Below are 111,294 nucleotides of genomic sequence, written 5' to 3' on the forward strand. Positions count from 1 at the left end.
TGCCTCGGCAGTCTACCGATGGGCTCTGGCCCCTCTACGCCGGGCGCGTGGGTCACTGATTTGCCCGACGGCGCAAGCCCCGCAGCTGTCATCGCCCGGCCTGTGCGCAATTGCGCACATGGACCGGGCGACCCAGTACGCCGCGGCCCATCTGCTCGAGCACGACCGTCTCTGGAATACTGGATCGCCCGGACAAGCCGGGCGACGACACCGAGGGTCGGCCGATTGATCATCGAAGCGGAATCTCACCCCGGAGCGAGCGCGCCGCTACTCGAAATCCGCCGGCGTCAGCTCGATCGGCTTGCCGTGCGGCGTGCGGTCGGCGGCGTGGTCCCAGGCGTCGCGGTAACGGTGCAGCGTCTCCGGCGTCGTCACGCCCTTTGTAGCGACGAGGTGTTCGAGCGTGGCCAGCCAGTGCTGGTAGTAGGTCTCGCCGGTATCGGGATCGCCGGCAGCTTGCGCACGCTTGATCTGCTCGGCGAGGGCGGCGGCCCATTCGCTCCAGGTGAACAGGCCCCGCTCATGAAGCGACAGCGCAATCGCAAACGCCTGGGCTTCCCAGGGTGCGCGGAACACCGGACCTTCATCATCGCGCGGAACGCCCGGCACCGCCTTTGCGGCGTGGCCGGCTGCTTCTGTGTCCATCACACGTGCTCCAGATAGGGCTCGAACGCATCGATCGAGATCTTGACGGTCGGGTCGGCATCCGGCCCCCAGAGTTCGTGCCCATCGAACACCACGGTGTAGAGCCATTGCGGATTCTCGCCGGCGTCGTTCGCTGCGGTGTCCGGAAAGACGTGGCAGCCATGGTCGCGTTCGACGATTCCGACATGGCCGCGCACGTAGCGCGGCAGCCGCGTATGGGTGGCGGGATGGATGTTCCTGGCGCGCACTCTGTCGCCGGCCTTGAACTTTGCAGGCGCCGGTGCTGCGCGGCCGAACTTGCCGCGGACCATCGTGCGTTCGACGTCGCTGACAGAAAGCTTGCCGGGTGCGAGCGGCTTGGCCGGCTTCACCGCATGTCCGGCAGCAACGTCCTCTTTCGCGAGATAGCCCTTGTCGAGCAGCAGGTCCTCAAGCCCGAGCAGCCATTTCTTGTAATAGGAACTCGACAGATAGACATGCGGGGGCAGGGCCTCGCGATAGAATCGCGAGGCGTCGATGTTGAAGGCGCCGGCGGCGCCCATCGCGCGCACCATGGCCAGCACCCGTGATTCCCATACTTGATGGAACATCGGCTCGTTCGGTTCGGGCTCGACCTTGCCGAACCCGTCCATGCCGCCCATGTCGTGCACGCCGTTCACGATCGCGCTCCCGGCTTTCGCGGAAACCCGGTGCCGATCATGGAATCGCGCGTCACCAGTTCAGCGAGCTGCTGTTCGCTCCAGCCTTCGGTACCTTCAGGCCGCATCGGCAGCACCAGGAAGCGCGTCTCCGCGGTGGAGTCCCACACCCGGATTTCAGTCTCCTTCGGCACGCTCACGCCGAAATCGGCGAGCACGCCGCGCGGGTCCTTGACCGCACGCGAGCGATAGGGCGACGCCTTGTACCAGACCGGCGGCAGCCCCAGCATTTCCCAAGGGTAACAGGAGCAGAGCGTGCACACGACCATGTTGTGACGGTGAGGTGTGTTCTCGACCGCGACGAGATGGTCGCCGACCCGGCTGACATGGCCGAGCGTACCGACCGCTTTGGTGGCGTCTTCGAGCAGCGCTGTTTTGAAGGCGGGATCGCTCCAGGCCCTGGCGACGACCTGGGCGCCGTTATGCGGACCGATCTTGGTCTCATAGGCCTGCACGATCGCGTCCAGCGCTGCCGGCTCGATATAGCCTTTCTCGGTCAGGATCGATTCCAGCGCGCGCACCCGCAGCTCGGTCTCCGACAAATCGGAATGGTCGTGATCGTGGTGATGATGGTCGTGATGGTCGTGATCATGTTCGCTCATGCGGGCAGGATAGGCGAAGAGGCCGTGTTGTGTCGAGGCAAGCGCACGACAGCGCGAGCAGGGGAGGTATTCATTGGCCGACTATGTGACGATCGAGAAGGGCGCTGACGTTCCGCCATCAGGCGCTCAGCAACCGTGGCAGATCGAGCTCTTCACCAGTTTGTCCACCGCCGCGTCCTGGCGGGCGACCGCCGGGCCGTTGTCGAGGTTCGCGCCCTTCATTTGACTGCCGACACCCGACGAGGACAGGGCGGTCCCCGCGGCGTTGGTGCCCGGCGCGCCCGGAGACGTCCCGGATGCTCCGCCTGTCGAGGAGTGGTGCATGCCCCCGCCGCCACCGCCCTTGCCGAAGCTTGCCGTGGTCGGGATGGCGATCGCGGCCGCGATACAAAGGATGGAGACGATTCTGATCATGAAATCCCTCCGGTCTGTGAGTCAGGTTCGATGGTACTTCAGGATGGTCCCCGGGGCTACGCACAAACGCATGAACGGACGGGAGCGAAGACGTTCCCAGGGAGCTACGGTCCGCATTGTCTTATGGTTGCTACTCAGGTGTGATACAACCGCGTCAAAGCGAGCTGAATGGCACAGGGGCCGATCATGTTGAGAGCCATTGTTGCGTTCGGATGGCTTGTCGTCGTCGCCCTCAATCCGACCGCTGCGTCGGCCTGGGGATATCAGGGTCATCGCGTGGTGGGCGCGATCGCGGACCAGTTGCTCAAGCCCGCCGCAAAGGCGCAGGTCCAGCAGATCCTCAACGAGGTCGACGAACGCGGCATCGACCTGCGCAAGGCCGCGCCATGGCCGGACTGCGTCAAGAGCGTCGTCCGCCATGATGACGGCCGGTTTCACTATGAGGTCGATCCCGATCATCTCGAGTTCGAGGTGCCCTGCACGCCGTTCAACTCGGCGCGGGAGAGGGCGCGGATGGTGGACTACGCCGCCCGCAACTGGTCGACCTGCTCTTATACGCCCGACGGCTTTGAGCGCGGTTGCCACAACACCTTCCATTTCGTCGATATCGCGCTCCAGCGCAGCTATTTCGATCGCAACTTCCAGGGCACCAATCCGCACGATCTGGTCGCGACGATCACGGCCGCCATCGCGGTGCTCCAGGGCAGGCCGATCCCGCCGCCGTTCCCGTTCTCGATCAAGGACAAGAAGGAGGCGCTGTTGCTACTGGCGCACCTGATCGGCGACCTGCACCAGCCGCTGCATGTCGGCGCAGTCTATCTCGATGCCAATGGGAAGCTCGTCGATCCCGACGTGGCCCACAAGGTCGATCCGGACACCGACGCGATCGGCGGCAATGCGATCCAGGACGGCGTCGCGGTCCCGTTCCAGACCATCAATCTGCACCATGAATGGGACGACATTCCACCCGATCTCGGCGATGCCGCCACCGGCGAACTGATGGATGCCGCGAAGTCGGTCCGAGCGAGCGAAGGTGCGCCGGAGGGCTGGCCGGCGGCCTGGGCCACCGACACGCTGCTGGTGGCGCATGACGCGTTCAAAGGCCTGAGCTTCAAGCCGACACAGCCGCCGGCGCAGGCGAAGTGGATCGTCACGTACGACAATCACACGGACTATTTGCAGGCCGCCGATGCCATCAAACGCAAGCAGCTGGCCAAGGGCGGAGCGCGGCTGGCGGAGCTGCTCAATGCGGTCTGGCCGTGAGGGATCGGTCGTGGCTGAACCTTGGACCCCATATCCATAATTCGCATAAGGTATATTATGGAACATTTATATCTACAATTAGATCAGATGTTTAGTGGGAAATCTTCGCACGGTCCTCGACCTTGGCCGTCATTTGGCGCGACCGACTTGCTACGGCAGATGCCGCCGGCCATCGCGCTCAAAGCGTGTCGCGCCACGCCCGATCGTCTCGTCTGAAAGCCCATATTGCCGCGGCGTACGGACGCTGCAATAAGCGCTGACATCAACAGAGATCGCTGGTGACCCCGCGGCATCAGGTCCGTATAGGATTGGCATCTCACAAGAACAACAAGCCTCGAGGGAGAAACCAATGAGCTTTTCACGACGTACGCTGCTGAAGGCCTCCGCCGCATCGGCCGTGCTGGGCGGCGTTGGCGCGCCATTGGTCGCGCGCGCCCAGACCGCCGAGTTCAGCTACAAGTTCGCCAACAATCTGCCGGAGTCGCATCCGTTCGTGGCGCGCGCCCGGGAGATGGCGGCGGCGATCAAGACTGAGACCAACGGCCGGTTCGACCTCCAGGTGTTCCCGAACAGCCAGCTCGGCTCCGATACCGACATGCTGAGCCAGGTGCGGTCCGGCGGCGTCGAGTTCTTCACATTGTCCGGCCTGATCCTGGCGACCCTGGTGCCGGCGGCCTCGATCAACGGCATCGGCTTCGCATTCCCTGATTACCCCACGGTCTGGAAGGCCATGGATGGCGACCTCGGCGCCTATGTGCGCGGCGAGATCAACAAGTCCGGCCTCGAGGTGATGGACAAGATCTGGGATAACGGCTTCCGCCAGACCACGTCGTCGAGCAAGCCGATCACCGGGCCTGACGACTTCAAGGGCTTCAAGATCCGCGTGCCGGTGTCGCCGCTGTGGACCTCGATGTTCAAGGCGTTCGATGCGTCGCCGGCCTCGATCAATTTCAGCGAAGTCTATTCGGCGCTGCAGACCAAGATCGTCGAAGGCCAGGAGAACCCGCTGGCGCTGATCTCGGCGGCTAAGCTGTACGAGGTCCAGAAGTACTGCTCACTGACCAACCACATGTGGGACGGCTTCTGGTTCCTGATGAACCGCCGCGCCTGGCAGGCGCTGCCTGAGGATATCAGGACCATCGTCGCCAAGAACGTCAACGCTGCTGCGGTCAAGGAGCGCGAGGACACCGAGAAGCTCAATGCGACCGTCAAGCAGGAACTCTCGGGCAAGGGCCTGGTCTTCAATCAGCCCGAGGTCGCGCCGTTCCGCGACAAGCTCCGCGCTGCCGGATTCTACGCCGAGTGGAAGGGCAAGTACGGCGACAAGGCGTGGGAGCTGCTTGAGAAGTCCGTCGGCAAGCTGTCGTAAGTTGGTCACGGGAGCCTTGTCATGGCCCAGGTGAAGGCTCAGGTCGAGGTGACGCCGGCCGTGGCCGGCGAGGCGGCGTCAAAACCCCCTCGCCGCCGCTCCGTTCTCGGGTCCATTGAAGCGGCGCTCGGGATGCTGGTGGAAATCCCGGCGGCGATCCTGGTCGTCACCGAAGTCGTGATCCTGTTCGCCGGTGTGATCTCGCGCTACGTGCTGCATTCGCCGCTGATCTGGTCCGACGAACTGGCCTCGATTCTGTTCCTGTGGCTCGCGATGCTGGGCTCGGCGGTTGCGTTCCGGCGCGGCGAGCATATGCGCATGACGGCGCTGGTAGCGAGCGCCGGACCGAGGCTTTGGGGCTATCTCGATGTCGTCGCGACCTGCGCAGCGTTGGCGTTCCTGATCCTGATCCTGCGGCCGGCCTATGAATACGCCTATGAGGAAAGCTTCATCACGACGCCGGCGCTGCAGATCTCCAACACCTGGCGCGCGGCGGCGCTGCCGGTCGGCACCTGCCTGATGGCGCTGTTTGCGCTGCTGCGCCTGGCGCGGGCCGGCGACGTCAAGACCTTGCTGATGGCTGCGGTCACGGTCGCGGCCCTGATTGGCCTGTTCTGGCTCGCGCAGCCCTTGCTGCGGCCGCTCGGCAATCTCAACCTGGTGATCTTCTTCGTCGGCGTGGTCGCCTTCTGCGTCTTCGCCGGCGTGCCTATTGGATTCGCTTTCGGCATGGCGATCTTCGGCTACCTCGCACTGACCACGCGGACACCGCTGATGGTGCTGGTCGGCCGGATGGACGAGGGCATGAGCCATCTGATCCTGCTCTCGGTGCCGCTGTTCGTGTTCCTCGGCCTGCTGATCGAGATGACCGGGATGGCGCGCGCCATGGTCGCGTTCCTGGCGAGCCTGCTCGGACATGTCCGCGGCGGCCTGCACTATGTGCTGGTCGGCGCGATGTATCTGGTCTCGGGCATTTCAGGGTCGAAGGCCGCCGACATGGCGGCTGTGGCACCGGTGCTGTTTCCGGAGATGAAGCAGCGCGGCGCGAAGTCGGGCGATCTCGTCGCCCTGCTCGCGGCCACCGGCGCGCAGACCGAAACCATTCCGCCGAGCCTGGTGCTGATCACCATCGGCTCGGTGACCGGGGTCTCGATCTCGGCGCTGTTCACCGGCGGCCTGCTGCCGGGCGTCGTGCTGGCGATCACGCTGTCGGGGCTGGTGTGGTGGCGCTACCGTGGCGAGGACCTCAGCCACGTCCAGCGCGCCAAGGCCGGCGAGATCGGGCAGGCGTTGGTGGTCGCCCTGCCCGCATTGGCGCTGCCTTTCGTGATCCGCTACGCGGTGATCGAAGGCATCGCCACCGCGACCGAGGTGTCGACCATCGGCATCGTTTACGCCCTGGTTATCGGGCTCGTGATCTATCGCCAGTTCAAATGGCGGCGGCTGTTGCCGATGCTGATCGAGACGGCGTGCCTGTCGGGCGCGATCCTGTTCATCATCGGTACCGCAACCGGAATGGCCTGGGGCCTGACCCAGTCCGGCTTCTCGCGCGCGCTGGCGGCGTCGATGACCGGCCTGCCCGGCGGTTCGGCGAGCTTCATTGCGGTCTCGATCCTGGCCTTCGTGATCCTCGGCAGCGTGCTCGAGGGCATTCCGGCGATCGTGCTGTTCGGGCCGCTGCTGTTTCCGATCGCGCGGCAGGTCGGCGTCCACGAGGTGCACTATGCCATGATCATCATCCTGGCGATGGGCATCGGATTGTTCGCGCCGCCGTTCGGCGTCGGCTATTATGCCGCCTGCGCCATCGGGCGCGTCGATCCGGCCGAGGGTATCCGGCCGATCTGGGGTTACATGCTGGCGCTGCTGATCGGCCTGATCATCGTCGCCATCTTCCCCTGGATATCGATCGGCTTCCTCTAAGTGCCCCTGCGGATGGGATAGAGCCATGAGTGCAGCTCACAACCAGTACTCAATCGGGCTGGACAAGACGCCGGCCAATTACGTGCCGCTGACGCCCCTGAGCTTCCTGGCGCGCTCGGCCGCCGTCTATCCCGACCATATCAGCACGGTCTATGAAGGCCGCAGCTTCACCTGGAAGCAGACCTACGAGCGCTGCAAGCGCTTTGCGTCCTATCTCGCCGGCCGCGGCATTGGCCACGACGACACGGTGGCGGCGATGCTGCCGAACATCCCGGCGATGAACGAATTGCACTTTGCGGTCCCGATGGCCGGTGCCGTGCTGAACGCGCTCAACATCCGTCTCGACGCGTCGTCGATCGCGTTCCAGCTCGACCATGGCGGCGCGAAGATCTTCCTCGTCGACCCCGAATTTTCCGCCGTGATCGCGGAAGCTTTGCCCCTGATGAAAGGTGCAAAGCCGTTCGTGATCGACGTCGACGACGCAGCGTATGCCGGCGGCAAGCGGATCGGCGAGATCGAGTACGAGGCGGCGGTCGCGCAAGGTGATCCCGCTTTCGTCGAACGGACGCCGGCCGACGAATGGGACGCGATCGCGCTGAGCTACACGTCGGGCACGACGGGCAATCCCAAAGGCGTGGTGACGCATCATCGCGGTGCGTATCTGAACGCCGTGAGCAACATTCTGGCCGGCAATCTCGGCCAGCATCCGGTCTATCTCTGGACGCTGCCGATGTTCCACTGCAATGGCTGGTGCTTTCCATGGACCCTGGCCGCGACCGCCGGCATCAATGTCTGCCTGCGCAAGGTCGACCCGGCCAAGATCTTCGAATTGATCCCGCAGCACGGCGTCACCCACATGTGCGGCGCGCCGATCGTCTACAACACGCTGATCAATGCCCCGAGCGCTCCCGGCGCCGGAAAGGCAACGTCCGTGGTCGGGCTGATCGCGGGCGCGGCACCGCCGGTTGCGGTGCTCGAAGGCGCCGAGCGTATCGGCATCAAATTGACCCATGTCTACGGCCTAACTGAGGTCTATGGCCCCGCCTCCGTCTGCGCCGAGCAGCCCGGCTGGGACGAACTGTCGGCTGACCAGCGCGCGCAATTGAAACGGCGCCAGGGCGTCTCCTATCCGCTGCAGGAAGGCGTCACGGTGCTCGATCCCGAGACCATGCGCGTGGTGCCGCGCGATGGCCAGACCATCGGCGAGGTCATGTTCCGCGGCAATATCGTGATGAAGGGCTATCTCAAGAACGAGAAGGCGACGCAGGAAGCTTTCGCTGGCGGCTGGTTCCACACCGGCGATCTCGGCGTGCTCGATGAGCATGGCTACGTCATCATCAAGGACCGCTCCAAGGACATCATCATCTCCGGCGGCGAGAACGTCTCCTCCGTCGAGGTCGAGGACATCCTCTACAAGCACCCGGCCGTGCTGTTCGCGGCTGTCGTCGCCAAACCCGACCCGAAATGGGGTGAAGTGCCCTGCGCCTTCATCGAGCTGAAGGATGGCGCCAAGGCGACCGAGGCCGAGCTCATCGCCTATTGCCGTGAGCACATGCCGGGCTTCAAGACGCCGAAGTCAGTGGTGTTCGGCGCGATCCCCAAGACATCCACCGGCAAGATCCAGAAATTCCTGCTGCGTAACGAGGTCGGGTCGGCGAAGGCGATCACGGCGTGAGAGAGGCACTCAGCGCTCTGCAAGCTGGCTGAGCAGCTGATAGAGCAATTCCTTCTGGCCAGCCTTGAGCGGCGCCAGCGTCTTGGCAGTGCATTCGATTTCGATCGGGATCAATTGCTCGACCAGCGCAACGCCCGCAGCGGTCAGATCGATCAGGATCAGCCGCTTATCCGTCGGATCACGCCGGGTCGCGACCAGGCGCCGCTTCTTCAGCCGCAGCACCACGTCGCGGATATTGGCAGGCTCCATCGCGACGAGCCGGCCAAGCAGGTTTTGCGAGAGCGGGCCCCGCTCATAAAGCCGGGCCAGCGTCGCATATTGCGGAGCCGTCAGGTCGTAGGAACCGATCTGTTCGACCAGATTGGACGACGCACGTTGATAGGCGCGGCGCAGCAGGAAGCCGACCTGATCCTCCAGCCGGTAGCTCGAGGCCAGTCGCCTGGCCGGCGCGGCAGATTTAGTCGACGTTCTCGGCATCGCGGTACATCACCTTGTGGCGCGTGGTCGAAACCCATTCGTCGATCTGGGCTTCGGTCATGAAGTGCGAAGCATCGAACCTGTTCCAGTTGCTGATATCAGCCAGGCTCTTCTTCCAGCGCTTGTACGGCGCCTTCGCGGGCGGGCCGAAACACATGATATCGAGCACCGACAGCTCCTGGGGAATGCCGAGCAGCGGCTTCATGGCCTGCTGCGCCTTCTCCTGCCCGATCGCGGTCACCCACCAGACATTATATCCGAGCGCCGCGGCTGCCAGATGCGCAGACATTGTGGCGGCCGCCACGCTCTGGAGCAGGATCCGCTCCGCATTCTCCTTGTACATCTTGTCGAGCTCGGACCCGTCGTTGAGGACGGGAAACGCTTTCACCCAGCGGAAATCGCTGGCGACGACGATGAAGCCCGGAGCTGACGCCAGTCCGCGGTAGTCGGGCGTCGGAAACTTCATCTTGAGCCGGGCGCGCATCACCTGCTCTTCGCGGAAATACTCCGTGATCTTGTTCTTCAGGTCCTGATCGGTGACCGCAATGAAGTGCCAGGGCTGGGCGTTCGCACCCGATGGGGCGTGCCGCGCCGCCTCCAGGATCAGGTCGTAATGCTCCGACGGCATCGCGTAGCTGGAATCGAATGCCCGCGTCGTCAGTCGGTTTTTCACGACGTCCATCAGCGCGTCGTATCGCGTCCGATCGGTGTAATCGCGCGCCGCTGCAGTTTCCGCCATCTGATCCTCCCTGATCTATTCGTTATGATCATAACGATATACCCTCTGCGCGAAAGGTCAACGCAAGACCGCGGGCGATCTTACGCAACCGCCCGCCCGCCCGCCGGGCGGTCGGTCCATAGCGGTGGTGGTAGCAAGGCCCGATCCGCGAAATGGGGTGAATCCCCCCGCTCCTTTGTCGAACTGAGGGAAGGCGCGCGGGTGACGGAGGCCGGGAAATCCGGCGCGCTCCCGAAGACATCGACCGAAAGATTCAGAAATTCCCGCGGCGCTATCAGCCCAGTTCAGCGTAAGCGTTTCGGCGTGGCGCAATCAGATCGTCGTCGTTCGCCGGTAGACACAGCGAGCGATGCCTTGCCGCGTCGATGAAGGCCAGAATTTCCGCAATCGCGGGATCCGCCTCCGTCAGTTGCCTTACCTCGTGGAGACGCGCGGCAAACACACCGGGGCCGCGAAATAATTTTTGGTAGAACGCTCTGACCACCGCGAGACGAGCGTGGGTAAAATCACGGCGTCGCATGCCAACCAAATTGAGCCCGGCGAGACCCGCGTACTGGCCGCTTGCGAGGCCAAACGGGATGACGTCGCCACGCACGCAACTTGCAGCCCCGATCATCGCCTGCGCCCCGATTCGAACGAATTGATGGGCCGACGAGAGGCCTCCCATAAAAACAAAATCGCCGATTTCGCAGTGGCCGCCGAGCGTCGCTGATGTCGCAAAGATGACGTCGTTCCCTACGACGCAGTCATGACCGACATGGCTGCAATTCATGAAATAGCCGCGATCGCCGACTCGGGTAACGCCGCCACCCGCGACGGTTCCGGCGTTCATGGTAACCTGCTCCCGGATTGTGCATTGCTGGCCGATCTGAAGTTTGGTCAGTTCGCCGCGATAGCTCAGGGCTTGCGGGGGCGTGCCGAGCGAGACGAACGGATAGATCGTGCAGCCGCCACCGATGGTGGTCTCCGCGGTGATGTGCACGTGCGCGATAAGCTTGCAGTTTGCGCCGATAATGACACGGGAACCAATAACGCAATAAGGACCAATCGACGTGCCGGCGCCGATCACCGCCCCGTCCTCAATCCGCGCAGTGGGATCGACGAGCATAGAGTTCCCTCAAAATGGATTGTTTCGCGACCCGCAGGAGAGGGCAAGCTCAAGCAGAGTGCAAGCTCAAATGCCGACCGCGGCTGTGTGACCTATTGGACCTACTGCCGCGCGACACGACGGGTTGCTTCAGTCCGCCCGCTCCAGCGCCAGGCGCATGCCGTCATAGGCCGGGATCACGCCGGCCGGCAAGCTTTGCCGCAACACCTCGTGATCGAGGTCGGAATGCAGGTTGGTGAGAACCGCCCGCTTCGGCTTGAAGCGATCGATCCATGACAGCGCGTCGCTGAGGCTGAAATGGCTGGGATGCGGGGCATAGCGCAATGCGTCGACAATCCAGAGATCGAGACCCTGCAGTGCGGGCCAGCTTTCCTCGGGAATGTCGTGCAGATCGGGCGTGTAGGCGGCGTCGCCAATGCGATAGCCGAGCGCGGGGATGTTGCCGTGCTGGACCAGGAAGGCAGTGAGCTCGAGCGGGCCGCCCTTCCCGTCGATCGTCCGGCTCTCGCCGGCCTCGATCGAATGGCGGTTAAGGATCGGCGGATAGTCGCTGCCCTCAGGCGAGATGAAGCAGTAGGAGAACCGCGCCATGATGTCGTTGGCGGTCGCCTGGTTGAAATAGACCGGGATGCGGCGGCGCTGGTGCAGCACGACCGAGCGCAGATCGTCGATGCCGTGGGTCTGGTCGGCATGTTCATGCGTCAAGAACACCGCATCGATGTGTTCGACATGGGTATCGATCAACTGTTCGCGCAAATCGGGCGAGGTGTCGATCACGACACGCGTGGTGCCCTGCTCCGTCGTGCGTTCGGCCATCATCGAGCAGCGGCGGCGCCGGTTTTTCGGGTTGTTGGGATCGCAGGCGCCCCAGCCCAGCGCCGGCCTTGGCACACCGGCCGAGGAGCCGCAGCCCAGAATTGTCAGTGTCAGCGTCATGCAGCAACCTTTGGCGCCGGCACCTTGGAGAATAGCCGGAAGAAGTTTTCGGTGGTCTGCCGCGAGATCTCCTCCAGCGAGACGCCGCGCGTTTCCGCCAGCACCTTGGCGACCTCGACGACATAGGACGGTTCGTTGCGCTTGCCGCGGAATTTGCCCGGCGCCAGATATGGCGCGTCGGTCTCGACCATGATGCGGTCGGCCGGCAGTTCCGCCGCCAGCGCGCGCAGCGTGTCCGACTTCTTGAAGGTCAGGATGCCCGTGAACGAGATCGACAGCCCGAGCGCAATCGCCTTCATCGCAAGCTCGCGCCCGCCCGTATAACAATGCAGGACGGCCTTGAACGGGCCCTTCGCCACCTCGTCTTCCAGGATCCGGCCGCAATCCTCGTCAGCCTCGCGGGTGTGGATGACAAGCGGCAGGCCAGTCGCACGGGCCGCCGCGATATGGGCGCGAAAGCCGCGCTCCTGCGCCTCGGGCGAGCCGTGTTCGTAGAAATAGTCGAGCCCCGCCTCGCCGAGCGCGACGACCTTCGGATGCCTCGCGAGCTCGATCAGCTCGCTTGCGGGAATACCGTCCTCCTCATCGGCATGATGCGGATGGGTTCCGACCGAGCAGTAGACATTTGGAAAGCGCTCGGCGATCGCGAGCAGGCCGCCGAGCCGCTTCACCCGCGTCGAGATCGTGACGATGCGGCCGATCCCGGCCGCCTCGGCACGACCGACGATCCCGTCGAGATCGTCGGCGAATTCAGGAAAATCCAGATGGCAATGACTGTCGACCAGCATGATGTCCGAACCGCCTACTCGGTCTTCGGTTCTACGTAACGCGGGAACACGCCGACGGGCGCCGGCAAGATCGTGCCCGGCTTGATGCGTTCGGCGAGTGCGGCAAAGCTGCGCGAGTCCTCGGGGATACCGAGGCTGTCGAGCAATTTGGCGCAGGACGCCGGCATCACCGGCTGCGCCAGGATCGCGATCTGCCTCACGACCTCGGCCGTCACGTAGAGCACCGTCTTCTGTCTGGCAGGATCGGTCTTCGCCAGTGCCCACGGCGCCTCGCCCGCGAAATAACGGTTGGCTTCAGCGACCACGGCCCAGACCGTGTTGAGCCATTGATGGATCTGCTGCGTGGCCATTGCGGACCGCGACGCCTCGAGCATGGCGTCGGCCTGCGCCAGGATCGCCTTGTCGCTTTCGCTGAACGCGCCGGGCTCCGGCAACACGCCGCCAAGCTGCTTGGCGATCATCGACAATGAGCGTTGCGCCAGATTGCCGAAGTCGTTGGCAAGGTCGGCATTGATGCGCGCGACGATGGCCTCGTGATTGTAGTTGCCGTCCTGGCCGAACGGCACCTCGCGCAGGAAGAAATAGCGCACCTGGTCGACGCCATATTGTTCGGCGAGATTGAAGGGGTCGACGACGTTGCCGACCGACTTCGACATCTTCTCGCCCCTGTTGAACAGGAAGCCATGTGCGTAGACCCGTTTCTGGACGGGAATGCCCGCCGATATCAGGAACGCCGGCCAATACACGGCGTGGAAACGGATGATGTCCTTGCCGATGATGTGGACGTCGGCCGGCCAATAGCGCCAGTTCGCGTCGCTCTCATCCGGGTAGCCGACGCCGGTGATGTAATTGGTCAGCGCGTCGACCCAAACATACATCACGTGCTCAGGATCGTTCGGAACTTTGACGCCCCAGTCGAAAGTGGTGCGCGAGATCGAGAGATCCCTCAGACCTCCTCTCACGAAACTCATCACCTCGTTGCGGCGCGAATCCGGGCCGATGAAGTCGGGCTGGCTCTCGTAGAGATGCAGTAGCCTGTCCTGATAGGCCGACAGCTTGAAGAAGTAGCTCTTCTCCTCGACCCACTCGACCGGTGTGCCCTGCGGGCCGCGGCGGACATTATCCTCGCCGACGACGGTCTCGTCCTCGGCATAGTAGGCCTCGTCGCGCACCGAGTACCAGCCGGCATAGCTGTCGATATAGATATCGCCGTTGTCCTGCATGCGATTCCAGATCGCCTGGCTCGAGCGATGATGCTGCTCTTCCGAGGTGCGGATGAAGCGATTGAACGAGACGTTCAGTCGCTCGTCCATCTCCTTGAAACGCGCCGCGTTGCGGGTGGCGAGCTCGAGCGGCGTCAGACCTTCGCCCTGCGCGGTTTGGATCATCTTCTGGCCATGCTCGTCGGTGCCGGTCAGGAAGAACACGTCCTTGCCGTCGAGCCGCTGGAAGCGCGCCAGCGCATCGGTCGCGATCGCCTCGTAGGCGTGGCCGATATGCGGCTGGCCGTTCGGATAGGCGATGGCGGTCGTGATGTAGAATATGTTGCCGCGATCCGCTGATACAGGCGCAGCTTTGGGAGCGACCGCCGCGGGCTTCGATTGCTTCGCAGCCGGGGCCGGCTTCGGGGCCCTTCTAACTGCCGCAGGTTTCGGCGCAGCAGGTTTCACGGGCGCCGGCGCAACGGCCTTTGCGGCTTGCTTCTTCGGCGAAGCTTTGGCCGCCTTCTTCGGAGCTTTCCCGACTGCCTTTTTGGCGGCCTTCTTTGCAGCTGACTTCTTGACGGTCTTCTTGGCCGTTTTCTTTGCCTTCTTGACGACCCGCTTGCTCGTCTTGGCAGCGGGTTTTTTGGCAGTCGTCTTTCTGGTCGCGCGCGCCGGCGAAGCCTTCTTCGTCTTGGCCTTTTTCTTGGAGGATTTCTTCTTGGCGGCCACCGCGGATTCCTTTGCAGATCAAAACAAGATTGTCGGGATAGAGGTCAGACGAAGCGTCTATCGGGTTGCGTCCGCAAGCATCGAAAACACCGAGAAAACCAGCGGCTTGCGCTCCAGATTGTAGGCTTCGGTATCGCGCGCGGCGCGGATGATCTTTTCCCATACCTCCGCCAGCCGTGCAAGGCGCGGCAGGTTGGCATTGGCGTCGCCGGTGCGCATCTTGTCGCTGATCCAGCGATCGATGCCGTCGACGAATGCGGCGAGCGCGACGCGGTCGCTGGTGCCGAGCGCTTCGCCGAGTGCGTGCAGTTCGCGCGGATCGACCTGAGGAAGCGTTGCCAGCAGCGCGGCTGTGCGCTGCTGCAGCTTGAGGGCGTCGCCGCCGAGTAGCGATAGCGCCCGCCCGACGCTGCCCTCGGAGGCCGCAGCCGCTTCGATCAGCGCGGGATCGTCGGCCGCGATGTCGGTCGCGGTGACGGCGCTACGTACGACGTCGTCCGTCTCCAGCGGCCGCAGCAGCAATTTCCGGCAACGGGACAGGATGGTCGGCAGCACCCGCGACGGCGCGTTGCTGACCAGCAGGAACAGCGATTGCTGCGGCGGCTCCTCGAGTATCTTCAATAGCGCGTTCGCGGCATTGGGATTGAGTTCGTCGACAGTGTCGACGATGCAGACGCGCCAGCCTTCGACTGCGGCGGTCGAGCCGAAGAACGAGATCGTCTCGCGGGTTTCGTCAACCGTGATGACGGTCCGCATCACGCCGCGATCGTTGAGGCCGCGCTCCAGCACCAACAGTCCGCCATGCGCGCCGGCGGTGATCTGCCGCGCCACGTGGTCGGCCGGATCAACCCGCAATGTCGGCGCCTGCTGCACCTGGGAGACAAGAGGATTGCGGAACGCCAGCACGAACCGCGCCATGCGATAGGCCAGTGTCGCCTTGCCGATGCCCTGCGCGCCGCCGATCAGCCAGGCATGAGGGATGCGGCCGCTACGATACGCGTCGAGCAAGGTGCTCTCCGCCTCGCGATGCCCGAACAAATCGGACGTCTCGCGCGGATGCCGGACTGCAATCTCCTGTTCGACCTTGCGTGCGCTCATGCGGAATTTGCCGCCGTTTTTAGCGTCATCACGTGCTCGCGCAGCGCGGTCCAGACCTGCGATGCGACCGTATCGGGGTCGGCCGTGGCATCGATCAGCACGCAGCGTTGCGGATCTTCGGCCGCGATCTGCCGGTAGGCCTCGCGCAGGTCCTGGTGGAACTTGACGTCTTCGGCCTCGAAGCGATCGGCCGCAGCGTTGCCCCGCCGCGCGGCGGCGCGTTGCAGCCCAATTTCGACCGGCACGTCGAGGATGATGGTCAGGTCGGGCTTGAGATCACCGATCGTGACCCGCTGCATGGCGTTGAGGAGGCCGGGCAGCACCTGCCCAAGGTGGCCCTGATAGGCGCGCGTGGAATCGAAGAAGCGGTCGCACAGCACCCAGATGCCCTGGTCGAGCGCGGGCAGGATCACGGTGCGGACGTGGTCGTCGCGCGCGGCGGCAAACAGCAGCGTCTCGGCGTCAGGCCCGAGCAGCTTGCCCATCCCCGACAGCACGAGGTGGCGGATGATCTCGGCGCCCGGCGAACCGCCCGGCTCGCGGGTCACAATGGCGCGCAGCTTGGCTGTGTCGAGACGTTCGGCCAGCTTTCGGATCTGGGTCGATTTACCGGACCCTTCGCCGCCTTCGAAGGTAATGAAGCGACCGCGCAAGCTCGGCCGTTTGACTGCTGCTTCCGCCATGTCAGAGCTTCTCGGCGCCGGCGCGGAACATGCCGATGACGAGCTCCTGGACGCCGTCGAGCGCACGGCGCATCGTCGATCCGGTGCCGACGGCATCCGCTGCAAACACCGGTGTCTCCATCGCGACATTGGCGCCGCGCCAGACCCTGACCACGCCGATCTTCTGACCGGCGGTGATTGGTGCCTTGACCGGGCCGCTATAGACCACGCGCGCCAGCAGCTTGTCGTTGCCATTCTTGGACACCATCACCTTGATCGGATCGGGGCTGACGAGCTTGACCGAACGGCTCTCGCCCCCGAACACCCGGGCATAGCCGACCGGCTGGTTGGCCGCGATCAGGATTCGCGTCTCAAAACTGCGGAAGCCCCACTCCAGCATCTTCTTGGCTTCGGTGGCGCGGTCTTCCGAATCTTCGAGACCATTGACGACGACGATCAGCCGCGTGTCGTTCTGCACGGCCGAGCCGACCATGCCGTAGCCGCCTTCCTTGGTGTAGCCGGTCTTCAATCCATCGGCGCCGGGCATCGCGTTCAGCAGCGGGTTGCGGTTCTGCTGGCGGATCTTGTTCCAGGTGAATTCCTTCTCGCCGAACAGTTTGTACATGTCCGGATAGGTCTGGATGACGTAGCGCGCCAGCGTCGCCAGCTCCCGCACCGTCATCTTGTTGGTGGGGTCAGGCAGCCCGTTGGAATTGCCGAAGGTCGATTTGGTCATGCCGAGCTCGCGGGCGCGCTTGGTCATGAAATCGGTAGCGAAGGTGTGCTCATTGCCGGCGATGCCTTCGGCGAGCGCGATGCAGGCGTCGTTGCCGCTCGGGATGATCGCGCCGTGCAGGAGGTCGTCGATCGAGACCTTGCTGTTGATGGCCGCGAACATCGTGGATGTACCGGACGGCGCTCCGCCCCGCCGCCAGGCGTTCTCGCTGATCCGGTACTCGTCCGTGAGCTTGATGTCGCCCTTCTTGATGGCGTTGAACACCACCTCTGCTGTCATCAGCTTCATCATGCTGGACGGCGCGCGCAGCTCATCGGCGTTCTTCTCGAACAACACGCTGCCTGAGGAGGCCTCGACCAGGATCGCGGTCGGGGCATCGCCGTCGAAACCGCCCTCTTCCTTCTTGGCGCCCTGAACACTGTTGTTGGCGGCGTAGACGACCCCGCTGCAGCCGATACCGAGCACCACGACGGCCGCAACCACGCCGCGCCAGCAACGCCCGGCGCGAGCGGCGAACGTGCGGGAAACTGCGGTCTGGCTTGCCATCGGCGATGTCCTGAAAGGCTGCGTTCTAACAGGTGGAAGTATCGCAAACAACTGAGGTATTTGCGCTTATGCACGGACGGTTGGATTGCCGCCTGCGCCGAACGTCCATATCGTCGGAACGACAGCAAAACCGGCAAACAAGGCGGAACCGCGATGCCTTCCTCACGCACCATCTCCGCCAACGGCATCGACATGTTCGTCCGTGAAGCCGGGCTAGGCCGGCTCGTCGTGCTCTGTCATGGCTGGCCGGAACTGTCCTACTCCTGGCGGCACCAGATCGACGCGTTGGCGGACGCCGGCTTTCGGGTCGTCGCCCCTGATATGCGCGGCTTCGGCCGGACCAGCGCGCCGGCTGAGGTCGGCGCCTACACGATCTTCGATACCGTCGGCGACATGGTCGCGCTGGTCGCGGCGCTCGGCGAGAAGCAGGCCGCGATTATCGGCCATGATTGGGGAGCGCCGGTGGCCTGGCATGCCGCGCTGTTCCGGCCGGATGTCTTCACCAAAGTCGCCGGCCTCAGCGTGCCGCCGCCATTCCGGGGGCGCGGCCGCCCACTGCAGACCCTGCGCGAGAGCGGCATCACCAATTTCTATTGGCAATATTTTCAGCCACCCGGCGTCGCGGAGGCCGAGTTCGAACGCGACATCGCCCACACCATGCGGCTGGTGCTCGGGCGCGGCATATCCGACCCCAACTCGATGTTCGTCGATGAGGCCAAGGGCTTCCTCGGCAATCTGCCGGGCGGCCAACCGCTGCCGGCCTGGCTGAGCGAGGCCGACATCGCCGAGTTCGCGGCGGGCTACGCGGTGTCCGGCTTCCGCGGCGGCCTGAACTGGTACCGCAACCTCGACCGCAACTGGGAGCTGACCGCGCCCTGGCAGGACGCCCAGATCCGCCAGCCTTCGCTGTTCATGGCGGGATCGAACGATTCGGTGATCAAAGGGCTGATCGGCGCCAAGCGCGTCGCAGACATGGAACGGGTGCTGCCGAACCTGAAACAGAAGCGGATCATCGACGGCGCCGGTCACTGGATCCAGCAGGAACGGCCGGACGAGGTCAACGCAGCGCTGATCGCGTTTCTCAAATAATCAGGCGAAAGTCTTGATTCAGTAGAGACCGCGCCCGCTCAGGACCTCCGACGGGCCGCGCGCATCGATCGGCACATAGGCCGTCGCCGGGCTCGGGCTCGCCGCATAGCGGTCATCGTTCTCGTAGGACACTTCCCGCGGATTGTTCAGGACGCGGCCACGCGAGCGGCTTGAGGCGGACATTTCGGACGTGGCGGTGGTCGAGGCGTAGTCGGCCGAGGTATTGCCGAGGCTATAAGGCCTGCCCTCGGGCACCGGAACGTCGCCGCGGATGCGGCCAGGGGATGAGGACACCTCCGGCACGAACGGCCGCGCCGAGGCGACCCGTACCATCGACGGCGATGGCGCCGGCGTGCCGGTGCGCAGGGTCGCGATCAGCTGGCGGTCGTCGGAGCCTTCGAGCGGCGCCCGGCCGACATATTCGACGCGGACGCGGGCCACGCCATTGCCTTTGAATTCAAGCAGTTCGGCGGCCTTGTTCGAGACGTCTATGAGGCGATTGCCGTGATACGGGCCACGGTCATTGACCCGCACGACGAGCGATTTGCCGTTGCTGAGATTGGTGACCCGCGCGTAGCTCGGCATCGGCAGGGTCGGATGGGCCGCCGTGAGCGACCCCATGTCGAACACCTCGCCATTGGCGGTCAGGCGGCCGTGGAAATCGTCGCCGTACCAGGACGCGATGCCTTCGGCGCGGTAGTTGACGTCCTCTTCCGGCACGTAGGTCACTCCGCCGACGACATAGGGCTTGCCGATCCGGTAGGTGCCGCCGCCCTTCGGCACGGGGTCGCCGAGCGCCACGACGCGCGGGCTCGAGGAGACGCCGTATTTAGGATCGACGCGGCTTGCGAACTGGTTCGACGAGGCGCAATTGGCAAGGAGGAGGCACGTGGCCACCGCAACGGCGCCGCGCGCCGTCCGGACGATCGAATCTGGCCGTTTAGTCCCCATTGCCCCAAGTACCACTCTGCCGGACGCCCGCCTACTCCGAGGCAGATGCACCCAATTCGTCACGATGCGGCCCACCTTCCGCACCACATAGTGAAGATATCGCAACCGGAACACGGCGGAAATGGGGTGAGCCGCCCCGTGGTGAATGGTTCGTTGCGCACCCCTCCGTTGATCTACGGACTTTTCATCGCGCAACGCCACCGCCCGTGGCGTCGCCTGTCCCGCGATCAGACACACTGTTGCAACAAATCATCAGTCGGGAGTGATCTCGATTCCGACAATTGAATCTTTTTGACTGTGCAAGCTTGCAATCGTCTTCTCCCCGGCGTGGGGCGCAAAGGAACGTTTGCGATGATCGAGACGGTTACAGCGGTTATGGGCCTGGTGAGTGTAGCCATCTTTTTGGCTCATGCCGTGGAAGGCTATCGATACCGGGCCTGAGGGCCCATTGAGGCGGAAAGACGCATCACCTCTTTCCAGGAGCGACTGTACGGAAAGCTTTAATCAATTCGGACGAGCATCGGATCAGGCAGGTGCATCATGCGCAGTCACGATTTAGTCTCCGACGGATTTCTGACCCTGACCGCAGCCAGCCTTGTGCTGCTGTGCTCGAGCTTGCTGGCCTTCGCGTTTAGCTGAATATCCGAACGCTAGGCGCCTCGGCGCCAATCCGGGGCTGCAGCTTGCCCCTTTCGCGTTTCTTTCCCCTTTGCTATGCCGCTCGCATCCGAGAGATGGAAGGGTGGCCGAGTGGTTTAAGGCACCGGTCTTGAAAACCGGCGTGCCCGCAAGGGTACCGTGGGTTCGAATCCCACCCCTTCCGCCAGTATATTGTTCGCCGTTGTTCTCCACTGTTCGGAATCCCCAGTAATATCAGCGCTCTCCTCGGCAAACTGTATTCTCTCGTTCGCCGTCGTTCCTCATAATCAGCGCGCTGACCGTAGCTAGGGCCCGTAGGTTCGGAGGACGGTTTGAGCGGAGGAACACATGGCTGGAAAGCTTCAAGCCCTACAGATCGAGCGCGAAACCAAGCCCGGCAAATACGCCGACGGTGACGGCCTCTATTTCGTGGTCGCTGGTCCGACGTCGCGGAGCTGGTCGTATCGATACTGGTTCGGCGGCAAAGAGCGATGGTACGGGCTCGGCTCATTCGAGAACGTGTCGCTAAAGGATGCCCGCCTCGCGCGGGACGCCGCCCGGCTCCGGGTCAAAGGCGATCGCAACACCCCAGGCGTCGACATCGTCTTGGAGAAGCGGACCGCCCGGGTCGAAGCCCAAGCGGAAGCCGCGGCCGCTGCGGCGCCGCCGGCTCCGACCTTCAGCGAGTGCGCGCAGGTCTATATCGACAAGATGTGGGACCGCTGGAGCGAGAAACATCGCGATCAGTGGCCGTCATCGCTGAAGACTTACGCCTATCCGACGATCGGCGATCTGACGATTGCGGAGATCAGACCGAGCCACATCCAGACGCTGCTTACTCCGATCTGGATCGCCAAGCGCGAGACCGCCAACCGGGTGCGCGGCCGGGTCGAGACAATTATCGCCGCGAACGTCGAGATCAATGATCCCGCGCCCAACCCGGCGGCGCTCACCAAGGTTCTGCGCGAGGCGCTGCCCAAACGGCCAAAGCGAGTCGTCCAGCATCATCCGGCCCTGCCCTATGAGGAAATGCCCGCGTTCATGGCCGCGCTCTCAACGGCCTCCGGACGGGCAGCGAAGATGCTTCGCTTCCTGATCTTCACCGCCTGCCGGACAAACGAGATCGTTGCCGGCGCCTGGACCGAGGTCGACCGGCCGGCATCGGTCTGGAAGATCCCCGGCGAGCGTATGAAGATGGAGGAGGATCACTCGGTGCCGCTGTCAGAGCCCGCCCTCGCTATCTTGGACGAGGCTCGGAACGGCGAGCAAGGCCAGCTGATCTTTCCAGGCGATGACGGCGAGCCGTTCTCGGAGAACGCGATGCTGGCGGTGCTGGCGCGGCTCGGCTACGGCCACGTCACCGTGCACGGCTTCCGGGCAACCTACGCAACGTGGGCCGAAGACTGCACGGATTATCCCGATGGTGTCCGCGAGGCCGCCCTCGCCCACAAATACAAGGACGAGACGACCGCGGCCTACCAACGCGGTCAGAAGCTCGAGAAACGGCGGGCCCTCATGCGGGATTGGGCCGCGTTCATCACAGGGGCGAATGTCATCGCTTTACGGGCGGGAAACGCGGGGCCCTAGCCCGGCGTCCTCCTGACCACCCGAGCCCGTGGTTTCACGGCATTGTCTCCATCTCCCAATCCATGGTTGTATTAAACATTGACTAAAACCAATGGGGGGACTGAAAATGAAGCAGATCATTTTGGTTGCGGCACTGGTACTCGCCACGACCTCTCTAAGCGCTCAAGAAGCGACTATTCAACTCGGGCGGAAAGCCAACGGCTTTTTATTGCCCCCGCCGGCTATAGACGTCACGCCGTGTATGGCGATCAATCTTGACCCATCATTAAAGAACTACAACGGTCTTGCTCGGCGCGTACAGAAGAGCGGCCAAGCGGTCATCTGCACACAACGCATTCCACGCGAAGTAAAATTCTCTGCACTAGCCTGCTACGTTTACAGCACGAAAGCAGAAGCTCGTGGGCCGGTCGCCTGGTACGAAGAACAACTGTGGACGACGACCGAAAGCCTCACCGAAAACACCCTACCCGATGGCACGCGACAGTACTGCTGGGAGATTATCAATTGGGCGGACCACGAAAGAGATTTTCATATTGGAATATCTAAATGAAACTTGGGGCGCGGAATGAGGTCCGCGCCTTACACTCGTCAGCCGCCCCGCCGTCCGATGACGGTTGTTGCCTTCCGATGCGAACCGCAATTTGAACGCCATGCCAGCCCGGTGAGCACGCATGTTTGGATCAATGTTTATCGGCATTTCTTGAAATCGGTCAGTTGTATGCTTCTGCAATAAGCAGGCGCTAGACGGCCACTCATCTAGCCTGCCCAGTTCAGCTGTTCTGACTCGTGTTTTACAGCGTATCTGTGATCATCGCTGGTCACCGATTGACCCCGTCCGCCGCGGCGAGTGCCATCGAGCGCGGAAATCCTGACGGGAGCGACCGCCGCCCGGAGTGCGTTGCGACGAACTGACGTCCTGACATCCTCGTGAACACCGACAACCAAGCAGGTGTTTCCCGATGTCAGAACCCATTACCCAGCAGAACGACCTCGCGGCGCCGGTCGTCGCGACCGCGAACCAGGCTATCCAGCGCCTGCAGGTCTCCCGCGCCACGCTCTACGAGCTGATCAACAGTGGCGTGCTCGAATCCTACACGGAGGGCCGCGCCCGCCGGATCACGATCCGCTCAATGGATCGCTATATCGAGCGTCGCCTCGCGGAAGAAGCGAAGCGCCGAAATCGCGTCGCGTGAGCAAGCACGATGACCCGGCGCCATACGCTCGACGAACCCCTCGAGGTCGACAAGTTCTGGCGAAACCGCCGGCATGACGCGGTCGTTACCTCGCTGGCGACCTTTGAAGGCAAGAACATCGTTTCTGTCCGCACTTTTGTCATGGACAAGAAGAGCGGGAAGCTCGTGCCCACGCGCAAGGGCCTTTCCATCCTGGTCCTGCGATTGCCGGAGCTCGCCAAGGCGATCAACAAGGCGCTGGCGAAGGCGCAAGAACTTGGCCTGCTGGACGGCGAGGCCGGCGAATGAGCGACTTCGTTGACACGTTCGAAGAGACGGCACGCCTCGATCTTCCGTATGCCGCGGAACAGGCGCTGGCGAGTTTTGAACGGACGCTCGACGCCGCACCGAGGAACAACGTCCCCCTGATATTCACGCGCGCATGTACCGAGGTGATGAGGCTCGCTAAGCCGGATGTAAATCCGGAGGATTGGCAGAGCCTAGTCGACCACCTGTACGGCTTGGGGCGGCGCTACGAGCTTGCCGACGATGTTGTGCAAAACCTGATGGAGGCGGGTGCGCTCGCCCCGCCTGACCGGCAGCCCGGACACCGCGCTGCGCCGCCATCGTCCCCGCTCGGGCCGATCGGCAAGCCGGCACCGGACCGGGAGCCAGAGCCGACCACGCTGATAACGCCCGCCCATTGGCCCGCCGAGGCGCCGCCGCCCGTCAATTGGCTGGTGGATCACAGGATCCCGCGCGGTGACGTCACGACGCTTCACGGCGACGGAGGCGCCGGTAAGACGGATATCGCCATGCAGCTCGCGGAAGGTTGCGCGCGCGGCGCCGGCTACTGGATGGGCCACGAGTTGGCCGCCGGGCCCGTGGTCATCCTCAGTGCCGAGGAGCCCGAGCGAGAATTGCGCCGGCGCATCTGGCTTCATAGCTGCCGGGACGGCTTCAATCCGGCGGACCTTGTCGGCCTGCACCTTTGGTTTCCCGATGATGTGGCGGGCGCGGTGTTCGCTACGCCCGCACGATCCGGGTTGATGGTGCCGAGCCCGCTGTTCCGGTCGATCGAGGCCGCGATCGTGGAGATCGCGCCGGTGTTGGTCATCGTCGACAACGTGGCCGCGACCTACACCGGCAACCAGAACGATCGCGTCATGGTCCGCAGCTATGTGAACCTCTGGCGCTCGATTGCTCGCTTGCCGAGCCTGCCCGCGGTTTTGCTGCTCGACCATCCGAGTTTGTCGGGCCTCACGAATGGCAACGGCCGTGGTGGCAACATGGATTGGCGCAACGCCGTTCGCTCAGCGCTGTATCTGCGCGTCCCAGAGGACAAGGTTGAGGCTGAGCGCGGCGTCCGCATCCTCGAGACCCAGAAATCGAACTACGGCCCCACAGGGCAGCCTGTACGCCTGCAATGGGGCGACGGCGGGCTTGCCCTGGAGAAGGGGCCAAGCTCGCTGGTGCGCCTCGCCGAGGACGCCAAGATCGATGAGCTGTTCCTGCAGCTGCTCGACAAGCGTCTCGCCCAAGGTCGCCCCGTGAGGCCCAGCACCGGCCGCGGCAGCGCGCCGGCCGAGCTCGCTGGCGATCCTGACGCCATTGGCGTGACGGCCGAGGCTTTCCGACGCGCGATGGAGCGGCTGTTCACCGCCGGCAAGATCAAGAACGTCGAGACCGGCCCAGCCTCGAAGCGCCGCAAACACATCGAGAGGGCATAGTCGTGACCTTCCATCGGTACTGCCATCGGTCTTCCATCGCTTCCGTCGCCCATGCCATCGGGTATTCCATCGCCCCTGCTATCGCCTTCGATCGGGTATTCCATCGGCGGTGTTCCATCCCCCCACACCCCTATAGCGATGGAAGCGCCCTCGCGCGCGCATTCCACCCGTGCTCCGACCGGCTGCGCTGTCGCTCCGCTCGGTCGAACCACTCTCGAAGGATCACACCATGACCGATGACAAAACCCCGACCACCCGCCAGGCTGTCGCGGCTCAAGACCGATCCGGCAAGCTCACCGTCAGCGGCAAGCTCAAGGTCGCCTTGGATGAAATGCTGTTCAAGGGCTCACGTAGAGCCGAGGCCGCCGCCGCCGCTGGAATGACAGACCACGGCCTACGTGAGGCGATGAAGAAGGTTCACGTGAAGCGGTACTACAACGCCGGTTTGGAGGTGTTGAGGACGAGCGAGAGAGCGAGGAACATTTCCGCGCTCGCGAAGGTCCGCGACCAATCAGATAACAGCATGGCCGTCGTGAGCGCTGCGAAGGCGCTCGAGCAGCTGGCCGAGCCGAACGGGCCTGGAGGCAGGGGCGGCGGACGCACGGGAGCCGGCTGGGCGATTGATCTCTCCGAACCGCAGCTGCCCGGCCTGGTCATCGTGATCCGCCCGAGGGAAGAGGCCTCGGCACTGCCGAGCAAGATGATCGATGTGACGCCGAACGATGAGTGACGGAACGTCCATCCTCCACACGAAATGCAAGAAACCCCTGCAAATGCTGGCGATCTTCACTCAACGAACTCGCGGCCGACCCGCAAGCTACGGTGCAAACCCACGGAGTGCGTTGCGCGGCCGGCGCGGTGGCGCAAACTGCAGTCATCAGGACCGCAAGCCTGAGAGCACGGACCCTGGGCTTTGCGGACCGGGCGCGGTGGAGACCAAACGAATGCAGACCCCCACCCTACCCCATCCGATATCGGCGCGGCCGCTTGGACCCCACCCGGGGGAAAAATCGGTCGCCGATCGGGCCGCTGGTATCGCTCGCACGCGGTTGCCTTCCGATTTCTTCCGGCCCCGAAATATTTTGGACCGCTGAAAATGTCTGAGCAGGTCATGCCGCCTGGAGCCCGCGAGTCGTTGCCGATCACCCTGCCCGACACATCGCTGGCGATCCCGCGCAGCGACGAGCGCCGCGACCTCTATCCGATCCGCAAACCGCCGGTGATCAACCGTCCGGCCAAACCCTCGCTTGGTCGTCGCCGGCGCCGCAGGTTAATGGAGTGAACACCCCCATGTCAGACGACTTAGAACCCGACGGGACCAGCATCGGCGGCCAAGCGTTCGAGCAGGTCATGCACGAACTCGGCTATCCGCGCTGGTATCGCGACGATCGAATTACCAAGGCGATCGACACTGCGTGGCAGGTATGCCGCGACACGGGCCGAACCGCCTTCGATATTGCAGCAGCGGTCCGAACGATCGGATTGCCGCCGATGCCCCAAGGCCAATGGCACTGAAAGGTCTGACGATGAAAAAGCAAAGCGAATATTCCGCGATCGAGTGGGCGCGATTGTTCCCCGATGAGCGCTACAGGGCCATGCAAGCCGAGAACGACGCATCGGCGGGCCGCAACATCATCCCCGTCCGCGGCGCCGACGGGCGCTCCACTGTGTTCATCGACCGCGCGACCGGCAAGCAGGTCGATGCCACGTCGGCGCGGCGCATTGGAGGACTCGTCTGATGCCAAAGGGCAAATTTACGATGGTGATCGACAAGCTCGACATTCACGACCACAGCCCCCGCGGGCATCGCGCGTTCATCTGCGAGATGCTCGAGCGGGTCAAGCAGGAGGTCGGCAGCGGTACGGCCGCGTCCGGCGATGTCTCCGCTGCAGCCCATCGGGTTGTCGGCTCGTGGGAAATCGAGGGGGAGTAACAGGCATGGCCAACCTTCAGCAGCACTCGAACCTGATCACCATCTGGAATGTCTCGAACCCGAGCGCTTGCGTTCAATATCAGATCAGCAGCGTCGGCGCCCGCGAGTTCATGGATCGCGACGCGAACTACGTCGAGACGCTGACAGCGGGTCAGACGCCCGATCCGACCAAATCCGGCCGGAACAGGATCATCATCGATGGCTTCGTTGGCCAGGCCTGAGGCAACCATGGGCGAACGCTTTGAAACCTACGAGCAGGCTTTGGCCCGCCTCGCATCGGCTCCCTCGGAAACGAAGGTCGTCGATATCCGGACCCGAGCGCCGTTCTATCCGCCGGGAAGCCTCGGCGCCACGCTGAAGGCCATCGCCGAAGCCTTCCCACCTGCCGAGCGATGGAGTGCCGTTCCGTGAACTCGGGCCAAGCCGCAGGCGGCTCATCAATCGCCAGCATCGGCCTGTCGACCTATGCCACGTTGCTCAAAGCGCAGGGCGTGGCAACGGCCGATCAGTATCAGGCCGACAGGCTGACGACCGCCGCGCAGTACGGCGACTTGAAAGCGGCCCAGACCGGCGGTCAAATGACGCGCAGCCTGAACCAGACGCTCGGCAATATCGATGCAGTGCGCGCGGCGGCGAATTCCGATCCGAACTCGCCGACCGGTGCGGCCTTCCGGGACAATCAGGAGAGCATCGGTGTCACCCAGCGCGGGATTGCAATCGGCAACATCAACGCGCAGACCGCACAGGAACGCAGCGATGCGGCGTTCTATCGGCAGGCATCTTCCGATGCGATGCTGTCGGGCGACATCTCGGCCGCAGCGGGCGTGTTCGGTGCCGCCTCGCCGCTTCTAAAGGGCAATGGAAGCAGCCAGAGCGGCGGTATGGGACTGTCACTCACAACTACGGGAGGACTGTACTGATGGTCGACCTTCCCACCGTCCAGAACGGCAATATCACATCGACCGCGCCACAGTCCGCCATCACGCCGGGCATCATCGAGCAAGGCGCCAACATGCGCGCCGCAGCCTATGGCAAGGTCGCCGATGACCTGATGGATGTCTCGACCGAGCTTGCGAAGAAACAGGCGGCCGATGACCTGATGAAGCAGAAGATCGTCCGGAATGCGGACGGGTCTGCCACCGTGGAAAATCCGGCAACCGCACCGCTGATTTTTGGCGAAGCCGGCAAGGCTTATGCGGATGCGGTGCGGATCGGCACGATTGCCCAACACAGCAACGACCTATCCCAGCATTTCAACGAACTGCATCAGCAATACCCAGCTGATCCCGCTGCTTTTAAGGTAGCGTCGGACGCGTTCCTGGAGAAGCGCGCCACCCAAATCACGGGCCCCATCGGAGAAGCCATCCAGCGCGAGGGTGGCCAGCTTCAGACCCAGCATTACAACGCTATCACCGACCGGGCCGCTTCCGCCGAATTGGCGACCCAGGGCAGTGCGATCAGCGCAAGCCGGCAGAGCGCCCGTGACGACGTCATGACGATGATGCGCGGCGGCGCTGCGCTCGAGGACCCCGCGGTTCAAGCGAAGATCCGGCAGTATGACGCGGCCACCGAGCTGCGCGCCGCGAATCCGCTGTTCGGCTATTCGAAAATTCAGGCTCAGCTTGATCGGGAGACCTTCCACAGCGCCGCGTCGGCAAACCGGTTCGTCTACAACAACGATCAGATCTACAAGGCTCAGGGCTACGACGCCGCGATGGAGGCCGCAAAGGACATCCTGGTCAATCCGGCCTACAAAATGTCGGATCCCGACCGCGAGGCCTTCTATCACAAAGCGACCGCGGGAATCCGCGCCAATGAAGCCATCCGCCGGCAGGACCTCGGCGAGGCCCGCGCCTCGTTCAGCGATCTTCAATTGTCCAGCGCCACCGGGCAGCCAATCGAAAGCGATCGCGTCGAGCAGACCGCCAAGGCATTCCGAGCGGCCGGCGACCCCGGCAGTGCCGCGCGCGTGTACGCATGGGCCGCACGCAAGCCGCTCAACGACTCGTTCGGGCAGCAACCGCTCGCCGAGCAGACCAAGCAGCTAGCTGCCCTGCATGGCGTCAACGCTGCAGCCGCGGCGTACAGCTTCTTTGTCGGCAAGGGCTACACCCAGGAACAGGCCGCCGGCATCGTCGGCAATCTGGTGCACGAGAGTGGCCTGGATCCGGCGGCATCGGGCGACAACGGTACCTCGGGCGGTTTGGCCCAATTCCACAATGAGCGGCTGAAAGCACTCCAGGCCTTCGCGGCCGAGCGTGGCAAACCGGCGACAGACTTCCAGACCCAGCTGGAATTCGTCGACCACGAGCTCCACACCACCGAAGGCCGCACGCTGGCGAAGCTGCAGGCCGCCAAAACGCCCGAGGACGCCGCTGGCGCGTTCATCGATTATGAGCGCCCGATGGGCTGGACCCAGGAAAACCCCGCCGGTGGACTCGGCTACGAATCCAGGAAGGCTTTGGCGCGGACTGTGTTCAGCGGCAAGCCGACCGACACGTCGATGGGACCCGCCGGCAGCGGTTGGCTGGAGGCCAACCGTCAACGCACACTGGACATGGCCGCGCAGACGCAATGGTCGACCATCATGGACGACTATCGCAAAACCGGAGCCCGGCCGGCGCCGCAGCTAGTGAACGACATCGTGAACGCCGGGCGCGCGTCCCGAAATGCCGGTTTCCTGGAGACCATCGCGGCCGACACTGCCCGGATGGGCCTCGCCCGGGATGCCTCGCGCAGCCCGCTGGCGACCCAACAGGATACGATTGTGCGGCTGGACGCTGCTGGACAGGCCGGCGACCTGTCACCCGGCCACGCAGCGCTCCTGACCGATCTGCAGAAGCGCAACGCGGCGATCACCAAGGGCCTCGACGAAAATCCGATCGCCACCACCGTTGAGAATTTCCCCGACAAGTTCAAGGCTCCGGGCCCGCTCGACTTCTCCAGCCCGGGCGCGCTGGCCGGTTCGCTCGCCAATCGCGCCGCGATCGCGCAATTTGCCTCCCTCAACTGGCAGACGCCGCAGCTTTCCGTGCTCGACCAGGCGGACGTGAAGCAGCTGCAGACCGCTCTCCAGGGTCCGCAGGGCGCCACCGTGCTCACCACCATGGCGAGCGGCCTGAAGCAGCCCGAAATGCTGAAGCTGCTCGAGCAGAAGGACGTCCGGGACACCATCACGGGCATGCAGTCGAGCGCCGACGCCTCGAAGATGACTGCAGCGAACTCGATCGCCGATGCCTTGTGGCGCAGCGATCCGGCTCGGGCGGAATTGCTGCTCGGACCGAAGGCAATCGACAAGCTCCACGCATGGCAGGGCCTGAAGGACAGCTTCAATTCTGAGGAGATCGCCGCCAACCTCAACGCGCCGCGGGACCCGTCCGTGATGAAGGTGCGCGAGGAAGCCCGGAAAGCGGCCCTGGAGGAAGCGGACAAGCTGAAGCCGGCCGATATCGCCTACAAGCTGGGCTCGGGGTCATGGTTGTTCGGCGGTAACCCGCCGGTGGGAGCGACCGCAGCCTATGCGCCGACCGGCAAGCAGGTCGATTATCGCTATCTGCCGGATGCCACGGCCGCCAACGTCCTGCGCGACGATTACAAGCAGACCTATGCGGCCCTGCGCGCGGATGGGCTCGACGCGGATAAGGCCTCCGAGCTCGCGGTAAAGCGGCTGCAATCGACCTGGGGCGTGTCGCAGGCGGCCGGCGGCATGCTCATGAGGTATCCGCCCGAAAACTCGCCGGCGTTTCCGGCGATCGGCGGCAGCAAGGACTGGATCTCAGATGACCTCCGGGCATGGGTCGCCAAGCGCGCAGGTCCGGAATTCTCGGAGGGCCCGCGCAGCCTGGAGGCTGGCGTCGCTCTGGCCGGCCGCGAACGCAATTGGGACATCGCGGGCCTGATTGCGGACAGCCGAACCGAGACCGAATTCTCTGCCGGTCAAAAGCCGAGCTACATCGTGGCCGTCCGCCGGAGTGACGGCACGCTTGCGCTGCTCGGCGCCGCGCGCGGCGAACCGCGGGTGACGTTCGATCCGAGCAGCCATGTCGCGGATTATGAGGCCCGCCTGAGGGCCAAGCTCGCCAACCTCACGGCCGTGCGTGCCAACCAATTTGCGCTCAGCCAGGCGCTGCCTTGACACACACGCGCGCGCACGCCGCCATGCGCCACGGCCGGCCCTGTGGCGCTTAAAATCCTTGCTGAGGCAAATGCAGCGACGATTCGCACCGGGAGCCGTCGGAAATCTGCATAGGATGCAAGAACTTCAAGGCCTTGAAGGCATTTCTTAAGCACCATATGGTTCCGTTGCTATACACGCCCTGAGTCCAGATCCGAGATGACCAGCACACGGCCAGCAGATCTCCCGGAGTTTGGGGCGCCACCGCTGACGGAGGTGGCGATTGGCGTTCAGTTTGACGTCATCCCCGGACTTTCGACGCCGCACGTCGGCCTCATCTGGCAGCACTTCCGAAAGGCGTTTCCGCTGGTGGAAGAGCAAGTTCCTCTTCAACCGGTGTTTGAGACGTTTGGTCCAAATCCCATGCCACCCGGGATGGGTTTGCAATTCTCCATCACCCCCGAGACACCTCGCGTGTTCTTCGTGAACGAAGCGCGCACGGAGCTTCTGCAGGTACAAAAGGACCGGTTTCTGCACAACTGGCGGAAGATCCAACAGGGCGATAATTACCCGCGTTTCGAGCGGATGCTGGAAACGTTTAGAGCGGGCTTTGCCACCTTCTCGAACGCACTTTCCAGTGAAGGACTTGGACCGATCATTCCGAATCACTGCGAGGTCACCTATATCAACCAGGTAGTAATCCCTTCGGGCAGCAACCTTTCTGATTTGGAAGGCGACCTGTTCGGCCAGCTTACCGGCAGCTTGGCCCTTGAGGATCTCGGAAGACCGGAGGACCTCCGTTTCCTCCTTCGGTATGTGATGAAGGATAATGAAGGCAGACCGGTGGGCAGGTTGATTGTTTCAGCGGAGCCGGCCCGGCGTGCGGATGGCCAAACGATTGTGCAATTGACCCTCACCGCGCGCGGTCGCCCGGCCACGCCTGACGAACGAGGGATCGTTGATTTTTTAAATAAGGGTCGCGGTAGCGTTGTGAGGGCATTTGCCCATCTCACTGGACCCAAAATGCATAAACTTTGGGAGCGAAAACAATGAATGCGCTGGCGCTAAGAGCGTTCGAAAACGAGTGGTACCAGTCAGCCAACAACCCGAGCGAGCTTGCGCGATCGAGCACAAAACCTGTCGTGCTTGCGCGTCCTCAGCTCAGCTCGCCGAGCGTCGTTCATCGCTCCAACTGGGCGCGGCCTACCATTGATCGTCTTAGCGCTTTAGCGCCGCTCGGAGACAATTGGGACCAGCGTGGATCGGCAGCCGTCAGAGCTGACGTGCTGCAATTCGCCTGGAATATTCTTGTTCAGATTATGCCATATGACGGTAAGCCACCTGTCATCGTGCCGCTTGGGAATGGTGGTGTCCAACTTGAGTGGAGCACAAGCGCGGCCGCTTTGGAGATCGAGGTTTCCCGGCCCTTTGAGGTATCAGCTTTGCTTGTTACTGAGCCTGGCGGGGAAGAAACGGAAAACGAATTGCCGACGGACACCTGGGATCGGCTGACCGAGACAGTTCGAGAATATTTCAGACAGTAAGCGGCAGCTGGGCGCCCGATCATGCCGGTTGCTCCTCAGCGCGACGCGAACGGCAAGATCGTCCCGCATGATCATCCAGAGATTTTGGATGACGACTTTGTGCTCAGATATATTGTCCCGCCCCAAGACTTGCACCCTGATCCAGGGAGTGGGACCACACGTGTTTCATCAGGTGCATATTCTGCCGGCGAAGGAGGAATGTCCGTCGATATCATTCGTTGGATGGCAGAAGCGGGCCTTCACGAACTCTACTATTTGCCGGATGAAACGTTCGGCGCCCGTCGGATTAACGTTGGCTTCCTGAGGAGCCTTGGATTGCAGGTTGGCTGGGATCCCGACAGCGGTCACCACCACCACGGCACAGTATGGGGGGTAAAGCAGACCCACCGGAGAAAAATCGCAAGGGTTGCGATATTGTCAAAGAAGGCTGAGGGCGAGACGTAACTTCGGTTCGGCGCGGGCTTTATCCGCAAATCCCCTTGTTGAAATCGACCACCTCGCTCCAGTCGATCCGCGTGTCGACCCAACCGACCCGGCCGCAGCCGGTGCACTCGAGGTGCGCGGAGATATCGGACCAATCCCAGTCCGGAAGGTCGGCCAGCTTCAGCCGGCCGTTGTGATGGCAGTTGACGCAGTAGACGAGCACCGTCTTGAATTGCTTGCCTGACGCGCCGGTCGCCTCTCGATCGACGGGGCCGGTCCAGTAGCGGAGGAAACGAGCGGGCTTGCGGCGCCAGGGCATCACGCATGAGAGCGCCGCTTGCCGCGGTGCGCAAATTCTCAACCGATGGCGGCTCGGAACAGCGCCGGGCTACTGCGCGTCGTGGGTGTGGAAAACTCTGATCAGAGCATTCCGTCGAGATGACGTAGTTGCACCGGCGGCAGATCGGTCAGCGTTGCCCAATATCGAACCACCAATTTTGCGCCTGACGGTGTTTGGTTTGGCTCATCGGCAATCACGAACCCCCAAACGTGCTTGTTCCAATGACCAACCACGATGTCGTGCGTGTCGAGTGCGGCGCCGTCGGGCGTGCCGCTCGGTTGCGTGATGAGCACAAGACGTTGATCCTTTGGAGTTCTGTCGTCGTCTTCGAATTTTTGCCAGTTCATTGATTTTCCCCGTTCATCTCCAAGCCGAACGACTGCACCTCCTATTGACCGGCGACGAACAGGTCGAAGTCAATATCGCCCTGGTCCCCGGCCCAATAGGTTGTGGAAGCGTCGATACCGCCCTGCCGGAGCGCATCGATAAACCTCAAGGCGAGGGCTGAGGGCTTTCGAGGGTCGCGTAAGCCTACCAGGACGCCCCTATCGGTTGACAGCGAGCCATATCCGGGCATCGGACCGAACGTGGGAATCTTCAGATCTCGCAAAACGGCGGCAAAGTCGTTTGCAAAACGGGCTTCTTCCCCAGTTCCTTCGTAGAATATCCAGAGTTGTGTGATGTCCTTCGCTATTGGCGCGAGCGAAGCTGCGAGCGATTTTTTCTGCTCTTGCGAGAGCTGCCGATCGGGCTTTGGTTGGATCGCCTGAACGCGATCCTCTAGGTCTTTCAGCTTCTTTAGAGCCTCATCGGGAGACCCGACCTGCAGCTTGGCCTTGTAGAGTTCAACCTGTTGTTTGAGCGCTGATACCTCGGTGCTGCTCAGGAAGTGGCTGACTGCAAAGCCAATGCCGAGCGCAGTGACGATCGCAACGATAAAGGATCGCGAAGCGGTTACGCGGGGAAACCGGTTTTCGATCGCGTCGAGTAGGTCTTTTGGCGCGTCTGCCATGCCCACTACGATTCCGCGTGCGGCCGGACGGCGCAAGCGATTCCCCGAAAAGGGGTGGATTATTAACGCAAATCAGTTGAGGATGTCCGCGGGTGTCAGAGCCCGGACCAGTGATATCGGCCGCATTCCCTGCAAGGAATTGCCTTGTCGCCTGCAAGCGACATGGCGGCGGCTGAAGGAGCCTTTGGCTCAACGGACGCGCTTGGCGGCGCGGTACCGACCGGACCTTTATGGCCGGGGCGTGCCGTTCTGTCCAGAGGGCTTCGGCCCTTAAAAGCGGTGCACCAGTCTCACTGGCTGGCTCTGACCCCCCGGCTGCTCCGTCTGTCACGGAGCGCGGCTGTCAGAGGCCGACATTCAGTGAGCATTCCCATGACAACCTTAACGCACGGAAATTCCCCACCGATCTCCTCCGCATGTGATCAGAGCGCGCCGGCCAACAAAGAGCCGATCGCAACAACACGTAGGAGTTTCGTCATGAATTCAATTGTCGCCCTTCCCATCATCGCTGCCGTCCCAACGATCGCGCCGGCCATACCCCCGGAGGCCGATCCGATCTTCGGTGCGATCGACGGGTATCGCCAAGCCCTCGCTGCGTGCGTTCCCGTCGACGGCGACATTCCGGATGCGTTGAGCGATCGACTGTGCAATGCGTCCAGAGCGGTGATGCGAACCCGCCCGGTTTCTCCCGCTGGTCTTGCGGCGTTGACCGGTTGGATGCGCGAGCGGGCCGACGACATGCGCGACTGCAGCACTTGGCACAGCGAAGATCTTTGTGCCCTTGCGGCCACTATCGACGATGCGACGCGCGGCATGAGCGGCCTCAAAGCATGGTCACCGGCAGCAGGCCGGAACGAGGAGCGATCCGACCCGACTTTCGCACTGATCGAAGAGCACCGCGCTGCCGAGATCGCCTTCAAGGAAGCCGTGCACGTCGAGTTTGGATATGAGAAGTCCGGGCCCGAAGTCGACAAGATGAAGCCTCGATCGAGAGGGGTATACGAGCGCGAGTTCGAGCAGCTTCAGGCATCAACGGAGGATGCAGGCGATCGAATGTGTGATCTGGTTCAACAACTCGTCACCACGTCGCCCACCACGCTCGCGGGCACCGTCGCGCTGTGTACTTATCTGGAGCCGATGTTCAACGATATGGAAGGCTCGAACTTGCCAGATGAGGTCACGGTGGGTGATGACGAGGTCGGGCCACAAGGCGCATTCGCGGGCACCGTCGCGCAGTCCATCAAGAACATACTTAATCGGCGCACCGCATGAAGCGCCGACGGCGATACCGGAAGCGGCTCATGACGCGTCGACGCCGCCGGGGCTGACAACATCGCGGGGCTACGGCCCCGCGTTTTTCTCCTTGAGACGCCCATCGATATCACTCAGGGCGTTAGCGAGCGCGTGAAACACCGGGATGAGGTCATCCCTTGAAATCGGACTTGCGCGATTGGTGTGACTGGCAAACTGCAAGAGAGCGCTGACAGCCTTAGCAATTTCTTCCGTCATTCTGGCGTTCCTTCGACCGCGTTGTTTTCACTACCGCGGGTTTCGCGTGCCAACAGCACCGGTGTACGGGTTCACGTTGCCGCTGGTGCTGAAGTTGTCGCGCGTGGTGTTGTTCGGATTGGTCGCGACGTAGGGCGCAACATAGGTGCCGCGGCTCGTCGTGTAGCCCGATGAGGTGTGCGTGTTCGGATTGCTGCCGGTGCCGAGATATTGCGCCTGTGCGGCGGTCGCGACCATGATCAAGGTCGCAGCGAGAGTGAGACGCTTCATTTCAATTCCCCCCTTGTTGTTCTCACGCATAGGTAGCCACGCCGCTGGTCTGGATACAACCGCGGGTTAGTACGGGATTCGATCCACTACTAACGTCTAAAGATGCGAGTGGCTTGACCGCGAATCCCCGCGGGAGTCTGATCCTCGCCATGGACGAAGAGCTTGCCGACTATCGACGCATGGAGCGGGTATGCCGGGAGGAAGCGGAGCGAGCCTCCCTCCCCGAGACACGCCGTGCGCTGCAGAAAATGGCGCGGGACTACGCCGCGGCGGCCGATGCGGCCGTAGCTAGGACCGTAGCATTCGATCGGAGGAAGCGGAAAAGCCGAGCAATTTCAGGGGAGTTGACAGGACACCCCTTCCGCCAACCGACAATCGCATCGTCCGGCCAACGGATTTGCCGCGACTGTAGGCGAGAGCGCCCGGCTCCTGATCGTCCCTCGTCCTCCAGATCGGACGAGGCTCATTCAGGTCTGACGAATGAAATCCACGATCAGACCCGTGATAGTCTCCGGAGCATCCTCAAAACAATAGTGCCCGACGCCCGCAAGACGCCTGACCGGTGCGTCTGGAAAGATCGCGGAAAACAGTGGCAGGAAGTGCTCTGCATGGAGCGTGCGATCCGCCTCTCCCCAGATGGCGAGCGCGGGCTTGCCGCGGATTGCGCGGTCGGCGGCGGGATCGGGCGTCTCGAATTTGTGGGCGCCGGTCGCAAAGCCCTTCGCCCATCCGATCGCGCCCAGGCAGTCGACCGGAGTTGCGAAAGGGGCGCCGTAGGCCGAGAGCCAGGCGTCGGTGATGACGGCGTTGTTCTCGAAGCCGTTGAGCTTGAGCGTGCTCAGGATGTTGAAACCGAGCTGCCCGAGCACCGGCTCGAGATCACCGCTTGCTTCGGCCTTTACGATCCATTGAAACCACGGCGAGACCAGCGCATTGGCGGTCAACCGATCGAACTGGTCCCCCTGCCCGAACGGCGTTGGTCCATTCGCCGAGATGACGCGGCGGATGCGATCCGGATGCCTGGCCGCGAGCCCCATGCCGACCGGGCCACCGAAATCATGCATCACGAGGGTGATGTCGTTGAGGCCGAGCGCAAGAACCAACGCCTCCAGATTATCGATGTGGTCCTGCAGCCAGTAGCTCCGGTGCGCCGGCGTCTCGCTCTTGCCGAAGCCCATATGGTCAGGAACGACCACGCGGTGCGTCGTGCTCAAGACCGGAACGAGGCGGCGAAACAGATAGCCCCAGGTCGGTTCGCCGTGCAGGCAGAGCACGACCCCTCCGTCACGCGGCCCCTCGTCGGCATAGTGCATCTGGAAGCCGGGAGCCCGGGTGAAATGCGGTGCGAAGGGAAAGGTGCCGTCGAATGTGGCGTCGGATCGGATCATGGCGGTCCTCGCAGAGGGTGGTTTTAGTTTGAAACCAACGTCTACCGCTTGAGGTTTCAGTTTGCAACCGCTATCTGTCGGGAGCGTAGCAACCGGGTCAGCGCACGGCGATCAGGGTTTGGAACAGGAAACGGCAGGCGAATCACGATGGCCAAGAGAGTGAGCCACAAGGAGTCCCTGTGCGGTGTGGCGCGGCCGCTAGACGCAATCGGCGACTGGTGGTCACTCTTGATTGTCCGCGATGCCTTCGACGGTCTCCGACGGTTCGGGGAGTTTCAAAAGAGCCTGGGGCTCGCCAAGAACATCCTCTCGGCCCGGCTCCGCAATCTGCTGGCGCACGGCATCATCGAGACCGTGCCCGCTCCAGACGGCGGTCCTTATCAGGAGTATGTGCTGACCGAAAAGGGCCGCGGCTTGTTTCCCCTGCTGGTTGCGCTTCGGCAATGGGGCGAGGACTTCTTCTTCGAGCCTGATGAAGCGCATGTGCTCCTCGTCGACAAGAAAGCCGGCCTGCCGGTGCGACGGTTGGAGCTTCGTGCGCAGGACGGACGCATCGTCGGTGCAAAGGATACTTTCGTGCGTTTGCCGCCGACATCGCCTGAGACGGAATAGCGTTGAGGCTGACCACGGCGCGCGCTTCTGGTCGGCAACCAAATATTAACCCTCGCTGCCGCACCCTCCAGCCGTGGAGGGTTCGACCAATGCAGACATTCCGGATTTCGCTGAGTGATGGAACGCGGAAATTCCACACGGTGATTCAGGCCCCCGATTCCGCCTCGGCGCACATCAAGGCCACCTACTTCTTCGACACTTCGAAGTGGCGGATTTTGAGTGTGGCGCTCACCGGCGCAGTGGCGGCGTAGTCGAAGCCCGACCACGACCTGCTGGCGGTCCAGCGCGACCGGCCATACGTTTCTCATCATACCCGTGTTCGCAACCGTCGCCCGCAAGGCGCGCGAAGTGTTGCTGCTGGAACGGCATACGGACACCAACGGCATTGTCGAGCGCGGCTGGAAGAGGAACCTGCTGCTCAACTTGTGAGCATGCTGCGGTTCCCTTGCACCCAGCCTTCGCTGACGTATAGCGGCTCCTACCCGGTTTGAGTTACAATGCTCGCGGGTGCGGAGGTGTGGCGATGGCGAAAAAGGGAATCACCGGCCACGACGATTGGGTGGTCACCGAGGCCTTGGCGACAGCGCTGGTTGCCCTCGAGCAGCTCCCGTCCAAACATCAACCGCGCGCGCATATGGAGGATGTCCTGAAGCTGCTGACCGCCAAATGCAAATCTGGCGCCGTCACCCTGCATCTTGCGCAGGCCAAATGCAGATTGTTTCCCGACACTGATCCGCTGGCGATCTACGAGCAATACGGTCTCAAGGACGGACAGGGCTAGCGGGCGGCGTTCATCAGGTGCCTGAACCTGCCGTCTCGCTGAAGAACTTCTCGAACTTGCCGTCCAAGCCCTGGAAGTCGTCGGCATCCGCAGGCGGCTCCTTCCGGTCGGAGATGTTCGGCCAGAGTCCGGCGAATTTGGCGTTGAGCGCGAGCCAGGTCTCGAGCCCTTGTTCGGTATCCGGCTTGATTGCGTCAGCCGGACATTCCGGCTCGCACACACCGCAGTCGATGCATTCCTCGGGATGGATCACGAGCATGTTCTCCCCCTCGTAGAAGCAATCGACCGGGCACACCTCGACGCAGTCGGTGTATTTGCACTTCACGCAGGCTTCGGTGACGACGTAGGTCATCTCAGGCGCCCGCCCTCGCCTTCCGAGCCGCGATCTGCTGCAACGCCCAGCGCGCGTTCTTGCGCACTTCGGGATCGGTGTCACCAGCGACCAGGGCGAGGTATGGCTCGCCGGAGGGATCGGCGATCTCGCCGAGGGCCGCCGCCGCCTCCTTGCGCAGATTGGCCTGCTCATGGGTGATGCAACCGCCGATCGGCCGCACGGCGCGGTCGAGTTTCATCTTGCCGAGGCTGCGGATCGATTTCAGCCGCACCTGCCAAAAGCCGTCGGCAAGGGCCTCGATCAGCTGGTCGGCGGCAACCGACCCGTTGGCATTGAGCCCCAACGTCTCGGCCGCCATCTCGCGCACCATCCAGTCGTCGTCCTTGAGGGCACGGGTGATCGACTCGGCCGCGGATTTCATCTGCGAGAATGCCAGCGCGCTGACGGCCGCGCGCCTGACATGGGCGTCGGAGTCGTTGATCGACGCAGTGAGCGCCGGAATCGACTCCTCCAGCTTGAGGAAGCCGATCACGCCGATGGCCTGGACGCGCACGGCGGCGTCGCTGTCCTGCAGTGCTTCGAGCGCGGGTTTCAGCGTGTCCTTGCGTCGCAGTTCCTTTAAGCTGCGCAGCGCGCCCATCCGGACGAAGGCATGGCTGTGCCTGACCAGCGGCAGGATTGCATCCGCACAGGCCGCGTCCTTCAGCTCGGCCAGGCTGTCGGCCGCGGCAGACGCCACGATTCTTTCCGGGTCGACCAGCAACTGCACCAGCGCGATCGCACTCTCCGGCCCGTCGAATTCGCCGAGCGCCATCGCCACCTGTTGGCGCACGCCGGCATCGGGATCGGAGACCATGCCGGCAAGATGCGCGACAGCCGCCGGATCCCCGGAATGGCCGAGCGCGATGATTGCGACGCGGCGCTCGGCCGGGTCCGCGGCCTGCAGCCGCTCGTCGGCGTCGTCGAGGTCGTCATAGGATTCGAACGGGCTCGACATGATCACCTCAACAGATAGGGAATGTTGACGGTCACGGCGCCGGTCGGGCAATCCGCTTCGCAGGGCATGCAGTACCAGCACTCGTCATAGGCCATGTAGGCCTTGCCGGTCATGTCGCTGATCCGGAGCACGTCGAGCGGGCAGACGTCGACGCACACAGTGCAGCCCTTGTCGGCAATGCACTTGGCGTCGTCGACGACGACGGGCACCGAGGTCTGGTAGGTCGCGAGGGGCATCGTTCAATCTCCTGTCAGTTACGGCTGGCATCACGCGGTGGCGCGGATGCGCTGCTTGTCGTAGAGGTCCTTCTCGTCGTCCGCGATCGGAACGACATAGGGCTGCACGTCACGCTTCTCGCTGGTCATCCGGCCGTCCTTCTTGCTCAGCAGCGTGTGGCAGAACCAGTTCTCGTTGTCTTTCTCCGGGAAATCCGTGCGCAAGTGATAGAGGCCCCAGCGGCTCTCCTCGCGGTAGAGCGAGGAATGGGCCGCCATGTCGGCACAATCGAGGATCGACTGGGTCTCCAGCGCGCGCAGCAATTCGTGGGAGTTGCGCGCGATCATGCGCTGCTCCATGTCCTCGCGCACTTCGGCGAGGCGCCGCTGGCCGAGCTCGAACTTGCGAGTGACCTTCGGCGGCTGCAGATAATCATTCACCAGGCGGCGCGCCTTGTACTCGATCTGGTTCGGCGGGATGCCGTCGTCGCGCCTGGTCGGTGCCATCACGCGATCGCGCTCCTTCGCGACATCGGCAGCATCGAAATCCGCAAAATCGTGATTGTCGGCGAACTCCATCGCATCGGTGCCGGCAACCGCGCCGTTGGTGAAGGCGCCCAGCATGTAATTGTGCGGCACGCTCGCCATGTCGCCGGCGGCATAGAGACCCGGCACGGTGGTGCGGGCGAAATCATCGACGAAGACGCCGGAGGCACTGTGGCCCGAACAGAAGCCGATTTCGGAGATGTGCATCTCGATCGATTCGGTGCGGTAGTCGTTGCCACGTCCCTTCTGGAACAATCCCCGCGTCGGCCGCTCGACCTTGTGCAACGTCGACTCAATCTCCTCGATCGTCTTCTCGTGGAGATGCTTGAGCTGCAGGAACACCGGTCCCTTGCCGGACAACAGCTCGTTGTAGAATTCGAGCATCATCTGGCCCGACCAGTAGTCGCACTCGATGAACCGCGAGCCCTCATTGTTGGCGGTATAGGCGCCGAAGGGACCAGCCACATAGGCGCAGGCCGGGCCGTTGTAGTCCTTGATCAGCGGATTGATCTGGAAGCATTCGAGGTTCGCGAGCGCTGCACCCGCATGATAGGCCATCGCGTAACCGTCGCCGGAATTCGCTGCGTTTTCGTAGGTGCCGAACATGTAGCCCGACGTCGGCAGGCCGAGACGGCCCGCCGCGCCCATGCAGAGGATCACGGCCTTGGCCTTGATCACCAGCAATTCGGCGGTCCGCGTGTTGACGCTGATCGCGCCGGCGACGCGGCCGTCGCTTCCCGTCAAAAGGCGCGTCGCCATGTAGCGGTTGGAGATCAGGATGCGGGCGCGGCGGAGTTGGCGGTAGAGTGCCTTCTTGACCGTGTCGCCGTTCGGCATCGGCAGCACATAGGTGCCGATGTGATGCACCTTCTTGACCGCGTAGTCGCCGTTCTCGTTCTTAAGGAAACGGATGCCGAAGCTGTCGAGTTCCTCGATGATCCCGTAGCAGTTCTGCGCGTATTTATAGACCGCCTTCTGATCGACGATGCCGTCGTTGGCGATGGTGATTTCCTTGGTGTACTGCTCGGGCGTCGCGTAGCCGGGAATGACGGCGTTGTTCAAGCCATCCATGCCCATCGAGATCGCGCCGGAGCGTTTGACGTTCGCCTTCTCCAGCAGAACGACGTTGGCCTTGGGATTCCTGAGCTTCGCCTTCAACGCCGCCATCGGGCCGGCAGTGCCGCCGCCGATCACCAGCACGTCGCAGGACACCTCCGACATTCCATCGACTATCTCGTCCATTGCCATCATCAGCTCCTGGTTCGCAACGTGACAGCAGCTTTGTTCAGCGCCGTCAGCAGCGATAGCAATTAGTTGTCACGGGCGAGAGAATGGCGAGGTTTGGCTCAATTGATCAAATCGGAGCCAACCGGTTGAATAACAATGCAGCATACGCAATTCGCGTGTTCGAGGCGCCCAAGGCGAATCTATCCTTCGCGTCGCCAATCCCGTGGCTTGTCGTTCTCCAAGGCTGGAGGGTTGCAACCGAGTCGTTGTTATTTGCGCCTGCGTGCAATTAGTTGCTATTGCAGCGACCGTTCCTCTCTTATTTTGCACCTGAGGAGATAGTTGCGATGACAATGACGGTTGCACCGACCGTGACAGGGTATGACGTCAGCCCTGATCTGGACTCGTTGTCGATAGCGACATCCCATGGCGACAGCATCACGCTGTCGGCCGAAAAGTTGCGGATGGCCTGCAAGTGCGCGCATTGTCTTCGCGCCCGTTATGACGATCGCTTCCCCGCGGGTTTTCCGGGCCTCGCCATCGTCGAGGTGGCCGATCTCGGCTACGGATTGAACATCGCTTTCTCCGATGGTCATAACCGTGGGATCTATCCGAAGAGCTACCTTCTGGATCTCGCCAGCCATTGATTTTGCTGGCCTTTCAGTCCCGTTTCGAACTTGCTTTGCGGCGGCTCGCCGTCCTTGGTCTGGCATGAAGCTTGCTGCTTTCTGGATCAGTTCCAGATGAACCGGAGGCAGGTCATGTTGCTCCATGCGGCCAATGCTATCAGCGGCAGCGTGACTCCCGGCACCGCCAAGACGCCCGGCGGCACCTCGCTGCTGCTCACCGAGAATCAGCAGGCGATCGGCGGTCCTCCGCCGCTGATGGACAAGCTGACGCCGCGCGAACGCGAACTCGTGCTCAAGTCGGGCCGCCGCAAGGTGCTCAATCGCGGACAGACCTTGTTTAGCCAGGGCGCCAAGCATGACGGCATCTATCTGATCGAGAGCGGCCGTGTCCGCGTGTTCTACATCTCGCCGCTCGGTCGCGAGATCACGCTGGCCTATTGGCATGTCGGCAATTTCGTCGGCGGACCGGAGGTGTTCGAGGGCGGCACGCATCAATGGTCCGGCGTTGCCGCCAGCAATTGCGCCGTCGTGCAGCTTCCGGGGCGCGAGCTGCGGACGCTCGCCACCGAAATCCCCAATCTGGCAATCGGCCTGATCGAGGGACTGACCTTCAAGGGCAAATGCTATTCCGCGCTTGCCCAGATGCTCGGAACGCGTTCGATCACCCAGCGCCTGGCGCACCTCCTGCTGCACCTGATGGACCTCTATGGCGTCGAGGATCCCGACGGCACGCTGATCGCGGCGGCCTTCACGCATGCGGATATCGCCCACATGGTCGGCGCCACCAGGCAATGGGTGACGATCAGCCTGAAGCGGATGCAGGACAAGCAGGTCGTGCTGACCAAGCGTTCCCAAATCGTGGTCTGCCGGCCCGACCTGCTGGAGGAGATGCGCGGCCAGGCGGCGGATTAATTCCTGTGCTCATCGGATTGGCTGCCCGCAGCAAATCTGCCCAACCGGTGTGCATCGGCCCTTTCCCGGCAACTAATCGACCGTGAGGACAAGTCCGCATTTGCCCGGATCACCGGCGCAACCAATCATGGCAGCATCGGCATATCCAACCGAGCGAGGATGAGAATGCTCCGCCATCTACCAGCACGCGCGATCGCGCTGTCGGCGACGGCCCTGGCCTTGATGCTTGCCGGCCCCGTGGCCGCGGAGACCGTCACTATCGGGATCGGCACCCAGGACACCACGACCAACACGGTGACCACGGGCGTCGTGATCCGGCAACTGCATCTGCTCGAGAAGTACCTGCCGACGTCAGGCAAATACGCCAACATCAAGTTCGAGCTCGAATGGCAGAACTTCACCTCCGGTCCCCCCGTCACCAACGGCATGATGGCCGACAAGCTGCAATTCGGCGCGATGGGCGACTATCCGCTCGTCGTCAACGGTTTCACCTTCGAGAACAATCCGGAGAGCAAGAGCCGCCTGATCGCGGTCGCCGCCTACAGCATGTCGGGGTCGGGTAACGGCATCGTCGTCCACAAGGACTCGCCCTATTACGAGCTCGCCGATCTGAAGGGCAAGCTCGTCAGCGTTCCCTTCGGCTCGGCCGCGCATGGCATGGTGCTGAAGGCGATGCAGGACCGCGGCTATCCCTCCGACTTCTTCCAGCTCGTCAGCCAGAGCCCCGAGGTCGGCTCGACCAATCTGCAGGAAAAGAAGATCGACGCGCATGCCGACTTCGTTCCGTTCGCAGAGCTGCTGCCGTTCCGCGGCTTCGCGCGAAAAATCTTTGACGGCGTCGAGACCAATCTGCCGACCTGGCACGGCGTCGTCGTGCGGTCCGACTTCGCCGAGAAATATCCTGATGTCGTGGTCGCCTACATCAAGGCGATCATCGCGGCCGACCAGTGGCTGCGCGCGGACCCGAAACAGGCTGCCGAGAAGATCCAGGAGTGGACCGGCATCAGCAAGGAGGTGGTCTACATCTTCCTCGGTCCAAGCGGCAACATGACGACCGATCCGACCATCAAGCCGGCCCTGATCGATGCCGCCGCGACCGACGTGAAGGTGCTGCAGAATCTTGGGCGCATGAAGGAGTTCGATCCGAAAAAATGGGTCGACGATTCCTACATCCGCAAAGCCTATGCCGAGATGAAGCTCGACTATGACGCGCAGCTTGCCAGCACGGCGAACTACGAGATTTCAGGTGAAGATACGTTCTGCAAGAAGCCGGTTACCGAGCCGCGCAAATCCGGCGAGGTCTGGGTCGACGGCGAAGGTATCCTGCCGTTCTCCAGCGCCATTTGCACGCTTGGCGCCTATGCCGACTTCAAGGCCAAGGGCAAGAAGATCAATGTTGCCTACGTCTTCGACGCCACGCGCGGGATCAAGCTGTTCGCCGACCAGGCCTTCTTCGCGGTCGGCGGCGGCGACATTGCACCGTTCCTCCTGAAGAAGGACGCCGAAGCCTACGCCGCCAAGAGCGGCGGCAAGGTCTCTGGCTTCAAGGTCTTGGGCTTCGAGGATGCGGTGAAATCGGCGGTCAGCGGAGGCAAGACGTGAGCAGCAGCCCCGCACTTGTCCGTCACGAGGAGGCTGCCGTGGTGACCGCGACCGAGCCGCCGGCCTCGGCGCCCGTTGCCACCCCGGCCGGCATCGGCGTGCTTGCCGGCCGGTGGTACCGGCTCAACGGGGACCGGATCCGCGCGATGCTGATCTGCATCGCGTCGCTCGTCGTGTTCCTGCTGGTCTGGCATCTTCTGACCAAATACCGCGTCGTGTTCTTCGTCCGCTTCACCAACGTGCCCTCGCCGCTCGCGGTCTATGACAGCTTTGCCAGAGCGATCCACGACCCCAAATTCCTGCTGCATATCGCGCTGAGTTGCCGTCGCATCCTGCTCGGCTTCTCGCTGGCGGCGTTGGTCGGCGTGCCGCTTGGTCTGGTGATGGGCCGCTTCAAGCTGGTTCATGAGGTGATCTTCCCGGTCTCGGAAGTGTTGCGTCCGATTCCGGCAATCGCCTGGGTGCCGATGGCGATCATGCTGTGGCCGACCAACGAGCAGAGCATCGTCTTCATCACGTTCCTCGGCTCGTTCTTTCCGATCCTGGTCAACACGCTGCACGGAATGACGCTGGTCGATCCGGTGCTGGTGCGGGCTGCGCGCTGTCTCGGCGCCAGGGAAACCTCGATCTTCCGGGAGGTCTATTTCCCCGCCTCGCTGCCGCACATCTTCACCGGGCTGACGATCGGCATGGGCGTCGCGTGGGTCTCGCTTATCGCCGCCGAGATGATCTCCGGCCAATACGGCATCGGCTACTTCACCTGGGAGGCGTATTCGCTGGTCCAGTATCCCGATATCGCACTCGGCATGATCGCGATCGGCGTGCTTGGGCTCGCATCGAGCCTGCTAATTCGGGCCGTTGGACGGCTCGCTATGCCCTGGGGGCGCGCATGAGCGTGGTTGAGACCCGACCCGTCCGTGGTCATATCGAGGTCAAGAACTTTGCGTTGAGCTACGAGACGATCGACGGCTCGGTCGCGGCGGTCACCAACACGGACATCCATGTCAATCCCGGCGAGTTCGTCTCGATCGTGGGTCCGTCGGGCTGCGGCAAGTCGACATTCCTCAACGCGGTTGCAGGTTTCCTGAAGCCGACCGAAGGCACGATCACGGTCGATGGCGAGCCGGTCAAGGGACCTAGCGCGGAACGCGGCATGGTGTTCCAGCAATATTCGTTGTTCCCGTGGAAGACGGTGCGGGAGAACGTCGAGTTCGGCCTCAAGATGCGCGGCATGGCACGGTCGCAGCGCGAGCGCGCGGCGCGCACCCTGCTCGGGCTTGCCGGCCTTGAAGCGTTCGAGAAGCACTATCCGGAACGGCTATCCGGCGGCATGAAGCAGCGCGTCGGCATCGTCCGCGCGCTCGCAACCGGCCCCAAGGTACTGCTGCTGGACGAGCCGTTCGGTGCGCTCGACGCGCAGACGCGCGTCATCATGCAGCAGATCCTCACCAACATGTGGCAGCGGCTGAAGATCTCGGTCCTGTTCGTCACCCACGATATCGACGAGGCGATCTTCCTGTCCGACCGCGTCTACTGCATGACGGCGCGTCCAGGCTCGATCAAGGCCGAGATTCCGATTCCGCTGGAACGGCCGCGACAGCAGTCAATGATGATGTCTTCGGAATTCCTCGCCCTGCGACGCGGGCTGATGTCACTGATCCGCGAGGAGAGCCTGAAGGCGATGGGCGGCGAGATCAGCGATCTCGGCATGCAGGGCCTCAACATCGAGCTGCATGGCCAATCGCTGGCGGACGTGATCTAGCGATCGGCGAAGGCGTCAGCGGTTAGTCGTGGCTGATGCGCCAGATCGTCCCGTTGCCGTCTTCGGAGACAAGCAGCGCACCATCGCGTGTCACGGTGACGCCGACCGGGCGCCCCCAGACCTCATTGTCGGCGACGACAAAGCCGGTGACGAAATCCTCATACTCGCCGGTCGGCGCGCCGTCCTTGAGGCGGATGCGGACGACCTTGTAACCCGTCCGCTTGGATCGATTCCACGAACCGTGCTCGGCTGCGAAGGCATCGCCGCGATAGTCAGGCGGAAAATTGTTGCCGGTGTAGAAGGTCAGGCCGAGCGAAGCCGAGTGTGGCTGTAGCAGGACGTCGGGGATCGTCACCTTGTCCTTCAGGTCGGGACGTTCGCCGGCATGCGCGGGATCTTCGTTGGCGCCGATGTAGTACCACGGCCATCCGTAGAACGCGCCCTCGCGCACGCGCGTCACATAATCAGGCACGAGGTTGTCGCCGCGGCCGTCGCGCTCATTGGTCGAACACCACGGCGTGCCGCTGCCGGGCTGGATCGCCAGTCCCACGCAATTGCGGATTCCGGTCGCGAAGAGCTTTTGATTCTTGCCGTCGGGATCGAAGCCGAGCACGGCGGCGCGATCGGTTTCAGAACCCCAGGCGGCGCCGAGCGCGCGACCGCGGCTCCAGGCCTCGATGCCTTCCGATGGCCGGCCAAGCCCTTCGCCCGCGTTGCCGGCAGAGCCGACCGACACCAGCATCCGCTTGCCGTCGGATGTGAACACGATGTCGCGCGTGGAATGGCCGTAGCCGTGTGGAAGATTGGCAACGATCGTCTCCGGCTTCCCCGAAGCCTTGAGGTCGCCGCTTCGGTACGCAAATCGAACGACGCTGTCCGTATTGGCGACATAGAGCCATTGCGGATTGTCTCCGCTTGGGAAGAACGCGATGCCGAACGGCTTGTTCAGGCCGCTGGCGTAGATCTCGTTGGTTGCGGGTTTGGTGGCACCGTCGGCGCTGCGCAGGATGCGGATGCGGCCGGGGCCGGTTTCGACGACGAAGATATCGCCATTGGGCGCGGTCCGCATGATCCGCGGGCCGCTCAGCCCCTCAGCAAACAGCTCGATCTTGAACCCTGCCGGTACCTGCGGAACGGCGAACGCAGGCCTCGGCACGATGCGGGACGCGTTGCTGCTGGACGCCGTCGCGCCGGGCTTCGGCAAATCCTGTGGCGTGATCAATCTGACGGTGCCGGGCTTGTCGCGCTGCCAATCACCGAAGGCGTCTGCGCCCTTCAACACCGGCTCGGCACTCGATCGCCCCATGGTCAGCGCGGCGATGGCGATGACGAAAATAGCCGCGCCGGCAAAGTTCAGTCCTGGCATGCCGTTCCTCGCGCGATTGCGTCGTCGTTGCGGCAGGTGGTAGCGCAAATTGGCCGCTGGCTCCGTTCACAATCTCGTCTTTGGCTTCAAGGTGAGTTCGCCCGTCGCGGCCGACGGCCTGGCCGACGCGCAACTAGCTCTGAGCCGGCCAGCTCCGCCGGATCAAGACCACCCGCTCGATCCGGTCGCACTCCCCGCAGCGGTACTGAAGGATCTCCTTCCCCTGACTGTCGGGAGAGCAGGTCTCGAGCCGCATGGTGACGTCACAGCTGACGCAGGACATCAGCGTCAGGAGCGGACTGCGATCGTCATTCATCGATGCCCGCGTTGAAGCGGTCGGATCGGCGATCATGGCGTTGGACAATGCAACGGAAATTGGGCGGCTCACCCCGAGGCAATGCCGATCCCGCGCCGCGGTTCCCGATCAGAAACCGCGCTGACGCCGGCTGAGGCGATATGGCGCAACTCTTAAGTTGTAGTCCGTGCGGCCATCAGGGCCGAATGGTGACACGGCCCGGCCCGGGCTTGCCCTTGTCGAGCTTCGTCCTTGCGACGGGACGCTCTGCCTGGCTTTGGGTCAGACGCTCGCGGACGGTCGGCAACCGATCGCAGCCGCCGGTGGCCTTCCAGCGGCCGATCAGGTCCGCCACCTCGGCCCGCATGGCCAACAGCCGATAGGACGCCTCGCTGCAGTCGAGATCGCGATTGACCTGATCCCGGATGGCAGCCTCGACCAAGGTCATTTCGGCCCGCAAAGCGCTGATCTTGCGTCGAATTTCGTTGATCTTGTTGTCCATGGCTTGTTAGAACAAAAATAGAACATATTGTCAAGTCAGCATACGACGAATGAGGTGAAACATGAGCATGGCGGCGGTGAAATTCGGCGGGGTCGCGGAGCGTCTCGGCGGGCAAATGACCCGTGCGCAGGCCGCCCGATTGAGGAGCCTTGCCGAGGAAGCCTATCAGCCCAGGCAGTACGCAGGCGACCTGACGTTCGAGGAGGCCGAGCGGCGGATCGGCGCCCTGAAAGCGGAGATCGCACTGGCGGACTCGTTCTGAAGCGCCTACGCCACGGCGGCCGGAAGCGGCCTGTTCCTTTCGGTTACCGTCTGCCCCGGGGGAACCTCACGTGCTGGAACTGGAGAAGCGGTCGCCGCTCGCGTTTTCGATCGCCCTGAAGGATGGGCGGACGCTTGAGACTGTCGGCGACGCTGCAGACTACCTGTCCAAGCTGAATGCGGACCAGCGCGAGCGCTCGCACTGGAAGACCGCAATCATGATGTTCAACAACGCGATGCGCGAAGCACGCTACCTCAAGATCGCAACCATGAATCTGCGGTCGGCGTTGCTGTACGATCGGCTGCTCGACGACGCCGGCCTCTGACTGTGGTGTCGCCGCTACAGCCGAATCGATCGCCGTTTCGTAAATGCGTTTCCGTTATGGCCGCAAACAAGGTAACGGCGGTACACATCGCGGCTCGAGGCTGATCGCGCTTCAGCCGCCATCTTGGGGCCGCCTCGGAGGGCCAAGGCGGCCCATTTCTTTGTCGAAGCAGTTCAGAGCAGCTTGGCGCGGACGAACAGCATGCGCAGCGCGCTGGTCGCCTGCACCGTCAGCATAGCGTTGCCGGCCGCCTTTTCGAGCGCGCTGACGGCATCACCGTGCAAGGTCCGGAATTCCATCCACTCGACCGCGCTGAGATTGGTGATGAAGCGATAGGCCTGGCCAACGGTCGCAAGCGTCACCGTCTCGCCGTTCAGCCGCAATTTGAACGTCGCCTTCAGCGGCGTGTCGGAAGTGGATACGTCACCCATGGCGCGGTTGTGCAGCGCGCCGCGTTAATGTCAATCTAATTTCTTCGCTCCCGTAGGCGCGTCAGTCCCAATCAGCGTGATGTCTGTTAGCGTCAGGCAGGGGTGATTCGTGCCTGATATTGCCAACACAGCCTATCTGGATGCGCTCAATCCCGAGCAACGCCGCGCGGTCGAGCACGGCATCGGGACAGACGGAACCATCGGCCCCCCGCTGCTGGTGATTGCTGGCGCGGGCTCAGGCAAGACCAACACCCTCGCCCATCGCGTCGCGCATCTGATCGTCGCCGGTGCCGATCCACGCCGCATCCTGTTGATGACCTTTTCGCGCCGCGCCGCCGCCGAAATGGCAGGCCGCGTCGAACGCATCGCGCGGCGCGTACTCGGCGACAAAGCTTCCGTGATGACCGACGCGCTGAACTGGTCTGGCACATTTCACGGCATCGGTGCGCGGCTGTTGCGCGAATTCTCCGAGCGCATCGGGCTCGATCCCGCCTTCACGATCCACGATCGCGAAGATTCCGCCGATCTGATGAACCTGGTTCGCCACGACCTCGGTTTCTCCAGGACCGAGAGCCGGTTTCCGACCAAGGGCACCTGCCTCGCGATCTATTCGCGTTGCGTGAACGCGGAGATGGGAATCGAAGCGGTGCTGGGTCAATTTTTCCCCTGGTGCGCGGGCTGGGCCAACGAACTGAAGCAATTGTTCGCGGCCTATGTCGAGACCAAGCAGCAGCAGAACGTGCTCGATTACGACGACCTGCTGCTCTACTGGGCGCAGATGGTCACCGACGCCAACCTCGCGGACGAGATCGGCGGCCGCTTCGATCATGTGATGGTCGACGAATATCAGGACACCAACCGCTTGCAATCGTCGATCCTGCTGGCGCTCAAGCCTGCGGGCCGCGGGCTCACCGTGGTCGGCGACGACGCCCAGTCGATCTATTCCTTCCGTGCCGCGACCGTGCGCAACATCCTCGATTTTCCAAACCAGTTCAGCCCGGCGGCCGAGATCATCACGCTCGACCGCAACTATCGTTCGACCGAGCCGATCCTGTCGGCTGCCAACGGCGTGATCTCGCTCGCCAAGGAGCGCTTCACCAAGAACCTGTGGACCGATCGGACATCGACCCGCAAGCCGCTTCTCGTCGCGATCCGTGACGAGGCCGATCAGGCCCGCTATGTCGTCGAGCAGGTGCTGGCCTACCGCGAGGAAGGCGCGCTGTTGAAGCATCAGGCCGTGCTGTTTCGCACCTCCTCGCACTCAGGATCGCTCGAGGTCGAATTGACCCGCCGCAACATTCCGTTCGTGAAATTCGGCGGCCTGAAATTCCTCGACGCTTCCCACGTCAAGGACGTGCTGGCGCTCTTGCGTTTTGTCGCCAATCCGCGCGACCGCGTCGCCGGTTTTCGCATCCTGCATCTCTTGCCAGGGGTCGGGCCGGCCTCGGCGCAGCGCGTGCTCGACCGCATGGCGGAGGCCGCCGATCCGATTGCCGCGCTGACATCCCTCCCCGCACCGCCGCGGGCCGGCGAGGACTGGCTGCTGTTCGTGCAGGCGATCGAAAACCTCCGCTACTCGGAATGGCCGGTCGACATCGAGCGCGCGCGGCTGTGGTACGAGCCGCATCTCGACCGCATCCACGAGGACAGCGAAGTCCGCCGCGCCGACCTGATCCAGCTCGAGCAGATTGCCGCGGGCTATCCCTCGCGCGAGCGCTTCCTCACCGAGCTCACGCTCGATCCCCCCGACGCCACCAGTGACCAGGCCGGCGTGCCACTGCTGGACGAAGACTACCTGATCCTGTCGACGATCCATTCCGCCAAGGGCCAGGAATGGAAGGCCGTCTACGTGCTCAACGTCGTCGACGGCTGCATGCCGTCCGATCTCGGCGCCGGGACGTCGGCGGAACTCGAAGAGGAGCGCCGCCTGCTTTATGTCGCCATGACCCGCGCCAAGGACGATCTGCACCTGCTGGTGCCGCAGCGCTTCTTCGTCCACGGCCAGGCCGCCAAGGGCGATCGCCACATGTACGCCTCGCGCACCCGCTTCATCCCGGACCGTCTGCTGCCGACGTTCGAGCGTACCACCTGGCCTCGCGCGGCCGCCGCAGGCCCTTCGTCGGCCAATCGCGCACCGCCGATCGACATCCGCGCTAGGATGCGCGGCATGTGGCGCTGACACCCAAAATATTCAGGGAACTGGAACGGACCTGCCGTCATTTTGTCCGGCAGGCCGTTCATGGCAAGAGCCGGCGTTGATCTCAGGGCGTATCCAGGAAACTGACGCCGACCCTAGTTTTCTTGGTCCAGATCACCCGGCACTCGTAGAGTTCAGAGGCATCATTCGCCATCACGAGGCGGAAGCGGTGCGGCACGAAAGCGGGGTTCTCGACTTCGATCGCCGCCCCTTCAGCTGACATGTTCACGATCACGCAATGCATGACCGAACCGCCCGACGAGACATAGCCGGGTTCATTGACCTCGGTTCGCGGATGCTTGCGCTTCTCGTCCATCCGGCTCGGCCTCGAACATCTTGACGCAGGCTTGGCGTCTCACCCCGGATTAGTCAACGGTTCGGACCTATCGCATCGGGCTTTCGCACCGCGATTTGTGTGCGGAAGTAAACCTTCGCGTGCATCGACCGGGCGCAAGTGAGCCCCGCGCAAGCCTAGGCTTGTGGTTCTCGACGCCAGAAGGATAGCCTCCGTCGATCGGCGGTGCGGCGGCGCGACGCCCGCTCTGGACAGAAATGAACAGGCGCCCAGGGGAGACGCCATGTTCGAGATTCTCGATCGCCGGACCAGTCTGACCGGCAACCAGATCAAGATCCTCGCTGCCGCCATCGTCGGCGACGCGCTGGAATTCTTCGACTACTTCCTGATCGGATTCGTGCTCGCGTTCCTGATCGGGCCCTGGAAACTCACGTTCGGCCAGTCCGCCACGGTGCTGATGAGCTCCGGCGTCGGCGCCATCCTCGGAGCCTTTCTCTGGGGCTGGCTCGCCGACCGGATCGGCCGCCGGATCGTGTTCATGGGCACAGTACTCAACTTCTCGATCGCGACCGGCCTGCTCTATTTCACCCCCGACAATGGCTGGGTCTATCTGACCGTCCTGCGCTTCTTCGTCGGCACCGGGGTCGGCGGGCTCTATTGCGTGGACCTGCCGCTGGTCCAGGAGTTCATGCCCTCGCACAAGCGCGGCTGGGTCGGCGGGCTTGTCACCTGCGTGATCCCGCTTGGCGTCGGACTCGGCGCCGTACTCGGCGGGACGATCGGGAGCGACCAATGGCGGCTGCTGTTCGCAATCGGCGTGTTGCCGTCGCTGCTGGTGCTGCTGGTTCGCCTGTGGGTCCCGGAGTCGCCGCGCTGGCTGTGCCGCCAGGGACGCTATGAGGAGGCCCGCAAGTCGCTCGCCTGGGCGCTGCAGATGCAGCCCTCCGAACTGCCGCTGCCGAGCGCGGCCGATGCTGGTCCGATCGTCAAGTCGAACTGGCTCGACCTGTTCAAATATCCCCGCAGCCTGATCGTCTCCTGGCTCGGCAATGCCGGCGCGCAGACCGGTGTCTACGGCATCACGCTGTGGGCTCCCTCGCTGTTCGTGCTGCTCCTGAAGGTTTCGCCCCAGGAAGCCTCCAGAATGATGGTCCTGCTCAGTGTCTCCGGCTTTGTCGGGCGCATCTCCTTCTCTTATTTCTCGGAACTGCTGGGGCGGCGTACGGCCGGCGGCCTGCTCGGCTTCGGCGCCGGCGCACTGACCATCATCGCCGGCTATCACTACGACTCGACGCTGTTCGGCATGTCCGCGTTCTGGCTGTTGCTGGCCGCGGCGTTCTTCTTCGCCGATGGCGGGTTTGCGATCGTCGGTCCCTATGCGGCCGAGGTCTGGCCCTCGCATCTGCGCACCTCGGGCATGGGCTCGGCCTATGGCTTCGGCGGAATCGGCAAGATCATCGGGCCGCTCGGCCTCGCTTTGATCGTCGGCTCCAACAACTACCTCAAGCCGGACGTACCGCTGACGCAGATTCCGACCGCCTTCGTTTATCTCGGCTGCTGGTTCCTGATGGCGGGCGCCGTCTACTACTTCTTCGGCCTTGAGACCCGCGGCAAGTCGATCGAGCAGATCGACAAGGAGCTGACCGGGGCCCCTGAGGTGGCAGCTCCCGCGACAGTCCGGCAAGCCTAAGCAATTGCAAGGCCGGCTTAGCCACGCCGACCTCAGCTTCGTCTAACCCCTGACATCAAGGAGAAGAACCATGCCATTGGGCGGACTGCAGCATTTCACCATCGAGCCGCAGGATCTCGAGGCGACCAAGGCGTTCTATTGCGACGTACTCGGGCTCGAGAATGGCGATCGTCCGCCGCTCGATTTCCCCGGCTACTGGCTCTATTCGGGCGGCCAGGCCACGGTCCATCTGATGGGCACCCGCAAGCCGCGCGACGGCATTGTGGTGCGCGGCACCAAGAAAAAATACGAGGACACCGGCCGCCTCGACCATATCGCCTTTGCCGCCACTGACGTCGAAGGCGTTCGCAAACGCCTGCAGGCGAGGCACGTCAAATTCCGCGAGCAGATCGTGCCACGAACCGGCGACACCCAGATCTTCCTCTATGACCCTGATGGCGTCGGGGTGGAGTTGAACTTCCCGAAGAGCTGAGCGCTCGCCTTCTCCGCATCGTCATGGCCGGGTACGGGCTTGCGCCGCCGGGTTCCCGACAAGGCCCCGACTCGGCCATCACTCGGGCGCGATCCGGTCCGCTTTTCTTCACCATTGAATGACGATCTAGCCGGGCCGCGCCGCTGCGGCAGAATAGCCGGGTGCCGCGCCTTCAACCTACCCCAGGGCCTGGTGGCCCGGCTATTCGTCCCCATTTCGTCGTCAGTGGATCCTCAATCGAGGCCGCGCTCGTGGCTGAGGCGGACCATTTCATTGATGAATATCTGTTTCTGCTTATCGTCGAGGCTCGCATATAACGGCTCGGCTGCGTCGGATACGTTGCGCTGATCGACCGCGCGGTCGTTGAGGAATTGGGCCTCATTGCGCATCTGCTCGATGATGTCGTCGGGCGGATCGCGCTGGGCGCGCGCGATACGCAGGTTGAGGCGGTCAGCGCCGTTGTGGCCGAGATAGTGCATCGCGCTGTTGAATCCGGCCCACTGTTTCTCCTGATCCGGCGTCAGGTTCAGCTCCTTCTTGATCCGCTCGATATTGGCGTCGCTGTTGGCGACCATTTGCTCGGCCGTGAGCTGTGGCGCCCCCTCTTGGGTCAGCACGGCAGCCTGCTTGGCGCCCTTGTCCTTGGCCGATTTGGCCGACTTGGTGCCCTTGGCACCCTGCTTGTCGCCGGGCGCCGCCGGCTGGGACTGCGGGTTCTTGCCGTTGGCAGCGGTGCTGTTGGGGGTGTTTGCGTTGTTGCCGGTGAACACGCTGGTCACACCGGTCACCACCCCGACCACGCCGCCGATGGCGCCGCCCAAGACTCCGCCGACCGGTCCTGCCGCCTTGTTGCCTTCACGCGCCCCCTTCTCGACGCCCTGCGCGATTTGCGCATCGACGATGTGGGGGGCCGCGACCAGCATCACGGTGGCGGCTCCAAGCGCGACGCACAGTTTCCACCGCACACGCATCTTCGCTACCGGGCTACGCATTATCGGCTCTCCATGATCGATCGTGGGTTTGAGGATGGTTGAATCCATGCGGGGCAAAAGTGCGCGTCAGCGAATCCGGACTTTATCGTTTCCAGCTTCACCGAGTCTATCGGCTGAGTGGCAGGACGACAAAACGCCCGTCGTTGAAACAGCTTGCCCCGTTCACGGGGAACCTGCGACGCAACCGCGCACGATACGCGACGGAGATCATAATCTCGCCAGCGTGCGGCGCAGCATGATCGTGAAAGATGCTGCAAACGGCCCGCAAGTGTGGCCGCGCCAACCGCGCTGCCCGAGATTTGACCACAACGTTAGTTCTACGCGCGCAAGCATCTGGTTTCTCGACAGGGGCCGGCAATTCTGTTCTGATCGGCACCGATGAAATCTCATGACGCCGCGCAAACGCGACGCACAAAAACATAACAACGAGATTTCCGAAGTCTTTTGTCCGTTGGCTCACCAGGGAGGGAACGCCATGTTACGGAGGAAGCTTTCACGCCGACAATTTGTTGCTGCGACAGCGCTGTCATCGGCCGCGCTGATATCAGCGCCCTACGTCCGCGGTGCCTATGCTGCCGGAAAGCTCTCGATCGGCTTCTGGGATCACTGGGTGCCGGGTGCCAACGACGCGTCGAAAGCTCTCGTCAAGGAATGGGCCGAGAAGGAAAAGGTCGACGTCGAGATCGATTATGTCACCAGCCAGGGCAACAAGAATTTGGTGACGATCGCCGCCGAAGCGCAGGCCCGATCCGGCCACGACATTTTCGCGATGCCAACCTGGTGGTGCCACTCCAATTCCGAGCAGCTAGAGCCGGTCAACGACATCATGGGACCGATCGTTGCCGAGAACGGCGAGGTCAACGGCACGGTCAAATATCTCGGACAGCTCGATGGCAAGTGGCTCGGCGTCCCGGCCTGCTGCGGCAGCCAGATCAAGGGTCCCTGCTCGCGCATCGACCTGATGAAGAAGCATGCCAACATCGACGTGCAGGAAATGTACCCGGCCGGCAGTCCGCCGAAGGCGGACAACTGGACGCTCGACACCTTCCTCAAGGCGGCGGAAGCCTGCCAGAAGGGCGGCTTCCCGTTCGGCATCGGCCTTGGCGAGACCAGCGACAGCGTCGACACGGCGGGTGCGATCTTCCAGTCCTTCGGTGCCCAGCTCGTCGATGCCAAGGGCAACCTGACCGTCAAGACCGACGCGGTGCGGCAGGCCCTCGACTATTACAAGAGGCTGATCGCCTTCCTTCCGCCTGACGTGTCGGCATGGGATGACGCCTCCAACAACAAATGGCTGGTCTCCGGCAGAGGCGCCCTCATCATGAATCCGCCGAGCGCCTGGGCAGTTGCCAAGCGCGACGCACCGCAAGTCGCCGAGCAATGCTGGACGCACGGCTTCCCCGCCGGGCCTAAGGGACGTTTCGCGCCTTATCTGCCCTATTTCTGGAGTATCTGGAACTTCTCGAAAAACAAGGAAGCGGCCAGGAGCCTCCTTATCCATCTGTCGAAGCCGGCTTCAATCGAGAAGCTGGTGGTCGCGAGCGGTGGCTACGACCTGCCGGCTTACGAGAAGCTCACGACATTGAAGGTCTGGCAGGAGGAAGGGCCGCCGAAGGGCACGCTCTTCCACTACCCGAACCCCTACAATCACCAGACATTGTCGATCGCGGCTTCGCCGGCGCCGCCCAAGATCGCCCAGCAGATCTACTTCCAGGCCACGCTGACCAAAATGTGCCTGAGATACTATCAAGGCGAGAAATTGGAGACGACGCTCACCTGGGCCGAGGGCGAGTGCGAAGGCTTCATGCGAAGCTGAGGAACCTGCGCTCCCGCGCGGCGCCGCATTCAGGTGGCCGCGCGGAGTATTGCCTTTATCGCGGCGTCCATCCGGCGCGCCGGCACGTTCGACCAACCCGCGCGAGGAACCTGCGTCATGGTTGATGTCACCTTCCAGCCCAACGGAGTTGCAGCAGCGCGGACTGCGCGTAAGCGTGGCGGCCTTCGCAACGCACTGAGGCGCAAGTCGACTTCGGCATTCCTGATGACACTGCCGCTGATCGTTCTCATCGCAGTCCTCGTGATCTACCCCGCCTTTTATTCGTTGCACCTGGCGACGCTGAACAAGTCGATGTCGAGATTCGTCGGCTTCGGCAATTTCGAGTTCCTGTTCAAGCGCGAGACCTTCTGGCTGGTGGTCAAGCAGTCCTGTATCTTTGCGATATCGGCAGTGCTGTTCAAAGCGCTGATCGGCTTCATTGTCGCGCATTTCGTGCACAACGTGCCTGCCAACAAGCAGCGCAAATGGCGCGGCATGCTGCTGGTGCCCTGGGTGATTCCGCCGGCGATGTCGACGCTCGCCTGGCTGTGGCTGTTCGATCCGTCCTACAGCGCCTTCAACTACACGCTCTCGTTCTTCGGCATCGGGCCCATCCCGTGGACCGGCGACGCCGTGTGGGCGCGCTTCTCGGTCATCCTGGTCAACGTCTGGTACGGCGCGCCGTTCTTCATGATCATGTATCTGGCGGCGCTGAAGTCGGTGCCTGAGCAACTCTATGAAGCGGCGGCGATCGACGGCGCCAATTGGTGGCAGCGGATCTGGTATGTGACGCTGCCGATGATGCGAAACATCATCGCGATCACGACACTGTTCTCGCTGATCGTCACCTTCGCCAATTTCGACATCGTGCGCATTCTCACCGCAGGCGGCCCGCTCGATCATACCCACATCTTCGCCACCTGGGCGTTCCGCGTCGGCATCGAGGGCAGCGACATTCCGCTGGGCGCCAGCGTTTCTCTCTTCATGGTACCGATCCTCGCCGTCGCGGCCGTCTTCATCCTCCGTGATATCAACAAACGCGGGAACGAAGCCTGATGAGCACGCTCGCAATCGACAAGTCCGGACCGACCCGCAATGTCAAATATGGCAGCATGAGCCGTGACCGCACCTGGGCGCTGCGCTGGTCGTATTTTTTCCTCACCCTGTTTGCGATCTTCTCGCTGGTGCCACCGCTCTACATGCTGATCACGTCATTGAAAGGCAGCGCGGAGATTTCGGCGGCGACAAATCCGTGGTGGATCTATCACCCGACACTCGAGAACTACGTTCAGCTGTTGACCTCGAACCAGTTCCTGCGCTTCTTCTGGAATTCGGCGTGGGTCTCGATCATCGTCGTGACGATCACCATGCTGATCAGCGTACCCGCGGCGTTCGCGCTGGCGCGGATGAAGTTCTGGGGCTCTGCGACGCTGGCGACCGGTGTGTTCCTGACCTACCTCATTCCCGACACGCTGCTGTTCATCCCGCTGTTCAAGATGTTTGCGACGATCGGCGACTGGACCGGCATCCAGCTCATCAACCGTTGGTACGTCCTGCTCTTCATCTATCCGACACTGACGGTGCCGTTCTGCACCTGGATCATGATCGGATATTTCGCGTCGATCCCGAAGGAGCTGGATGAGGCCGCCATCATCGACGGTGCGAGCTGGTTCCAGACGCTGACGCGTATCTTCATTCCCGTGGCACTGCCCGGTCTGATCGCCGCGACGATCTTCGCCTTCACCGTCTCATGGGCCCAGTTCCTCTATCCCCTCGTGTTCACGACCTCGACCGATCAGCTCGTGCTGCCGGTCGGCATCATTACGACCCTGATCAAGGGCGACGTGTTCAACTGGGGCCAGATCATGACGGGTGCCCTGCTCGGCGCCGCGCCGCCGCTGATCATCTACGCCTTCCTGATGGACTATTACATTGCCGGCCTGACCGCCGGTGCGACAAAGGGTTGAACACGACAAAGGGTTGAACTCATGGCTGACGTTACGTTGCGCAAGGTGGTGAAGCGTTACGACGACGTCGAGGCGGTGCGCGGCATCGATCTCGACATCGCCGACCATGAGTTCGTGGTGCTGGTCGGGCCAAGCGGCTGCGGCAAGTCGACGACGCTGCGCATGATCGCCGGGCTCGAGGACATATCCGACGGCGACATCATGATCGGTGGCGATGTCGTCAACGACGTGCCGCCGAAGGATCGCGACATTGCGATGGTGTTCCAGAATTATGCGCTCTACCCCCATATGACCGTCGCCGAGAACATGTCGTTCGGGCTGCGCCTCAAGCACTATCCGAAGGCCGAGATCAAGAGCCGGGTTGCCGAAGCCGCCCGCATGCTTGATATCACCGAGCTGGTCGATCGCAAGCCGAAACAGCTCTCGGGCGGCCAGCGCCAGCGCGTCGCGATGGGCCGCGCCATCGTGCGCAATCCGAAGGTGTTCCTGTTCGACGAACCGCTGTCGAATCTCGACGCCAAGCTGCGCGTGCAGATGCGGATCGAGATCAAGAAGGTGCATCAGAAGGTCCGCACCACGACCGTCTACGTCACCCACGACCAGGTCGAGGCAATGACGCTGGCCGACCGCGTCGTGGTGATGAACCATGGCCGCATCGAGCAGATCGGCACGCCCAATGAACTCTATCACCATCCGGCGACCCGGTTCGTCGCAAGCTTCATCGGGTCGCCCGCGATGAATTTCCTGCCGTGCCGCCTCGAGGATACCGCAGGTCAGCTGTCTGTGAGGCTGACCGACCGCATCGCCTTCCCGCTGCCGCCGCAGCGCGCGGCGCGCTACCAGGCCGTACCGCGCACCGACAAATTGCTGCTCGGCATCCGGCCCGAGCATGTCACGGAGTCAAAGCCGCATGTCGAGCCGGGTGTTGAGCCGTTCGATGCCGTCCTCGACGTCACCGAGCCGATGGGCATGGAGACGCTGGTTTATTCCACCCTTGAAGGCACCCAGATCTGCGGCCGGGTCAACCCCAATGCCGGCGCACGGGATGGCGGCCCGCTCCGAATGGCTGTGGACCTCAACAATATGCATTTGCTAAACGAGGTGACCGGCGCCGTCCTTTGACGGCCGACAAGAACTCAAGGGCAGGAAATGGCGACCAACAAGAAGAAGATTTTCATCACCCAGACCTTCTCCCCGGGCGCACGGGCTCTGCTCAACGAACGGGACGATGTTGAAATCGTCGAATTTCCGAACATGATTTCCGCCGAGGCCTTCCAGACCATGCTGACGCAGCATGCGCCGGTTCATGGCGTCGCGCTCGGCGCGACCCGCTTCGGCGAGCCAGAGCTCGAAGCCTCCGGGGATATGCAGGTCGTGACGCGGATCGGTGTCGGTTATGACGCGGTCGACGTGCCGGCGCTGTCGCGCCGCAAGGTGCCGCTGATGGTCGCGGGCACCGCCAACTCGCCGTCGGTCGCCGAACAGGCGTTGTTCATGATGCTGACGCTGGCCAAGCGCGCGCGGGAAATGCACGCGATGGTGAAAGATGGCACCTGGGCGAAACGGCTCGGCGTACTGCCGTTCGACCTCTACGGCAAGACGGTGCTGATCGTGGGCTTTGGCCGGATCGGCACGCGCACCGCCAAGCGCTGCCTCGCGATGGAAATGCAGGTGCTGGTGTACGATCCCTACAAGCCGGCCAGCGAAATCACCGCGGCAGGTTGCGAAGCGGTGCCGGACCTCAATGCAGCCCTGTCGCGTTCGGATTTCGTCACCATCCATTGCCCGAAGACGCCCGAAACCGTCGGCCTGTTCAACGCTGACAGGCTCAAGCACATGAAGCCGGCCGCCTACCTGATCAACACCGCGCGTGGCGGCATCGTCGACGAGAAGGCACTGCATGACGCGCTGGTATCGGGCAAGCTCGCCGGCGCCGGCCTTGATGTGTTCGAGGTCGAGCCGCCGCCGGTCGGCCAGCCCCTGCACAGCCTGCCGAACGTGATCATGGCGCCGCACGTTGCCGGCGTCACCGTTGAAGCGGTCGATCGGATGAGTGAGCAGACTGCCCGGAATATCCTGAGCGTGCTGGACGGCAATCCGCTGCGCCAGAACGTGATCAACCAGGACGTTCTCGGCTGATCTTTCGGCCTTGGTCATTCACGCCGGGACTGAATCTGAAGATCGGTCCGGCGATGCGGGAGCATGCAGATGGGTTTCAAGGAATTCGGCAATTATGATGCGGTCGGTCTCGCCGAGCTCGTCCGCAAGAAAGACGTAACGGCGCAAGAGCTGCTCGACAAGGCCATCGCCCGCACGGCGAAGGTCGATCCGCAGATCAACGCTGTTGTCGTCAAGCACTATGATTATGCCGAGCGGCAGATCGCCAAGGGCTTGCCCGACGGCCCCTTCACCGGCGTGCCGTTTTTGCTCAAGGACCTCGACCTGCTCGCGGGCACCCGCACCACGTCAGGCGCGAGCCTGTTAAAGGACTTCGTCGCCGACCACAACGGCACGCTGGCCCAGCGCTTTCTCGATTCCGGCGTCACGATCTTCGGCAAGAGCGCAAGCCCGGAATTCGGATTGATGCCGACCACGGAATCCCGCCTGTTCGGCCCGACCCGCAATCCCTGGAACCTCGCGCATTCGTCGGGCGGCTCGTCCGGCGGTGCAGGAGCCGCGGTTGCCGCGCGCATTCTCCCCGTCGCGCATGCGAGCGACGGCGGCGGCTCGATCCGCATCCCGGCATCCGCCTCCGGCGTATTTGGCATGAAGCCGACACGGGCGCGCAACCCGCTCGGTCCTGACCGCGGCGAAGGCTGGGGCGGCTTTTCCGTCGGCCATGTGCTCAGCATCAGTGTCCGCGACAGTGCGGTGATGATGGACGCAATCCACGGCCCTGAGCCGTCGAGCCCCTATGTCGCGCCGCCGCCGGAGCGGCCTTTCTCGCAGGAGGTCGGCCGCGACCCCGGCCGGCTCCGCATCAGCTTCACCGACAAGTCGCCCTATGGCGATGCCATCGATCCCGAGATCGCCCAGGCGGTCCGCGACATCGCCAAGCTTCTGGCGGGCCTCGGCCATCATGTCGAGGAGCGCGCGCCGCCGCTTGCGGCCGATCCTGGTCCGCTGATGACGACGATCGTCGGTGGCAACACGGCGTTGACGGTGCGATTGCTCGAGCAGCGCGTCGGCCGCAAATTGACGTCGGACGATGTCGAGCGCCTGACGCTGGCCAGTGCGGAGAATTCGCTGAAGCTGACGCCGGCGGACTATGTCGCCGCGCAACTCGCCGCGTTCCAGATCTCGCGCGGGCTCGCGGCCTTCTTCGAGAGTTGCGACATCTTCCTCAGCCCGACACTGTGCACGCCGCCGCTCCGTCTCGGCGAACTGAACACGATGTCCGAGGATTTCAGCCACATCGCGGAGGTCCTGCGCCGCTACATGCCGGGCACCTCGATGTTCAACATGTCCGGACAGCCGGCAATGTCGGTGCCGCTGGCCTGGAACAAGGCCGGACTGCCGCTCGGCATGATGTTTGCGGCCAAGCTTGGCCAGGAGGGACTTCTGTTCCGCCTCGCCGGCCAACTCGAGCAGGTTCACCCCTGGAAGGACAAACGCCCCCCGGTCTGCGCATAGGCTGACAAACCCCAGCCGTATCAGGTAGATAGGGAGTCGTATCGACGCCACGGGCTGGCGTCCTGTCTGGAGATCGAAACCGTGAGTAAAAACGACCCGACCGACAATGCGCTCGCGGCCATCGCGAGCATTCTCGATCAGACGATCTCGCCGCCCGAGCCGGCCAAATCGGTAGACAAGGAATTCGCCCCGGTGGAGGAGCCACCGGTGGCAATGCCGCCGCCTTTGCCGCAGTCGATCGCGGCCGAGCAAGTCGAACCGGAACATGTCGAACCGGAGCATCGAGAGCCCGAGCCGAGCGAACCGCCGCCGATCCAGCCGATCGAGGCCAACGGCTATTCCAAGGCAGGTCCCGGCCCGATGGCCGCACTGCGCTTCCGATGGACGGTGCGCGAGGACGACGGCCGTTACTATGTCGATGAGACCGTCGGCGAAGGATCGACCCCGCTCGTCAGCGGCCCGATGGACAAGGACGCCGCGATCAAGTTCGTCGACGATCGCGAGGCTGCGGCACAGCAGCGCTTCGAGCATTTCAAGCACGAGATGATCAGCCGCACTGCAATCGCCAGCCTCGCGCCCGGGGAGAGCGACGAAAACTAGCCTCAAGCCTGCGGCGGCCGCGGTGGTCCCAAAAAGTCCTTCTTCGCGAGATCGACGCCGGCATGGCGCAGGATGTCGTAGGCGGTCGCGACATGGAAGAAGAACTGTGGCACGCTGAAGGTCAGGATCAGCGATTGGCCGGTAAAGGACCTGGTGGCGCCGCTGCGGAACGTGAACACGACCTCCTTGTCGGCAGCCGCATCGATGGCAGCCGGCGGCAGCCCTTGGGCGAAATCGATCGTGGCCGAGATCCGGGATTTCAGCTCGGCGATATCTGGCTCGGCACCGGGCAATACCAACGGCTCACGGCCTGCCAGCAACGCGCAACTGAGGATGGCGTGGCGGAGCGCCTCTCCGACCTGCTGGCGAAGGCTGTACATGTTCGGTGAGAGCCGCATCGCCAGCAGCACCTCCGGATCGATCTTGCGAACCTTGGCATGAGCGTCGGCGTGATCAAGCAGCGCCGAAAGATTGCGGAGATACGGCACATAGACGCCGATGGATGCGTCCTGGAGTGAGATGGTCACGTCGGCTCCCGGTGGTCTGGCTCAATTGCGCCATCTGGTCTAAATGCTGGGCAACGACATGTCATCGGAATTGACGGAGAAGTTCATGTTTCGCGCATTGGCCGGCCTCGTTTTGGCATTGCTCTTGTCCTCGGCGCATGCCCAGGAGGCCCAAGCCCCGTCGCGCCTCGACGAGATCGTCAAGCGCGGTACGCTGCGTGTCGGCATGACCGGCGACTATTTGCCTTTCACCTCTCTCGACAGGGAGACCAGGACGTTCCGCGGTTTCGATGTCGACATGGCGCAAGCGCTTGGCAAGGCGCTCGGCGTCAAGGTCGAGTTCGTGCCGACGGCATGGCCGCAAATGATGAAGGATTTCGAGGCCGACAGTTTTGACATCGCGATGGGCGGCGTCTCCATCACCTTCGACCGGCAGAAGAAGGGTCTGTTCTCAACGCCGATCATGCGCGAGGGCAAGACGCCGATCGCGCGCTGCGCCGACAACGGCAAATACGACACCATCGCCGAGATCGACAAGCCCGGCACCCGCGTCATCGTCAATCCCGGCGGCACCAACGAGCGCTTCGCCCGAGCCAATGTGAAGAGCGCGGACATTCGCGTGTTCAACGACAACACCAAAATCTTCGACGAGATCGCCAAGGGCGACGCCGACTTGATGATGACCGACTCATCCGAGACGCGCTACCAGCAGAAGCTGCATCCCGGCGTGCTCTGCGCGGTGCATCCCGACACCCCGTTCGATTTCGCGGAAAAGGCCTACTGGATGCAGCGCGATGTGGCGCTGAAGGCCTTCGTCGACCAATGGCTGCACATCGCGATGGAAGACGGCAGCTACAAGAAGATCTACGCCGCATGGTTTGAATAGACCGCGGCAAACACGCCTGCTTCGGTGCGGAAAATTGACCGTCTCCCGGACCGAAACTAGACTGCGGTCCAGTGATTGAACCAAAGCCGCTACTCCACGACTTATGATTTGAAAGTGACCTGGGTCACGCTCCGCAAAGCTGCCGCCGGATAGTTTGGGGACTGTATTCCCTGCACTGGAGGTCGAGATGAAGAAGCTTCTGGCGATCGCTGCGCTTTTGTTGGCGAGCACGGCCGCTGCGCAGGCGCAATACAGCTTCGACTATGGCGGCCGCACCATCCGGATCGATCCCGATCGCGGGACGGTCTCGATCCCTGGCGTCTACGACAATAGCGGCCACCGAACCCGGCGCGCCAAGGGCGACGACGCCGATCGGAAACGCAAGCCGGCCGCGCCGCAGGAGGCCAAGACGGACACCAAGACCGATCCGCAGGCACCGCCGAGCGAAGCCCCTGCTGCGGCAGCATCACCGGCACCCGCTCCAGCCGATCAGGCTACCGTTCCGGCGGCGCCGCCGCCTCCTGCGCCGCCTGCCCTGACTGCAACGGAGCCCGCCAACACGACCGTGGCGGTGGCGCCATCAGATACGGCAGCGACCACGTCGCCTCCGCCCGCCCCGCCACCCGTGCAACAGCAGGCTGCGCCGACGGCACCGCCGGCGCCAGCTGCCGTTGCCGCGATTCCGCCTCCGCCGGCTGCCGCACCCAAGCCGGCTCCGAACCCCATGCAGGCGGCGAATTCGCCGCTGGGTGTTTGGCTGACGGAAGAGAAGGAAGGCAGGGTCCGCATCGAGCAGTGCGGCGCCAATCTCTGCGGCTACGCCGTCGACAAAAAGTCGAGCGAGAACGGCGAGCAGGTCCTGATCAACATGAAGCCCGCCAAGGAAAAATGGAGCGGCCGGATCCTCGATCCGAACACCGGCAGCACCTACGATTCCACTATCGCGCTAAAGGGCTCCGACACCCTGCGGGTGCAAGGCTGTGCGTTCGGAGGCATGTTCTGCGGCGGCCAGACCTGGACGCGGTCGAATTGATTGACGTGAAATTGTAGCCCGGATGAAGCGCAGCGTAATCCGGGACCGCGCCACATGACAGATCGACCCGGATTACGCTTCGCTCCATCCGGGCTACAGAAAGCAAAAAAGCCCCGCTGTGTGCGGGGCTTTTCGTTTGGGTATCAGCTGCGGCTCAGCCGAGCTTGCCGCCGTATTCCTCGTCGGTGACATGCTCCATCCAGGTCGAATAGACACCGTCGAGCGCCTCCTGCATGGCGATGTGGGTCATGCTGTTGCCCGGCGACGCGCCGTGCCAGTGCTTCTCGTTCGGCGGGATCCAGACGGTGTCGCCGGGCCGGATTTCCCTGATCGGGCCGCCCTTGGCCTGCACGCGGCCGATGCCTGAGACCACGTAAAGCGTCTGGCCGAGCGGATGGGTGTGCCAAGCGGTACGCGCGCCGGGCTCGAACGAGACACGCGAGGCGTTCAGCCGCGCCGGCGCGGGCGCCATGTTGATGGGGTCCTGCAGCACCGATCCGGTAAAGTTCTCCTGCGGCGCGCGGCGGGTCGGCCGCGAGCCGGAAACGTGGATATCCATGGACTTACCTCGCTTTGTTGAAGTTATTTCTTGCTTGCGGCGTAGCGCGCCTTGGTCTCGGCGTTCATCGGGTAGAGGCCGGGCAATGGGGCGCCATTGTTCACCTCGTTGACGATCCAGGCTTCCATCCGTTCCTGCTCCGGCCCTTCCGCCAGGATCAGGTCGAGGAAGGCCTGCGGGATCAGTACCGCGCCGTCCTGGTCCGCGACCACGACGTCGTTCGGAAACACCGCAACGCCGCCACAACCGATCGGCTCACCCCAGCCGACAAACGTCAGCCCCGCGACCGACGGCGGCGCGGCATAGCCATCGCACCACACCGGCAAGCCGGTCCCGAGCACGCCCTCGAGGTCGCGCACCACGCCGTCGGTGATCAGCGCTGCCACCCCGCGCTTGACCATGCGCGCGCAGAGGATGTCGCCGAAGATGCCGGCGTCGGTGATGCCCATCGAATCGACCACGGCGATGCAGCCTTCCGGCATCGCCTCGATCGCGGTGCGGGTCGAAATCGGCGACGACCAGGATTCCGGCGTCGCCAGATCCTCGCGGGCCGGCACGAAGCGCAGCGTGAAGGCGGGCCCAACCAGCCGCTTCTGCCCGGGCTTCAGCGGCTTGGTGCCGCGCATCCAGACGTTACGCAGTCCCTTCTTGAGCAGGACCGTGGTGATGGTGGCGGTGGACACGTGCGACAGCGTCGCGATCGCTTCGGCGGACAGGGACATCTGGGAGGATAGCTCCGGTGGGAGGAATGAGACGGGGCGCATCTTGCGGGGCCAGACCCTCGCGTCAAGGGCCGCGCGCGAATTCTGCGATCACCAGATCTTATCGCCGATATGCCGATTAATTTATTGAAGTTGCTGCATCATTTTGCACGAAGCGAATTCCACTCGGCATCAAAACACGCTAGCTTGATGCACCAAGAGTCCGCTCAATCCGATGCCCGAAACCTTAAACCCTCCCCGCCTTTTGCCGAGTGGCGACAGCGCCATCACGGTGGAATTCAGCCGCACCATCGACGAGGCCGCCAACCGGCGGGTGCTGGCGCTCGACCGCCTCATCGCCGCCGAACCGATCGCTGGCATCACCGAGACGGTGCCGACCTATCGGTCGCTGCTCGTCCATTACGATCCCGTGCAGATCGATTTCGACGCGCTTGGCGAGCAACTGCTTGCGCGCGCGGAACAGGCGCTGCCGACTGCGGCCGGCACGCGGCGCTGGCGCATTCCGGTCGCCTATGGCGGCGAGCACGGCGCCGATCTCGAGGACGTGGCGAAGACGCTCAACACCACGCCCGACGACATCGTCGCGCGCCATGTTGCGGGCGACTATCGCGTCGCCATGATCGGCTTCACGCCCGGCTGGTCCTATCTCAGCGGACTGGAGACGTTCCTGCACATGCCGCGCCGCCAGAATCCGCGTCTGCTGACGCCGGCCGGCACCGTCTCGATCGGCGGCATTCAGACCGGCGTGCAATGCCTCGCCGGCCCCAGCGGCTGGCACCTGCTTGGCCGCACCGCTGTGCGAACCTACCAGCTGCATCGCGACCCGATCTTCTTGCTGGAGCCGGGCGACGCCATCACCTTCACGGCGGTCGACGCCAAGACCTTTGCCGACCAGGATCGCGCGGCCGAGGCCGGCGCGTTCATCGCCGAACTGGTGACACCATGAGCAAGCTCGTCGTCACCTCGATCGGTCCGGCGAGTTCGGTGCAGGACGGTGGGCGCCCGGGATCACAGCGCTACGGCCTGACGCCGAGCGGCGCGATGGACCGGCTGGCGCTCGCGGCCGCCAACACGCTGGTCGGCAACGACCTGTTTGCGGCAGCCGTCGAGATCGGTCCGTTCGGCGCCAGCTTCACGGCGCATGGCGGCGCGGTGCGCGTGGCGCTCGCCGGTGCGCCCCGCAACGCCGACATCGGCGGGCGCGCCGTCGCCTTCGACAGCTCGGTGACGCTCGCCGACGGCGAAACCCTCACTCTCGGCTTTGCCCGCGGTGGCTCGTTCAGCTATCTGGCGATCGAGCATGGCATTGCAGGCGAACCGATGTTCGGCAGCCTCGCGGTCAACGCCCGCGCCGGGCTCGGCAGCCCCTATCCGCGCCCGCTGCAGAGCGGCGACGAGTTGAAGACGCAAGCTGCGAGCGGCGCGGCCGAGCGCCGGATCGAGCTACCGGCGACTCCAGAAGCGCCGATCCGCGTTCTGTTCGGGCCGCAGGACGACGAGTTTTCCGACGAGAACAAGAAGCTGTTCGTGGACAGCGAATGGAAGATTTCCGCCACCAGCGACCGCATGGGCTACCGGCTCGAAGGTCCGCAGATCAAGCATCTGCACGGCCACAACATCGTTTCCGATGGCACCGTGAACGGCAGCATCCAGGTGCCCGGCAACGGCCAGCCGATCGCGCTGATGCCGGACCGCGGCACCAGCGGCGGCTACCCGAAGATCGCGACCGTGATATCGGCCGATTTCGGCCGCTTCGCCCAGATCTCCGCCGGCCGCCCGTTCCGCTTCAAGGCGGTGACCATGGCGGAAGCGCAGGCGGAGACCAAGACGTTCCGCGACCTGCTGCGGTCCCTGCCCGATCGCCTTCGCGGGATCGACGAGTTCGGGCTCAACATCGAGGCGCTGCGAGATGCTAACGTCGCCGGCCAGGCGGTCAGCGCCACCGACGCCGCGACGTGGCAGGTTGCCGCAGCCGGCTAGATCAAGATCAACAACAACGGACCTGCTGTCATGACCACAACCATCGACCTCAATTGCGATCTCGGCGAGAGCTTCGGCCCCTGGGAAATGGGCAATGATGCCGCGATGATCGAGCTTGCGACCTCGGTCAACGTCGCCTGCGGCTACCATGCCGGCGATGCCGACATTATGCGCCACACGGTCGAACTGGCGAAGGCCCGCGGCGTCAGCGTCGGCGCGCATCCTGGTTATCGCGACCTGCACGGCTTCGGTCGCCGCCCGATGCCGGGGCTGACCTCGTCGGAGATCGAGAACCTCATCGCCTATCAGATCGGCGCGCTGCAGGCGATCGCGACCGCGGCCGGCCACAAGGTCACCCATGTCAAGGCGCATGGCGCGATTTCCAACGTCGCCTGCGAGGACGATATGACCGCAAAGGCGATTGCCAATGCGATCAAGGCGGTCGATCGCAACCTGATTTTCGTGGTGCTCGCCAATTCAAAACTGGTGCGCGCCGGCGAAGCCGCCAACCTGCGGATGGCGCATGAAGTATTCGCCGACCGCGCGTATGAGGACGACGGCAATCTGGTCTCGCGCAAGAAGCCCGGTGCGGTGCTGCACGACCCCAAGATGATCGCCGACCGCGTGGTGCGGATGGTGCAGGATGGCGCCGTCGTCTCCGTCACCGGCAAAGTGATCAAGATGCAGACCGATACCGTCTGCATCCACGGCGACACGCCCGGCGCGGTCGAGATCGCGCGCGGCCTGCGCCAGGCGCTGAAGGATGCGGGCATCGCGGTTGCGCCGTTCAAGACGGCGCATTGAGAGGAACTGTTGACGGGCCGCCGGCGACGCTGCCGGCCCTTTAGATTCCGTTAAGAGTCTTCTTAAACCCAAACTTGCCGTTTGGTTGATAAGTGCAGCTTTCCAAGCCTTGACCTTCCTCTCTGGAAAATTGGGTCCGAAAGCATGTTCCGCACCTCCATCTCGCTTGCCATTGCCGCGATTGCCACGGCCGCCTTCACCAGCGCGGCGTCCGCCGGCTGCTCCAGCTGCTACACGCCGCCTCCCCAGCCCTGCACGACCTGCTATCAGGTACAGTCGGTGCCGCCGCAATATCGCACGGTCCAGGAAACCGTGATGGTCGCGCCGGGCCGCGTCGTCGCGCATCGCATGCCGGCGCAATATCGCACCGTGATGGTGCCGAAGACCGTGATGGTCGCGCCCGAGGGCGTCGCCTATGAGCGCATCGCGCCGCAATATGCCACGCAGGAGCGCACGCAGATGGTCTCGCCGGGCTATTCCTACTATGCGCCGGTCCAGCCGACCTGCAACACCTGCGGCGGCGGTAGCTACGGTTACGGGTACTGAACGATCCGCATCCAGCCAAGACAAAGCCGCCGCCTGAGGACATCAGACGGCGGCTTTTTCAATGTCTCGAGACGTCAGAACGGGTGGATGGACAGCGTGCCGAACACGATGGCCGCGATCACCGCAAAGGCGCCGTACAGCGCCACGGTATGGACTCCGCTCCCGGTCTTCCGGGAAAGATTTCGCGCGTGAAGGTGCAGGCGGGCTTCCGCCGATAGTTCGCGCATGGTCGATCTCCAACGCCCCATTAGACGGCATATGGAATATCGTTCGCGCGCAGATTCAAGCGGGTGGCAAAAATAGCGATGCCATTCGCCTGAAGGAGACGGTTCCCAGTGAAAAATTCTTCGCTGCGGGTCGGCGCGAGAATTTCATTCGCTCGAATTTGAGGCGCCGGGAACCGGCCTAAAGCGTTTCGAGCGAAATGGATACCGGTTCGCGTGAAGAAAACGCGTCAAAACAAGAATCTAGAGCTCCGTTCCGATTCCATCGGAATGGAAATAGCTCTAGTACACGTCCTGCTGGAACCGGCCCTGCTTCTTCAGATCGGCGACGAAGCTGATCGCCTCGTCGGTGGTGCGCGCACCATGCTGGGCGACGATGTCGACCATTGCGCGCTCGACGTCCTTTGCCATTCGCTTGGCGTCGCCGCAGATATAGACGTTGGCGCCTTCGGCGAGCCAGGTCCACAGCTCGCGGCCGACTTCGCGCATGCGGTCCTGCACATAGAATTTCTTCTCGCCGTCGCGCGACCATGCCAGCGACAGCCGCGTCAGCAGACCTGCGGTCTTTAATGCGTTGAGTTCGTCGGCATAGAAGAAATCGCAGTCGGAGCGCTGGTGGCCGAAGAACAGCCAGTTCTTGCCGGGTGCGCCGGTGGCGCGGCGATCGAGCAGGAAGGCGCGGAACGGCGCAATGCCGGTGCCCGGCCCGATCATGATGATCGGAATCTTCGGATCCTGCGGCAGCGCAAATCCATGCGCCTTCTGCACATAGACCTTCAGCTCATCGCCCGGATTAATCCGTTCGGCGAGGAAGGTCGAGGCCAGCCCAAGCCGCTTGCGCTTGTTGACGAGGTAACGGACGCAATCGACGGTCAGCGACAATTTTCCGGGCGTCGCATTGTGCGATGACGAGATCGAATAGAGCCGCGGCTGCAGCGGCTCCAACGCCTCGACGAAGGCCTCCGGATGCGGCCGCACCTTCGGGAACTTCTGCAACACCGCCATCACGTCGAGCGTCGCCGCATCGCCATCGGGGTCTTCGCCCTGCGCCATCGCGCGCGCCTTCTCGCGCTGCGCGCCGCCGGTCAGGTACGACAGCAGTTCGAACAGCGAATCCGGCGCCGGTGACAGCGAGACGTCGTCCTGCAACACCTCGCGCAACGTCTTGCCGCGGACCTCGGTGGTGTGCGAGGCGCCGAGCATCGCGATGATCTGATCGACCAGGCCGAGATCATTGCGCGCGAAAATGCCGAAGGAGTCGCCGACGACATAGTCGAGGCCGCAGACCGCGAGGTCGAACTCGATATGCCAGGTCTCCTTCTCCGAGCCCTGCCTGTTGAGCAGCCGGCGCGACAGGAATTTTGCTGCAATCGGATTGTCGCGGGAGCGGCCGGGATCGCCGGCAGGTGCTGCCGCCGTGGCCGGTTCGGCTGCCGCTGACGTCGAGGCTGGCGCCGGCGCCTTGTCGATATCTTCATAGAGCGACTTCAGCATCCGCGCGGTTTCCTTGCCGCCGGGGACGCACAGATTGAGCCGCGCCTCACTCTTCGCCGCGATCGCGTCCGAATAGTCGTGGCAATTGTAGCCGCACTGGCCGCAATCCTGCTGTGCCATCGCCGCCATCATGCGACGCCGCAACGGGCGGCCTTCGGCGAGCTTCATGCGATCCGATATCGGCATGGTCTGGTCGTGCCACGGCGCTTCGCCATCATCGCCGTCGCCGGCCCCTTGCATGATCGAGCCGCCCTGCTCTGACGATAGCGGCGTCGGTGCATCCGACAACAGGCCTGCAAAGAAGCCGTTGAGCCAGGAACGCTGCGCCTCGGAGAACGGCGCGCTGGCCGGAATGATATCGAGCTTTGGCGGAGGGCTGATCTGGTTCATGCGGAGACCTCGGCATCGGCGAGCTTGCGCAGCGTCTCGCCATCGTGGCGGCGCGCAAATGTGAGAAAGGTTTCGTCGGGCGAAGCACGATTGTTGACGTAGGCCTTCAGCAGCCGCTCGACATAGCGAGGAGCGTCCTCCGCCGTGACGTCGTGAAATACCTCCTGCCCGACATCGGCGTCCGGACCGAAGCCGCCGCCGGTGAAGACATGAAAGCCATCGACCGTGTCGTCGGTATCGCCGACCGGGATCCGCGCGCCGATCATGCCGATATCGCTGATGTAATGCTGCGCACAGGAATGGTGGCAGCCGGTGAGATGGATGTTGATCGGCGTCTCGATCGGCACCCGCGGATCGCACCAGTCTGCAATCCTGGCGGCGTTAAGCTTGGTATCGGCAAGGCCGAATTTGCAACCGGCGCGGCCGGTGCAGGCGATCAGCCCAGCGCGCAGTTCAGAGGTTTTGATCGCAAGTCCGATCGCCTCGATCGCGGCGGTGGCCAGCGCGAGTTTCGCGTCGGGCACGCCCGATATCAGCAGATTCTGCCATACCGTGAGGCGGATATCGCCGTCGCCAAGATCGCGCGCGATTTTGGCAAGGCCACGCATCTGCTCACAGCTCACCTTGCCGAGCGGCAGTGCCACGCCGATCCAGTTCAGGCCGGCCTGCTTCTGCCGGTGCGGGCCGATATGGGCGGTGCGCTCGAATGCCGGCCGCGGTGCCATCGCTTCGGCGGGTACGCGCGTGAAGGGCTGGCCGAGCCGTTCCTCGACGAGGGTCAGGAACTTTTCCATCCCCATGCCGTCGATGACGTATTTCAGACGTGCCCTGAGCCGGTTGGTGCGGTCGCCGAGATCGATGAAGACACGAACGATGGCATCAGACACTTTTGTGGCATCGGCCGGCCTGACGATGATATCGGAGTATTTGGCAAAATCCCGGTGTCCGGTGATGCCGCCGATGCCGAGCCGGAACCAGACGCCGGGCTCGACGCCAAAGCCCTCCTTCACCTCGACCGCGCTGAATGCGATGTCGTTGGTCTCTTCCAGCACCGCGATCTTTCCGGCGCCGTCGAAGGCGACGTTGAACTTGCGCGGCAGGCCGAACAGCGAGCGGTCGTTGAGGATGTGGTAGTGCCACTCCCGGGCATATGGTCTGGTGTCGAGCAATTCCTGCGGATCGATCCCGGCGGTCGGCGTGCCCGTGACGTTGCGGATGTTGTCGGCGCCGGAGCCGCGCGAACAAAGCCCGAGATCCTGGATGCCCTCGATCAGCGCCACCGCGTTCTTCGGCGGAATCTCGCGCACCTGGATGTTGGCGCGTGTGGTGACGTGGCAGAACGGTCCGCAAAGCTCTTCCGTGAGATCGGCAAGACCCGCGAACTGCCAGTGCTTCAGGATTCCATTCGGGATGCGCAGCCGGCACATATAGGAATCCTGCGCGGGCGCGACATAGAAGATGCCGAAATAGCGCCAGCGGAAATTGTCCGCGGGGTTCGGCGGCGCATTATCAAGCGCCTGCTGCTTCAGGCGCGGATAGGCGTCGAACGGATGCTCCTCGCGCTTGAACTTCTCCTGGTCGGCGAGCTTCTTGCCCGATGCGGTGACCTTGTCCTGCGCCATGAGGTGCGCAGCGTCGGGGCCGACAGGCTCGGCGCTGGCCTTGCCTGCACCGCCGCCAAGGCCGCGGCCGACGCGGCTAATCTGCAGGCCGGTGGTAAAGCCTTCCAGATAGCGCTTCTGCTCGTCGGTGAAGTCGACTGAGACTGGCTCGATTTTCATGATTGAGACGAAGCTCCTGCGGCCACCTTGCGGGTGGGCCCAACGAAACGGGTTTGACCACTGAGGGCGCGAATTCGGCGCTACCGCCGGTTCGTTCCCAAAACGGTCCGAACAGCCTCGTTGCTGCGGAAATCCATCTTGGATATTGCCAGCCGCCTTCGGCGACGGGTGGCTGCACTGCAACATACAAGTCGCGTGCCACACCGAGTCGCGGAGAATATCCAGACGTTTCAGTGAGTTAGAAAACGGCTCAGAACGGCCAATCCGGCGATGGCCACGAAATCTGGGCATCCCGCTCAGAAAATGAGCTGAAACAACCAAGTGCCCAGAAGAGCATCACCCCGGATTCAGGGCTTCCAGCGTCCGATCTTGAAGGCCGCCAGATGGCCGGGGACATCATTCGGATCGAAGGGCGGGCCTGCGAACGCGCCGATGGCGTTGGAGGTGCCGGCGAGCCGTCCGGAGGCTGCGTCGTAGAGGTCGGGCCTGAACACCGCCATTGCGGCCTTCAGCGCGTCGGGTCGGAACGGCGTCTGGCCCCAGCGGACCATCTGCGCATAGAGCCAGGCCGCCTGTACCGGGTCCGGCCTCGCCGCCGCCTCCCGCCCGACTAACAGATAGCGGTCGCTTTCGCGCATGGTGCCGTCGGGCGAGATCTTCAGCCGGCCATCCAATGTGCGCTGGATGACGCTGGCGTCGACACCGATCCGCTCGGGTGAGCTGAGGATGCGCGCCACCTCCGGCCGATTGTTCGGCTCCTCGATGAACTCGGCAGCACGCAGATGCGCGCGCACCAGTGCCGCCACAACATCCGGGTGCTTCTCCGACCAGTTCTGGCGCAACGCCAGCACCTTCTCGACCGCGCTGAGCAGGATGTCGGCGACGAAATGCAGGATGTGGCCGATACCGAGATCGACCGCGATCGAATTCCAGGGGGCGCCGACGCAGAACGCATCGATGTGCCCATTCGCCAGGCTGTCCACCATGTAGGGCGGCGGCAGCACCACGAGCTGGACGTCCTCATCGGGATCGACGCCACCTGCCGCCATCCAGAACCGCAGCTGGTAATTGTGGGTCGAGAACGGAAACGTCATGCCGAAGGTCAACGGCTCCGCCCCACTCTTTCGCCGCTTTGCCACCACGCGGGCGAGCGCGCGCGACGTCGCCATCGGATCGAAACGATCGCCGTCGATCTCCTCCATCAAGGCCGCGTGCAGCGCCGGCGACACCGTGATGGCGTTGCCATTGAGTCCGAGATTGAAGGGCGCTGCGATCGGCACTTTGACGTGGCCGAGCCCGAGGCTCGAGGCGATCGCGACCGGGGCCAGCAGATGGGCGGCATCGAACAGCCCGATATTGAGCTTGTCGCGAACGTTCGACCACGACACTTCCCGCACCAGCGTGACGTCGAGGCCTTCGGTCGTGGTAAATCCCTTGTCGACGGCAACGATCAGCGCGGCAGCGTCGACCAGCGGAATGAACCCGATGCGCAATGGTGTGGTCATTTGAGTAGCTCCGACGCCGTCAGGATCGATTGCGCGATCTCGCCGATCTTCTTTTTCTCGCGCATCGCCGTCGAGCGCATCAGCACATAGGCCTCGTCCTCGGTCAGCCCCTTCACTTTCATCAGGATACCCTTGGCGCGGTCGATCACCTTGCGTTCCTCAAGCGCATGCTTGGTGCGGTCGAGCTCGTCCTGCAGCTTGGAGAAGGCGTTGAAGCGGGAGACGCAGAGATCGAGCAGCGGCTTGATGCGCTCCTTCTTCAGGCCGTCCACTATGTAGGCGGAAACGCCCGCCTCCACCGAGGCCTGGATCGAGGCGGCGTCGCTCTGGTCGACGAACATCGCGATCGGCCGGCGGACGGCGCGGCTAACCTGGAACATTTGTTCCAGCACGTCGCGGCTCGGGTTCTCGAGGTCGATGACGATGATGTCGGGGTCGAGCGCGTAGATCCGCGACAGCAGGCTCTGCATCTCGCTGATGTGGACGACGTCGGTGTAGCCCGCCTCCCGCAGCCCCTCCTCAAGGATGGCCGCACGGATCGGGCTCTCGTCGACGATGACGATTTTAGGAGACGACTCAGCGCTCATCAGCCACTCGCAGGACCCGGCAAGACGCATCCATAACACGCCGATGGCCCCCGGAAAGGGTTGTAATTCTCGGCAATTGGGACTAGCTCCTGCCTATCCATCAGGCAGATTCAGATATGCAAGAGGCCGCCGCGCCGAAAGTGAGCTTTGTGTCCTTGGGGTGCCCCAAGGCGCTGGTCGATTCCGAGCGCATCATCACCAGGCTGCGCGCGGAAGGCTATGAGCTCGCGCGCAAGCATGACGGCGCCGATATCGTGATCGTCAATACCTGCGGCTTCCTCGACAGCGCCAAGCAGGAATCGCTCTCGGCGATCGGCGAGGCTATGGCCGAGAACGGCAAGGTCATCGTCACCGGCTGCATGGGCGCGGAGCCGGAGCAGATCGAGGCGGCCTATCCCGGCGTGCTGTCGATCACGGGTCCGCAGCAGTATGAAAGCGTGCTGGAAGCCGTGCACCGCGCGCTGCCGCCGGCGCACAATCCGCATCTCGATCTGGTGCCGCCGCAGGGCGTCAAGCTGACGCCGCGGCACTATGCTTATTTGAAGATTTCCGAAGGCTGCAACAACCGCTGCAGCTTCTGCATCATCCCGAAGCTGCGCGGCGATCTGGTGTCGCGCCCGGCCAATGATGTGCTCCGCGAGGCCGAGCGGCTGGTCAAGGCCGGCGTCAAGGAACTGCTTGTCATCTCGCAGGACACCTCGGCCTACGGCGTCGACATCAAATATGCCGAGAGCCCGTGGCAGGGCCGCAGCGTCCGCGCAAAATTCTTCGACCTCGCCAAGGAGCTCGGCGAACTCGGGGCCTGGGTCCGCCTGCAATATGTCTACCCCTACCCGCATGTCGACGAGGTCATCGGCCTGATGACCGAAGGCAAGGTGCTGCCCTATCTCGACATCCCGTTCCAGCATGCGAGCCCAGACGTGCTGCGCGCCATGAAGCGTCCGGCCGCGCAGGAGAAGACGCTGGGGCGAATCCAGAAGTGGCGCGAACAGTGCCCTGAGCTGACGCTGCGCTCGACCTTCATCGTCGGCTTCCCCGGCGAAACCGATGCCGATTTCGCCTATCTGCTCGACTGGCTCGATGACGCCGAGATCGATCGCCTCGGCTGCTTCAAATACGAGCCGGTGGCCGGCGCTCCGGCGAATGCGATCGGCAATCCGGTGCCCGACGAGATCAAGCAGGAGCGCTGGAACGCGCTGATGGCGCGGCAGCAGAAGATTTCCGCCAGGCGCCTGAAGCGCAAGGTCGGCACGCGGCAACAGGTGATCATCGACGAAGTCGGGCCGACGGTGTCAAAAGGCCGGTCGAAGGCCGACGCGCCGGAGATCGACGGCGCGGTCTATCTGTCGAGCCGTCGCCCGCTCAAAGTCGGCGAGATCGTCACCGCGAAGATCGAACGCTCCGACCAGTACGACCTGCACGGCGGCGTCGCGGGATTCTGAAGTCTCACCTATCTGCGGCGAGCGCCGGGTCCAGCGTGCGAAGCACGCGATGGATTTGCACGGAGCTGCCGATGCCGGCATTGCGCACATAGGCATCGATGACTTCTTCGCTCTCGACCACGACGAGCCCGAACAGTTTGCGGTCGTCGGTCGCATAGGTGCACAGCCAGTGCATCTTCCCCTGGGTCGCGACGATGGCATCCAGCGCAATCCGCGCATGACGCGCCGCCTGAGCGTCATCAGTCACATCGAAATTTTCCGGAAGGTCTCGTTCGATCAGAAGCTTGATCACGGCGCCACCTCCAAAATTAGCTATCGAGCAGCCTAACACGCTCCACGAGCCGCTTGTGCGCGATATCACCTCCCGCTTGACATCGCCCATCCTCTCGCTGTATGGCCCATGCGCCATGAACCTGAACCGGACCAACCGCCGCGCCATCAGCCGTCGTCGCACCAGCGACGATGATGGGCCGCGCCGTGTCCGACGCCAGCGCTGATTAGATAAATCAGCCAAGGTTTTCGAGAAGGCCGCGCCCCAGAGCGCGGCCTTTCTCGTTTTTCGGCCTGCCCTTTCCCACACTGACCTCAGAGGAGACTGACATGACCAACGCCACCCATCCGTTCGACGCGCTGATGGACATTACTGCCCGCCCCGAGGTCGTGTTCGTGCGCGGCGCGGGCTCGTATCTGTGGGACGATAACCGCAACCGCTATCTCGATTTCGTGCAGGGTTGGGCCGTCAACCCGCTCGGCCATTCGCCGGAAGTGGTCGCGGATGCGCTTGCCGCGCAGGCGAAACGGCTGCTGACGCCGAGTCCGGCATTCTACAACGAGCCGAGCCTCAAGCTTGCAAAGGCGCTGGTCGAGCAGAGCTGCTTCGACCAGGTGTTCTTCGCCAATTCCGGCGCGGAGGCCAATGAGGGCGCAATCAAGCTCGCGCGCAAATTCGGCGCCAAGTACAAGAACGGCGCGCATGAGATCATCACCTTCGAAGGCGGCTTCCACGGCCGGACGCTCGCGACCATGTCGGCGTCGGGCAAGAAGGCGTTCGAGCCGCTGTTCGAGCCGAAAGTCTCGGGCTTCCGCAAAGCCCGACTGAACGACATCGAATCGGTGCGGCGGCTGATCTCACCGTCGACAGTGGCCGTGATGCTGGAGCCGATCCAGGGCGAAGCCGGCGTGTGGCCCGCGACCGACGCATTCATGCAGGAATTGCGGGCGCTGACCCAGCAGCGCGGGCTGTTGCTGATCGTCGACGAGATCCAGACCGGCATGGGCCGGACCGGGAAATTGTTCGCCTACGAGCATGCCGGGATCGAGCCCGACATCATGACGCTCGGCAAGGGCATCGGCGGCGGCGTGCCGCTCGCCGCCCTGCTCGCGACCGAACATGCCTCATGCTTCGATCACGGCGACCAGGGCGGCACGTTCAATGGCAATCCCTTGATGTGCGCCGCTGGACTTGTCGTGCTCGATCAGATCGGCCAGCCCGATTTCCTGAAATCGGTCGTCGATGCCGGCCTGGTCCTCGAGCGTGAATTGCAGCGGCTGTCGGCACGGCACGGGCTCGGCGATATCAGGGGCCGCGGCCTGTTGCTCGCGCTTGACCTCAAGATGCCGATCGGTGCTGCGATCGTCGCAGAGTCTTTCGCGGCCGGCGTGCTCGTCAACTCGCCGCAACCGGATGCGTTGCGCTTCATGCCAGCGCTCAATGTCACGCGCGAGGAGATCGCCGAGATGGTGGATTGCCTGGATACGGTGCTGACGAAGGTGGGTGCCGCGCGACGGGTGGCGTAGTGGTCTCTCGTCGTTCCGGGGCATCGCGCCAGCGATGAACCCGGAACCTCGAGATTCCGGGTTCACGCTTCGCGTGCCCCGGAATGACAGTCTCCTTACGGCCTCAAGATCGCCGCGCCCGTGGTGGCCCGGCTCTCCAGGTCGATATGCGCCTTCGCGACGTCCTTCAGTGCGTAGGCGTGGTTGATCGGCACGTGCAGCTTGCCGTTGATGACGGCCGCGAACAGCGTGTCGGCGCCCTCGAGCAGTTCCTTACGGGTGCCGACATAGTCGTTGAGCTTCGGCCGGGTCGCAAACAGCGAGCCGTGGGTGTTGAGGTCGGCGAGCGCGAACGGCGGCACCGGGCCTGAGGCATTGCCGAACGAGACGAACAGGCCGCGCGGCCTCAGGCACGACAGCGATCCCGGGAATGTGGTCTTGCCGACCCCGTCATAGACGACGTCGCAGAGCTCGCCGCGGCTGATTTGTTTGACGCGCTCGACGAAATTCTCCTCGTTGTAGAGGATGGCGTGGTCGCAGCCATTGGCGAGCGCGATGTCGGCCTTGGCCTTCGAGCCAACGGTGCCGATGACATGCGCGCCGAGCGCCTTCGCCCATTGGCAGGCGAGCAGCCCGATGCCGCCGGCGGCGGCGTGGATCAGCACGCGGTGGCCCGGCTCGACCTTGAAAGTCTTGTGCAACAGATACCAGACCGTGAGGCCTTTCAGCATCAGCACGGCGCCCTGCTCATAGGTGATGTGGTCGGGCAGTTTGACGAGTTTGTCGGCCGGGATCACACGCTCCGACGCATAGCCGCCGAGATTGAAATAGTACGCGACGCGGTCTCCCGGGTGGAAGTTGGTCACCCCCGGACCGACAGCCACCACCTCGCCGGCAGCCTCGTTGCCGGCAATGAACGGCAGGCCGGGCGCCTTGTAGAGGCCGGTGCGGAAATAGACGTCGATGAAGTTCAGCCCGACCGCGTGCTGGCGGATGCGCACCTCGCCTGCGCCGGGAGCGCCGACTTCGACGTCTTCATAGGTCAGGACTTCCGGTCCCCCCACCTTGTGCACGCGCACAGCCTTGGTCATATCAGTCGCTCCCCTTGGGTCTCACGTGACGCGAGCGAATGCCATCGGGGCCGCCTTGTCAACAGAGCGGCCCGGAACCGGTCTATCCGGCCGTCTTGCGGCGATTGCGCCGGGCCAGCACATTGAACAGCTCGACGGCGGCCGAGAACGCGATCGCGAAATAGATGTAGCCGCGCGGGATATGGAAACTGAATCCGTCGGCCACCAGCGCCACGCCGATCAGCACCAGGAACGCCAGCGCCAGCATCTTGGTGGTCGGATGCTCCGCGACAAATCGCGCCACCGGTCCTGACGAGACGTACATGATGACGCAGGCGATCACGACTGCCGCGATCATGATCTCGATATCCTGCGCCATGCCAATCGCGGTGATGATCGAGTCCAGCGAGAACACCAGGTCGATGATGATGATCTGCACGATCACCCAGAAGAACGCACTGGCGTTCGGCCCGGCCGCTTCATCGGCCTCGCGCGCCTCGACCTCGCCGTGGATCTCGTGGGTCGCCTTCGCGATCAGGAACAGGCCGCCGCCAATCAAGATGAGGTCGCGCCAGGACAGCGCGATGCTCTTGATCGTGATCACGGGCTCTGTCAGCCCGATCAGCCAGACCAGGATGCTGAGCAGCAGGATGCGGAACACCAGCGCCAGCAACAACCCGATCTGCCGCGCGCGCTTGGCCTGCGCGGGTGGGATCCGCGACACGATCACCGAGAGGAAGATCACGTTGTCGATGCCGAGCACGATCTCCAGCGCGGTCAACGTCAGCAATGCAGCCCAGGCCTCCGGGCTGGCGATCAATTCCATCATGCCTTGAATGCTCTCAATCTGCGGATCACGCTGTCGCTGCCGACGATGTAAGCGGCGATGACGCAAAGCCCGAATGTAATCGGCGCGCCGACCATGAAGTCGTGTGCCAGGGTGTAGGCGGCAAGCACGGCCCAGGCGCCGAGCAGCCAGAGCGTCAGCCAGCGCAGCCGCACCACGCGGAGCGGATGCACCACGTGAAACGGCGCGAACGTCAGTGCGATCAGGACCGCGACCAGCAGCGTCGACATGACAGGCGGCAGATGCAGCAGGAACAGATAGAACGCCGCGGCATTCCACAGCGCCGGAAAACCGCGGAAATGGTTGTCGTCGGATTTCATGCGGCGATCGGCGAAATACAGCGCACTCGAAACCACGATGCCGATGCCGAGGATCGGCGCCGCCACCGGCAGCAGCAGCCCGCTCGCGGTGATCGCATAAGCCGGCACGAACACATAGGTGACGAAATCGACCACCAGATCGAGCACCTCGCCGGACCAGTTCGGCTGCAGCCGCACCACGTCGAGCCGGCGCGCCAGCGGGCCATCGATCCCGTCGATAATAAGCGCGACGCCGAGCCAGCCGAACATGCCGGCCCAGTGCTCGCGCACCGCCTCCAGCATCGCCAGCAGCGCGATCCCGGCCCCGAGCGCCGTGAAAACATGAACGGAGAATGCGGCGGTCCGCATCCGTTCTGGCAACGCGTCCGGCTGGCTGGTCTGGTCCATGTGGCCGCAGTGCTATCAGGAATCGCCCCGCTTTGCATATGCACTGTTGCGGCGTTCCGTCGCGCAAATTGCTTGAAACTCTTAACAGTGACCGGTGGCTTGAAATTGACGCCAACAATGTCAATTGTCCTGGGATGACCGACACACTGCAGGTTTATGACGTTCTTGTAATCGGCGGCGGCCCGGCCGGGCTGACGGCCGCGATTGCGCTGGCCGACACGGGGGCAAAAACCGCGCTGCTGGCGCGGCACGCGCCCTATGCCGACAACCGCACCACCGCGCTGCTCGGCGCCTCCACCGATCTGCTGGAGCGGCTGGACATCTGGCGGCGCTGCAGCGACAAGGCCGCGGCACTCAAGACCATGCGTCTCGTCGACGACACCGGCCGCCTGATCCGCGCGCCGGAGGTGCGCTTCTCGTCCGACGAGATCGGGCGCGACCAGTTCGGCTTCAACATCGACAATCGCTCGCTGGTCGCAGCGCTCGAGGCGCGTGCCGGCGAATTATCATCGCTGACGCGGATCGACGACGAGGCCGCCACGATCCATCCTGGAGATGCCGCGGTCGAGGTCCAAACGAGCCAGGGCCGGTCATTGTCGGCGCGGCTTGTGGTCGGGGCCGATGGGCGCCATTCGCTGTCGCGCGAGGCCGCCGGCATCGAGATCGTCAGCCGCAAGCTCGGCCAGTCCGCCCTCACCTTCAACATCACGCATACAAGGCCGCACCGGAACATCTCGACCGAATTCCACACCGAGCATGGCCCCTGCGTGTTCGTGCCACTCAGCGGTAACAGAAGCAGCGTGGTCTGGGTCTGCGCGCCCAAGGAAGCCGAGCGGCTGGTAGCGCTCGGCGACGACGAATTGTCCGCAGCCGCGGAGACGCAGTCCCATTCCATCCTCGGCCGTCTCCAGATCGAGCCCGGGCGCCACGTCTTTCCTCTCGCCATCGAGCGACCCAGGCAATTCGCCAAGGACCGCATCGCGCTGGTCGGGGAATCAGCCCATGTGCTGCCGCCGATCGGCGCACAGGGTCTCAATATGGGACTGCGCGACGCCGCCGATATCGCCGACATCGTCGGGCAAGCGATCTCGCGCGGCGAAGATCCGGGCGCGCCGCAAGTGCTGTCGCGCTATCAGGCGGCACGGCGTCCCGACGTCGCCAGCCGAACCTGGGCGATCGACATCGCCAACCGCTCGCTGCTCAGCGATTTCCTCCCCGTCCAGACCATGCGCGCCGGCGGCCTGCATCTGATCGGTTCGGTCGGCCCGCTGCGGCGGCTCGCCATGCGCGAGGGTCTGGCGCCGTCATGGCGACGTTCCTCTTAAGGAAAGGCAAGGCGTCCGGTCTGGATGACCCACATCACGCTGGTCAGCGTGACCACGGATGCAAAAGTCCCGATCAGCACCGCGACCGACGCCGGCTCGATCCAGGTATCGTTCTGCCGGGCGATCACGAACACGTTCAGCGCCGGCGGCAGCGAGGCCATCAGCACCGCGGTCGCCGCCCAGGGCTGCGCGAACGGACCGAACAGCAGCATCAAGCCGAACGCCAGCAGCGGATGGATCAGGAGCTTGATCGCGATCACGCCGGGGACCTCCCACGGCACCCGCTTGAACGGCCGCAACGCGACCGTGACGCCGAGCACGAACAGCGCCATTGGTGCCGCGGCATTCTCCAGGAACTGGATGGTCCGGTCGAGCGCGACCGGCAGCGGGATGTGGAGTGCTGCGACCAGCGCGCCCAGCACCGCCGACATGATCAGCGGGTTCTGCACGATCTGCCGCAGCACCACGCCGAGCGCATGCAGCAGCGAGGGATGGTCGCGATCGGTTAGCTCGATCAAGAGCGGCACGATCGAGAACAGGAAAATGCTGTCGCAGCAGAAGATCAGTGCGGTCGGCGCCGATGCCTTGGTGCCGAGCACCAGCCCCGGGCCCATATAGCCGATATTGCCATAGGCACCCGACAGCCCCGCAAGCGTCGCCTCGCGCAACGTCAACCTTCCGATCGCCTTGCCGGCGACCATCGCCAGGAAGAAGGCGATCACGGTTCCGAGCGTGGTGGCGATCAGGAATGGCGGGTTGTTCAGCTCCGAGAACGGCGTCTTGGACATGATCCCGAACAGCAGCGCCGGCAGCGAAACATAGAGCAGGAAGAAGTTCATCCAGGCGAGCCCGCTCTCGGGCAGGCCCTTGGCCTTGCCGCAGGCGAAACCGATGAAGATCAGGCCGAAATACGGCAGCGCCAGGTTGAGGATATCGATCATTCTGAAAGTGGTTTCTAGGGCTTGGTTTGGGGACGGTTCGCCCCGGCTAGAATCGGTAAATCGGGGGTTAATTCGCGTTCCTGCCCCCTAGCATCGGCCACAATGTTGGTCTATCGAACGAGACATGATCAAAGCACGGACCGCCAAATTTCAGATCGGGCAGATCGTGCGCCACCGGGTGTTCTCGTTCCGGGGCGTGATCTTCGACATCGATCCGGAGTTCAACAACACCGAAGAGTGGTGGTTGTCGATCCCTGAGGATGTGCGCCCCCACAAGGACCAGCCGTTCTATCACCTGCTCGCGGAGAACTCGGAGACCGAGTACGTCGCCTATGTCTCCGAGCAGAACCTGTTGCCCGACGATTCCGGTGAGCCGATCCGCCATTCGCAGGTCGCCGAAATCTTCGTCAAGGACAAGGCGGGCGGCTACCGCCCGCGCAACCCGTCGCTGAACTGACGGCCTGCGCTTTCGAGCGTGGCGCATGGCGCCGCGATCACGGCTGCTTAGACCCCCTCATGCGCTGATAGCGCCGCCGCGACCGCCCAGACGGCGAAGCCCGACAGCGCCAATCCCGCACCGACCAGGCCGGTGGACGCCCAGCCATAACCCGCGGCGACGGCCATTCCGCCCAGCCACGGCCCCAGCGCGTTGGCGACGTTGAAGGCGGAGTGGTTGAGCGCAGCGGCGAGGCTTTGCGCTTCGCCTGCCACGTCCATCAGCCTGGTTTGCAGCACGGTGGCGAGCCCCCCGCCCAGCCCGATCAGCAGCACATCGATCAGCAGCGTCCAGAAATTCGCCGCCGCCAGCGGATACAGCGCCAGCGTCGCCGCTGACCACAGCAACAGCCCGCCCGCCGTGGCCATCAAGGCGCGGTCGGCGAAGCGCGGCACGATGATGTTGCCGGCCGTGAGACCCGCACCGAACACGCACAGCGCCACCGGCACCAGCGCAGGCGACACATGCGTCACCGCCAGCATCGTCGAGGCCAGATAAGTGTAGACGGAGAACAACCCGCCGAAGCCCACGGCGCCGATCGCCAGCGTCAGCCAGACGTGCTTGCGTCCGAGCGCGGAGAGTTCGCGCAACGGGCTCGCCCCGGTGTTGACGGTGTCACGCGGGGCGAACACCGCGACCAGGATCGCGGTCAGCAGCGCAAGCCCGGCGACGATCGCGAACGCCCAGCGCCAGCCGATCATCTGGCCAACCCCGTTGGCCAGCGGGACGCCGACGGTGGTAGCGATGGTCAGGCCCAGCAGCACGCGCCCCACCGCGCTGGTACGCTTGTCCATCGGGACCAGCGAGGCGGCGACCAGCATGGCGATCCCGAAATAGGCGCCATGCGGCAACCCGGCGAGGAAGCGCAGCGCCAGCATGGTGTGATAATCCGGCGCCAGACCTGAGAGGCCGTTCATCAGCGCGAAGAAGCCCATCAGCGCGATCAGCAGCGTCCGCCGTGTGACACGCGCCGACAGCACGGCGATAACAGGCGCGCCCACCACGACGCCAAGGGCGTAAGCGCTGATCGCGTGGCCGGCCATGGGCTCGCTGATGTGCAGATCGCGTGCGAAGAACGGCAGCAGGCTCATGGTGGCGAATTCGGCAATGCCGATGGCGAAACCGCCCATCGCCAGCGCGAGATGAACGATGCCCGGATGGAACACTCTGGCGGTGTCCTGGGCCGCGGTGTCCCGGGCAACGGTGTCCGGCTTCACACTGGCGTCACCATCGAGCGAGGTGCGCCGGGCCGGCTGCTCCATCGGGAGGTCCAGCGGTTCCCGCCGCTGCTTGTTGAGACGCTGGGACATTGGCCGAATTCCATGATTGCGAACGGCGGCCAGGGTTCGCGAACGCACACGCGCGCGTTTGCGCATCGACGGCGCGTGAACGCGCTTTCGTCTGGCCTCCCATGTTGGTTCTTTGATTGTGCTTCGATGTCGGGGTCGCACACGAAGCGCAGGACCACCAGAGCGACAAATCGCTATCAGCCAGACACTATCGCATGGCGCCGCATCTTGAATGAAGCCACAGACCTCAGGTGCTGCGGCCGTTCCGACAAGCTTTGGATTCTTGTTTGACGCGTTTTCTTCACGCGAACCGGTGTCCACTTCGCTCGAAAACGCTCTAACTGAAAAAGGCGCCCCTTCGGGCGCCTTTTGTTTTGCGGTATTCCCGCGCGCTTGCTTGCGCGCTTACTTGGCTGCCGGATTGGCCGGAGCCGGTGCGGCCCCACCCTGCCCGCCGGCTTCGAGCTTCTTGCGTTGCTCTTCGGCGCGCTTCTGCAATTCTTCCTGCAGCTTCTTCTGGGTTTCCTCGAACTGCTTCGGGTCGGTGGCGGGGCCGTCATAGGCCTTGGCGAACTCACCGTTGAGCGGCAGCGGCAGCGTCAGCGGCGCGCCATTCGAGTTGATCGCCTGGACCACCAGATTCTGGCCCTTCTTCAGGTTGGCGATCATTTCCGGCGTCGCCTCATAGTCCGACATACAGCCGTTCTGGAAGCAGATCACATAGGGGGACTGCTGCGGCGGATTGCCGTCGATGATGATGCGGGTGCCGTGAACGAGTTGCATGCCGAGCGGCAGCGTCACGCGCAGGATCTTCTTCGGCTCGCCTTCCGGCTCGATGACAACGGCAGCGATCACAGGCTGACCAGATTCGATGCGGCCGTCCTTGCCGGTGAAGCAGACCTGCTTGGCGGTGGCTTCCTGGCCCTTCAGGCAGAACTTGGTCCAGGGGGCGTAGATGAGCTGGATCTGCTGATCCGGCGGCGGCGGCTGTGCTCCCGCGACGGGCGGCGGAGCGGCCTGGGACTGCTGCGGAGCCGCGGGTGCAGGGGCCGGCGCAGGCGCTGCCTTCTGGGCCGCCTTCGGTGCCGCCTTGGGCGCAGCCTTCGGTGCCGCGGGCGCCGGCGCTGCGGGCTGCTGGGCCTGAGCGGCAGGAACCAGGAGCGCTGCGGACAGTGCCGTTGCCGCCATCAGGGCGACAATTCGCCCATGCGGCCGAACCGGGGCGGCCAAGATACGAAAATTCATTGCGGAAAACCCTTTCTGAACGGCAGCGCCCGAAACCGCTGCAGGCGCCGACACATAGCCGCGAAACACAGCTGCTCGCGCGGCTGTCTCCTAGTCAATTGAGGCGGATACGTGACAAGTGTTCCCGCCGGATCAATTGCACGCCTTCAATACAGCGGCGGACGGAAAGATCAATGGCGACAAGCGTGTTTGCGAGGATGTCACGGCGAGTTGCGGCAGCCTGTGGTAAAGCTCCCCGCGTGACGTCTTGCGAATCAAATCCGGCGCCTCATCCGCTCGTTGCCGGGCGTATCGGACGCCACGCATTGGCCTGGCTCTCCCTCGCCTCGACCCTTGGCTTGACCTTGGCCCTCCTGACAACAGGACCGGCCCCTGCGGCCGCGGCCGAGAGCACCGCAATCGCAATGCACGGCAAGCCGGCGCTGCCGCCCGACTTCGACCATCTGCCCTACGTCAACCCCGATGCGCCCAAGGGCGGCCGGCTGGTGCAGAGCCCCCGGGAGGGCACCTTCGACAGCCTCAATCCCCTGATTGTCAGGGGTCTCGCCGTGCAACAGCTCCGGGGCTACGCCTATGAGCGCGGCTATGTCTACGAAAGCCTGATGGTGAGGAGCAATGACGAGGCCTTCACCCTGTACGGCCTGCTCGCCCGCAGCGTCGAGACTGACGATTCACGGAGCTATGTCACCTTCCACATCGACCCCCGTGCCCGCTTTTCCGACGGCCAGCCCGTCACCGCCGACGACGCGCTGTTCTCTCTGGCGTTGTTGCGCGACCACGGCCGCCCGCTGCATCACCAGTATTATTCCAAGGTCGCAAAGGCCGAAGCGCTTGATCGGCTTACGGTGCGGTTCGATTTTGGCGGCGTCCCGGATCGCGAATTGCCGCTGATCCTCGGCCTGATGCCGATCCTGCCGCGCCACGCCACTGATCCCGCGACATTCGAGGAGACCACATTGGCTCCGCCGATCGGCTCCGGCCCGTACCGCGTGACTGATGTCAAGCCCGGCACCAGCGTGACCTTCACCCGCAATCCCGATTATTGGGGGCGCGACCTGCCCGTGAACCGCGGCCTCTGGAATTTTGACGAGATCAGGCTTGATTACTACCGCGACGCCAACGGACAGTTCGAGGCGTTCAAGCGCGGCCTCTATGACTTCAGGACCGAGCCCGAGCCGCTGCGCTGGCACGACGGCTATGACTTCCCGGCGGCGCGCAACGGCGAGGTGATCCGCGACACCATCAAGATCGGCGTTCCCTACCCGTCCGAATTCCTGGTGTTCAACACCAGGCGGCCGCTGTTTGCCGACGTCAGGGTGCGCCAAGCGCTGACGATGCTGTTCGATTTCGAATGGATCAACCACAATTACTATTTCGGACTCTATGCGCGCTCGGGCGGCTATTTCGCCGGATCGGAGCTGTCGGCCTATGGACGTCCCGCCGACGACCGCGAGCGCGAACTGCTCAAGCCGTATCTGTCGCATTTTGACCCGGACATCCTCGAAGGCCGATACCACCTCCCCGTCACCGACGGCTCTGGTCGCGACCGCGACATCCTGCGCAAGGCGCTCGCGCTGTTGTCCGACGCCGGCTTTGAGCCCGACGGCACGGTGTTGCGCCAGCGCTCGACGGGAGCGCCGCTGACCTTCGAGATCCTGCTGACGACACGCGAGCATGAACGCATTGCGCTCGCCTATCAGCGCGACCTGAAGCGCGCGGGCATCGACGCCGCGGTGCGGGTGGTCGATGCGGTGCAGTTCGAGCAGCGCAGGGTCAGCTATGACTTCGACATGATTCCCAACCGTTGGGACCAGTCGCTGTCGCCAGGCAATGAGCAGACGTTCTACTGGGGCGGCAAGGCCGCCGACATCCCGGGAACCCGGAATTACATGGGCGCCAGGGATCCGGCCATCGACGCCATGATCGCGGCGCTGCTGGCGGCACGGGAACGGCCGGATTTCGTCTCGGCGGTGCGGGCGCTGGATCGGACGCTGATGTCCGGCTTCTACGCTATCCCGCTTTTTAACGCCGGAGAGCAATGGATCGCACGCTGGAATCGGATAGAACGACCATCGACCACCGCGTTGTCGGGCTATTTGCCGGAAACCTGGTGGCAGAAGGCCGGCCCACCGCAGTGATACGACCTGATCCGATCCAAATGATACAACGGACGTTGAACCCGTGACCCAGCCGATCGCCTCGCCAACGCTCGATACCCTGTTCAAGCGGATCCTGGTGCGGCAGCCCGAGGCGCTGGCGCTGGTCGATCCGCTCAACAAGCAGCGCATCACCGGACAGACGCGCAAGCGCCTGACCTATGCCCAGGCCGACCGCGCGATTTCGGCTATCGCAGCCCATTTCATCGAGAGCGGATTGCCCGCCAATTCGGTGATCGCCGTCCAATTGCCCTCTACGGTCGAGTTCGCGCTGACGGTGTTGGCGGCCCATCGCGTCGGATTGATTGTGGCGCCATTGCCGCTGCTGTGGCGGCAGGCCGAGCTGACGGTCGCGCTCAACCGCACCGCGGCGCGGGCGATCGTCACCTCCAGCAAGATCGACGGCGTCTCCTATGCCGACTTCGCCATGAACGCCGCAGCAGAGGCGTTCTCGATCCGCCATGTCTGCGGCTTCGGCGACGACCTGCCGGAAGGCATGGCCTCGCTCGATCAGGCGATCCTGCAGGACTCCAGGACATCGCGTTCGGTGATCCAGGACGGACGCAAGGCCGCGATGATTTCCTTCGACGTCACCAGCGAAGGGTTGCGTCCGGTGCCGCGCGCGCATTTCAGCCTGATCGCGGGCGGACTAGCCATGTCGCTGGAGAGCGACCTGGCACAGGGCGCCACCATCATGTCAGCTTTCGCGCCGATGTCGTTTGCCGGCCTCTGCTCGTCGCTGGTGACCTGGCTGTTGTCGAGCGGAACGCTGGTGCTGCACCACCCCTTCGATGAAGAGGTGCTCGAAACCCAGATCAACGACCACGCCTGCGACACGCTGATTGCTCCCGCACAGCTCGCCTCGCGGCTCGACGAACACGATCTGTCGGCGCGGATGCCGAGCCTGCGCAACGTCATCGGCCTCTGGCGCGCGCCGGAACAGGTCGCCGCCAGCGCAGCCTGGACCGCCCAGCACGCGCCCCTGACCGATGTCTACCTGTTCGGCGAAGCCGGGCATTTCTGCGCCCGCCGTAACGCGGAGGATGGATCGCCCGCCCCGATCCGGCCGGGCCCGCACGGCGCGCCGCGCGACGTGCCGGGCGCGTCGATTGCCGGCGACATCCTGCTGACGCCGAAGGGCACGCTGGGACTGCGGGGACCGATGGTTCCCGCCGCCGCCTACGCACCATTGCCTCCGCCGGGTGACACGCTGATCGCATCGGCACCGCGCGATTTCGCCGACACCGAATACGCCGCACGGATCGACCGGGCGACCGGCACCATCAGCATCACCGCGCCGCCGTCCGGCATCATGGCGGTCGGCGGCTACCGCTTCCTCGCGCAGGATTTGCAGGAATGGTCGCGGCGGCTCGGCCACGGCGCGCTGTTGACGGCGTTACCGGATCGGCTCAGCGGTCATCGGCTGGCCGGGCGGGCGCAGGACAATGCGCGGGCCCGTGATGCGCTGACGGAACTCGGGCTTAACCCGTTGATGGTCGAAGCTTTTCGCGATCGTACGAACGGTACGCTGACGTAATTCTTAACCTCGCGTTGACGCTGTATTAAGCCGGCCGGACTAGCATTGCGGCCTTTGCTGATCCGCGCATCGGTGTCGAGCTTTCGCATGTCCCAACAGGGTCCGGTTCTCATCGTGTCGGCCGCCAAGCGGCCGTCATTCGCTGCTGTGCTCGATGAAGCCAAGCTGTTTCCGGTGGTTGCGACCGATTGGAACGACGCCGGGCGCGCCATCGAACAGGTGCAGCCGGCCGCCGTGATCGCCGCGCTTGATGGTATCGATGCCGCAACCTTGGCGACGCTGGCCCGCCGCGCCGCCGCCCGTGCGCCCTATCTGCCGTTGATCGCGGTCGATCCTGCGATCGCCCTGCCCGGCACCGCGATCCCGTTCTTCCAGCGCCGCAGCCATCCCGATCGTCTGGTGACGCGGCTCAACGCATCGCTGCGCGTGCGCGGCCTGCATGCGACGGTGATGCGGCGTCAGGTGCCGCCGGTCCCGATCGCGCTGTCGGATATCGATCCGGTCGGGGAAGCAACCGCGCTCCTGATAGGTCGCGGCGGCGCCTACCCGGCGCTGTCGGTCGCACTCGGCGAACGCGCCGGCGTGGTCGGTGCGCTCAGCATCGAGGCTGCCGCCAAGCACCTCAGCAACCGCGATATCGACGGCATCGTGCTCGGCGAGGGATTTTCGTCCCGGGTGATGGATGCGTTCCTGACGGTGCTGACTGAGGACGTCCGCTTCCGTACCTTACCCGTGGTGGTCACCACGAGCGAAGTCACGCCACGATACGATCTGGCCAACCTCGAGATCGTCCCGGCCGAGCCTGCGCGGATCGCTGACATCACATTGCCGCTGATCCGGCAGCACGCTTTCGAGGCGCGGCTCAGCCGCATGCTGCGCGCGATCGACGCCAAGGGCCTGATCGATGCCCGCACCGGGTTGCTCACCATTTCGGCGTTCGAGCGCGATTTCGCGACCGCCGTATTCCAGATCGGCGAGCGCGGCGGCGGCCTCTCGGTGGCGCGGTTCACCTTCGACGGCGCCCAACCCCGCGCACAGTTCGATGGCGCCCGGATCATCAGCCGCCTGATGCGCCAGAGCGATTTTGGCGCCGTGCAATCAGACGGATCGATCGTCGTCGTGTTCACCGCAACCGACCTGCGCAGCGCGCATGCGATCACGCGTCGGCTGTCGAGCGTGATGCGCCACACCCACCACGGCCGGCGCGACAGCCACGAACCCATCGTCAATGTGGTCGCGCTGCAGCCGAACGACTCAGTAAAGTCACTGCTGGCGCGGCTCAGCCAGGACGCCCAGCGCGTGGCGTCGTAGCCGTCCGACCGTTGAATCGTCACTCCGGCAGCAGTCCCATGCCTGCGGCCAGCAGCACGAGCGCTTCCATGATCATATGGGCGCAAAGCTGGGCGGCCATTCCGTTGACATCCTGTGGCGGACTGACGGTGTTGAAATCCATCGCGACAATGTTCAATCCTGAGAGACTGCGCAGTAGCTCGATCCCCTCCCGGGCGGACAGCCCGCCCCAGGCGGGCGTGCAGACGCCGGGCGCGACCGACGGATCGAAGACATCCATGTCCCAACAAAGATAGACCGGCCGCCCGCCGACCACCTCGCTGAACTCGGCGATGGTTTGCGCAAAACCGCGCCGCATCAGTTCGTCGATGGTGACGACGCGGAAGCCGAGCGACCGCGTGTGTTCGAGCACGCCCGGGCAATAGGTGAACCCGCGCACGCCGATATGCCAGGACCGCGCGGCGTTCACGACACCTTCCTGCGCCGCGTTAGTGAATTGCGTCGCCGCATTGTAGCGATCGTCGGGCGTGTAGGGATACGCGTCGGTGTGGCTGTCGATATGCAGCGCGACGAGATCCTTGTGGTGCCGGGCAGCGGCGCGCATCAGCGGAAGCGAAACCGACCCGTCGCCGCCGATCCCGACCGGCACCGCGCCAAGCTCGAGAATGCGCGCAGCGCTTGCCTCGATCTTGACGAAGGCATCATCGATGCGGCCCGGCACCAGCGCGACGTCGCCGGCGTCGACCGCGCCGAGCAAGGTCAGCACGTCGACATCCGCAAGCGAGGGATGATAGCGGCGAATGAGCCGCGACTCCCGCCGAACCTCCGATGGCCCCTGCCGGGCGCCGACACGGAACGGGTGCGTGCCGCAATCGAACGGCACGCCGAGAATGGCGGCCCGGCTGCCGGGGCGCGGCAATCCCGCCGGCAGTCCCATGAACGTTTCCGGACCCACAAAACCTGCCGCGTCACTCATTTTGTATTCTCTCTTGTCAGCATGTCGAAAGCCGTGAGCGCGTGCACGCGGGACACGATCGCCAGCTCGGCGATCTCCGCGTATTCGTCCGGCGCGCCCATATTGTGCGGTGTCGGCCCATAGACGACCGTCGGGATTCCGGCCATCCGGAACCAGCGCGCGTCGGAGCCGCCGACACGCATGTTGACGGCCGGGGCTGTGCCGATGATTTGCGCGGCCGCTGCCGCACAACAGGTGACGATCTCCTCACCGGGGTCGGTGTGATTGGGCTCGAAGCAGCGCAACACCCGCCAATTGATCCCTGGAAGATCGAGCGCTTGTTGCAACGTTGCGAGAACGGCTTTCGACGTGACCCCGACCGGCAGGCGCAGGTCGATCGCTGCGCGTGCGCTTGACGGCACCAGGTTCGGCGACACTCCGCCCGTGACGATTCCGGTGTTGACCGTAATGGTCGACAGGACCACGGCCTCACCTGCGCCGCACAGTGGTTCCGAGATTGATTTGGCATGAGCAATCGCATCGCGAACGGCAACGGGCATGGCGACGGCAAGTCCGCGCAGCGCGGTTACGCGATCAAGAGCCTCCCGCAAGCGGTCGATCGCATTGACGCCAAGATGGACATGGGCGCCGTGAGCCGCCCTGCCCTCCGCCGTGATCTCGATCCAGATGAATCCCTTTTCGCCGAAACGCAGCACCATCGGCGAACCGGCGTCTCCGATAATCGTGGCATCACCCGTGGCATGCGCCACATTGTCGAGCAGATACTTTGTCCCGCGCGGGCCCATGCTCTCCTCGTCACCCGCGAGCGTCAGCACGACTTCGCCGGCCCAGTCTGCGCGGTGTTCGGCCAATGCCGCCATGGCAGCCATTGATGCGGCAATGCCGCCCTTCATGTCAGCGGCTCCGCGGCCATACAGTCGGCCGTGCGCGATCTCACCTTCGGGGCTGACCGACCAGCTCGTGCGGTCGCCCAGCGGATATGTGTCGAGATGGCCGTTGAACACGATCCGATGTCCCGGCGCGCGGCCCCTGACCCGGGCGACCACATTGACGATGTCGGCCGATCCCGGATGCAATTCAACCTCGACGCCGGGGACATGGGCTCTGAGAAGGTCGGCCGCGAGTGCCGCCACCGCGCGGGTGTCGCCATCCGGATTCGGCGATGGCGTTGCGATCAGCCGCATCGCCAGGTCCACCATCTGGCTGGTGCGGTCGTTCGAGACGGCGTGGCGAATTTGATCAACGTCGTGCAAGACGGGATTCCCAGATACGGATCGAGTGGGTCAGCGGCCAGCAGATCACGAAATAGATCACCGCGATGAAGGTGAAGATTTCCAGCGGCCTGAAGGTCGATGATGAAAGCTCCATGCCGCGCCGGGTGACTTCGCCGACCGACACGACGGACGCCAGGGAGGAGTATTTGATGAGCTGGACGAAATTGGCCGCGAGCGGCGGCAGCACGCTGCGAATGGCCTGCGGGCCGACGATCCGCAGAAAGCTTTGCGTCGGCGACAGGCCGAGCACCTGCGCCGCCTCGCGGTGACCGACGGGCACGGTCTGGATACCCGCTCTGAACACCTCGGAGATGAACACCGCGGAATACAGCGACAGGCCGAGGATCGACGCGGCCAGCGCGTCGATCCTCACGTTGAAGACGATCGGCAGCACGTAATAGACCCAGAGCAGCTGCACCAGGATCGGCGTGTTGCGCACGATTTCACCGACCGACAGCGCGATGATGCGTGCAATCCGGAAGCGGGATATCTGCATGATCGCGATGACGAGCCCCAACAGGGTCGCCACCACGAGCGTGACCGTCGAAATGAACAGGGTCATTTCGATGCCGGAGGCGAGGAAGCCCAGATTGTTCGGGATGACGTCCCAGCGGAAGCTGTAGCTTTGCATCTGACTGCTCAGGGCGCGACGATCGAACCGAGCTTGTTCTTCTCGGCCGCGGCCTTGAGCCGACCATCAAGCTTGATCGTTCGAACGAACAGGTTGATGTAGTTGAGCCAGATCTGGTCGCCCTGGTTCATGACGTAGGCGTAGGGTGTCACCGACAGAGTTTCCGGTGGCGCCACCGTGATGGTCCAGTCGAACTGGGCATTCATTTTGATCGAGGCCGGATAGTCGGTCATGACGACGTCGACCCGTTGCGCCATCAGTTCGGCCGGGGTGGTGGCCGGCGCTGCGACCGCGACGGTCTTGGCGTTCTTGAAGTACGAGCGCATGAAGGTCTCGATATAGCTGCCGAGCGAGACGCCGGCGTTGACGCCCGGCTTATCGATATCCGCCCAGGACGTGATCGGGCCGCCCTTGCGCACGACCGCATAGACGCCGCTGGTGAGATAGGGATCGGAGAACGCCACGGCCTGCGCACGTTTCATCGTCGCACCGACGCCAAACATGCCGAGATCGCATTTGTTGGCCTGCAGATCGGCGATGAAGCTGCCGAAGCTGGTCTCCACATATTCCAGCTTGACGCCCATGTCCTTCGCAAGCTCCCTGGAAAGATCGATATCGATCCCCTCGAGCTGTCCGCTTTCGGGATTGCGAAACGAAATCGAATAGTACATCGGCCAGATGCAGACCCTGAGCACGCCGCTCTTGGTGACCTCGTACAGCCGCGACTGAATCTGCTGGGCAGCAACCGGCTGCACCGAGAGAAACACCAGGCAAGCAATTGCAAGTCGATACAGGTTTCGCATGGCCATCAATCCCTTTCGTGCGGTGATCACTCGTCAAACTGATTGAGAAAGCGCTGGGCGCGTTCGGTCGTCGGCTTCTCGAAGAAGGCTGTCGGAGCGCCGTGCTCGACGATCACCCCCTCGTCCATGAACACCACCTGGCTGGCCACACGGCGCGCAAAACCCATCTCGTGCGTAACCACCAGCATCGTCATGCCCTCGAGCGCCAGTGTGCGCATGACCTGCAGCACCTCGCGGCGGAGTTCCGGATCGAGTGCCGAGGTCGGCTCGTCGAACAACAGGATCTTCGGCTGCATGGCGAGCGCGCGGGCAATCGCCACGCGCTGTTGCTGCCCGCCGGACAACCGGGCGGGATAAGCGTCACGTTTCGCTTCCATGCCGACCTTCTGAAGCAGCCGTTCGGCGATGGCGACCGCCTCGTCCCGGCTGAGGCCGCGTACGCGCATCGGCGCCTCGATGATGTTTCCCAGCACCGTCATGTGCGGCCACAGGTTGAACTGCTGGAACACCATTCCGATCTCGGGACGCACCTTCCTGGCGGCACCGCGCACGCCGGACGACGGCTGAGCCTGTGACACCGTGGTGCCTTCCATCAGGATGCGTCCGTCGGACGGCGCCTCAAGCAGCGCCATGCATCGCAGAAGGGTGGTTTTTCCCGAGCCACTCGGCCCGATGATGCAGGTCGACTGCCCGGGGCCCAGCGCAAGATCCACGCTGTTCAGGACGGTGTGGGCGCCAAAGCGCTTGACCACCGCCTCGGCCGCCAGCACGGGCCCGATGCCTGAATGCGATGCGTGGCTTGTGTTCATACGAACGAACCTCCGGCTGACTTTCCTACGATACATAAGCAATAATGATGCCAAATTAAATTCTGCTCAGATTCGCGGAATTATCTGCTGGGTATCGGTAAGCGAGGTCGATCCAATACCACAAATTTCATGGCATTATCGGCGACATTTATGATATGTAAAGGCGCAAAGCGATATATAGATATAAGTTATGGATAGGCGCCTCATAGAGATCTTTCATGCTGTCATGCAGCATCGCTCGGCGACCGAGGCTGCCCGCGCGCTCGGCGTGTCGCAGCCTGCCGTCAGTGCCGCACTGAAGCGGCTCGAGGCGGATGTCGGATTTGCGCTGTTTCGCCGGGAAAGCCGGCACATCGTGCCGACGCCCGAAGCACATCTGCTGCACAACGAAGCGATCCGGGCGCTCGCCGGCTTCGCCGAGTTGGAGGACGCTGCTGCGGGAATTTCGGCCGGAAAGCGCGGCGTCCTGACCATCGCGAGTCCTGGCCCTGGGATTGTCTGGCTTCCGGGCGTCGTCAGCCGCTTCCAGCGAGAGCGCGCGTCAACCCAGATCAGGCTGCTGACCCGAAGCTCGGAAAATGTCCGCAGCCTGGTCTCGGCACGTGCATTCGACATCGGCGTCGCCGAGCCGCCCTTCGACCGCACCAACATGGTGTTGCGACGTTACCGGATGTCTTTGGACTGCGTGATGCCTGCAACGCATGCACTGGCTGACCAGAAGATCATCACTCCCGACCTGCTCGAGCGACATGATCTGATCATCACCTCGCAGAGCCGGACGACCTATGCCGGCGTTTCGCGCGCTTTTGAGGCCAGCGGCACGCCGTTTCATCCGGCGATCGAATGCGAATTCTTCGCCGTTGCCCTCAACCTCGTGATCGATGGCGCGGGGGTCTGCCTCGTCGATGCGCTCAGCGCGTCCGAAACCCTCAGGCGCACCGGCAATGCGAGCCCGCTCGTGGTACGGCCATTCGCGCCGTCGATCCATTACGAGGTCGGCGTGCTCAAGCCTACGATCGGCGACCTCAGTGTTCTCGCAGAGCAGTTCCTGAAACTGCTCGACGAGCACGTGGCGCCGTACCTAGTCCGATCCTGACCTGGGCTTGCTGGGCTGGCTGTCACGCCGCCTTGTGCGATGCTGAAGGCGACCATAGAAACAGCGGTGACGAGGTGTGGGGTATTAGAAATGAAAAGTGGGCGAGCGGGGTCGAGGGTGATTGTGCTGCACGGCGCGCACGGAGGGCCCGACACCAACTGGTTTCCTTGGCTTCATGCCGCACTGAACGCGGAAGGCATTGAAGTATTGCGTCCTCAATTCCCCACGCCGGAGGGGCAGTCTCTAGAGGCGTGGCTCCATGCCTACGATCTTGCTGTCAGTTCGTTGTCATTGGCTCCGACCATCCTTGTTGGACATAGTCTAGGGGCCGCACTGGCGCTGCGCTTGGTTGAGCGAGCAGTCGAGCCATTTGACGGCCTATTTCTGGCCGCGCCGTTCATCGGCGCGCTCGGCCTTCCCGACTACGACACCATAAATCAGTCGTTCTTTGCCGGCTCATTCAATTGGGCTGGTATTCGCGAGCGAAAGGGAAGCGCGTGCCGCTGTTGGGCCGGTGATAACGATCCCTATGTTCCACTGTCGCGCTCGCAAGTTGTAGCTGACTGCTTGAAAGCTCCCCTCGAGATTGTGCCAAGAGGCGGTCATCTTAACAGCGAGACAGGATTTAATGCTTTCCCTCAACTGCGCGACGCCATTCTTGCTGAACGCGCCAGCACAAGAAGTTGAGTGATTTGTTCTACACAGTACCTTTGTCCGATCCTGACTTAGATATGCCCGGGGCTGGCTGTCACGCTGCCTTCTTGCTCTCCGCGAGATTGGCGAGCTGCCGCAGGATCTCGGTGGTGCCGGCGAGCCGCTCTTCCGGCGTTTCCCAATCCTGCAAGAACACCACCTTCATGTCCGGCCGCACCTTGGCGGCCTGGCCGTGCTGGCGGATGAAGCCGACCAGCCGGTCGGGCTGCGCGAACTTGTTGTCGCGGAACGTGATGACGGCGCCCTTCGGCCCGGCGTCGACCTTCTCGACATTGGCTCTGCGGCAATAGGCCTTGATCGCGGCGACCTTGAACAGATAGCGCACCTCGTCCGGCAGCACGCCGAAGCGGTCGCGCATTTCGGCGGCGAAATTGTCGATCTCGTCGTCGGTCTCGAGATCGGCGAGGCGCCGATAGAGCGACAGCCGCACGCTGAGGTCGTTGACGTAATCCTCGGGGATCAGCACCGGCATGCCGATCGTGATCTGCGGCGACCAGCGGTCGGCGGCAGGCTCAACCACGCCGGCCTTGAGGTTGATGATCGCCTCCTCCAGCATCGATTGATAAAGCTCGAAGCCGACTTCCTTGATATGGCCGGACTGCTCTTCGCCCAACAGATTGCCGGCGCCGCGGATGTCGAGGTCATGCGAGGCGAGCTGGAAGCCGGCGCCCAGCGTCTCCAGCGACTGCAGCACTTTCAGCCGCCGCTCGGCCTGCGCGGTGATCTTCTGCTGCGCCGGCAGCGTGAACAGCGCATAGGCGCGCAGCTTGGAACGGCCGACGCGGCCGCGCAGCTGGTAGAGCTGGGCGAGACCGAACATGTCGGCGCGATGCACGATCAGCGTGTTGGCGTTCGGGATGTCGAGACCGGACTCGATGATCGTGGTCGAGAGCAGGATGTCATATTTGCCGTCGTAGAAGGCGGACATGATGTCCTCGATCACGGTCGGCGGCATCTGGCCGTGCGCGACCGCGACCTTCATCTCCGGCACGTTCTTGTCGAGGAAGTCCTTGACCCCGGCGAGGTCTTCGATCCGCGGCACGACGTAGAACGCCTGGCCGCCGCGGTAGCGCTCGCGCAGCAGCGCCTCGCGGATCATCAGCGGATCATGGGGGGCGACGAAGGTGCGGACCGCGAGACGGTCGACCGGGGGCGACGCAATGATAGAAAGCTCGCGCACGCCGGTCAGCGCCAGTTGCAGCGTGCGCGGGATCGGCGTCGCCGACAGCGTCAGCACATGGACCTGAGCGCGGAGTTGTTTCAGCCTCTCCTTGTGGCTGACGCCGAAATGCTGCTCCTCGTCGACGATCAGAAGACCAAGATCCTTGAACTTGATCGCCTTGCCGAGCAGCGCATGGGTGCCGACTACGATATCGACATGGCCCTCGGTGAGCCCCTTCTTGACCAGGTTCAATTCCTTGGTCGGGATCAGGCGCGAGGCCTGGGCGACATTGACCGGGAAGCCGCGGAAGCGCTCGGCGAAGTTCTTGGTGTGCTGGCGCGCCAACAGCGTGGTCGGCACCACGACCGCGACCTGCTTGCCCTCAAGCGCCACCGCAAAGGCCGCGCGCAGCGCCACCTCGGTCTTGCCGAAGCCGACGTCGCCGCAAATCAGCCGGTCCATCGGACGGCCGGTCTCAAGGTCCTTCAACGTCGCGTTGATCGCGCCCAGCTGGTCCTCAGTCTCCTCATAGGGGAAGCGCGCGCAGAACTCGTCATAGACATGCGGCTGCAGCGGGAATTTTGGCGCCTCGTGCAAATGCCGCTCGGCTGCGATCTTGATCAGCTCGCCCGCGATCTGGCGGATGCGGTTCTTAAGTTTGGCCTTGCGCGCCTGCCAGCCGCTGCCGCCGAGCCGGTCGAGCTCGGCATTGGCGCTGTCGGAGCCGTAGCGCGACAGCAGCTCGATGTTTTCGACCGGCAGGAACAGTTTTGTCTCGGCCGCATAATGCAGCTCGAGGCAGTCATGCGGCGCGCCGCCGACTTGCAGCGTCTGCAGGCCGACGAAGCGGCCGATACCGTGCTCGACGTGGACGACGAGATCGCCGGTGGCCAGACTCGTGACCTCCGAGATGAAATTGTCGAGCTTGCGGCTCGCCTTGCGCGTCCGCACCAGGCGGTCGCCAAGAATATCCTGCTCGCTGATGACGGCGAATTCGTCGGTCTCGAAGCCGGATTCCATGCCGAGCACCGCCAGCATGGTCTCGTTGCGCGGCGTTGCCTGCACGATCCGCCAGGTGTTGGTGCTGGTCAGGTTCAATAGCTTGTGGTCGCGCAGCATCGCGCCCATGCGGTCGCGCGAGCCCTCGCTCCACAACGCGATCACCACCTTCTTGCGCTGCGACTGCAGCGCGCCGACATGGGCGACGACGGACTCGAACACGTTGATGTTGCCGTCGGCACGCTCGGGCGCGAAATTGCGGCCCAGCCGCGCGCCGGCGTCGAACACGTCAGTGGTGCCTTCGGGCACCGCGAACGGCGTCAACCGCGCCAGCGGCGTCTCGCCGAGCAGTTTTGTCCACTCGGGCTCAGACAGATAGAGCCTATCGGTCGGCAACGGCTTGTAGATCGCACCGCCGCCGGGATGATCGAGCGCCTCGCGGCGGGCCTCGTAATAATCGGTGATCTGCTTGAAACGCTCGCGCGCGGCGTCCTCGCCCTGCGGCTCGATCGCGACGGTGGCGCCGTCGAGATAGTCGAACAGCGTGTCCATCCGCTCCTGGAACAGCGGCAGCCAGTGCTCCATGCCGGGGTGGCGGCGGCCTTCAGAGACGGCTTCATACAATTGGTCGTCACGCTCCGGCGCACCGAAGGCCGCGACATAGCCCATCCGGAAGCGACGGATGGTCTCCGTCGTCAGCTGGAATTCGGACACCGGCACCAGGTCGAGCCCGCGCATGTCCAGCAGCGTGCGCTGCGTCTCGGAATCGAAGGTGCGGATCGATTCCAGCGAGTCGCCGAAGAAATCGAAGCGCACCGGCTGGTCGAGGCCGGCGGGAAACAGATCGAGGATGCCGCCGCGCACGGCGTATTCGCCGGGTTCGCGCACCGTCGACGAGCGGCTGTAACCGTTATGCTCGAGCCATGCGATGATCGAATCCATCGGCACGACAAGTCCGGGCGCGACCGACAGCGCCTGCGCTGCGACGAGGCCGCGCGCCGGTACCCGTTGCAGCGCCGCATTCACCGTGGTCAGCACGATCAGCGGCTTGTCGGAGCCGGCGAGCCGCGACAGCTTGGCCAACGCGGTCAGGCGCTGCGCCAGAATGCCGGCATGCGGCGAGACGCGGTCATAAGGCTGGCAGTCCCAGGCCGGAATCTGCATCACGCCGATGTCGGGCGCAAAGAACTCCAGCGCACGCGCAAGCTGCTGCATCCGCGCGCCGTCGCGGCATACGACAGCAAGGCTCACCGCCGATCGTTTCGGCTTCGCCGCGATCGCGCGCGCCAGATCGGAGATGACGAGCCCCTCGGCGCCCTCGGCGACATTGGCGATGGTCAGCACGCGGCCGGGTGTGAGCATCGCGGCCGGAGATTTCGCAGCCAGCTTCATGCGTCGTTGTCCACGACCCGAAACGCCTTGATACGGGCGAACAACGGAGTGGCGTATTCGGCCGGCAGGACCCCGTCGCCGGTCAGCGCCGCATAGAGGTCGGGATCGGGCAGCTCGATCAGGTGCTCGAGCTGGCCCAGTTCGTGGTCGGATAGATCGGCGATCGCGGCATCGGCGAAACGGCCGAGGATCAGGTCCATTTCCTTGGTACCGCGATGCCAGCAGCGAAACAGCAGCCGCTTGCGGCGGTCATCGAGCCCGCTGCTCGATCGTGTCGATCCCGTCATGTCCCGATTCCATCCAACGCCAAAAGCCCGGACATGCCGGGCGGGGTTGATATAACGATGGGAAACGCGAATGTCAGCATGCGTTGTGGAGCCGGGGATCGCCAAAATCGTCATGGCCACAAAAAAAGACGTGGATGCCCGGCACAAGGCCGGGCAAGACGGTGAGAAACGGTCTTAGGTTTCCCGAATGCGCCCCAGCCTGCTCAATCCCCTGTTTGCGCCAGTCACGACCCTGCCGGGCGTCGGACCGAAGCAGGACAAGCTGCTGCGCTATCTGCTCAGCCGCAGCGAGACCCCGCGGCTGGTCGATCTGCTGCTGCACCTGCCGGCCAGCGTGATCGACCGCCGCGCCCGGCCGAAGATCCGCGACGCCGTCGTTGGAACCATGGTGACGCTGGAGGTCACCGTCGACCGTCATCGCCCGCCCCCGCCGCGCAATTCGCGCGCGCCCTATCTTGTCTATGCCAGCGACGACACCGCCGACGTGGTGCTGACCTTCTTCCGCGCCCAGCCCGGCTATGTCGAGAAGCTGCTGCCGGTCGGCGAGAAGCGCTACGTCTCCGGCACGCTGGCGATGTATGACGGCATCCCGCAGATCGTGCACCCCACCAACATCGTGGACGAAGCGGCGTTTGCCAAACTCTCAGGCATCGATCCGGTCTATCCGCTGACCGAGGGACTTGCGCTCGGCTCGCTCCGCCGCGCCATCGCGCAGGCCTTGCTCAAGCTGCCGGAGCTGCCGGAATGGCTCAGCCCGGAGGTGATCCGGCGCTGCAAATTTCCGCCGATCCGGGAAGCGCTCAACCGCGTGCATGTCCCGGTCGAGCTCACCGACATTTTGCCCGACGGCCCGTTCTGGTCGCGGCTCGCCTTCGACGAATTGCTCGCCGGCCAGCTCGCGCTGGCGCTGATCCGCGCCACACTCCGCCGCCCGGCCGGGGTGCGCAATGCCGGAGACGGCCATCTGCGCAACAGGATCATCGACGCCCTTCCTTACGCGCTCACGACATCGCAGCGCGACGCGGTCGCCGCCATCATCGAGGATTTGCGCCAGCCGGTGCGGATGCTGCGGCTGGTGCAGGGCGACGTCGGCTCCGGCAAGACCGTCGTCGCGCTGCTCGCAGCCGCCGCCGTCGCGGAAGCCGGCAAGCAGGCAGCGCTGATGGCGCCGACCGAGATCCTGGCGCGGCAGCACATCAAGACCATCACCCCGCTCGCCGAGCGCGCCGGGATGCGGGTTGCGATCCTCACCGGCCGCGAGAAGGGCAAGGAGCGCCGCGAGCTGCTGGCGCGCCTTGAAGCCGGTGAGATCGATCTGTTGGTCGGCACCCATGCGCTGATCCAGGATGACGTCGTCTACAAGGCGCTGGCGCTGGCTGTCGTGGACGAGCAACATCGTTTTGGCGTGCGCGAGCGGCTCGCGCTGACCTCGAAGGGCGAAGCGGTCGACGTGCTGGTGCTGAGCGCAACGCCAATCCCGCGCACGCTGGTATTGACCTATTTCGGCGACATGGACGTCTCCGAGCTGCGCGAAAAGCCTGCGGGGCGGCAGCCGATCGAAACCCGCACCATATCGATGAGCCGCCTCGACGAGGTCGCGGATAGCATCGGCCGCGCGCTCGACGCCGGCAAGCTGGTCTACTGGATCTGCCCGCTGGTCGAGGAATCCGAAGCCGAGGGCACCGAACACCTCACCAACGCCACCGAGCGCTTCGAGTCGCTGCAGCAACGTTTCGGCGACCGCGTCGGCCTGGTTCACGGCCAGATGAAGGGCACGGAAAAGGATCGCGTGATGGCGCAGTTCGCCGCGCACGAGATCAACCTCCTTGTTGCGACCACCGTCGTCGAAGTCGGCGTCGACGTGCCGGCTGCGACCATCATGGTGATCGAGAACGCCGAGCGCTTCGGGCTGTCGCAGCTGCATCAGTTGCGCGGCCGCATCGGGCGTGGCTCGGAGGCCTCGACCTGCCTGCTGCTCTACAAGGAGCCGCTCGGCGAAATGTCGAAGGCGCGGCTGAAAGTGATCCGCGAAACCACGGACGGCTTCCGGATCGCCGAGGAAGATCTGAAACTGCGCGGCGAAGGCGACGTGCTCGGCATCAGGCAAAGCGGCCTGCCCGGCTACCGCATCGCGCGCTCCGAGGTGCACGGCCAATTGATCACGCAGGCCCGCGACGAGGCGCTGCGGATCATGAAGGACAATCCGAAGCTGAACGGCGAGCGCGGCGAAGCGCTGCGCTGCCTGCTCTACCTCTACGAACGCGACGAAGCCGTGCCGCTGATCGGCGCCGGGTGAGGCCGTTAGCCCTTCCCCGTCTTTTCGCCTTCCGCGAACGCGGTCAACTGCGCGACGTCGGTCTGCTCGCCCTTCTCGTCGGCGGCGATGTGCTCGAACAGGCGGGCAAAACCTTCGTAGACGAGGTTTGCCGGGTGATCGGGGCCGAGGAATGCTGCGATCTCGCGCATTTCGGCGACCCAGCGATAGGCTTTCGGCACCATGTCCGGCAACGCGCCGTCAATCTTGGCGAGCAGCTGCGGCTGGCTTCGTCCGAGTTCTTCGCGCAGCGCGTCGGCAGCGCCGGCGCGGGTGGCGGCGAGCACCATTGCGGCAGCAACCGCGGTCACGCCCTTGTTAATGCCGGCGTAGGACATTTTCAGCGCCGAGGCCGCGCCGACCGGCCCCTGGACCACGCGCAAATCGAGGCCGAGCTCTTCGAGCACGGCGACGTCCCCGGTGTGCTCACCCGAGACGAAGAACGACGGTCCCGGATGGCCCGGTCGTGGCGGAAAGCCGATGATCCCGGCATCGACGAAGCGCGCGCCTGAGGACTCGACGATCTCCTCGACCTTGCGCACCGTCTCGACGCTGACGGCGTTGCAATCGACAAATATGGGTGTGGTCTGCTGCCTGGTAATGGCCGCGGCAAGCCGTTCGGCCAGCGCCAGCGCCTCGCCCGGAGGCACGATCGACAGGATGATGTCGGCGCCAGCGATCTCGGCATCATCGGCGGCAATCATGCCTGTTGCGGTGGCCCGCTGCGCGGTAGCGGCGCTGCGTCCGGCGAGCGAGGTCAGTACGCGCGCGCCGTGCTCGGTCAGGCGCTGTGCCACCGCGCTGCCCATGGCACCCGGCGCGAGGACCGCAATGGTCGTAGGCATCCTTGATCTCCGGTTCGAAGGCGTCAATCGGCGCGATGCGCCCGAGGCTTTGACAAAGGAGGTTCTGTCGGCTCGCGGCCGTCAGCCCTCGACCTTCACCGGCGACGTCGTCGGCTGCAGCGAAGCCTGGTTAGCGACGCGCGCAGCATTCGCCATTCCGGCAAGCGCCGCGACGCGCTTCTGCTGTTCGGAGGCACCGGGCTGCACCACGCCGGCCGACATGATCAGCGTCGCGGCATCCTCGGTGCTCATCTCGATCTCGATGATCTTGCTCTTCGGCACATAGAAGAAGAAGCCGGTGGTCGGGTTCGGCGCACACGGCAGGAACACCGAAATATGCTCCTCGTCGCCAGGCAGGCTGGCAGCGAGTTCCGGGTTCGGCGACTGCGAGATCAGCACGATCGACCACATCCCCGGTGACGGAAATTCGACCAGGCCGACGCGGCGGAAGCTCGACCCGTTACCGGAGAACAGCGTCTCGAACACCTGCTTCAGCCCGCGATAGATCGCCCGCACCGCGGGAATCCGCCCCAGCAGCCGCTCGCCGAGATCGACCAGGGTTCGCCCGATCAAATTGGCGGTCAGAAAGCCGAGCAGTGTCAGCGCTATGACCGCGACGATCAGCCCGGAACCCGGCAAGCCAAACGGCAGATAGGTTTCCGGCCGGTAGGCGACCGGCACGAACGGCCGGACCAGATTGTCGACCCAGTTCACGAACCACCAGGTCAGGTAAAAGGTGATGGCAATCGGACCCGCAACCACCAGACCGGTCAGGAAATAGTTGCGAAACCGCGCCATCAGCCCGCGTGGGGCATCCGGAGGCAGTTCACCTGACGTGACGGGAGGCACTTGGTTGGCGGTCATTACGGTTCCAGGTCGTCGAAGCGGCGTCGAAGCGGCCGAAGCCAGTCATCCAGCTAAGCCATCCTAGCAGGTTTTTGAAGGGCCTAGATGACCGTCAGGCTTGCGGCTATTCGACCGTGACCGATTTCGCCAGATTCCGCGGCTGGTCGACATCTGTGCCCATGATGACGGCCGTATGATAGGCCAGCAACTGCACCGGGACGGCATAGACGATCGGCGCGAAGGTTGCCCCCATATCGGGCATCACGATCGTCACCAGGGACTGGATCGTCGCCTCAGCCGCCCCCTTGGCGTCGGTCATCAGGATGATCTTGCCGCCGCGGGCGGCGACCTCCTGCATGTTGGAGACGGTCTTCTCGAACACCTTGTCGTAGGGCGCGATCACCACAACAGGCATGTGCTCGTCGATCAGCGCGATCGGTCCGTGCTTGAGCTCGCCGGCGGCATAGCCCTCGGCGTGGATGTAGGAAATTTCCTTCAGCTTCAGCGCGCCTTCCAGCGCCAGCGGATAGCTGGTGCCGCGGCCGAGATAGAGCACGTCGCGCGACTTCGATATCTCGCGCGCCAGCTTCTCGATCTGCACTTCGGTGGTGAGCGCTTCCGACATCAGCCGCGGAATCTCGACCAGGCTGTGCACCAGCTTGGTCTCGTCGGCATCGGACAGCTCGCCGCGCGCCTTGCCGGCGGCGACCGCGAGCGAGGCCAGCACCATCAGCTGGCACGTAAAGGCCTTGGTCGAGGCGACGCCGATCTCGGGGCCGGCCAGCGTCTGCAGCACGGTCTCGCTTTCGCGCGCGATCGTCGAGGTCGGGACGTTGACGACCGACATCGTGTGCGTGCCCTGCGATTTGGCGTAGCGTAGCGCCGCCAGCGTGTCGGCGGTTTCGCCGGACTGTGAGATGAAGATCGCGAGATCGCCCTTGCGCAGCGGCGCCTCGCGGTAGCGGAATTCGGAGGCGACATCGAGTTCGACCGGCAGCCGCGCCAGCTTTTCCAGCCAGTATTTTGCGATAAAGCCGGCATAGCTCGCGGTGCCGCAGGCCGTGATCGAGATGCGCTGGATGTCCTTGAAGTCGAACGGCAGCTTGACCGGCATCGCGACACGCTCGGTCGCCATGTCGACGTAGCGGGCGAGCGTGTGCCCCACCACTTCCGGCTGCTCGTGGATCTCCTTCGCCATGAAATGGCGATAGTTGGCCTTGTCGACCAGCGCGGTTGCGGTGGTGTGCTTGATCGCCTCGCGGTGGACGATCGCATTGTCCTTGTCGTAGATGGTCGCGCCCTTGCGGTTCAAGACCACCCAGTCGCCGTCCTCGAGATAGCTGATCGTGTCGGTGAAGGGCCCAAGCGCGATCGCGTCCGAGCCGAGATACATCTCGCCATCGCCATGGCCGATCGCGAGCGGCGGGCCGTTGCGGGCGCCGATCATCAAATCGTCCTCGCCGGCAAAGATGAAGCCGAGCGCGAATGCGCCGCGCAGCCGCGTCAGTGTCGCCCTCACCGCCTCGATCGGCGCAACACCGCCCTTGAGCAGATCGTCGACCAGATGCAGCACGATCTCGGTGTCGGTCTGGGTCGAGAACACCGTGCCCTTGGCCTCGAGCTCCTCGCGCAGCTCGCGGAAATTCTCGATGATGCCGTTATGCACCACGGCGACGCGCTCGGTCGAATGCGGATGCGCGTTGTTCTCGGTCGGCTTGCCGTGGGTCGCCCAGCGGGTGTGGCCGATGCCGGTATGGCCGCCGAGCGGCTTGGCTTCGAGCCGGGCCTCCAGGTTCTTCAGCTTGCCCTCGGCGCGGCGGCGCGCGAGCACCCCGCCATCCAGCGTGGCGACACCGGCGGAATCATAACCGCGGTATTCCAGCCGCTTGAGTGAATCCACCAATTGCTCCGCGACCGGAGCGCGTCCAAGAATGCCGACGATGCCGCACATGCGGTTCAATATCCCCAAATCGCCGAAAATTTGCCAAAGCAACGATACGGTCCCTTAACGGGAATCGCCGTGCGCAAGATACTCAATAATTATTGCGGATTGCGACAGTCTTAAGCGGAAAGGTTGACGCGTAAGACTGGTTAATCCCCCGTCTCCATTTTTACGAACTGTTAGCAAATCGGCTTCTGCATCGCGCGGCTCTCCCTGCCATCAAGCTGAAGTTAACCCGTTTCGGAGAGGCTGCCCGCCGCGGGAGGTACCCCGATGCACGAAATGCAAGATTCCGAGGCGCGGCGCCTCGACGTCCTGGCTAAGCTCGATATCCTCGACACACCGCGCGAACTTGCGTTCGATCGTCTGACGGCGCTGTGCCGGAAGATTTTTCACGTACCGATGTCGACGCTCACCTTGATCGACGGTCACCGGCAATGGTTCAAGGCCTCCGAGGGCATGGAGGATCGCGAGACCGCGCGCGGACCTGCGCTCTGCAACTATGCGATCGGGCAAGGCGACACGCTGGTGATCCCGGATACGCATAGCGATCGGCGGTTCGCGGACAATGTCCTCGTTCGCGGCAAGCCGTTCATCCGCTTTTATGCGGGCGCGCAGCTGCGGATATCCGGTGCGACCATCGGCACCCTGTGCGCGATGGATACGCGGCCGCGCGAATTCGATGGCGAACAGATCGGCATGCTGACCGATCTCGCCGCCATTGCCGTCGACGAGCTGTTGCTGCGGAATCTCAGCATGCAGGACAACCTCACCGGCGTGTCGTCGCGGCGTGCCTTCCGCAGCGAAGGCGAGCGCCTGGCCGCGCTGGCGGTGCGGCATGCGAGCCCGCTGGCCTGCGCGGTGCTCGACATCGATCATTTCAAGTCTATCAACGATCGCTACGGCCACGCGGTCGGCGACATGGTGCTGGCGGCGGTCGCAGACGTCGTGCACGATTCGCTGCGGGCCTCCGACGTCATCGGCCGGATCGGCGGCGAGGAGTTCGGCCTCCTGTTGCCGCGCACCCACCTGGTGCAGGCAATGAGCGTGCTCGAGAAAGTGCGCGCCGCCGTTGCGGCGACGCGGATCGAGACGCCGGCCGGCACGATCAGCGTCACCTGCAGCCTTGGCGGATCGGAGTTCGGCCTCGGCCAATGCTTCGACGACATGCTGCGCAATGCCGACCTTGCAATGTATGGAGCCAAGCAGTCCGGACGCAACCAGGCGCTGGCCTGGATCGACCAGACGCCGGCGCTTGCTCCGATCGCACGGCGTGTGTTCAAGGCCGGCAAGATCAGCTTCAACGCCGGTCATTCGACCATCGACTGCACCGTGCACGGACTGTCCCGCGAGGCCGCGACGATCGAGGTCACCACGACCGCCCACATTCCCGAGCAGTTCAAACTCGCGATCGCAGCCGACGCGCTGACGCGCGCCTGCCGGATCATCGCGAAAGCCGACAATCGGATCGATGTCGCCTTCACCTGACCGACCGCGCGGAGCAAGCATAGCCCGGATGAGCGCAGCGACATCCGGGTGCTAATCCCGCATATCGCGTTGCTCATGCGGGCTACAGGCGAGCCCAACCGTTATCGCCTGCATCAGATCGGCTCGACGCCCTCGCGATAGCTCTCGACCTTGGCATCGTCCGTTGGCACATGCCCCATCCGCTTCGCCCAGAATCCCGTCAGGATCGGGACGAGGATTGCCGTCACGAGGCAGGATGTGGCGACCAGCGCGGTCGCGGCCGGTGCCACGGCTTTGAAGCTTGGAATCATGTTGGCGATCAGAATCGGGTTTGCGATGGCGGCGCCTGCCGTGCTGGATGCGGCGAGACCCGCCGTGCCGTTGCCGCCTGCGACGAACCGATCGGCCAGCATCAGCGGAATGCCCGTCACGACGATCACGATCAATCCAAGCAGGATGCCGCCGAGACCGGTCTGCGCGATCACGTTCAGATCGATGCCGTTGCCCAGCGCAAAGCCGAAGAACGGAATCAGCGGATGAACGCATTGGCCGAAGAATTTGCGCAGATCGCTGTCGAGATTGCCGAGCGCGAACCCGATCAGGAACGGCAGCACGGCACCGACAAACAGCCGCGGTTCAAACACCGCAACGCCTGACGCACCCAGGACGAGCATGCTCACCAGCGGGCCAGACTCGATCGACATCAGGACGAAGGCTCCGGCCTCCTCCCTGGTGCCATATTGCTGCATCATCGCCGCGTAGAGACCGCCATTGGTCATGTCCATCGCCGTCGTGATGGCCAGCACCGACAGACCCGCGAAGATGCCG

The 111,294-nt window shown here is 63.7% G+C and carries 116 protein-coding genes and 1 tRNA gene (1 of these 117 only partly in view); 61 read left to right on the top strand and 56 right to left on the bottom strand.

Annotated features, from left to right (window positions below):
• Positions 1-267 precede the first annotated feature (267 nt).
• The 4 genes from UP09_RS30865 to UP09_RS30880 all read right to left on the bottom strand — a co-directional run bounded on the left by UP09_RS30865 (position 268) and on the right by UP09_RS30880 (position 2,359).
• The gene (locus UP09_RS30865) at positions 268-645 is read right to left on the bottom strand and encodes a nitrile hydratase accessory protein (RefSeq protein WP_044542107.1); all 378 of its coding nucleotides are present in this window, start codon (positions 643-645) and stop codon (positions 268-270) included.
• Positions 645-1,304: a nitrile hydratase subunit beta gene (nthB, locus tag UP09_RS30870; RefSeq protein ID WP_044542108.1), complete on the bottom strand. Its 660-nt coding sequence runs from the start codon at positions 1,302-1,304 to the stop codon at positions 645-647. The genes UP09_RS30865 and nthB overlap by 1 nt, the downstream gene beginning before the upstream one ends.
• Positions 1,301-1,945, bottom strand: a complete 645-nt coding sequence (gene nthA / locus UP09_RS30875) for a nitrile hydratase subunit alpha (RefSeq protein WP_044542109.1) — start codon at positions 1,943-1,945, stop codon at positions 1,301-1,303. The genes nthB and nthA overlap by 4 nt, the downstream gene beginning before the upstream one ends.
• Before the next feature lie 126 nt (positions 1,946-2,071).
• Complete coding sequence (locus tag UP09_RS30880) at positions 2,072-2,359, bottom strand: hypothetical protein (RefSeq protein WP_044542110.1); 288 nt, start codon at positions 2,357-2,359, stop codon at positions 2,072-2,074.
• Positions 2,360-2,545: 186 nt separating this feature from the next.
• Between UP09_RS30880 and UP09_RS30885 the strand changes: the two genes are divergently transcribed.
• The 4 genes from UP09_RS30885 (at position 2,546) to UP09_RS30900 (ending at position 8,586) form a co-directional block, all read left to right on the top strand.
• Positions 2,546-3,622, top strand: a complete 1,077-nt coding sequence (locus tag UP09_RS30885) for a S1/P1 nuclease (RefSeq protein ID WP_197082770.1) — start codon at positions 2,546-2,548, stop codon at positions 3,620-3,622.
• A gap of 349 nt (positions 3,623-3,971) precedes the next feature.
• Positions 3,972-4,991 (top strand): TRAP transporter substrate-binding protein, encoded by a 1,020-nt coding sequence (locus UP09_RS30890; protein ID WP_044542112.1) that lies wholly within the window; start codon positions 3,972-3,974, stop codon positions 4,989-4,991.
• Positions 4,992-5,012: 21 nt separating this feature from the next.
• Positions 5,013-6,911 (top strand): TRAP transporter large permease, encoded by a 1,899-nt coding sequence (locus UP09_RS30895; protein WP_044542113.1) that lies wholly within the window; start codon positions 5,013-5,015, stop codon positions 6,909-6,911.
• A 25-nt stretch (positions 6,912-6,936) separates the two neighbouring features.
• Positions 6,937-8,586, top strand: coding sequence for an acyl-CoA synthetase (locus UP09_RS30900; protein WP_044542114.1), 1,650 nt, complete (start codon positions 6,937-6,939; stop codon positions 8,584-8,586).
• Between the two features lie 9 nt (positions 8,587-8,595).
• Here UP09_RS30900 and UP09_RS30905 read toward each other — a convergent pair whose 3' ends face one another.
• The 9 genes from UP09_RS30905 to UP09_RS30945 all read right to left on the bottom strand — a co-directional run bounded on the left by UP09_RS30905 (position 8,596) and on the right by UP09_RS30945 (position 17,610).
• Positions 8,596-9,063: a MarR family winged helix-turn-helix transcriptional regulator gene (locus tag UP09_RS30905; protein WP_044542115.1), complete on the bottom strand. Its 468-nt coding sequence runs from the start codon at positions 9,061-9,063 to the stop codon at positions 8,596-8,598.
• Positions 9,044-9,802 carry a nitroreductase family protein gene (locus UP09_RS30910; protein WP_044542116.1) on the bottom strand — a complete coding sequence of 253 codons (759 nt, stop codon included), beginning with the start codon at positions 9,800-9,802 and terminating at the stop codon, positions 9,044-9,046. The genes UP09_RS30905 and UP09_RS30910 overlap by 20 nt, the downstream gene beginning before the upstream one ends.
• A gap of 274 nt (positions 9,803-10,076) precedes the next feature.
• A complete protein-coding gene (gene lpxA, locus UP09_RS30915; RefSeq protein WP_044542117.1) occupies positions 10,077-10,910 on the bottom strand; it encodes an acyl-ACP--UDP-N-acetylglucosamine O-acyltransferase in 834 nt (277 codons plus the stop codon).
• A 129-nt stretch (positions 10,911-11,039) separates the two neighbouring features.
• Positions 11,040-11,846: an MBL fold metallo-hydrolase gene (locus tag UP09_RS30920; protein ID WP_044542118.1), complete on the bottom strand. Its 807-nt coding sequence runs from the start codon at positions 11,844-11,846 to the stop codon at positions 11,040-11,042.
• Entirely contained in the window at positions 11,843-12,634 is a 792-nt protein-coding gene (locus UP09_RS30925) for a TatD family hydrolase (protein ID WP_044542119.1), read from the bottom strand. The genes UP09_RS30920 and UP09_RS30925 overlap by 4 nt, the downstream gene beginning before the upstream one ends.
• A 14-nt stretch (positions 12,635-12,648) precedes the next feature.
• The gene (metG, locus tag UP09_RS30930; RefSeq protein ID WP_082070354.1) at positions 12,649-14,568 is read right to left on the bottom strand and encodes a methionine--tRNA ligase; all 1,920 of its coding nucleotides are present in this window, start codon (positions 14,566-14,568) and stop codon (positions 12,649-12,651) included.
• Between the two features lie 57 nt (positions 14,569-14,625).
• A complete protein-coding gene (locus tag UP09_RS30935) occupies positions 14,626-15,666 on the bottom strand; it encodes a DNA polymerase III subunit delta' (protein ID WP_044542120.1) in 1,041 nt (346 codons plus the stop codon).
• Entirely contained in the window at positions 15,663-16,349 is a 687-nt protein-coding gene (tmk, locus tag UP09_RS30940) for a dTMP kinase (RefSeq protein WP_044542121.1), read from the bottom strand. Before tmk ends, UP09_RS30935 begins: the two co-directional genes overlap by 4 nt.
• Before the next feature lies 1 nt (position 16,350).
• Positions 16,351-17,610, bottom strand: coding sequence for a D-alanyl-D-alanine carboxypeptidase family protein (locus UP09_RS30945; protein ID WP_044542122.1), 1,260 nt, complete (start codon positions 17,608-17,610; stop codon positions 16,351-16,353).
• Positions 17,611-17,763: 153 nt separating this feature from the next.
• Here UP09_RS30945 and UP09_RS30950 point away from each other — a divergent pair, with 153 nt between their 5' ends.
• Entirely contained in the window at positions 17,764-18,699 is a 936-nt protein-coding gene (locus tag UP09_RS30950) for an alpha/beta fold hydrolase (RefSeq protein WP_044542123.1), read from the top strand.
• Between the two features lie 18 nt (positions 18,700-18,717).
• Here UP09_RS30950 and UP09_RS30955 read toward each other — a convergent pair whose 3' ends face one another.
• Positions 18,718-19,650, bottom strand: a complete 933-nt coding sequence (locus UP09_RS30955; RefSeq protein WP_052833263.1) for a septal ring lytic transglycosylase RlpA family protein — start codon at positions 19,648-19,650, stop codon at positions 18,718-18,720.
• Positions 19,651-20,386: 736 nt separating this feature from the next.
• Between UP09_RS30955 and UP09_RS30960 the strand changes: the two genes are divergently transcribed.
• The 18 genes from UP09_RS30960 to UP09_RS37880 all read left to right on the top strand — a co-directional run bounded on the left by UP09_RS30960 (position 20,387) and on the right by UP09_RS37880 (position 32,813).
• Positions 20,387-20,476 (top strand) — tRNA-Ser (locus tag UP09_RS30960).
• A gap of 161 nt (positions 20,477-20,637) precedes the next feature.
• Positions 20,638-21,876 (top strand): tyrosine-type recombinase/integrase, encoded by a 1,239-nt coding sequence (locus tag UP09_RS30965; RefSeq protein WP_044542125.1) that lies wholly within the window; start codon positions 20,638-20,640, stop codon positions 21,874-21,876.
• Between the two features lie 106 nt (positions 21,877-21,982).
• Positions 21,983-22,426, top strand: a complete 444-nt coding sequence (locus tag UP09_RS30970) for a hypothetical protein (RefSeq protein ID WP_156164857.1) — start codon at positions 21,983-21,985, stop codon at positions 22,424-22,426.
• 409 nt (positions 22,427-22,835) lie between these two features.
• Positions 22,836-23,069: a helix-turn-helix domain-containing protein gene (locus UP09_RS30975; protein ID WP_044542127.1), complete on the top strand. Its 234-nt coding sequence runs from the start codon at positions 22,836-22,838 to the stop codon at positions 23,067-23,069.
• Between the two features lie 9 nt (positions 23,070-23,078).
• Positions 23,079-23,357, top strand: a complete 279-nt coding sequence (locus tag UP09_RS30980) for a PC4/YdbC family ssDNA-binding protein (RefSeq protein ID WP_044542128.1) — start codon at positions 23,079-23,081, stop codon at positions 23,355-23,357.
• Entirely contained in the window at positions 23,354-24,778 is a 1,425-nt protein-coding gene (locus UP09_RS30985) for an AAA family ATPase (RefSeq protein WP_052833264.1), read from the top strand. Before UP09_RS30980 ends, UP09_RS30985 begins: the two co-directional genes overlap by 4 nt.
• Before the next feature lie 229 nt (positions 24,779-25,007).
• Positions 25,008-25,508, top strand: a complete 501-nt coding sequence (locus UP09_RS36495; RefSeq protein WP_156164858.1) for a hypothetical protein — start codon at positions 25,008-25,010, stop codon at positions 25,506-25,508.
• A gap of 366 nt (positions 25,509-25,874) precedes the next feature.
• Positions 25,875-26,060, top strand: a complete 186-nt coding sequence (locus UP09_RS37875) for a hypothetical protein (protein ID WP_156164859.1) — start codon at positions 25,875-25,877, stop codon at positions 26,058-26,060.
• Between the two features lie 8 nt (positions 26,061-26,068).
• Complete coding sequence (locus tag UP09_RS30995; RefSeq protein WP_044542129.1) at positions 26,069-26,293, top strand: hypothetical protein; 225 nt, start codon at positions 26,069-26,071, stop codon at positions 26,291-26,293.
• A gap of 11 nt (positions 26,294-26,304) precedes the next feature.
• The gene (locus tag UP09_RS31000; RefSeq protein WP_156164860.1) at positions 26,305-26,517 is read left to right on the top strand and encodes a hypothetical protein; all 213 of its coding nucleotides are present in this window, start codon (positions 26,305-26,307) and stop codon (positions 26,515-26,517) included.
• A complete protein-coding gene (locus tag UP09_RS31005; protein ID WP_044542131.1) occupies positions 26,517-26,711 on the top strand; it encodes a hypothetical protein in 195 nt (64 codons plus the stop codon). The genes UP09_RS31000 and UP09_RS31005 overlap by 1 nt, the downstream gene beginning before the upstream one ends.
• Positions 26,712-26,716: 5 nt before the next feature.
• Positions 26,717-26,932 carry a hypothetical protein gene (locus UP09_RS31010; RefSeq protein WP_044542132.1) on the top strand — a complete coding sequence of 72 codons (216 nt, stop codon included), beginning with the start codon at positions 26,717-26,719 and terminating at the stop codon, positions 26,930-26,932.
• Positions 26,933-26,939: 7 nt separating this feature from the next.
• Complete coding sequence (locus UP09_RS31015; protein WP_044542133.1) at positions 26,940-27,122, top strand: hypothetical protein; 183 nt, start codon at positions 26,940-26,942, stop codon at positions 27,120-27,122.
• On the top strand, positions 27,119-27,631 hold the full coding sequence (locus tag UP09_RS31020; RefSeq protein WP_044542134.1) for a hypothetical protein: 513 nt from the start codon (positions 27,119-27,121) through the stop codon (positions 27,629-27,631). Before UP09_RS31015 ends, UP09_RS31020 begins: the two co-directional genes overlap by 4 nt.
• A complete protein-coding gene (locus UP09_RS31025; RefSeq protein WP_044542135.1) occupies positions 27,631-30,846 on the top strand; it encodes a phage tail tip lysozyme in 3,216 nt (1,071 codons plus the stop codon). The genes UP09_RS31020 and UP09_RS31025 overlap by 1 nt, the downstream gene beginning before the upstream one ends.
• A gap of 198 nt (positions 30,847-31,044) precedes the next feature.
• Complete coding sequence (locus tag UP09_RS31030; RefSeq protein WP_044542136.1) at positions 31,045-31,878, top strand: TIGR04255 family protein; 834 nt, start codon at positions 31,045-31,047, stop codon at positions 31,876-31,878.
• Positions 31,875-32,369 (top strand): hypothetical protein, encoded by a 495-nt coding sequence (locus UP09_RS31035; RefSeq protein WP_044542137.1) that lies wholly within the window; start codon positions 31,875-31,877, stop codon positions 32,367-32,369. The genes UP09_RS31030 and UP09_RS31035 overlap by 4 nt, the downstream gene beginning before the upstream one ends.
• Before the next feature lie 21 nt (positions 32,370-32,390).
• A complete protein-coding gene (locus tag UP09_RS37880; RefSeq protein ID WP_156164861.1) occupies positions 32,391-32,813 on the top strand; it encodes a hypothetical protein in 423 nt (140 codons plus the stop codon).
• A 19-nt stretch (positions 32,814-32,832) separates the two neighbouring features.
• Here the strand turns inward: UP09_RS37880 and UP09_RS31045 are convergent, their stop codons facing one another.
• From UP09_RS31045 to UP09_RS31055, 3 genes are all read right to left on the bottom strand, one after another.
• Positions 32,833-33,111 carry a hypothetical protein gene (locus tag UP09_RS31045; protein ID WP_044542139.1) on the bottom strand — a complete coding sequence of 93 codons (279 nt, stop codon included), beginning with the start codon at positions 33,109-33,111 and terminating at the stop codon, positions 32,833-32,835.
• A gap of 101 nt (positions 33,112-33,212) precedes the next feature.
• The gene (locus tag UP09_RS31050) at positions 33,213-33,479 is read right to left on the bottom strand and encodes a hypothetical protein (RefSeq protein WP_044542140.1); all 267 of its coding nucleotides are present in this window, start codon (positions 33,477-33,479) and stop codon (positions 33,213-33,215) included.
• 41 nt (positions 33,480-33,520) lie between these two features.
• Positions 33,521-34,144 carry a hypothetical protein gene (locus tag UP09_RS31055; RefSeq protein ID WP_044542141.1) on the bottom strand — a complete coding sequence of 208 codons (624 nt, stop codon included), beginning with the start codon at positions 34,142-34,144 and terminating at the stop codon, positions 33,521-33,523.
• 477 nt (positions 34,145-34,621) lie between these two features.
• Between UP09_RS31055 and UP09_RS31060 the strand changes: the two genes are divergently transcribed.
• Positions 34,622-35,416 (top strand): hypothetical protein, encoded by a 795-nt coding sequence (locus UP09_RS31060; RefSeq protein WP_044542142.1) that lies wholly within the window; start codon positions 34,622-34,624, stop codon positions 35,414-35,416.
• A 69-nt stretch (positions 35,417-35,485) separates the two neighbouring features.
• Here UP09_RS31060 and UP09_RS37885 read toward each other — a convergent pair whose 3' ends face one another.
• From UP09_RS37885 to UP09_RS31070, 3 genes are all read right to left on the bottom strand, one after another.
• Positions 35,486-35,653, bottom strand: a complete 168-nt coding sequence (locus tag UP09_RS37885; protein WP_156164863.1) for a hypothetical protein — start codon at positions 35,651-35,653, stop codon at positions 35,486-35,488.
• A gap of 30 nt (positions 35,654-35,683) precedes the next feature.
• Entirely contained in the window at positions 35,684-35,923 is a 240-nt protein-coding gene (locus UP09_RS31065) for a hypothetical protein (RefSeq protein WP_044542143.1), read from the bottom strand.
• Between the two features lie 467 nt (positions 35,924-36,390).
• Positions 36,391-37,311, bottom strand: coding sequence for an alpha/beta fold hydrolase (locus tag UP09_RS31070; protein ID WP_044542144.1), 921 nt, complete (start codon positions 37,309-37,311; stop codon positions 36,391-36,393).
• Positions 37,312-37,458: 147 nt separating this feature from the next.
• On the opposite strand from UP09_RS31070, the gene UP09_RS31075 reads away from it, so the two are divergent.
• From UP09_RS31075 to UP09_RS31080, 3 genes are all read left to right on the top strand, one after another.
• Positions 37,459-37,923, top strand: coding sequence for a winged helix-turn-helix transcriptional regulator (locus UP09_RS31075; RefSeq protein ID WP_082070355.1), 465 nt, complete (start codon positions 37,459-37,461; stop codon positions 37,921-37,923).
• Positions 37,924-38,012: 89 nt separating this feature from the next.
• On the top strand, positions 38,013-38,174 hold the full coding sequence (locus tag UP09_RS38260) for a hypothetical protein (RefSeq protein WP_197082771.1): 162 nt from the start codon (positions 38,013-38,015) through the stop codon (positions 38,172-38,174).
• A 272-nt stretch (positions 38,175-38,446) separates the two neighbouring features.
• On the top strand, positions 38,447-38,704 hold the full coding sequence (locus UP09_RS31080; protein ID WP_044542145.1) for a hypothetical protein: 258 nt from the start codon (positions 38,447-38,449) through the stop codon (positions 38,702-38,704).
• A 13-nt stretch (positions 38,705-38,717) separates the two neighbouring features.
• Here the strand turns inward: UP09_RS31080 and fdxA are convergent, their stop codons facing one another.
• The 4 genes from fdxA to UP09_RS31100 are packed head-to-tail and all read right to left on the bottom strand — an operon-like array spanning position 38,718 to position 42,044.
• The gene (fdxA, locus tag UP09_RS31085) at positions 38,718-39,056 is read right to left on the bottom strand and encodes a ferredoxin FdxA (RefSeq protein ID WP_044542146.1); all 339 of its coding nucleotides are present in this window, start codon (positions 39,054-39,056) and stop codon (positions 38,718-38,720) included.
• Position 39,057: 1 nt separating this feature from the next.
• Positions 39,058-40,035 (bottom strand): HEAT repeat domain-containing protein, encoded by a 978-nt coding sequence (locus UP09_RS31090; protein ID WP_044542147.1) that lies wholly within the window; start codon positions 40,033-40,035, stop codon positions 39,058-39,060.
• Between the two features lie 2 nt (positions 40,036-40,037).
• Positions 40,038-40,271: a 4Fe-4S dicluster domain-containing protein gene (locus UP09_RS31095; RefSeq protein ID WP_022724287.1), complete on the bottom strand. Its 234-nt coding sequence runs from the start codon at positions 40,269-40,271 to the stop codon at positions 40,038-40,040.
• Positions 40,272-40,301: 30 nt separating this feature from the next.
• A complete protein-coding gene (locus UP09_RS31100; protein WP_044542680.1) occupies positions 40,302-42,044 on the bottom strand; it encodes a fumarate reductase/succinate dehydrogenase flavoprotein subunit in 1,743 nt (580 codons plus the stop codon).
• Between the two features lie 326 nt (positions 42,045-42,370).
• Here UP09_RS31100 and UP09_RS31105 point away from each other — a divergent pair, with 326 nt between their 5' ends.
• From UP09_RS31105 to UP09_RS31125, 5 genes are all read left to right on the top strand, one after another.
• Positions 42,371-42,670 (top strand): gamma-butyrobetaine hydroxylase-like domain-containing protein, encoded by a 300-nt coding sequence (locus tag UP09_RS31105; protein WP_044542148.1) that lies wholly within the window; start codon positions 42,371-42,373, stop codon positions 42,668-42,670.
• A gap of 114 nt (positions 42,671-42,784) precedes the next feature.
• Positions 42,785-43,564: a Crp/Fnr family transcriptional regulator gene (locus UP09_RS31110; protein WP_044542681.1), complete on the top strand. Its 780-nt coding sequence runs from the start codon at positions 42,785-42,787 to the stop codon at positions 43,562-43,564.
• A gap of 165 nt (positions 43,565-43,729) precedes the next feature.
• Complete coding sequence (locus UP09_RS31115; RefSeq protein ID WP_044542149.1) at positions 43,730-45,166, top strand: ABC transporter substrate-binding protein; 1,437 nt, start codon at positions 43,730-43,732, stop codon at positions 45,164-45,166.
• Positions 45,163-46,059, top strand: a complete 897-nt coding sequence (locus UP09_RS31120; RefSeq protein ID WP_082070356.1) for an ABC transporter permease — start codon at positions 45,163-45,165, stop codon at positions 46,057-46,059. Before UP09_RS31115 ends, UP09_RS31120 begins: the two co-directional genes overlap by 4 nt.
• A complete protein-coding gene (locus tag UP09_RS31125; protein WP_044542150.1) occupies positions 46,056-46,928 on the top strand; it encodes an ABC transporter ATP-binding protein in 873 nt (290 codons plus the stop codon). The genes UP09_RS31120 and UP09_RS31125 overlap by 4 nt, the downstream gene beginning before the upstream one ends.
• 22 nt (positions 46,929-46,950) lie before the next feature.
• Here the strand turns inward: UP09_RS31125 and UP09_RS31130 are convergent, their stop codons facing one another.
• The 3 genes from UP09_RS31130 to UP09_RS31140 all read right to left on the bottom strand — a co-directional run bounded on the left by UP09_RS31130 (position 46,951) and on the right by UP09_RS31140 (position 49,091).
• A complete protein-coding gene (locus UP09_RS31130) occupies positions 46,951-48,294 on the bottom strand; it encodes a PQQ-dependent sugar dehydrogenase (protein ID WP_044542151.1) in 1,344 nt (447 codons plus the stop codon).
• Positions 48,295-48,427: 133 nt separating this feature from the next.
• On the bottom strand, positions 48,428-48,610 hold the full coding sequence (locus UP09_RS31135; RefSeq protein ID WP_245302282.1) for a hypothetical protein: 183 nt from the start codon (positions 48,608-48,610) through the stop codon (positions 48,428-48,430).
• A gap of 175 nt (positions 48,611-48,785) precedes the next feature.
• A complete protein-coding gene (locus UP09_RS31140) occupies positions 48,786-49,091 on the bottom strand; it encodes a hypothetical protein (protein ID WP_044542153.1) in 306 nt (101 codons plus the stop codon).
• 61 nt (positions 49,092-49,152) lie between these two features.
• On the opposite strand from UP09_RS31140, the gene UP09_RS31145 reads away from it, so the two are divergent.
• Positions 49,153-49,353, top strand: a complete 201-nt coding sequence (locus UP09_RS31145; RefSeq protein WP_245302284.1) for a DUF3072 domain-containing protein — start codon at positions 49,153-49,155, stop codon at positions 49,351-49,353.
• Between the two features lie 70 nt (positions 49,354-49,423).
• Positions 49,424-49,678: a hypothetical protein gene (locus UP09_RS31150; protein WP_044542154.1), complete on the top strand. Its 255-nt coding sequence runs from the start codon at positions 49,424-49,426 to the stop codon at positions 49,676-49,678.
• A 173-nt stretch (positions 49,679-49,851) separates the two neighbouring features.
• On the opposite strand, the gene UP09_RS31155 is transcribed toward UP09_RS31150, so the two are convergent.
• Positions 49,852-50,109, bottom strand: a complete 258-nt coding sequence (locus UP09_RS31155; RefSeq protein WP_044542155.1) for a hypothetical protein — start codon at positions 50,107-50,109, stop codon at positions 49,852-49,854.
• 109 nt (positions 50,110-50,218) lie between these two features.
• Here UP09_RS31155 and UP09_RS31160 point away from each other — a divergent pair, with 109 nt between their 5' ends.
• A complete protein-coding gene (locus UP09_RS31160) occupies positions 50,219-52,288 on the top strand; it encodes an ATP-dependent helicase (RefSeq protein WP_245302286.1) in 2,070 nt (689 codons plus the stop codon).
• An 82-nt stretch (positions 52,289-52,370) separates the two neighbouring features.
• On the opposite strand, the gene UP09_RS31165 is transcribed toward UP09_RS31160, so the two are convergent.
• Entirely contained in the window at positions 52,371-52,622 is a 252-nt protein-coding gene (locus UP09_RS31165) for a PilZ domain-containing protein (RefSeq protein WP_044542156.1), read from the bottom strand.
• Positions 52,623-52,884: 262 nt separating this feature from the next.
• On the opposite strand from UP09_RS31165, the gene UP09_RS31170 reads away from it, so the two are divergent.
• Together UP09_RS31170 and UP09_RS31175 are read left to right on the top strand one after the other, a co-directional pair.
• Positions 52,885-54,291, top strand: coding sequence for an MFS transporter (locus UP09_RS31170; RefSeq protein ID WP_044542157.1), 1,407 nt, complete (start codon positions 52,885-52,887; stop codon positions 54,289-54,291).
• 70 nt (positions 54,292-54,361) lie between these two features.
• Positions 54,362-54,763 carry a VOC family protein gene (locus tag UP09_RS31175; RefSeq protein ID WP_044542158.1) on the top strand — a complete coding sequence of 134 codons (402 nt, stop codon included), beginning with the start codon at positions 54,362-54,364 and terminating at the stop codon, positions 54,761-54,763.
• A 233-nt stretch (positions 54,764-54,996) separates the two neighbouring features.
• On the opposite strand, the gene UP09_RS31180 is transcribed toward UP09_RS31175, so the two are convergent.
• On the bottom strand, positions 54,997-55,755 hold the full coding sequence (locus tag UP09_RS31180; protein ID WP_044542685.1) for a Spy/CpxP family protein refolding chaperone: 759 nt from the start codon (positions 55,753-55,755) through the stop codon (positions 54,997-54,999).
• 475 nt (positions 55,756-56,230) lie between these two features.
• Here UP09_RS31180 and UP09_RS31185 point away from each other — a divergent pair, with 475 nt between their 5' ends.
• The 7 genes from UP09_RS31185 to UP09_RS31215 all read left to right on the top strand — a co-directional run bounded on the left by UP09_RS31185 (position 56,231) and on the right by UP09_RS31215 (position 63,771).
• Positions 56,231-57,571 carry an ABC transporter substrate-binding protein gene (locus UP09_RS31185; protein WP_044542159.1) on the top strand — a complete coding sequence of 447 codons (1,341 nt, stop codon included), beginning with the start codon at positions 56,231-56,233 and terminating at the stop codon, positions 57,569-57,571.
• Between the two features lie 117 nt (positions 57,572-57,688).
• Positions 57,689-58,627, top strand: coding sequence for a carbohydrate ABC transporter permease (locus tag UP09_RS31190; protein ID WP_044542160.1), 939 nt, complete (start codon positions 57,689-57,691; stop codon positions 58,625-58,627).
• The gene (locus UP09_RS31195) at positions 58,627-59,538 is read left to right on the top strand and encodes a carbohydrate ABC transporter permease (RefSeq protein WP_044542161.1); all 912 of its coding nucleotides are present in this window, start codon (positions 58,627-58,629) and stop codon (positions 59,536-59,538) included. Before UP09_RS31190 ends, UP09_RS31195 begins: the two co-directional genes overlap by 1 nt.
• A gap of 21 nt (positions 59,539-59,559) precedes the next feature.
• The gene (locus UP09_RS31200; protein ID WP_044542162.1) at positions 59,560-60,660 is read left to right on the top strand and encodes an ABC transporter ATP-binding protein; all 1,101 of its coding nucleotides are present in this window, start codon (positions 59,560-59,562) and stop codon (positions 60,658-60,660) included.
• A 27-nt stretch (positions 60,661-60,687) separates the two neighbouring features.
• Positions 60,688-61,677, top strand: a complete 990-nt coding sequence (locus UP09_RS31205) for a hydroxyacid dehydrogenase (protein ID WP_044542163.1) — start codon at positions 60,688-60,690, stop codon at positions 61,675-61,677.
• 69 nt (positions 61,678-61,746) lie between these two features.
• Complete coding sequence (locus UP09_RS31210) at positions 61,747-63,171, top strand: amidase (RefSeq protein WP_044542686.1); 1,425 nt, start codon at positions 61,747-61,749, stop codon at positions 63,169-63,171.
• Positions 63,172-63,252: 81 nt separating this feature from the next.
• Entirely contained in the window at positions 63,253-63,771 is a 519-nt protein-coding gene (locus UP09_RS31215) for a hypothetical protein (protein WP_044542164.1), read from the top strand.
• A gap of 2 nt (positions 63,772-63,773) precedes the next feature.
• On the opposite strand, the gene UP09_RS31220 is transcribed toward UP09_RS31215, so the two are convergent.
• Positions 63,774-64,298, bottom strand: a complete 525-nt coding sequence (locus UP09_RS31220) for a DUF1993 domain-containing protein (RefSeq protein WP_044542165.1) — start codon at positions 64,296-64,298, stop codon at positions 63,774-63,776.
• A gap of 85 nt (positions 64,299-64,383) precedes the next feature.
• Between UP09_RS31220 and UP09_RS31225 the strand changes: the two genes are divergently transcribed.
• Together UP09_RS31225 and UP09_RS31230 are read left to right on the top strand one after the other, a co-directional pair.
• The gene (locus UP09_RS31225) at positions 64,384-65,163 is read left to right on the top strand and encodes a transporter substrate-binding domain-containing protein (RefSeq protein ID WP_044542687.1); all 780 of its coding nucleotides are present in this window, start codon (positions 64,384-64,386) and stop codon (positions 65,161-65,163) included.
• A gap of 187 nt (positions 65,164-65,350) precedes the next feature.
• A complete protein-coding gene (locus UP09_RS31230) occupies positions 65,351-66,196 on the top strand; it encodes a DUF2147 domain-containing protein (RefSeq protein WP_044542166.1) in 846 nt (281 codons plus the stop codon).
• A 154-nt stretch (positions 66,197-66,350) separates the two neighbouring features.
• Here the strand turns inward: UP09_RS31230 and UP09_RS31235 are convergent, their stop codons facing one another.
• Entirely contained in the window at positions 66,351-66,755 is a 405-nt protein-coding gene (locus UP09_RS31235; protein WP_044542167.1) for a (R)-mandelonitrile lyase, read from the bottom strand.
• 23 nt (positions 66,756-66,778) lie between these two features.
• Positions 66,779-67,477 carry a ribonuclease activity regulator RraA gene (locus UP09_RS31240; protein ID WP_044542168.1) on the bottom strand — a complete coding sequence of 233 codons (699 nt, stop codon included), beginning with the start codon at positions 67,475-67,477 and terminating at the stop codon, positions 66,779-66,781.
• A 214-nt stretch (positions 67,478-67,691) separates the two neighbouring features.
• Here UP09_RS31240 and pxpB point away from each other — a divergent pair, with 214 nt between their 5' ends.
• From pxpB to UP09_RS31260, 4 genes are all read left to right on the top strand, one after another.
• Positions 67,692-68,423, top strand: a complete 732-nt coding sequence (gene pxpB, locus UP09_RS31245) for a 5-oxoprolinase subunit PxpB (protein ID WP_044542169.1) — start codon at positions 67,692-67,694, stop codon at positions 68,421-68,423.
• Positions 68,420-69,457 carry a 5-oxoprolinase subunit C family protein gene (locus UP09_RS31250; protein WP_044542170.1) on the top strand — a complete coding sequence of 346 codons (1,038 nt, stop codon included), beginning with the start codon at positions 68,420-68,422 and terminating at the stop codon, positions 69,455-69,457. The genes pxpB and UP09_RS31250 overlap by 4 nt, the downstream gene beginning before the upstream one ends.
• 30 nt (positions 69,458-69,487) lie before the next feature.
• Entirely contained in the window at positions 69,488-70,261 is a 774-nt protein-coding gene (locus UP09_RS31255; RefSeq protein ID WP_044542171.1) for a LamB/YcsF family protein, read from the top strand.
• A 144-nt stretch (positions 70,262-70,405) separates the two neighbouring features.
• Entirely contained in the window at positions 70,406-70,807 is a 402-nt protein-coding gene (locus tag UP09_RS31260) for a hypothetical protein (protein WP_044542172.1), read from the top strand.
• A 74-nt stretch (positions 70,808-70,881) separates the two neighbouring features.
• On the opposite strand, the gene UP09_RS37890 is transcribed toward UP09_RS31260, so the two are convergent.
• From UP09_RS37890 to UP09_RS31280, 5 genes are all read right to left on the bottom strand, one after another.
• A complete protein-coding gene (locus UP09_RS37890) occupies positions 70,882-71,034 on the bottom strand; it encodes a hypothetical protein (protein ID WP_197082772.1) in 153 nt (50 codons plus the stop codon).
• A 279-nt stretch (positions 71,035-71,313) separates the two neighbouring features.
• Complete coding sequence (locus UP09_RS31265) at positions 71,314-72,915, bottom strand: sulfite reductase subunit alpha (protein WP_044542173.1); 1,602 nt, start codon at positions 72,913-72,915, stop codon at positions 71,314-71,316.
• Complete coding sequence (locus UP09_RS31270) at positions 72,912-74,696, bottom strand: NirA family protein (RefSeq protein ID WP_044542174.1); 1,785 nt, start codon at positions 74,694-74,696, stop codon at positions 72,912-72,914. Before UP09_RS31270 ends, UP09_RS31265 begins: the two co-directional genes overlap by 4 nt.
• Positions 74,697-75,043: 347 nt before the next feature.
• On the bottom strand, positions 75,044-76,201 hold the full coding sequence (locus tag UP09_RS31275) for a CmpA/NrtA family ABC transporter substrate-binding protein (RefSeq protein WP_044542175.1): 1,158 nt from the start codon (positions 76,199-76,201) through the stop codon (positions 75,044-75,046).
• Positions 76,198-76,788: an ANTAR domain-containing response regulator gene (locus tag UP09_RS31280; RefSeq protein WP_044542688.1), complete on the bottom strand. Its 591-nt coding sequence runs from the start codon at positions 76,786-76,788 to the stop codon at positions 76,198-76,200. The genes UP09_RS31275 and UP09_RS31280 overlap by 4 nt, the downstream gene beginning before the upstream one ends.
• Positions 76,789-76,904: 116 nt before the next feature.
• Between UP09_RS31280 and rimO the strand changes: the two genes are divergently transcribed.
• Complete coding sequence (gene rimO / locus UP09_RS31285) at positions 76,905-78,230, top strand: 30S ribosomal protein S12 methylthiotransferase RimO (protein WP_044542176.1); 1,326 nt, start codon at positions 76,905-76,907, stop codon at positions 78,228-78,230.
• Positions 78,231-78,234: 4 nt separating this feature from the next.
• Here rimO and UP09_RS31290 read toward each other — a convergent pair whose 3' ends face one another.
• A complete protein-coding gene (locus UP09_RS31290) occupies positions 78,235-78,612 on the bottom strand; it encodes a hypothetical protein (RefSeq protein ID WP_156164865.1) in 378 nt (125 codons plus the stop codon).
• A 218-nt stretch (positions 78,613-78,830) separates the two neighbouring features.
• Between UP09_RS31290 and UP09_RS31295 the strand changes: the two genes are divergently transcribed.
• Complete coding sequence (locus UP09_RS31295; RefSeq protein WP_044542178.1) at positions 78,831-80,027, top strand: acetylornithine transaminase; 1,197 nt, start codon at positions 78,831-78,833, stop codon at positions 80,025-80,027.
• 95 nt (positions 80,028-80,122) lie between these two features.
• Here the strand turns inward: UP09_RS31295 and UP09_RS31300 are convergent, their stop codons facing one another.
• From UP09_RS31300 to pcsA, 3 genes are all read right to left on the bottom strand, one after another.
• Positions 80,123-81,097, bottom strand: coding sequence for a quinone oxidoreductase family protein (locus UP09_RS31300; RefSeq protein ID WP_044542179.1), 975 nt, complete (start codon positions 81,095-81,097; stop codon positions 80,123-80,125).
• An 82-nt stretch (positions 81,098-81,179) separates the two neighbouring features.
• Positions 81,180-81,905 carry a TerC family protein gene (locus UP09_RS31305; protein ID WP_044542180.1) on the bottom strand — a complete coding sequence of 242 codons (726 nt, stop codon included), beginning with the start codon at positions 81,903-81,905 and terminating at the stop codon, positions 81,180-81,182.
• Positions 81,902-82,630, bottom strand: a complete 729-nt coding sequence (gene pcsA / locus UP09_RS31310) for a phosphatidylcholine synthase (protein ID WP_044542181.1) — start codon at positions 82,628-82,630, stop codon at positions 81,902-81,904. The genes UP09_RS31305 and pcsA overlap by 4 nt, the downstream gene beginning before the upstream one ends.
• A 134-nt stretch (positions 82,631-82,764) precedes the next feature.
• Between pcsA and UP09_RS31315 the strand changes: the two genes are divergently transcribed.
• Complete coding sequence (locus UP09_RS31315; RefSeq protein ID WP_044542182.1) at positions 82,765-83,955, top strand: UbiH/UbiF family hydroxylase; 1,191 nt, start codon at positions 82,765-82,767, stop codon at positions 83,953-83,955.
• On the opposite strand, the gene UP09_RS31320 is transcribed toward UP09_RS31315, so the two are convergent.
• On the bottom strand, positions 83,952-84,896 hold the full coding sequence (locus UP09_RS31320; RefSeq protein ID WP_044542183.1) for an AEC family transporter: 945 nt from the start codon (positions 84,894-84,896) through the stop codon (positions 83,952-83,954). The two genes, UP09_RS31315 and UP09_RS31320, sit on opposite strands and share 4 nt — an antisense overlap.
• A 124-nt stretch (positions 84,897-85,020) precedes the next feature.
• On the opposite strand from UP09_RS31320, the gene hspQ reads away from it, so the two are divergent.
• Positions 85,021-85,353 (top strand): heat shock protein HspQ, encoded by a 333-nt coding sequence (gene hspQ, locus UP09_RS31325; protein WP_044542184.1) that lies wholly within the window; start codon positions 85,021-85,023, stop codon positions 85,351-85,353.
• Positions 85,354-85,400: 47 nt separating this feature from the next.
• On the opposite strand, the gene UP09_RS31330 is transcribed toward hspQ, so the two are convergent.
• Together UP09_RS31330 and UP09_RS31335 are read right to left on the bottom strand one after the other, a co-directional pair.
• Complete coding sequence (locus UP09_RS31330; RefSeq protein ID WP_502689106.1) at positions 85,401-86,654, bottom strand: MFS transporter; 1,254 nt, start codon at positions 86,652-86,654, stop codon at positions 85,401-85,403.
• A gap of 432 nt (positions 86,655-87,086) precedes the next feature.
• The gene (locus UP09_RS31335; protein WP_044542185.1) at positions 87,087-87,926 is read right to left on the bottom strand and encodes an invasion associated locus B family protein; all 840 of its coding nucleotides are present in this window, start codon (positions 87,924-87,926) and stop codon (positions 87,087-87,089) included.
• Positions 87,927-88,264: 338 nt separating this feature from the next.
• Between UP09_RS31335 and UP09_RS31340 the strand changes: the two genes are divergently transcribed.
• The 3 genes from UP09_RS31340 (at position 88,265) to UP09_RS31350 (ending at position 92,930) form a co-directional block, all read left to right on the top strand.
• Positions 88,265-90,064: an extracellular solute-binding protein gene (locus UP09_RS31340; RefSeq protein ID WP_502689107.1), complete on the top strand. Its 1,800-nt coding sequence runs from the start codon at positions 88,265-88,267 to the stop codon at positions 90,062-90,064.
• A 43-nt stretch (positions 90,065-90,107) separates the two neighbouring features.
• Complete coding sequence (locus tag UP09_RS31345) at positions 90,108-91,619, top strand: AMP-binding protein (RefSeq protein WP_044542186.1); 1,512 nt, start codon at positions 90,108-90,110, stop codon at positions 91,617-91,619.
• An 87-nt stretch (positions 91,620-91,706) separates the two neighbouring features.
• Positions 91,707-92,930 (top strand): hypothetical protein, encoded by a 1,224-nt coding sequence (locus UP09_RS31350; protein WP_044542691.1) that lies wholly within the window; start codon positions 91,707-91,709, stop codon positions 92,928-92,930.
• Between the two features lie 19 nt (positions 92,931-92,949).
• On the opposite strand, the gene UP09_RS31355 is transcribed toward UP09_RS31350, so the two are convergent.
• Genes UP09_RS31355 through UP09_RS31375 form a run of 5 tightly spaced genes read right to left on the bottom strand, consistent with a single transcriptional unit; the run spans position 92,950 to position 97,402 of the window.
• Positions 92,950-93,885, bottom strand: coding sequence for an arginase family protein (locus tag UP09_RS31355; protein WP_082070358.1), 936 nt, complete (start codon positions 93,883-93,885; stop codon positions 92,950-92,952).
• Positions 93,882-95,138 carry a M20/M25/M40 family metallo-hydrolase gene (locus UP09_RS31360; RefSeq protein ID WP_044542188.1) on the bottom strand — a complete coding sequence of 419 codons (1,257 nt, stop codon included), beginning with the start codon at positions 95,136-95,138 and terminating at the stop codon, positions 93,882-93,884. The genes UP09_RS31355 and UP09_RS31360 overlap by 4 nt, the downstream gene beginning before the upstream one ends.
• Positions 95,125-95,790: an amino acid ABC transporter permease gene (locus tag UP09_RS31365; protein ID WP_044542189.1), complete on the bottom strand. Its 666-nt coding sequence runs from the start codon at positions 95,788-95,790 to the stop codon at positions 95,125-95,127. The genes UP09_RS31360 and UP09_RS31365 overlap by 14 nt, the downstream gene beginning before the upstream one ends.
• Before the next feature lie 8 nt (positions 95,791-95,798).
• Positions 95,799-96,593: an ABC transporter substrate-binding protein gene (locus tag UP09_RS31370; RefSeq protein ID WP_044542693.1), complete on the bottom strand. Its 795-nt coding sequence runs from the start codon at positions 96,591-96,593 to the stop codon at positions 95,799-95,801.
• Positions 96,594-96,619: 26 nt separating this feature from the next.
• Complete coding sequence (locus UP09_RS31375; RefSeq protein ID WP_044542190.1) at positions 96,620-97,402, bottom strand: amino acid ABC transporter ATP-binding protein; 783 nt, start codon at positions 97,400-97,402, stop codon at positions 96,620-96,622.
• A gap of 190 nt (positions 97,403-97,592) precedes the next feature.
• Between UP09_RS31375 and UP09_RS31380 the strand changes: the two genes are divergently transcribed.
• Positions 97,593-98,498 carry a LysR family transcriptional regulator gene (locus UP09_RS31380; RefSeq protein WP_082070359.1) on the top strand — a complete coding sequence of 302 codons (906 nt, stop codon included), beginning with the start codon at positions 97,593-97,595 and terminating at the stop codon, positions 98,496-98,498.
• Positions 98,499-98,537: 39 nt separating this feature from the next.
• Complete coding sequence (locus tag UP09_RS37205; RefSeq protein WP_082070360.1) at positions 98,538-99,185, top strand: RBBP9/YdeN family alpha/beta hydrolase; 648 nt, start codon at positions 98,538-98,540, stop codon at positions 99,183-99,185.
• Positions 99,186-99,246: 61 nt separating this feature from the next.
• Here UP09_RS37205 and mfd read toward each other — a convergent pair whose 3' ends face one another.
• Complete coding sequence (gene mfd, locus UP09_RS31385) at positions 99,247-102,765, bottom strand: transcription-repair coupling factor (RefSeq protein WP_044542192.1); 3,519 nt, start codon at positions 102,763-102,765, stop codon at positions 99,247-99,249.
• Positions 102,762-103,052 carry an FAD assembly factor SdhE gene (locus UP09_RS31390; RefSeq protein WP_044542193.1) on the bottom strand — a complete coding sequence of 97 codons (291 nt, stop codon included), beginning with the start codon at positions 103,050-103,052 and terminating at the stop codon, positions 102,762-102,764. The genes mfd and UP09_RS31390 overlap by 4 nt, the downstream gene beginning before the upstream one ends.
• A 187-nt stretch (positions 103,053-103,239) precedes the next feature.
• Here UP09_RS31390 and recG point away from each other — a divergent pair, with 187 nt between their 5' ends.
• Positions 103,240-105,348 (top strand): ATP-dependent DNA helicase RecG, encoded by a 2,109-nt coding sequence (gene recG / locus UP09_RS31395; RefSeq protein ID WP_044542194.1) that lies wholly within the window; start codon positions 103,240-103,242, stop codon positions 105,346-105,348.
• A gap of 5 nt (positions 105,349-105,353) precedes the next feature.
• Here recG and UP09_RS31400 read toward each other — a convergent pair whose 3' ends face one another.
• From UP09_RS31400 to glmS, 3 genes are all read right to left on the bottom strand, one after another.
• Complete coding sequence (locus UP09_RS31400) at positions 105,354-106,211, bottom strand: NAD(P)-dependent oxidoreductase (RefSeq protein ID WP_044542195.1); 858 nt, start codon at positions 106,209-106,211, stop codon at positions 105,354-105,356.
• 81 nt (positions 106,212-106,292) lie between these two features.
• Positions 106,293-107,075: a DUF502 domain-containing protein gene (locus tag UP09_RS31405; protein WP_044542196.1), complete on the bottom strand. Its 783-nt coding sequence runs from the start codon at positions 107,073-107,075 to the stop codon at positions 106,293-106,295.
• Between the two features lie 106 nt (positions 107,076-107,181).
• Positions 107,182-109,008 (bottom strand): glutamine--fructose-6-phosphate transaminase (isomerizing), encoded by a 1,827-nt coding sequence (gene glmS / locus UP09_RS31410; RefSeq protein ID WP_044542197.1) that lies wholly within the window; start codon positions 109,006-109,008, stop codon positions 107,182-107,184.
• A 264-nt stretch (positions 109,009-109,272) separates the two neighbouring features.
• Between glmS and UP09_RS31415 the strand changes: the two genes are divergently transcribed.
• The gene (locus tag UP09_RS31415; protein WP_044542198.1) at positions 109,273-110,487 is read left to right on the top strand and encodes a sensor domain-containing diguanylate cyclase; all 1,215 of its coding nucleotides are present in this window, start codon (positions 109,273-109,275) and stop codon (positions 110,485-110,487) included.
• A 113-nt stretch (positions 110,488-110,600) separates the two neighbouring features.
• Here UP09_RS31415 and kdgT read toward each other — a convergent pair whose 3' ends face one another.
• Positions 110,601-111,294 carry the 3' portion of a 2-keto-3-deoxygluconate transporter gene (kdgT, locus tag UP09_RS31420; protein WP_044542199.1) on the bottom strand. 308 nt of this gene lie beyond the right edge of the window, so 694 of the gene's 1,002 nt are visible here — the last part of the coding sequence; its start codon lies beyond the right edge, outside the window; the stop codon is at positions 110,601-110,603.

Source organism: Bradyrhizobium sp. LTSP885, assembly GCF_000938305.1.
GTDB lineage: Bacteria > Pseudomonadota > Alphaproteobacteria > Rhizobiales > Xanthobacteraceae > Bradyrhizobium.

Excerpts from the sequence above, each read along its gene's own strand:
- UP09_RS30865 (WP_044542107.1), bottom strand. The coding sequence starts at position 645 with ATGGACACAGAAGCAGCCGGCCACGCCGCAAAGGCGGTGCCGGGCGTT.
- nthA (WP_044542109.1), bottom strand. The coding sequence starts at position 1,945 with ATGAGCGAACATGATCACGACCATCACGACCATCATCACCACGATCAC.
- UP09_RS30880 (WP_044542110.1), bottom strand. The coding sequence starts at position 2,359 with ATGATCAGAATCGTCTCCATCCTTTGTATCGCGGCCGCGATCGCCATC.
- UP09_RS30885 (WP_197082770.1), top strand. The coding sequence starts at position 2,546 with ATGTTGAGAGCCATTGTTGCGTTCGGATGGCTTGTCGTCGTCGCCCTC.
- UP09_RS30890 (WP_044542112.1), top strand. The coding sequence starts at position 3,972 with ATGAGCTTTTCACGACGTACGCTGCTGAAGGCCTCCGCCGCATCGGCC.
- UP09_RS30895 (WP_044542113.1), top strand. The coding sequence starts at position 5,013 with ATGGCCCAGGTGAAGGCTCAGGTCGAGGTGACGCCGGCCGTGGCCGGC.
- UP09_RS30900 (WP_044542114.1), top strand. The coding sequence starts at position 6,937 with ATGAGTGCAGCTCACAACCAGTACTCAATCGGGCTGGACAAGACGCCG.
- UP09_RS30905 (WP_044542115.1), bottom strand. The coding sequence starts at position 9,063 with ATGCCGAGAACGTCGACTAAATCTGCCGCGCCGGCCAGGCGACTGGCC.
- UP09_RS30910 (WP_044542116.1), bottom strand. The coding sequence starts at position 9,802 with ATGGCGGAAACTGCAGCGGCGCGCGATTACACCGATCGGACGCGATAC.
- lpxA (WP_044542117.1), bottom strand. The coding sequence starts at position 10,910 with ATGCTCGTCGATCCCACTGCGCGGATTGAGGACGGGGCGGTGATCGGC.
- UP09_RS30920 (WP_044542118.1), bottom strand. The coding sequence starts at position 11,846 with ATGACGCTGACACTGACAATTCTGGGCTGCGGCTCCTCGGCCGGTGTG.
- UP09_RS30925 (WP_044542119.1), bottom strand. The coding sequence starts at position 12,634 with ATGCTGGTCGACAGTCATTGCCATCTGGATTTTCCTGAATTCGCCGAC.
- UP09_RS30935 (WP_044542120.1), bottom strand. The coding sequence starts at position 15,666 with ATGAGCGCACGCAAGGTCGAACAGGAGATTGCAGTCCGGCATCCGCGC.
- tmk (WP_044542121.1), bottom strand. The coding sequence starts at position 16,349 with ATGGCGGAAGCAGCAGTCAAACGGCCGAGCTTGCGCGGTCGCTTCATT.
- UP09_RS30945 (WP_044542122.1), bottom strand. The coding sequence starts at position 17,610 with ATGGCAAGCCAGACCGCAGTTTCCCGCACGTTCGCCGCTCGCGCCGGG.
- UP09_RS30950 (WP_044542123.1), top strand. The coding sequence starts at position 17,764 with ATGCCTTCCTCACGCACCATCTCCGCCAACGGCATCGACATGTTCGTC.
- UP09_RS30955 (WP_052833263.1), bottom strand. The coding sequence starts at position 19,650 with ATGGGGACTAAACGGCCAGATTCGATCGTCCGGACGGCGCGCGGCGCC.
- UP09_RS30965 (WP_044542125.1), top strand. The coding sequence starts at position 20,638 with ATGGCTGGAAAGCTTCAAGCCCTACAGATCGAGCGCGAAACCAAGCCC.
- UP09_RS30970 (WP_156164857.1), top strand. The coding sequence starts at position 21,983 with ATGAAGCAGATCATTTTGGTTGCGGCACTGGTACTCGCCACGACCTCT.
- UP09_RS30975 (WP_044542127.1), top strand. The coding sequence starts at position 22,836 with ATGTCAGAACCCATTACCCAGCAGAACGACCTCGCGGCGCCGGTCGTC.
- UP09_RS30980 (WP_044542128.1), top strand. The coding sequence starts at position 23,079 with ATGACCCGGCGCCATACGCTCGACGAACCCCTCGAGGTCGACAAGTTC.
- UP09_RS30985 (WP_052833264.1), top strand. The coding sequence starts at position 23,354 with ATGAGCGACTTCGTTGACACGTTCGAAGAGACGGCACGCCTCGATCTT.
- UP09_RS36495 (WP_156164858.1), top strand. The coding sequence starts at position 25,008 with ATGACCGATGACAAAACCCCGACCACCCGCCAGGCTGTCGCGGCTCAA.
- UP09_RS37875 (WP_156164859.1), top strand. The coding sequence starts at position 25,875 with ATGTCTGAGCAGGTCATGCCGCCTGGAGCCCGCGAGTCGTTGCCGATC.
- UP09_RS30995 (WP_044542129.1), top strand. The coding sequence starts at position 26,069 with ATGTCAGACGACTTAGAACCCGACGGGACCAGCATCGGCGGCCAAGCG.
- UP09_RS31000 (WP_156164860.1), top strand. The coding sequence starts at position 26,305 with ATGAAAAAGCAAAGCGAATATTCCGCGATCGAGTGGGCGCGATTGTTC.
- UP09_RS31005 (WP_044542131.1), top strand. The coding sequence starts at position 26,517 with ATGCCAAAGGGCAAATTTACGATGGTGATCGACAAGCTCGACATTCAC.
- UP09_RS31010 (WP_044542132.1), top strand. The coding sequence starts at position 26,717 with ATGGCCAACCTTCAGCAGCACTCGAACCTGATCACCATCTGGAATGTC.
- UP09_RS31015 (WP_044542133.1), top strand. The coding sequence starts at position 26,940 with ATGGGCGAACGCTTTGAAACCTACGAGCAGGCTTTGGCCCGCCTCGCA.
- UP09_RS31025 (WP_044542135.1), top strand. The coding sequence starts at position 27,631 with ATGGTCGACCTTCCCACCGTCCAGAACGGCAATATCACATCGACCGCG.
- UP09_RS31030 (WP_044542136.1), top strand. The coding sequence starts at position 31,045 with ATGACCAGCACACGGCCAGCAGATCTCCCGGAGTTTGGGGCGCCACCG.
- UP09_RS31035 (WP_044542137.1), top strand. The coding sequence starts at position 31,875 with ATGAATGCGCTGGCGCTAAGAGCGTTCGAAAACGAGTGGTACCAGTCA.
- UP09_RS37880 (WP_156164861.1), top strand. The coding sequence starts at position 32,391 with ATGCCGGTTGCTCCTCAGCGCGACGCGAACGGCAAGATCGTCCCGCAT.
- UP09_RS31045 (WP_044542139.1), bottom strand. The coding sequence starts at position 33,111 with ATGCCCTGGCGCCGCAAGCCCGCTCGTTTCCTCCGCTACTGGACCGGC.
- UP09_RS31050 (WP_044542140.1), bottom strand. The coding sequence starts at position 33,479 with ATGAACTGGCAAAAATTCGAAGACGACGACAGAACTCCAAAGGATCAA.
- UP09_RS31055 (WP_044542141.1), bottom strand. The coding sequence starts at position 34,144 with ATGGCAGACGCGCCAAAAGACCTACTCGACGCGATCGAAAACCGGTTT.
- UP09_RS31060 (WP_044542142.1), top strand. The coding sequence starts at position 34,622 with ATGAATTCAATTGTCGCCCTTCCCATCATCGCTGCCGTCCCAACGATC.
- UP09_RS37885 (WP_156164863.1), bottom strand. The coding sequence starts at position 35,653 with ATGACGGAAGAAATTGCTAAGGCTGTCAGCGCTCTCTTGCAGTTTGCC.
- UP09_RS31065 (WP_044542143.1), bottom strand. The coding sequence starts at position 35,923 with ATGAAGCGTCTCACTCTCGCTGCGACCTTGATCATGGTCGCGACCGCC.
- UP09_RS31070 (WP_044542144.1), bottom strand. The coding sequence starts at position 37,311 with ATGATCCGATCCGACGCCACATTCGACGGCACCTTTCCCTTCGCACCG.
- UP09_RS31075 (WP_082070355.1), top strand. The coding sequence starts at position 37,459 with ATGGCCAAGAGAGTGAGCCACAAGGAGTCCCTGTGCGGTGTGGCGCGG.
- UP09_RS38260 (WP_197082771.1), top strand. The coding sequence starts at position 38,013 with ATGCAGACATTCCGGATTTCGCTGAGTGATGGAACGCGGAAATTCCAC.
- UP09_RS31080 (WP_044542145.1), top strand. The coding sequence starts at position 38,447 with ATGGCGAAAAAGGGAATCACCGGCCACGACGATTGGGTGGTCACCGAG.
- fdxA (WP_044542146.1), bottom strand. The coding sequence starts at position 39,056 with ATGACCTACGTCGTCACCGAAGCCTGCGTGAAGTGCAAATACACCGAC.
- UP09_RS31090 (WP_044542147.1), bottom strand. The coding sequence starts at position 40,035 with ATGTCGAGCCCGTTCGAATCCTATGACGACCTCGACGACGCCGACGAG.
- UP09_RS31095 (WP_022724287.1), bottom strand. The coding sequence starts at position 40,271 with ATGCCCCTCGCGACCTACCAGACCTCGGTGCCCGTCGTCGTCGACGAC.
- UP09_RS31100 (WP_044542680.1), bottom strand. The coding sequence starts at position 42,044 with ATGGCAATGGACGAGATAGTCGATGGAATGTCGGAGGTGTCCTGCGAC.
- UP09_RS31105 (WP_044542148.1), top strand. The coding sequence starts at position 42,371 with ATGACAATGACGGTTGCACCGACCGTGACAGGGTATGACGTCAGCCCT.
- UP09_RS31110 (WP_044542681.1), top strand. The coding sequence starts at position 42,785 with ATGTTGCTCCATGCGGCCAATGCTATCAGCGGCAGCGTGACTCCCGGC.
- UP09_RS31115 (WP_044542149.1), top strand. The coding sequence starts at position 43,730 with ATGCTCCGCCATCTACCAGCACGCGCGATCGCGCTGTCGGCGACGGCC.
- UP09_RS31125 (WP_044542150.1), top strand. The coding sequence starts at position 46,056 with ATGAGCGTGGTTGAGACCCGACCCGTCCGTGGTCATATCGAGGTCAAG.
- UP09_RS31130 (WP_044542151.1), bottom strand. The coding sequence starts at position 48,294 with ATGCCAGGACTGAACTTTGCCGGCGCGGCTATTTTCGTCATCGCCATC.
- UP09_RS31135 (WP_245302282.1), bottom strand. The coding sequence starts at position 48,610 with ATGAATGACGATCGCAGTCCGCTCCTGACGCTGATGTCCTGCGTCAGC.
- UP09_RS31140 (WP_044542153.1), bottom strand. The coding sequence starts at position 49,091 with ATGGACAACAAGATCAACGAAATTCGACGCAAGATCAGCGCTTTGCGG.
- UP09_RS31145 (WP_245302284.1), top strand. The coding sequence starts at position 49,153 with ATGAGCATGGCGGCGGTGAAATTCGGCGGGGTCGCGGAGCGTCTCGGC.
- UP09_RS31155 (WP_044542155.1), bottom strand. The coding sequence starts at position 50,109 with ATGGGTGACGTATCCACTTCCGACACGCCGCTGAAGGCGACGTTCAAA.
- UP09_RS31165 (WP_044542156.1), bottom strand. The coding sequence starts at position 52,622 with ATGGACGAGAAGCGCAAGCATCCGCGAACCGAGGTCAATGAACCCGGC.
- UP09_RS31170 (WP_044542157.1), top strand. The coding sequence starts at position 52,885 with ATGTTCGAGATTCTCGATCGCCGGACCAGTCTGACCGGCAACCAGATC.
- UP09_RS31175 (WP_044542158.1), top strand. The coding sequence starts at position 54,362 with ATGCCATTGGGCGGACTGCAGCATTTCACCATCGAGCCGCAGGATCTC.
- UP09_RS31180 (WP_044542685.1), bottom strand. The coding sequence starts at position 55,755 with ATGCGTAGCCCGGTAGCGAAGATGCGTGTGCGGTGGAAACTGTGCGTC.
- UP09_RS31185 (WP_044542159.1), top strand. The coding sequence starts at position 56,231 with ATGTTACGGAGGAAGCTTTCACGCCGACAATTTGTTGCTGCGACAGCG.
- UP09_RS31190 (WP_044542160.1), top strand. The coding sequence starts at position 57,689 with ATGGTTGATGTCACCTTCCAGCCCAACGGAGTTGCAGCAGCGCGGACT.
- UP09_RS31195 (WP_044542161.1), top strand. The coding sequence starts at position 58,627 with ATGAGCACGCTCGCAATCGACAAGTCCGGACCGACCCGCAATGTCAAA.
- UP09_RS31200 (WP_044542162.1), top strand. The coding sequence starts at position 59,560 with ATGGCTGACGTTACGTTGCGCAAGGTGGTGAAGCGTTACGACGACGTC.
- UP09_RS31205 (WP_044542163.1), top strand. The coding sequence starts at position 60,688 with ATGGCGACCAACAAGAAGAAGATTTTCATCACCCAGACCTTCTCCCCG.
- UP09_RS31210 (WP_044542686.1), top strand. The coding sequence starts at position 61,747 with ATGGGTTTCAAGGAATTCGGCAATTATGATGCGGTCGGTCTCGCCGAG.
- UP09_RS31225 (WP_044542687.1), top strand. The coding sequence starts at position 64,384 with ATGTTTCGCGCATTGGCCGGCCTCGTTTTGGCATTGCTCTTGTCCTCG.
- UP09_RS31230 (WP_044542166.1), top strand. The coding sequence starts at position 65,351 with ATGAAGAAGCTTCTGGCGATCGCTGCGCTTTTGTTGGCGAGCACGGCC.
- UP09_RS31235 (WP_044542167.1), bottom strand. The coding sequence starts at position 66,755 with ATGGATATCCACGTTTCCGGCTCGCGGCCGACCCGCCGCGCGCCGCAG.
- UP09_RS31240 (WP_044542168.1), bottom strand. The coding sequence starts at position 67,477 with ATGTCCCTGTCCGCCGAAGCGATCGCGACGCTGTCGCACGTGTCCACC.
- pxpB (WP_044542169.1), top strand. The coding sequence starts at position 67,692 with ATGCCCGAAACCTTAAACCCTCCCCGCCTTTTGCCGAGTGGCGACAGC.
- UP09_RS31250 (WP_044542170.1), top strand. The coding sequence starts at position 68,420 with ATGAGCAAGCTCGTCGTCACCTCGATCGGTCCGGCGAGTTCGGTGCAG.
- UP09_RS31255 (WP_044542171.1), top strand. The coding sequence starts at position 69,488 with ATGACCACAACCATCGACCTCAATTGCGATCTCGGCGAGAGCTTCGGC.
- UP09_RS31260 (WP_044542172.1), top strand. The coding sequence starts at position 70,406 with ATGTTCCGCACCTCCATCTCGCTTGCCATTGCCGCGATTGCCACGGCC.
- UP09_RS37890 (WP_197082772.1), bottom strand. The coding sequence starts at position 71,034 with ATGCGCGAACTATCGGCGGAAGCCCGCCTGCACCTTCACGCGCGAAAT.
- UP09_RS31265 (WP_044542173.1), bottom strand. The coding sequence starts at position 72,915 with ATGAACCAGATCAGCCCTCCGCCAAAGCTCGATATCATTCCGGCCAGC.
- UP09_RS31270 (WP_044542174.1), bottom strand. The coding sequence starts at position 74,696 with ATGAAAATCGAGCCAGTCTCAGTCGACTTCACCGACGAGCAGAAGCGC.
- UP09_RS31275 (WP_044542175.1), bottom strand. The coding sequence starts at position 76,201 with ATGACCACACCATTGCGCATCGGGTTCATTCCGCTGGTCGACGCTGCC.
- UP09_RS31280 (WP_044542688.1), bottom strand. The coding sequence starts at position 76,788 with ATGAGCGCTGAGTCGTCTCCTAAAATCGTCATCGTCGACGAGAGCCCG.
- rimO (WP_044542176.1), top strand. The coding sequence starts at position 76,905 with ATGCAAGAGGCCGCCGCGCCGAAAGTGAGCTTTGTGTCCTTGGGGTGC.
- UP09_RS31290 (WP_156164865.1), bottom strand. The coding sequence starts at position 78,612 with ATGGGCGATGTCAAGCGGGAGGTGATATCGCGCACAAGCGGCTCGTGG.
- UP09_RS31295 (WP_044542178.1), top strand. The coding sequence starts at position 78,831 with ATGACCAACGCCACCCATCCGTTCGACGCGCTGATGGACATTACTGCC.
- UP09_RS31300 (WP_044542179.1), bottom strand. The coding sequence starts at position 81,097 with ATGACCAAGGCTGTGCGCGTGCACAAGGTGGGGGGACCGGAAGTCCTG.
- UP09_RS31305 (WP_044542180.1), bottom strand. The coding sequence starts at position 81,905 with ATGATGGAATTGATCGCCAGCCCGGAGGCCTGGGCTGCATTGCTGACG.
- pcsA (WP_044542181.1), bottom strand. The coding sequence starts at position 82,630 with ATGGACCAGACCAGCCAGCCGGACGCGTTGCCAGAACGGATGCGGACC.
- UP09_RS31315 (WP_044542182.1), top strand. The coding sequence starts at position 82,765 with ATGACCGACACACTGCAGGTTTATGACGTTCTTGTAATCGGCGGCGGC.
- UP09_RS31320 (WP_044542183.1), bottom strand. The coding sequence starts at position 84,896 with ATGATCGATATCCTCAACCTGGCGCTGCCGTATTTCGGCCTGATCTTC.
- hspQ (WP_044542184.1), top strand. The coding sequence starts at position 85,021 with ATGATCAAAGCACGGACCGCCAAATTTCAGATCGGGCAGATCGTGCGC.
- UP09_RS31330 (WP_502689106.1), bottom strand. The coding sequence starts at position 86,654 with ATGGAGCAGCCGGCCCGGCGCACCTCGCTCGATGGTGACGCCAGTGTG.
- UP09_RS31335 (WP_044542185.1), bottom strand. The coding sequence starts at position 87,926 with ATGAATTTTCGTATCTTGGCCGCCCCGGTTCGGCCGCATGGGCGAATT.
- UP09_RS31350 (WP_044542691.1), top strand. The coding sequence starts at position 91,707 with ATGTCCCAACAGGGTCCGGTTCTCATCGTGTCGGCCGCCAAGCGGCCG.
- UP09_RS31355 (WP_082070358.1), bottom strand. The coding sequence starts at position 93,885 with ATGAGTGACGCGGCAGGTTTTGTGGGTCCGGAAACGTTCATGGGACTG.
- UP09_RS31365 (WP_044542189.1), bottom strand. The coding sequence starts at position 95,790 with ATGCAAAGCTACAGCTTCCGCTGGGACGTCATCCCGAACAATCTGGGC.
- UP09_RS31370 (WP_044542693.1), bottom strand. The coding sequence starts at position 96,593 with ATGCGAAACCTGTATCGACTTGCAATTGCTTGCCTGGTGTTTCTCTCG.
- UP09_RS31375 (WP_044542190.1), bottom strand. The coding sequence starts at position 97,402 with ATGAACACAAGCCACGCATCGCATTCAGGCATCGGGCCCGTGCTGGCG.
- UP09_RS31380 (WP_082070359.1), top strand. The coding sequence starts at position 97,593 with ATGGATAGGCGCCTCATAGAGATCTTTCATGCTGTCATGCAGCATCGC.
- UP09_RS37205 (WP_082070360.1), top strand. The coding sequence starts at position 98,538 with ATGCTGAAGGCGACCATAGAAACAGCGGTGACGAGGTGTGGGGTATTA.
- mfd (WP_044542192.1), bottom strand. The coding sequence starts at position 102,765 with ATGAAGCTGGCTGCGAAATCTCCGGCCGCGATGCTCACACCCGGCCGC.
- UP09_RS31390 (WP_044542193.1), bottom strand. The coding sequence starts at position 103,052 with ATGACGGGATCGACACGATCGAGCAGCGGGCTCGATGACCGCCGCAAG.
- recG (WP_044542194.1), top strand. The coding sequence starts at position 103,240 with ATGCGCCCCAGCCTGCTCAATCCCCTGTTTGCGCCAGTCACGACCCTG.
- UP09_RS31400 (WP_044542195.1), bottom strand. The coding sequence starts at position 106,211 with ATGCCTACGACCATTGCGGTCCTCGCGCCGGGTGCCATGGGCAGCGCG.
- UP09_RS31405 (WP_044542196.1), bottom strand. The coding sequence starts at position 107,075 with ATGACCGCCAACCAAGTGCCTCCCGTCACGTCAGGTGAACTGCCTCCG.
- glmS (WP_044542197.1), bottom strand. The coding sequence starts at position 109,008 with ATGTGCGGCATCGTCGGCATTCTTGGACGCGCTCCGGTCGCGGAGCAA.
- UP09_RS31415 (WP_044542198.1), top strand. The coding sequence starts at position 109,273 with ATGCACGAAATGCAAGATTCCGAGGCGCGGCGCCTCGACGTCCTGGCT.